The 115,343-nt window shown below is 56.8% G+C and carries 94 protein-coding genes and 1 tRNA gene (1 of these 95 running past the window's edge); 47 read left to right on the forward strand and 48 right to left on the reverse strand.

The features are described 5' to 3' along the window. Positions 1-373 precede the first annotated feature (373 nt). A complete protein-coding gene (locus tag VFU50_09785) occupies positions 374-850 on the forward strand; it encodes a DinB family protein (protein ID HEU5233140.1) in 477 nt (158 codons plus the stop codon). 289 nt (positions 851-1,139) lie between these two features. Here the strand turns inward: VFU50_09785 and VFU50_09790 are convergent, their stop codons facing one another. Further along, positions 1,140-1,505, reverse strand: coding sequence for a hypothetical protein (locus VFU50_09790; GenBank protein HEU5233141.1), 366 nt, complete (start codon positions 1,503-1,505; stop codon positions 1,140-1,142). A gap of 167 nt (positions 1,506-1,672) precedes the next feature. Between VFU50_09790 and VFU50_09795 the strand changes: the two genes are divergently transcribed. From VFU50_09795 to VFU50_09815, 5 genes are all read left to right on the forward strand, one after another. Then, positions 1,673-2,176, forward strand: a complete 504-nt coding sequence (locus VFU50_09795; GenBank protein HEU5233142.1) for a DinB family protein — start codon at positions 1,673-1,675, stop codon at positions 2,174-2,176. A gap of 58 nt (positions 2,177-2,234) precedes the next feature. After that, complete coding sequence (gene thrS, locus VFU50_09800; GenBank protein HEU5233143.1) at positions 2,235-4,202, forward strand: threonine--tRNA ligase; 1,968 nt, start codon at positions 2,235-2,237, stop codon at positions 4,200-4,202. A 33-nt stretch (positions 4,203-4,235) separates the two neighbouring features. Continuing rightward, a complete protein-coding gene (locus VFU50_09805) occupies positions 4,236-4,496 on the forward strand; it encodes a hypothetical protein (GenBank protein ID HEU5233144.1) in 261 nt (86 codons plus the stop codon). A gap of 250 nt (positions 4,497-4,746) precedes the next feature. Next, the gene (locus VFU50_09810) at positions 4,747-6,084 is read left to right on the forward strand and encodes a DUF4440 domain-containing protein (protein HEU5233145.1); all 1,338 of its coding nucleotides are present in this window, start codon (positions 4,747-4,749) and stop codon (positions 6,082-6,084) included. Between the two features lie 27 nt (positions 6,085-6,111). Beyond that, on the forward strand, positions 6,112-6,324 hold the full coding sequence (locus VFU50_09815; protein HEU5233146.1) for a hypothetical protein: 213 nt from the start codon (positions 6,112-6,114) through the stop codon (positions 6,322-6,324). A gap of 49 nt (positions 6,325-6,373) precedes the next feature. Here VFU50_09815 and VFU50_09820 read toward each other — a convergent pair. Further along, positions 6,374-6,449, reverse strand: a tRNA-Lys gene (locus tag VFU50_09820). A gap of 85 nt (positions 6,450-6,534) precedes the next feature. On the opposite strand from VFU50_09820, the gene VFU50_09825 reads away from it, so the two are divergent. From VFU50_09825 to fdhD, 3 genes are all read left to right on the forward strand, one after another. Beyond that, positions 6,535-7,542, forward strand: coding sequence for an NAD(P)H-quinone oxidoreductase (locus VFU50_09825; protein ID HEU5233147.1), 1,008 nt, complete (start codon positions 6,535-6,537; stop codon positions 7,540-7,542). A 104-nt stretch (positions 7,543-7,646) separates the two neighbouring features. Next, a complete protein-coding gene (locus VFU50_09830) occupies positions 7,647-7,940 on the forward strand; it encodes a hypothetical protein (GenBank protein HEU5233148.1) in 294 nt (97 codons plus the stop codon). 68 nt (positions 7,941-8,008) lie between these two features. Then, entirely contained in the window at positions 8,009-8,851 is an 843-nt protein-coding gene (gene fdhD / locus VFU50_09835) for a formate dehydrogenase accessory sulfurtransferase FdhD (GenBank protein HEU5233149.1), read from the forward strand. Between the two features lie 44 nt (positions 8,852-8,895). Here the strand turns inward: fdhD and VFU50_09840 are convergent, their stop codons facing one another. Continuing rightward, positions 8,896-10,341, reverse strand: a complete 1,446-nt coding sequence (locus VFU50_09840) for a fibronectin type III domain-containing protein (protein ID HEU5233150.1) — start codon at positions 10,339-10,341, stop codon at positions 8,896-8,898. Positions 10,342-10,562: 221 nt separating this feature from the next. Between VFU50_09840 and VFU50_09845 the strand changes: the two genes are divergently transcribed. The 3 genes from VFU50_09845 (at position 10,563) to VFU50_09855 (ending at position 13,581) form a co-directional block, all read left to right on the forward strand. Next, positions 10,563-10,805 (forward strand): hypothetical protein, encoded by a 243-nt coding sequence (locus VFU50_09845; GenBank protein ID HEU5233151.1) that lies wholly within the window; start codon positions 10,563-10,565, stop codon positions 10,803-10,805. Then, positions 10,802-11,143, forward strand: a complete 342-nt coding sequence (locus VFU50_09850; GenBank protein ID HEU5233152.1) for a type II toxin-antitoxin system PemK/MazF family toxin — start codon at positions 10,802-10,804, stop codon at positions 11,141-11,143. Before VFU50_09845 ends, VFU50_09850 begins: the two co-directional genes overlap by 4 nt. Before the next feature lie 377 nt (positions 11,144-11,520). Further along, positions 11,521-13,581, forward strand: a complete 2,061-nt coding sequence (locus VFU50_09855) for a glycoside hydrolase family 127 protein (GenBank protein HEU5233153.1) — start codon at positions 11,521-11,523, stop codon at positions 13,579-13,581. 38 nt (positions 13,582-13,619) lie between these two features. On the opposite strand, the gene VFU50_09860 is transcribed toward VFU50_09855, so the two are convergent. Together VFU50_09860 and VFU50_09865 are read right to left on the reverse strand one after the other, a co-directional pair. Further along, positions 13,620-14,084, reverse strand: a complete 465-nt coding sequence (locus VFU50_09860) for a hypothetical protein (protein ID HEU5233154.1) — start codon at positions 14,082-14,084, stop codon at positions 13,620-13,622. Between the two features lie 175 nt (positions 14,085-14,259). Further along, positions 14,260-14,976: a hypothetical protein gene (locus VFU50_09865; protein HEU5233155.1), complete on the reverse strand. Its 717-nt coding sequence runs from the start codon at positions 14,974-14,976 to the stop codon at positions 14,260-14,262. Between the two features lie 273 nt (positions 14,977-15,249). On the opposite strand from VFU50_09865, the gene VFU50_09870 reads away from it, so the two are divergent. Further along, on the forward strand, positions 15,250-16,158 hold the full coding sequence (locus VFU50_09870; protein ID HEU5233156.1) for an isoaspartyl peptidase/L-asparaginase: 909 nt from the start codon (positions 15,250-15,252) through the stop codon (positions 16,156-16,158). A gap of 195 nt (positions 16,159-16,353) precedes the next feature. Beyond that, a complete protein-coding gene (locus VFU50_09875) occupies positions 16,354-19,974 on the forward strand; it encodes a TonB-dependent receptor (protein ID HEU5233157.1) in 3,621 nt (1,206 codons plus the stop codon). A gap of 149 nt (positions 19,975-20,123) precedes the next feature. On the opposite strand, the gene VFU50_09880 is transcribed toward VFU50_09875, so the two are convergent. After that, positions 20,124-20,405 carry a hypothetical protein gene (locus tag VFU50_09880; GenBank protein HEU5233158.1) on the reverse strand — a complete coding sequence of 94 codons (282 nt, stop codon included), beginning with the start codon at positions 20,403-20,405 and terminating at the stop codon, positions 20,124-20,126. A gap of 575 nt (positions 20,406-20,980) precedes the next feature. Here VFU50_09880 and VFU50_09885 point away from each other — a divergent pair. From VFU50_09885 to VFU50_09895, 3 genes are all read left to right on the forward strand, one after another. Continuing rightward, on the forward strand, positions 20,981-22,807 hold the full coding sequence (locus VFU50_09885) for a hypothetical protein (protein HEU5233159.1): 1,827 nt from the start codon (positions 20,981-20,983) through the stop codon (positions 22,805-22,807). A gap of 164 nt (positions 22,808-22,971) precedes the next feature. After that, entirely contained in the window at positions 22,972-26,598 is a 3,627-nt protein-coding gene (locus VFU50_09890) for a BadF/BadG/BcrA/BcrD ATPase family protein (GenBank protein HEU5233160.1), read from the forward strand. Positions 26,599-27,024: 426 nt separating this feature from the next. Next, positions 27,025-27,876, forward strand: coding sequence for a DUF3011 domain-containing protein (locus tag VFU50_09895; protein ID HEU5233161.1), 852 nt, complete (start codon positions 27,025-27,027; stop codon positions 27,874-27,876). A 128-nt stretch (positions 27,877-28,004) separates the two neighbouring features. Here the strand turns inward: VFU50_09895 and VFU50_09900 are convergent, their stop codons facing one another. Next, positions 28,005-29,873, reverse strand: a complete 1,869-nt coding sequence (locus VFU50_09900; protein ID HEU5233162.1) for an amidase — start codon at positions 29,871-29,873, stop codon at positions 28,005-28,007. Between the two features lie 80 nt (positions 29,874-29,953). Beyond that, positions 29,954-32,002, reverse strand: a complete 2,049-nt coding sequence (locus VFU50_09905; GenBank protein HEU5233163.1) for an ATP-binding protein — start codon at positions 32,000-32,002, stop codon at positions 29,954-29,956. A 157-nt stretch (positions 32,003-32,159) separates the two neighbouring features. On the opposite strand from VFU50_09905, the gene VFU50_09910 reads away from it, so the two are divergent. Next, a complete protein-coding gene (locus tag VFU50_09910) occupies positions 32,160-33,077 on the forward strand; it encodes a hypothetical protein (protein ID HEU5233164.1) in 918 nt (305 codons plus the stop codon). A gap of 741 nt (positions 33,078-33,818) precedes the next feature. Here the strand turns inward: VFU50_09910 and VFU50_09915 are convergent. The 4 genes from VFU50_09915 to VFU50_09930 form a co-directional block, all read right to left on the reverse strand. Next, positions 33,819-34,838, reverse strand: a complete 1,020-nt coding sequence (locus tag VFU50_09915) for a hypothetical protein (protein ID HEU5233165.1) — start codon at positions 34,836-34,838, stop codon at positions 33,819-33,821. Positions 34,839-35,181: 343 nt separating this feature from the next. Beyond that, the gene (locus VFU50_09920) at positions 35,182-35,892 is read right to left on the reverse strand and encodes a thymidylate kinase (protein HEU5233166.1); all 711 of its coding nucleotides are present in this window, start codon (positions 35,890-35,892) and stop codon (positions 35,182-35,184) included. A gap of 31 nt (positions 35,893-35,923) precedes the next feature. After that, entirely contained in the window at positions 35,924-36,472 is a 549-nt protein-coding gene (locus tag VFU50_09925) for a hypothetical protein (protein ID HEU5233167.1), read from the reverse strand. A gap of 138 nt (positions 36,473-36,610) precedes the next feature. After that, positions 36,611-37,015 (reverse strand): VOC family protein, encoded by a 405-nt coding sequence (locus VFU50_09930; protein HEU5233168.1) that lies wholly within the window; start codon positions 37,013-37,015, stop codon positions 36,611-36,613. A 218-nt stretch (positions 37,016-37,233) separates the two neighbouring features. Here VFU50_09930 and VFU50_09935 point away from each other — a divergent pair, with 218 nt between their 5' ends. Further along, positions 37,234-38,010 carry a queuosine precursor transporter gene (locus VFU50_09935; protein ID HEU5233169.1) on the forward strand — a complete coding sequence of 259 codons (777 nt, stop codon included), beginning with the start codon at positions 37,234-37,236 and terminating at the stop codon, positions 38,008-38,010. Between the two features lie 382 nt (positions 38,011-38,392). Here VFU50_09935 and acs read toward each other — a convergent pair whose 3' ends face one another. Continuing rightward, positions 38,393-40,363 (reverse strand): acetate--CoA ligase, encoded by a 1,971-nt coding sequence (gene acs / locus VFU50_09940; GenBank protein ID HEU5233170.1) that lies wholly within the window; start codon positions 40,361-40,363, stop codon positions 38,393-38,395. 289 nt (positions 40,364-40,652) lie between these two features. Beyond that, positions 40,653-41,747 (reverse strand): LacI family DNA-binding transcriptional regulator, encoded by a 1,095-nt coding sequence (locus VFU50_09945; GenBank protein ID HEU5233171.1) that lies wholly within the window; start codon positions 41,745-41,747, stop codon positions 40,653-40,655. A 5-nt stretch (positions 41,748-41,752) separates the two neighbouring features. Here VFU50_09945 and VFU50_09950 point away from each other — a divergent pair, with 5 nt between their 5' ends. Both VFU50_09950 and VFU50_09955 read left to right on the forward strand, forming a co-directional pair. After that, entirely contained in the window at positions 41,753-42,103 is a 351-nt protein-coding gene (locus VFU50_09950) for a hypothetical protein (protein HEU5233172.1), read from the forward strand. Positions 42,104-42,708: 605 nt separating this feature from the next. Then, a complete protein-coding gene (locus tag VFU50_09955) occupies positions 42,709-46,134 on the forward strand; it encodes a carboxypeptidase-like regulatory domain-containing protein (protein ID HEU5233173.1) in 3,426 nt (1,141 codons plus the stop codon). Between the two features lie 357 nt (positions 46,135-46,491). On the opposite strand, the gene VFU50_09960 is transcribed toward VFU50_09955, so the two are convergent. Then, positions 46,492-47,784: a glucoamylase family protein gene (locus VFU50_09960; GenBank protein HEU5233174.1), complete on the reverse strand. Its 1,293-nt coding sequence runs from the start codon at positions 47,782-47,784 to the stop codon at positions 46,492-46,494. A gap of 448 nt (positions 47,785-48,232) precedes the next feature. On the opposite strand from VFU50_09960, the gene VFU50_09965 reads away from it, so the two are divergent. Further along, on the forward strand, positions 48,233-49,744 hold the full coding sequence (locus VFU50_09965) for a glycosyl hydrolase family 39 (GenBank protein ID HEU5233175.1): 1,512 nt from the start codon (positions 48,233-48,235) through the stop codon (positions 49,742-49,744). A 397-nt stretch (positions 49,745-50,141) separates the two neighbouring features. Here VFU50_09965 and VFU50_09970 read toward each other — a convergent pair whose 3' ends face one another. After that, positions 50,142-51,467, reverse strand: coding sequence for a M23 family metallopeptidase (locus VFU50_09970; protein HEU5233176.1), 1,326 nt, complete (start codon positions 51,465-51,467; stop codon positions 50,142-50,144). A gap of 203 nt (positions 51,468-51,670) precedes the next feature. Between VFU50_09970 and VFU50_09975 the strand changes: the two genes are divergently transcribed. Then, positions 51,671-52,348, forward strand: a complete 678-nt coding sequence (locus VFU50_09975; protein HEU5233177.1) for a four helix bundle suffix domain-containing protein — start codon at positions 51,671-51,673, stop codon at positions 52,346-52,348. A 28-nt stretch (positions 52,349-52,376) separates the two neighbouring features. Here the strand turns inward: VFU50_09975 and VFU50_09980 are convergent, their stop codons facing one another. From VFU50_09980 to VFU50_10020, 9 genes are all read right to left on the reverse strand, one after another. Further along, complete coding sequence (locus VFU50_09980) at positions 52,377-53,654, reverse strand: DUF2339 domain-containing protein (protein ID HEU5233178.1); 1,278 nt, start codon at positions 53,652-53,654, stop codon at positions 52,377-52,379. A 54-nt stretch (positions 53,655-53,708) separates the two neighbouring features. Continuing rightward, positions 53,709-54,554, reverse strand: a complete 846-nt coding sequence (gene accD, locus VFU50_09985) for an acetyl-CoA carboxylase, carboxyltransferase subunit beta (GenBank protein ID HEU5233179.1) — start codon at positions 54,552-54,554, stop codon at positions 53,709-53,711. Next, positions 54,555-55,091 (reverse strand): cob(I)yrinic acid a,c-diamide adenosyltransferase, encoded by a 537-nt coding sequence (gene cobO, locus VFU50_09990; protein HEU5233180.1) that lies wholly within the window; start codon positions 55,089-55,091, stop codon positions 54,555-54,557. It abuts the gene before it with no gap. Further along, positions 55,091-55,543, reverse strand: coding sequence for a 23S rRNA (pseudouridine(1915)-N(3))-methyltransferase RlmH (locus VFU50_09995; GenBank protein HEU5233181.1), 453 nt, complete (start codon positions 55,541-55,543; stop codon positions 55,091-55,093). The genes cobO and VFU50_09995 overlap by 1 nt, the downstream gene beginning before the upstream one ends. Continuing rightward, the gene (locus VFU50_10000) at positions 55,540-56,301 is read right to left on the reverse strand and encodes a class I SAM-dependent methyltransferase (GenBank protein ID HEU5233182.1); all 762 of its coding nucleotides are present in this window, start codon (positions 56,299-56,301) and stop codon (positions 55,540-55,542) included. Before VFU50_10000 ends, VFU50_09995 begins: the two co-directional genes overlap by 4 nt. After that, positions 56,298-56,789: a ribosome silencing factor gene (gene rsfS, locus VFU50_10005; protein HEU5233183.1), complete on the reverse strand. Its 492-nt coding sequence runs from the start codon at positions 56,787-56,789 to the stop codon at positions 56,298-56,300. The genes VFU50_10000 and rsfS overlap by 4 nt, the downstream gene beginning before the upstream one ends. Positions 56,790-56,842: 53 nt before the next feature. Next, positions 56,843-57,610, reverse strand: a complete 768-nt coding sequence (nadD, locus tag VFU50_10010) for a nicotinate (nicotinamide) nucleotide adenylyltransferase (GenBank protein HEU5233184.1) — start codon at positions 57,608-57,610, stop codon at positions 56,843-56,845. A 28-nt stretch (positions 57,611-57,638) separates the two neighbouring features. Then, positions 57,639-58,343 (reverse strand): response regulator, encoded by a 705-nt coding sequence (locus tag VFU50_10015; GenBank protein ID HEU5233185.1) that lies wholly within the window; start codon positions 58,341-58,343, stop codon positions 57,639-57,641. A gap of 146 nt (positions 58,344-58,489) precedes the next feature. Continuing rightward, entirely contained in the window at positions 58,490-59,116 is a 627-nt protein-coding gene (locus VFU50_10020) for a thioredoxin domain-containing protein (protein HEU5233186.1), read from the reverse strand. 263 nt (positions 59,117-59,379) lie between these two features. Here VFU50_10020 and VFU50_10025 point away from each other — a divergent pair, with 263 nt between their 5' ends. Then, complete coding sequence (locus VFU50_10025; protein HEU5233187.1) at positions 59,380-61,215, forward strand: OmpA family protein; 1,836 nt, start codon at positions 59,380-59,382, stop codon at positions 61,213-61,215. A 298-nt stretch (positions 61,216-61,513) separates the two neighbouring features. On the opposite strand, the gene VFU50_10030 is transcribed toward VFU50_10025, so the two are convergent. After that, a complete protein-coding gene (locus VFU50_10030; protein ID HEU5233188.1) occupies positions 61,514-63,505 on the reverse strand; it encodes a prolyl oligopeptidase family serine peptidase in 1,992 nt (663 codons plus the stop codon). 77 nt (positions 63,506-63,582) lie between these two features. After that, a complete protein-coding gene (locus tag VFU50_10035; GenBank protein HEU5233189.1) occupies positions 63,583-63,771 on the reverse strand; it encodes a hypothetical protein in 189 nt (62 codons plus the stop codon). A 254-nt stretch (positions 63,772-64,025) separates the two neighbouring features. Here VFU50_10035 and VFU50_10040 point away from each other — a divergent pair, with 254 nt between their 5' ends. Further along, positions 64,026-64,301 (forward strand): hypothetical protein, encoded by a 276-nt coding sequence (locus VFU50_10040; GenBank protein ID HEU5233190.1) that lies wholly within the window; start codon positions 64,026-64,028, stop codon positions 64,299-64,301. Between the two features lie 286 nt (positions 64,302-64,587). Here VFU50_10040 and VFU50_10045 read toward each other — a convergent pair whose 3' ends face one another. From VFU50_10045 to VFU50_10065, 5 genes are all read right to left on the reverse strand, one after another. Then, positions 64,588-64,842 carry a hypothetical protein gene (locus VFU50_10045; GenBank protein HEU5233191.1) on the reverse strand — a complete coding sequence of 85 codons (255 nt, stop codon included), beginning with the start codon at positions 64,840-64,842 and terminating at the stop codon, positions 64,588-64,590. Between the two features lie 45 nt (positions 64,843-64,887). Further along, positions 64,888-68,433 (reverse strand): transcription-repair coupling factor, encoded by a 3,546-nt coding sequence (mfd, locus tag VFU50_10050; protein HEU5233192.1) that lies wholly within the window; start codon positions 68,431-68,433, stop codon positions 64,888-64,890. A 161-nt stretch (positions 68,434-68,594) separates the two neighbouring features. Then, positions 68,595-69,338: a gamma-glutamyl-gamma-aminobutyrate hydrolase family protein gene (locus VFU50_10055; protein HEU5233193.1), complete on the reverse strand. Its 744-nt coding sequence runs from the start codon at positions 69,336-69,338 to the stop codon at positions 68,595-68,597. A 163-nt stretch (positions 69,339-69,501) separates the two neighbouring features. Next, the gene (locus tag VFU50_10060; GenBank protein HEU5233194.1) at positions 69,502-70,677 is read right to left on the reverse strand and encodes a glycosyltransferase family 4 protein; all 1,176 of its coding nucleotides are present in this window, start codon (positions 70,675-70,677) and stop codon (positions 69,502-69,504) included. A gap of 120 nt (positions 70,678-70,797) precedes the next feature. Then, a complete protein-coding gene (locus VFU50_10065) occupies positions 70,798-71,901 on the reverse strand; it encodes a sensor domain-containing diguanylate cyclase (GenBank protein HEU5233195.1) in 1,104 nt (367 codons plus the stop codon). Between the two features lie 426 nt (positions 71,902-72,327). Between VFU50_10065 and VFU50_10070 the strand changes: the two genes are divergently transcribed. The 12 genes from VFU50_10070 (at position 72,328) to VFU50_10125 (ending at position 84,741) form a co-directional block, all read left to right on the forward strand. Next, positions 72,328-73,068, forward strand: a complete 741-nt coding sequence (locus tag VFU50_10070; protein HEU5233196.1) for a GvpL/GvpF family gas vesicle protein — start codon at positions 72,328-72,330, stop codon at positions 73,066-73,068. A 317-nt stretch (positions 73,069-73,385) separates the two neighbouring features. Then, the gene (locus tag VFU50_10075) at positions 73,386-74,882 is read left to right on the forward strand and encodes a sigma-54 dependent transcriptional regulator (GenBank protein ID HEU5233197.1); all 1,497 of its coding nucleotides are present in this window, start codon (positions 73,386-73,388) and stop codon (positions 74,880-74,882) included. 745 nt (positions 74,883-75,627) lie between these two features. Beyond that, complete coding sequence (locus tag VFU50_10080) at positions 75,628-75,996, forward strand: TraR/DksA family transcriptional regulator (GenBank protein HEU5233198.1); 369 nt, start codon at positions 75,628-75,630, stop codon at positions 75,994-75,996. Positions 75,997-76,126: 130 nt separating this feature from the next. Further along, the gene (locus VFU50_10085; GenBank protein HEU5233199.1) at positions 76,127-76,942 is read left to right on the forward strand and encodes a SpoIIE family protein phosphatase; all 816 of its coding nucleotides are present in this window, start codon (positions 76,127-76,129) and stop codon (positions 76,940-76,942) included. Between the two features lie 78 nt (positions 76,943-77,020). Further along, positions 77,021-77,554, forward strand: coding sequence for a c-type cytochrome (locus VFU50_10090; GenBank protein HEU5233200.1), 534 nt, complete (start codon positions 77,021-77,023; stop codon positions 77,552-77,554). Between the two features lie 214 nt (positions 77,555-77,768). Next, a complete protein-coding gene (locus VFU50_10095) occupies positions 77,769-79,181 on the forward strand; it encodes a UDP-glucose/GDP-mannose dehydrogenase family protein (protein HEU5233201.1) in 1,413 nt (470 codons plus the stop codon). Next, positions 79,182-80,171 (forward strand): UDP-glucuronic acid decarboxylase family protein, encoded by a 990-nt coding sequence (locus VFU50_10100; protein HEU5233202.1) that lies wholly within the window; start codon positions 79,182-79,184, stop codon positions 80,169-80,171. Then, positions 80,172-80,453, forward strand: a complete 282-nt coding sequence (locus VFU50_10105) for a DciA family protein (GenBank protein ID HEU5233203.1) — start codon at positions 80,172-80,174, stop codon at positions 80,451-80,453. Beyond that, complete coding sequence (gene gatC / locus VFU50_10110; protein ID HEU5233204.1) at positions 80,450-80,758, forward strand: Asp-tRNA(Asn)/Glu-tRNA(Gln) amidotransferase subunit GatC; 309 nt, start codon at positions 80,450-80,452, stop codon at positions 80,756-80,758. The genes VFU50_10105 and gatC overlap by 4 nt, the downstream gene beginning before the upstream one ends. A 3-nt stretch (positions 80,759-80,761) precedes the next feature. Next, positions 80,762-82,231: an Asp-tRNA(Asn)/Glu-tRNA(Gln) amidotransferase subunit GatA gene (gatA, locus tag VFU50_10115; GenBank protein ID HEU5233205.1), complete on the forward strand. Its 1,470-nt coding sequence runs from the start codon at positions 80,762-80,764 to the stop codon at positions 82,229-82,231. 176 nt (positions 82,232-82,407) lie between these two features. Next, on the forward strand, positions 82,408-82,806 hold the full coding sequence (gene msrB / locus VFU50_10120) for a peptide-methionine (R)-S-oxide reductase MsrB (protein HEU5233206.1): 399 nt from the start codon (positions 82,408-82,410) through the stop codon (positions 82,804-82,806). 345 nt (positions 82,807-83,151) lie between these two features. Then, positions 83,152-84,741, forward strand: a complete 1,590-nt coding sequence (locus VFU50_10125; GenBank protein ID HEU5233207.1) for a DHA2 family efflux MFS transporter permease subunit — start codon at positions 83,152-83,154, stop codon at positions 84,739-84,741. A gap of 165 nt (positions 84,742-84,906) precedes the next feature. On the opposite strand, the gene VFU50_10130 is transcribed toward VFU50_10125, so the two are convergent. Then, the gene (locus VFU50_10130; protein HEU5233208.1) at positions 84,907-85,281 is read right to left on the reverse strand and encodes an RNA-binding protein; all 375 of its coding nucleotides are present in this window, start codon (positions 85,279-85,281) and stop codon (positions 84,907-84,909) included. Between the two features lie 361 nt (positions 85,282-85,642). Here VFU50_10130 and VFU50_10135 point away from each other — a divergent pair, with 361 nt between their 5' ends. From VFU50_10135 to VFU50_10150, 4 genes are all read left to right on the forward strand, one after another. Next, complete coding sequence (locus VFU50_10135; protein ID HEU5233209.1) at positions 85,643-86,446, forward strand: Bax inhibitor-1 family protein; 804 nt, start codon at positions 85,643-85,645, stop codon at positions 86,444-86,446. 124 nt (positions 86,447-86,570) lie between these two features. Further along, a complete protein-coding gene (locus VFU50_10140; GenBank protein ID HEU5233210.1) occupies positions 86,571-87,341 on the forward strand; it encodes a YIP1 family protein in 771 nt (256 codons plus the stop codon). Between the two features lie 569 nt (positions 87,342-87,910). Then, complete coding sequence (locus VFU50_10145; protein HEU5233211.1) at positions 87,911-88,576, forward strand: ComF family protein; 666 nt, start codon at positions 87,911-87,913, stop codon at positions 88,574-88,576. 8 nt (positions 88,577-88,584) lie between these two features. Next, positions 88,585-89,214: an HNH endonuclease gene (locus tag VFU50_10150; protein HEU5233212.1), complete on the forward strand. Its 630-nt coding sequence runs from the start codon at positions 88,585-88,587 to the stop codon at positions 89,212-89,214. A 55-nt stretch (positions 89,215-89,269) separates the two neighbouring features. Here the strand turns inward: VFU50_10150 and VFU50_10155 are convergent, their stop codons facing one another. Both VFU50_10155 and VFU50_10160 read right to left on the reverse strand, forming a co-directional pair. Continuing rightward, the gene (locus tag VFU50_10155; protein HEU5233213.1) at positions 89,270-89,989 is read right to left on the reverse strand and encodes a urate hydroxylase PuuD; all 720 of its coding nucleotides are present in this window, start codon (positions 89,987-89,989) and stop codon (positions 89,270-89,272) included. Between the two features lie 9 nt (positions 89,990-89,998). After that, positions 89,999-90,133, reverse strand: a complete 135-nt coding sequence (locus tag VFU50_10160) for a hypothetical protein (GenBank protein HEU5233214.1) — start codon at positions 90,131-90,133, stop codon at positions 89,999-90,001. 248 nt (positions 90,134-90,381) lie between these two features. Here VFU50_10160 and VFU50_10165 point away from each other — a divergent pair, with 248 nt between their 5' ends. From VFU50_10165 to VFU50_10175, 3 genes are all read left to right on the forward strand, one after another. Then, on the forward strand, positions 90,382-92,697 hold the full coding sequence (locus VFU50_10165; protein ID HEU5233215.1) for a glycoside hydrolase family 2 TIM barrel-domain containing protein: 2,316 nt from the start codon (positions 90,382-90,384) through the stop codon (positions 92,695-92,697). Positions 92,698-92,867: 170 nt separating this feature from the next. Further along, a complete protein-coding gene (locus VFU50_10170) occupies positions 92,868-94,229 on the forward strand; it encodes an amino acid permease (GenBank protein HEU5233216.1) in 1,362 nt (453 codons plus the stop codon). Continuing rightward, complete coding sequence (locus VFU50_10175; protein HEU5233217.1) at positions 94,202-95,323, forward strand: pyridoxal phosphate-dependent aminotransferase; 1,122 nt, start codon at positions 94,202-94,204, stop codon at positions 95,321-95,323. Before VFU50_10170 ends, VFU50_10175 begins: the two co-directional genes overlap by 28 nt. A gap of 251 nt (positions 95,324-95,574) precedes the next feature. Here the strand turns inward: VFU50_10175 and VFU50_10180 are convergent, their stop codons facing one another. From VFU50_10180 to VFU50_10235, 12 genes are all read right to left on the reverse strand, one after another. Beyond that, positions 95,575-97,878 carry a transferrin receptor-like dimerization domain-containing protein gene (locus tag VFU50_10180; protein HEU5233218.1) on the reverse strand — a complete coding sequence of 768 codons (2,304 nt, stop codon included), beginning with the start codon at positions 97,876-97,878 and terminating at the stop codon, positions 95,575-95,577. A 125-nt stretch (positions 97,879-98,003) separates the two neighbouring features. Then, complete coding sequence (locus VFU50_10185) at positions 98,004-98,912, reverse strand: polysaccharide deacetylase family protein (protein HEU5233219.1); 909 nt, start codon at positions 98,910-98,912, stop codon at positions 98,004-98,006. 205 nt (positions 98,913-99,117) lie between these two features. Then, positions 99,118-100,311, reverse strand: a complete 1,194-nt coding sequence (locus VFU50_10190; protein ID HEU5233220.1) for a tetratricopeptide repeat protein — start codon at positions 100,309-100,311, stop codon at positions 99,118-99,120. A gap of 82 nt (positions 100,312-100,393) precedes the next feature. Further along, entirely contained in the window at positions 100,394-101,623 is a 1,230-nt protein-coding gene (locus VFU50_10195) for an alpha/beta hydrolase-fold protein (GenBank protein ID HEU5233221.1), read from the reverse strand. Positions 101,624-101,664: 41 nt separating this feature from the next. Beyond that, entirely contained in the window at positions 101,665-104,331 is a 2,667-nt protein-coding gene (locus VFU50_10200; GenBank protein HEU5233222.1) for a glycoside hydrolase family 3 C-terminal domain-containing protein, read from the reverse strand. Positions 104,332-104,411: 80 nt separating this feature from the next. Then, positions 104,412-107,837, reverse strand: coding sequence for a TonB-dependent receptor (locus VFU50_10205; GenBank protein ID HEU5233223.1), 3,426 nt, complete (start codon positions 107,835-107,837; stop codon positions 104,412-104,414). 294 nt (positions 107,838-108,131) lie between these two features. After that, positions 108,132-108,443 (reverse strand): 2Fe-2S iron-sulfur cluster-binding protein, encoded by a 312-nt coding sequence (locus tag VFU50_10210; GenBank protein HEU5233224.1) that lies wholly within the window; start codon positions 108,441-108,443, stop codon positions 108,132-108,134. A 63-nt stretch (positions 108,444-108,506) separates the two neighbouring features. Continuing rightward, positions 108,507-109,760 carry a serine/threonine-protein kinase gene (locus tag VFU50_10215; GenBank protein HEU5233225.1) on the reverse strand — a complete coding sequence of 418 codons (1,254 nt, stop codon included), beginning with the start codon at positions 109,758-109,760 and terminating at the stop codon, positions 108,507-108,509. Positions 109,761-109,860: 100 nt separating this feature from the next. Further along, positions 109,861-110,793, reverse strand: a complete 933-nt coding sequence (gene rbsK / locus VFU50_10220; protein HEU5233226.1) for a ribokinase — start codon at positions 110,791-110,793, stop codon at positions 109,861-109,863. An 80-nt stretch (positions 110,794-110,873) separates the two neighbouring features. After that, entirely contained in the window at positions 110,874-111,242 is a 369-nt protein-coding gene (locus VFU50_10225; protein HEU5233227.1) for a carboxymuconolactone decarboxylase family protein, read from the reverse strand. A gap of 87 nt (positions 111,243-111,329) precedes the next feature. Continuing rightward, on the reverse strand, positions 111,330-112,076 hold the full coding sequence (locus tag VFU50_10230) for a hypothetical protein (protein HEU5233228.1): 747 nt from the start codon (positions 112,074-112,076) through the stop codon (positions 111,330-111,332). 39 nt (positions 112,077-112,115) lie between these two features. Beyond that, positions 112,116-112,877, reverse strand: a complete 762-nt coding sequence (locus tag VFU50_10235; protein ID HEU5233229.1) for a dienelactone hydrolase family protein — start codon at positions 112,875-112,877, stop codon at positions 112,116-112,118. Between the two features lie 50 nt (positions 112,878-112,927). Between VFU50_10235 and VFU50_10240 the strand changes: the two genes are divergently transcribed. Both VFU50_10240 and VFU50_10245 read left to right on the forward strand, forming a co-directional pair. Beyond that, a complete protein-coding gene (locus VFU50_10240) occupies positions 112,928-113,938 on the forward strand; it encodes a zinc-dependent alcohol dehydrogenase family protein (protein HEU5233230.1) in 1,011 nt (336 codons plus the stop codon). Beyond that, positions 113,939-114,082: a hypothetical protein gene (locus tag VFU50_10245; protein HEU5233231.1), complete on the forward strand. Its 144-nt coding sequence runs from the start codon at positions 113,939-113,941 to the stop codon at positions 114,080-114,082. Here VFU50_10245 and VFU50_10250 read toward each other — a convergent pair. Then, on the reverse strand, positions 114,061-114,585 hold the full coding sequence (locus VFU50_10250) for a gluconokinase (GenBank protein ID HEU5233232.1): 525 nt from the start codon (positions 114,583-114,585) through the stop codon (positions 114,061-114,063). The genes VFU50_10245 and VFU50_10250 overlap by 22 nt on opposite strands. A gap of 125 nt (positions 114,586-114,710) precedes the next feature. Between VFU50_10250 and VFU50_10255 the strand changes: the two genes are divergently transcribed. Further along, a protein-coding gene (locus VFU50_10255; protein HEU5233233.1) for a phosphoketolase family protein crosses the window boundary here: on the forward strand, positions 114,711-115,343 show its beginning. 1,785 nt of this gene lie beyond the right edge of the window; only the first 633 of its 2,418 coding nucleotides appear in the window; it begins with the start codon at positions 114,711-114,713; the stop codon falls past the right edge of the window.

The raw sequence follows: 115,343 nt of genomic DNA on the forward strand, positions 1-115,343 counted from the left end.
TGCGTGCCGGAAAGGACGTTGCTGGTCAGCAGCCACAACAATATGGGCACACTGAAGATGCGGCTGATCGTGATGTAATTGGGCAGATTCACGGAAAGAGCAGTCCCGACGCCTCGATTATCTGCTTCGCCTTGAGCCAAAGCAACGACGGCGTTCCTGCCTTACTGTCATTCCGATGCTTGCTGTCATTCCGAACCGCCGCTTTTGCGGTGAGGAATCCCTATCGACTTGCATGATCCCTTCTCGTGCGAAATCCTCAAGAGAGCGACCGACAATCCGAATGCCCTTGGGTCCACGCTTTCGAAGTCCGTAGGGATTCCTCGCCGCCACACACCGGCGGCTTCGGAATGACGGCAAGTTCGAGGAGACTGGAATGAACAACTCGCCTGTGCAACAGCACCTACTTAACCTGCTCAGCTTCAAAGGCGCACACATTGATTTCGAGGGCGCCATTCGCGGACTCGCGCCTGAGCTGCGCGGCAAGAAGATCAAAGGCGCGCCTCACACAATCTGGCAGCTTATGGAGCACATGCGCATCGCGCAATGGGACATTCTCGAATTCAGCCGAGACGACAAGCACGTCTCGCCGGAGTTTCCCGACGGCTACTGGCCGGATTCTGCCGCACCTTCGAGCGATGCAGCATGGAAGAAGAGCGTGGCTGCGTTTCGTCGGGACTTGGATGCCATGAAGCAGCTTGTGGCCGAAGCCGATGAGCAGCAGCTTTACGCGCGCATTCCCCACGGTGATGGTCAGACTCTGCTGCGAGAGGCGTTACTCGTGGCCGATCACAACGCCTATCACCTGGGCCAGCTTGTGTTCTTGCGGAAGATGTTGGAAGGAAGGCGGTAGGCAATAAGCAATAGACAATAGGCGAAAAGATCCTGCCAAGAACGAACCTGTCATTCGAAGCACGTGCGTTTCGAGCCTACTGCCTATCGCATATTGCTTATTGTGAGGTGCCTTCGAGAAATGCGTGAATTGGCAGCAATTCCGGCGCCAATACAACTCGAGACGAAGAGGATCGGCGGCGTCGCAAGTCCGACAAAGACCGCAACGCCGCCCGATTTCGTTGTTGGCGCCAAATTTACATTCCAAAGGCAAGGAACTACTCGGCGACAGGCTAAGCAGCTATACAAAACTAGCGTCCGCGCTCAGCTTTCTTTTCCTGTCCTGGAGGCAGCGCGCCGCCTTTCCAGCCGCGCTTTTGTCCCTTTTCCCAGCCGCGACGGTCGTGGTCGCGATCATGGCTGCGGAAATCGTGGCGGCCTTCGTGATGCTCACGGCGCATGCGTTCTTCGCGCTCATGCCGCAAACGCGCTTCGCGTTCGAATCGAGCGTGCCGCTCGCGCTCTTCGCGCAGATGACGATCATGTTCACTCTCGCGAACTCGGCGAATATGTTGTCCACTGTTGTGCTCGCCCGGATGGTCGTAAGCCGACGCCGCAATTGGCATCAGAGTCAGGCTGGCCAGTAAAGATCCTGTGACTAAAAAGTGTGATTTCAAAGTGGTTTCTCCAGAGAGCAGTCGAGCACCTGACGTGCCGCAATCGGCTACTCAGAATGAGGAACTTGCGTTGATCGCTGCTCGTGTGGAGGAAATTTTTACATCAGCAGAACGCAAAATTCTGCGGTACCAAAGGACAGGGACTAGTGGCATACCGATCGCGACAAATGCGCGATACTACTCGGATGACTTTCGCGTCGATTTCCTCGGACTTACTTCAAACTGTGCGCATTGCTGAACCGATGTTGCACGAGATCGGGAACGCCGATGCAACGTTTCGTCCAGCACCAAACAAGTGGAGCAAGAAGGAGATCCTTGCTCACTTGATCGATTCTGCGTCGAACAATCATCAGCGATTTGTGCGTGCCGCTTCGCAAGAAAGTCTTGAATTTCCCGGATACGATCAGGAAAAACTCATCGCGCTACAGAATCCAAACGGCGCAAGCTGGGAGCTGGTGATCGAACTCTGGTCAGCCTACAACCGATACCTCGCGCATGTCCTGCAGCAGCTTCGGGAATCCTCTGCGCAGGTTCAATGCAGCATCGGCGGTCGTCAGCCCGTGACGCTCCTCTGGCTCGCAGGAGATTACGTGGAGCATCTCAAGCATCATCTGAACCAGGTTCTCGGGAACAAGTTCCAGACCGGCTGGAGCCTGGCCGCGAGCATGTGAGAGCTCGTGGCTTCGCGCCTTCTTTGCGTTATCCTGAATGATTACAGCCGGAAACGCTATGTCCGACGTTGCTCAAGCCACTCAAACCATCAAAATTACTCTGCCCGACGGATCTTCGCGCGAAGCGCCACGCGGTACTACGGCCTATGAGGTAGCCAAGGCCATCTCGCCGCGCCTGGCAGATGCCGCGCTCGTCGCCAAAGTGAATGGAAAGCTTGTCGATCTGAATCGACCGATCGAAGAAGATGCCGAAGTTCGCATTCTTACCGAGAAAGATCCCGAGGCGCTCGAAGTTTTTCGCCACTCTTCCGCACATTTGTTAGCAACTGCGGTAACGGAGTTGTTCCCGGAGACCAAACTGGGACATGGTCCGCCAACCGAATCGGGTTTTTTCTATGACTTCTATCGTCCGACGCCTTTTTCGGCTGACGATCTGCAGCGCATCGAGCAGCGGATGGAAGAGGTCGTAAAGCGCGACGAGAAGTTCGTGCGCGAATACGTGCCTCGCGATCAGGCCATCAAGCAATACGAAGCTGAAAACGACTGGATGAAAGTTCATTTCATCCAGAAGCATACTGAGGGCGAGAACCAGGTTTCCTTTTATCGCAACGGCAAGTTCGTCGATTTCTGCCGCGGTCCGCACATTCCCAGTACGGGAAGAATCAAGGCATTCAAGCTCACCACCCTTGCCGGCGCGTACTGGCTAAACGACGAGAAGAATCCACAGCTTCAGCGCATCTATGGAACCTCGTTCTATTCAAAAAAAGATCTTGAGCAGTATCTCAATGCGATTGAAGAGGCGAAGAAGCGCGATCATCGTGTGATCGGTCAGCAGCTCGATCTGTTTTCAATTCAGGAACTCGCCGGCCCAGGTCTGATCTTCTGGCATCCCAAAGGCGGAATCATCCGCAAAGAGATGGAAGACTGGATGCGCGCCGAGTATCTGAAGCGGGGATATTCGCTTGTTTTCACTCCGCACGTGATGCGCGTCGATCTCTGGAAGACCAGTGGCCACGCCGGCTACTACGCGCAGAACATGTTCACGCCGATGGAACTGGACGATGCCGAGTACCAGTTGAAGCCGATGAACTGTCCGGGACACATCCTGATTTACCAGAACACGCTGCGCTCCTATCGCGATTTGCCGGTGCGCCTCGGAGAACTCGGGACTGTCTACCGCTACGAGCGTTCCGGCGTCATGCACGGACTGCTGCGCGTGCGGGGTTTTACCCAAGACGACGCGCATATCTTCTGCACGCCTGAGCAGATTGAAGACGAGATCGTCGGCTGCATCGATTTTGCACTCGCGGTTCTGAATGCATATGGCTTCGACAAATATGAAGTCGAGCTATCGATTTGGGATCCGAACGACACCGGCAAGTACATCGGTGCGAAGGAAAACTGGGAGCGCGCGATTTCGTCCCTGGAAAAAGCCATGCAGCGTCGCGGGATCAAGTACAAGACGATTCCTGGCGAAGCTGCGTTCTACGGCCCGAAGATCGACGTGAAGCTGGTCGATGCCATCGGACGCCTATGGCAGCTCTCAACCGTGCAGTTCGACTTCACGCTTCCCGAGCGTTTCAAACTGGAGTACGTCGCTGAGGACGGCTCGCGCAAGCAGCCGCTGATGGTTCATCGCGCTCTATACGGTTCGATCGAGCGCTTCTTCGGCGTGCTTATCGAGCACTATGCCGGCAACTTCCCTGTGTGGCTCTCGCCGGTGCAGGTGGTGATGGTTCCCATTTCTGAACGTCATGCTGCTTACGCAGAACAGGTTGCGGAGAAGCTCAAGGCGGCCGGCGTACGCGTCCATGTGGATGCCCGCAATGAAAAGATGAACGCCAAGATCCGCGAGCATACGATGCAAAAGGTTCCATTCCTTTTGGTGGTCGGCGACAAAGAAGCGGAGGCCGGCGAGGTCAGCGTTCGTGTACGCGGCAAAGGCGACGAGGGCAAAGCAAAAGTCGACGCATTCGTCTCGCGCATTCGCCGCTTGATCGAGACGCGAGCTTCAGCTCTGGATTAAGCAAATACCCTCGCACTCGCCGAAGAAACTATTGTGTTTTCTCGCAGAATCGCAGTTGCTTACGAAACAGATGGTCAGCGTCAGCCTTGCGCGCTGAAGTGGCTCGACAGCTTCTCCATGCGCAACTTCACCAATGACGCGGTCTTCGACGACACCCTTCCGCTCAGCGATGGCTTGATCGAGATCGGCGCTCGCGTCCCTCTCGAAGATCTGCGAACGGCGATGCAGGACTGGTTTCAACGAAAGGGCTACCTGCCCAAAGGCTCGCAATTGCTCTTAAAGGAGCTTGCCTGAGGTGTTTCTGGCCTCCAATTTCAGCGACTCGGCGCGGCGCGACTACACCCAAAACTTCTCCGTGTCCTCCGTGCCTCCGTGGTGAAATAGCTTTCGGCAGCCACTCAGAATCGGGAGAAACTCCTCCGGGCATCTAATACTTAAATCCGGTGTTTACTTTGATATGGCATTCAGAAGATCGAGAGGCACGGGTGTGAGCAGCTTCCAGAGAAGCTCCCGGTCTGTCTATTCGCGTGTCTGCTGGATAGGATTGGCAATCGTTGCTCTACTGGCGTCGAGCTTTTGCCAAATGCAGGATGCGGGTGATGGCCCGCTCGACCCTTCGCTGCCCGAGGGGGTCACAGTTCGTGACATCATCAGTCGTTTTGCCGCTCAAGAACAGGTCTTTAAACAGGCACGCGAGCACTACACCTATCGCCAGATCGTCAGGATGCAAACCATCAGCGACACAGGTTTCCCCGACGGCGAATACGACACCACCTTCGATGTAACTTTCAACGACCAGGGCGAGCGCGTCGTAAAACAGGTCTCACAGCCGCGAGACACGCTGAAGAGAATCAGCGTCACGCCTGAAGACATCGACGATATGCGCAACCGCATGCCGTTTGTGCTCACCACGGACGAGATTCCCGACTACAACATCAAATATCGCGGCCAACAGGCGACCAGCGGAACGCATGCCTACGTCTTCGATATTTCCCCTAAAGCCATGGAGGAAGGCCGCCGCTACTTTGAGGGCCGCATCTGGGTGGACGCGAATCAGTATCAGATCGTGAAGAGCTCAGGCAAAGCTGTGCCTGACATTTACAACAAGAACGGAGAGAACCTGTTTCCCAGCTTCGTTACTTATCGCGAACTGGTGGACGGGAAATATTGGTTTCCTTCCTACACAAAGTCAGACGATTATCTCCACTTCAGTACCGAATCGGTACACGTGATTGAGACCGTCGATTACGTTAACTACCACCGTTTTGGCTCCGAGTCGCGCATCATCTTTAATGGACAAGAAGTCCCTGGAGCACAGGATCAAGCATCCTCACAGGCGCCAACATCGCAGCCGCAGAATCGAACCCAGCAGCCATATCCGCCGGCCGGTACACCCGCACCCCAGCAGCAGCAGAGTAATGCTCAACAGCCGCCTCAAAGAGTCCCAGCCGCAAACCAGCAGCGGACACAAAACAGCGCGCAGGCGCCGCAAAGTCCGCCTCCGCAGCCGGTGCAATACGTCCAGCAAACGCTCATGACGCTGGAGGGAGAAATTTCCGACGCGATCAACCGTCGCGATGTGGCCATCCTGCAGCGCATTTTGACCGATGACTACAAGCTCATCAGCGCCAATGGAGATTCCGAAGACAAGTTTGCATTGCTGGATGATATCCATCAGAACCGCGCCGGAACGTTCGGTCAGCCGGAGAACCTGCGAGTTCAAGTGAACGGCGATCGCGCCACCGTCACCGGTGAACGCGTCGAATCAATTCCAACCGGCGGCAACCGCATGCAGAGCGCGCGCGTGCGGTTCACCGACACGTTTATTCGTCGCGCGGGCGAGTGGGTTCTCATGCAAACCAAAGAAGCGGCGGCACGATAAAGACGAGACCTGCATCTAAGCGGAAGTATGGAGCGTTGGGAACAATATGAGATTTGGGCGCCGGCCTCGGGCGAGTCGCGCTGGCAGTTTGTTGCCGCATTTCACGATTTCGATATCGCCTCAGCGGTCGCGAAAAAGCGAGGCACTCACGTACGCTTGATTCAAGCCAAGTATGTTGACGGAAAACTGGCAGAACAGCAGGTAATCCTGGACCTGGGAAAGACGCGCCAAACTGCTTAAAGACTTCTACACAAAACTACTGGAGAACCTGCTTGTGCCAGGTACGTGGTGGTGAGCGCGGCAGGATTCGAACCTGCGACCCACGCCTTAAAAGGGCGTTGCTCTACCAACTGAGCTACGCGCCCACAACTCCAATTTATCATGTAGGCCGCGCGCAAACTGGCGCGAAGCCGTCGCCACAGTCGCAAGCGAAGCCTTCCAATCTTCTCTATGCCGAACAGCTCGGAAACCATGATGGCCGTAGTGATCCAGCACGCTGGCGGTCCCGAGGTGCTTCGCCTCACGTCAGTAGAGAAACCCTCCTGTGGTCCATCTGATGTGCTTGTTCGGGTACGAGCCTCCGCCTTGAATCGTGCCGACATCCTGCAACGGAAGGGCAAGTACCCCGCGCCTCCAGGATCACCTCGTGATATTCCCGGAATGGAATTTGCAGGCGAGGTCGAGGGTACGGGCTCCGCCGTCCAGCTTTGGCATGCGGGAGACCGCGTGATGGGCCTCGTCGGCGGCGGTGCGTACGCGGAGTACATTGCCGTTCACGAACGTACCGTGATGAGAATCCCCGCGAAGCTTGACTTTAAGCAGGCGGCGGCGATTCCTGAAGCTTTCATTACTGCCCACGATGCGCTCTGGGTGCAGGCTGCCGTCCGGCCCAGCGATCGCGTACTCATTCACGCCGTTGGCAGCGGCGTCGGTTTGGCTGCCATTCAACTCGCGCGAGCCATAAACGCGATCCCGCTTGGAACGGCCCGAACGCCGGATAAGCTGCAGCGGGCGAAGCAGTATAGTCTTGCAGCAGGCTTCCTGGTCTCGTCGGCACCAACTCCTGAGGACGCGAAGACCTGGTCTGCCGATGGCGCGTTCGATGTCGTCCTCGATTTAGTGGGAGGAGCCTACACGAACGCGAGCCTGCATGCGCTCGCGCATCGCGGACGCATCATGCTGATCGGCACCATGGGAGGAGCGAAGATCGAGCTGGATTCGTCAATCGCGCTGGGAAAACGCGCGCAACTGATCGGCACCGTGTTGCGTGCCAGACCTCTGGAGGAAAAAATTGCTGCCACGCGCCGCTTCGCCTCGGAGGTGATTCCACTCTTTGCCAATGGCACGTTGCGCGCAGTAATCGATAGCAGCTTCGACCTGCGGGATGCCCGCGCCGCTCACGAGCGCATGGAATCGAACCAGAGTTTCGGCAAAATAGTTCTTTGCATCGGCAACTAACGGTACCGCCGAACTTTCTTGCATAAGTTCCCTTTTCCGTGACACACTTCCGCGCACGAGGAGAGTTCCTGGTGGACGTGAGCACTTCCTCGTCAGGAGGTGTCATGCTTTCTCCCTCTCAGGTCGAACGCCTGCAAGATGAGTTCGACAAATTCATTGCCATACTCGTATGCGGCAGTCTTATTTTCCTTGTAGGTTCCACGATGGGTGTCTTCGCCAGCCAGGACCTTCTATACGGAACCAACTTCATGATGCGCCTCGCCGGAGCCGAGCAGATGTTGGGTGTGCTGATGATCGTGGTCGGCGGGATCAAGGCAAACAGCTTGCACAAGCAGCTCAACCAGCCAGCTACGTCTCAAGCCTCCTCGCACTCAGCTGCAGCCAGGGCGGGACACTAAGCTACAGGTTTTCAGCCCGCCCGAGCAGCGTCGAAGCCATTCGTCTCTCCACTCGCTATGATTGAAGTGTGCGTTCGCAATCGAAGGCGCAATCCAAACCAAGCATCGCGCTGACGTCGGTCGATCAGTGGGAGGACGGGGCCGTCTCCCACGCTCAAGACTATCTTGCCGTAGAAGAACCGCTTGAAATCCGAATTGGGAATACTCCCATCAGCGTGACCATGCGCACCCCGGGCCATGACCTGGAGCTGACCGCAGGCTTCCTATTTACTGAAGCAATTATTTCCACCCGCGCGGAACTGAGCGCGCTCGAATCGACCAACCCGAACACCGTAGCTGCCGTGATTGCCGGCGGCAGGAGTCCTGAGGCCGATCTGCAACGCAATTTTTTCGCCGCCTCAAGTTGCGGCATCTGCGGCAAAGCGACGATCGAGTCGGTCCGCGTGCGCGGTATCAAGCCGGTGAATTCGGCGTTTCACATCGACCCCGATGTGCTGTGCTCATTGCCACAACGGTTGCGTGAATCACAAGCAGTTTTCGGGCGCACGGGAGGATTGCACGCTGCTGCTGCATTCGATGCTGCTGGGCAGATGTTGGTGTTGCGGGAGGACATTGGCCGCCATAATGCCGTCGATAAAGTGATCGGATGGGCGCTGCTGAACGATCGAATCCCGCTGAGCCATTTCGTGCTGATGGTTAGTGGGCGCGGCGGATTTGAAATTTCCCAGAAAGCACTTGCGGCCGGCATTCCCGTTTTGGCCTCAGTATCAGCGCCGTCGAGCCTTGCCGTGCAGATTGCCCGGGAGTTCGGAATGACGATGATCGGATTTTTGCGAGGGCGGCGATTTGTGGTGTACTCGGCGCCTTTGCGGGTGAGCGGGAAAGGCGAACACGAAGGTCACGAGGGATAACCTAAGAGGTCACGAAGAGCGGCTTCGTGACCTTCACGGATGCGTTATCGCCGCCCTGTTAGTTGCGCCAGCGAAACTGGTTGATCCAGGCGGATTTTCAGCTCTGTATCGGCTGGAAGTTCAACGTCTTTGCCCTTGGTCGCGAGGATGTAGCCGCCTCCTGCAATCGCTCCGATCGCAAGCCCTTTGAACGGACCGCCGAAGATTAATCCGGCAATTGTGCCTATTCCGGCTCCTACGGCTGCGCCTTTGGCCGTTGTCGAGGCATTCGTATTCGACTGCACTTCGCCTTCGGAATTTACGGAACCATTGCCTCCCGTCTGATTCACGGAGAGCAGTGTTGCCGAAATGGGAATCGTACTTCCATTCGGGAGAGCAACGCTGTCGAAGCGGAGATTGAGCTTGCCGCGTCCGCGCATGGAAGGCAGCGTTTTGCCTTCCTCCGACTCGGTCACCTGACCATTGATGCGCGCGCCTACCGGGATCACGATCTGGTCGTTGAAGTCGCGGACCGGTTGCGTAACCGCGGCAGTGAAGCGCTGGCCGGGAGTTGAGGTTTTTGTCGACAGCGCTGTTTCCAAACTGGCACTGATCTCGGTTCCTTCTGGAAGTTCGTTCTGGCCAGAGTGCTCGCGCCGGGTGAGCTGCGGTCCCGAATTTTGCGCCGTTCCCGACGAGATTGTCTCCGGATGCTGATCATAGAGCGGCTGCGCGCCGGCAAATACCGTGGTGAAGCTGGCAATCGGCTGTGAGGAGGGTTCGTCGAGCTGAAAGTAGTAACGCGTTCGCGGCTTCAGATTCGAGAGGTGAATGCGATGCTCGGTTGAGTCCTTGAAATCGCCGCCGGTGTAGAGAAGATTGTCGCGATCGGTGCCGTAATAAAGTGTGTTGCTCGCCGGTACATTCGTCGTCCAGGAGATCACGGCAGTGGTGTCATCCAGATACTGGATCGATGGTCCACGCGTCACGATGATGTTTCCGAAATTCGCCGCCTGGGCCGTCTGTCCAGTTGCGGGATTCGGTTTTGGCTGCAGCGAGCCCTTGAATGGCTGCTGGTTACGAATTGGATTTGCGCCCAGCGCCGTGGTCTGGAATCCGTCTACACCATCCGAGGAATTCACTGCAGCCGTGCCCTGCCCAGTGTCAATGCGGAAGTAGTAGGTTGTGCTCGGCTGCAGATTGCGCAGATTGATCTGATGCCGCAGGCTGAGGGATTTCGTATCTTCCGAAATCTGATTCAGATTGCTCGGATCCTTGCCATAGAACACGCGGCTCGCAAACGGCTGATCGGTCGTCCAGGTAATCACGGCGAATTGGTCGTCCGCATACTGGATCGTCGGCCCTTGCGTGATGTTTACTCTTGCAGGAGCCTGCGCGGTATCAGTGTCATTTGGATTTTGATTCGTTTGCGCGAAGGCGGCGGTGCCGATGATGAGGAATAGCGAAAAGAACAGGCTCAAGCATTTGGGAATCGAAAACCTGATAAACAACTCTCTCCTCCTGGACTGAAACCAGAGTTCAAGGTTTCTCTATTATCTTGGACGCAGCGCTCACCTCATCGTAATCCAGAGCACCACGTGATTGCGATGATTTCAAGCGTCGAATGTTTGCAGTCACCCCCGTTGGAACGAGCGACTACCCTACAATGCGTAAGTTCCGGTTATTCGATCTGATGTTGCTTAGCGGTATAACCAGAGTTATACTTACCATTGTGAAAACAGCAGTGTCGATTCCGGATCCGATTTTCGAAGCTGCGGAGCGTACTTCGAAACGCTTGGGCATCTCGCGGAGCCGCTTCTATGCGCTTGCCATTGAGCAGCTCATCGAACGTCAGCAGGGGCGAGGCATTCAGGAGCTTCTCGATGAGGTCTATGCAACCGAGAACTCGCACTTGGATGAGACGCTTGCGGCGATGCAATCAGCAAGCATCAGGGGAAATCGAAAGAGTTGGTGATTCAGCGCGGCGAGATTTGGTGGGCCTCACTTGGAGAGCCTGCAGGGTCAGGGCCTGGATTCCGACGTCCGGTTCTGGTAGTGCAGTCCGACAGCTTCAATGCGAGTCGGATTCAAACCGTTGTCGTGGTCGCCATTACTTCAAACCTGCGGCTGGCGGCGGCCCCTGGGAATGTCCTCGGCTCGCCCAAAGATACAGGGCTTCCAAGGAAATCGACCATCAACGTCTCGCAGGTAATCACCATAGATAAAGGCTTGTTGCGCACTCGAATCGGAATCCTCCCGCCTGCTCTTTTCAGGCGGGTAGAGGACGGACTGCGCTTGGCGTTGTCACTCTGAACGCAATTGCCGGGGCAGGGTTTCGGTATTGCGGGGAAGCTGCGGAGTTACTGTTCGATCAGTGCTTCCACAGCTTGCGGAATTCTGCAGCGGTGGAGCGTCCGAGCACGACCACCAGAGCGAGCCCGAGGGCAACGTCGATGGCCTGTAAAACGGTGAGCATAGATAGGCTGTAACTTAGCCTGAAACCTCGCCAGACGCAGCATTACTTTCGTGTGGGTTCCCAGATGCACAACCGCGACTAAAGAATCTGGCGTGCAGGACGAGCCTGCTGGGACAGCCTATTTTCGGAACGACAGCCTGCGGTGTAATCTGTCCCGTCTTTTACTTGCTACTTTGCTGGGCTCGAAACCAGCAAGTTTGCTTGGAGGAACTCAATGGCTGATGGCGTCTCCCGCAGGCAGTTTCTTGCGTCCGCAATCTCGGTGGCGGCCGCTTCTTCGCTGGCAGGCGCGAGTACATTTCCGCTAAATACTGCCTATTCGCAGCAGTCCGGAATCGAAGTGCCGTTGCAGGCCTCCGACTGGAAAAGCCAAGCGATCGAGAACCTGGCTAAGTCTCCCCATGCGAAGCTGCGGCAAGTCCCAATTCGGGCAGTGACAGTCAACGATGGCTTCTGGGGGAAGCGGCGGGAAGTGAACGTTGCAAAGAGTATTCCTTCGATGCACGACTTGCTCGAAGCCAATGGAAGGATGAACAACTTTCGCCGGCTCGAAGGCAAGAGTTCTGCTGCGCAGACTGGACCTGTGTATTCCGACTCTGACGTGTACAAGTGGACGGAAGCCGTTGGCTTTGCTTTGCAATCAGGCGATCTGCCCCAGCTCCGCGAAACGACGGAGAAGATCATCGACGATATCGTGGCCGCTCAGGAGCCGAGCGGATATCTCAACACCTACTACGTCCAGGATCGCGTAGCCTTGCGAATGACTCCGCAAACTCAGTCTACCGGGCACGAGCTGTATTGCATCGGCCACCTGCTGCAAGGCGCGATCGCCTACTATCGCGCAACGGGCGAGCGCAAGCTGCTCGATGCCGGCATTCGTTTCGTAAACGATTTCCTGATTCCGAACTACGGTCCCGCGCCGAAGAAGCCGATCATCTCCGGCCATCCGGAGATTGAGATGTCGTTAATCGAGCTTTATCGAATCACCGGCGACAAGCGCCAGCTGGATCTCGCGGGGTACATCCTGCAAGGCGATTCGCGCGCAGAGTTCCCCGAGCGCCGCACGATTTACATGTTCAGCGGCACTCCGTTTACCGAGCGCACCAAGCTTGAGGGTCACGCGGTCCGCGCAATGTACGCCTGCTGCGGCGCGACCGACTATTACATGGAGACCGGCGACGTTTCCTACTGGCGCACCCTGAATACCCTATGGAATGACATGGTGAGCACCAAAATGTATGTGAGCGGTGGGGTAGGCTCGCGGGCAGAGGGCGAGGCCTTCGGCGATGCCTACGAACTGCCCAACTTCCGCGCCTACGGAGAAAGCTGTGCCGCCATCGGCAACATGATGTGGAACTGGCGCATGCTTTCGGCCACAGGTGACGCGAAGTTTGCGGATGTAATCGAACGTGCTCTGTATAACGGTATCAATTCGGGAATGTCGTTGAATGGGACTCTCTATTGCTATCGCAATCCGCTGGCGTTCGATCCGTCGACAGGCGACAAGATCCGCAATCCCTGGTACGACACCACCTGCTGCCCGCCGAATCTGGAGCGCATACTCGCCTCGCTTCCGGGATACTTTTACAGCACCAGCAGCGATGGCCTGTATGTGCATCTATACGACAATTCCGAACTCAAATGGCGCCTGGAGGATGGAACCGGCATTCAGCTCACGCAGAAAACCGATTATCCCTGGCAGGGCGTGGTCGATATCTCTCTGACGCCCGCAGAACCTGTGCAATTCACGTTGTACATGCGCATTCCCGGCTGGGCGGACAGCGCCGATGTCAGCGTGAACGGAAAGAAAATCAGTGGGGCAACCCCGGGACACTATCTTCCGATTCGTCGGCAATGGTCGTCAGGCGATGCGATTCGATTGCAGTTGGACATGAGGCCGCAAATGCTTCAAGCCAACTCGCGAATAGCCGAAGACAGTGGACGGGTTGCGGTCCAACGCGGTCCTATCGTTTATTGCATGGAACAGCTCGATCAGCCCGCCGGAACCGCGCTGCCGGACGTGGCTCTCGAAGCAGGCAAACAGGCCGACTCTGGATTCACGAGCGAATATAAACCAGATCTTCTCGACGGGATTGTTGTGTTGCATCACGACGGAGTCGTAGAACAAAACTCCTCCGCGCAGCCTCTCTATTCCCGATATGAAGCTCGCTCGCAGAAGACGCGCCCGGTTTCACTGACTCTGATTCCCTACTACGCCTGGGCAAATCGCCAACCCTCCGCGATGCAGGTGTGGATGCCAGTTTTGAGAAGCTAAACCACGGAGCCGAAGGGACTCCGTGGTGATGGCGTTGGTTAGTGGCGTTTGGCGTGACGGTTGTTTCCGGAATAGTTGTTTCCCTGGAATCCGGAAGGATATCCGTACGGATCGTAAGGACCATTATAAGGACCGCTATCAGGTCCGCTGTAGTAGCCTCCGTCGCCGTAGTACGGATCGTTGCCGTAGTAGCCATTGTCGCCGTACTGGTTGTACTCATTCGCCCGACGCCGACGATCAATCGAATAGCCGACCGAAGCTCCAACTCCGGCGCCGACCACCGCTCCGGTGCGACCCGCCATCTTGTGTCCAATGTATGCTCCAGCCGCAGTCGAGCCGCCAATAATGGCGATGCTCTTCCAGGTATCGGAGCTCTGCGCCTGAGCAGGCTGCATCGCAACCGATGTAAACGCCGCGACCAGCGCGAGTGCTAGCAAGCGGCTACTCTTTATAACGCGAGCAGCTAGGTTTGTGAGAACTTCAGAGACTCTGGTGTGTGTCATGGGGCCCTCTACTCTGAGGGCTAAAACCCACTCATACGCACTTTGTTGCGAAGTGAAGCGCAGAGAATTTCCGCCCAACACCTTCTGCAAGTCGAATCCTCATACGGGTTTACCGGAATCTAGAGGGAACTCGCGGATGAACGGAAGTTTGGTTTCACCAGCTAAGCGGCTGCGTCTACTTCTTTTTCGAGTTCTTCGCTTGAATGGTCGTGGGTGGCACGAAGAGATCGTCTTTGAGGCCTTCGTTATATGAAACCTTGCTCAAGAAGCGCTGCGACACCATTTCGTCGTTCTTCATGCGCGTGATGACCATTGGCGTGCGAATCCCCTGAATCAACCGGTATTCAGAGTAGATGTCCGAATAGGTATCTTTTTCTTTGTATTTGGGATCCCGCACAGTGAAGCTCTTGCGAATGGGCAAATGGCTCGAGATATCTATGAAGAACGTCTCCTGCTGATTCGCCGCATTCGCCACCGTAACTTTCTCAACCTGGTGGTTATCCGTGAAGCCCTGCCCGTCGTAGAACAACACCGTTCCGGGGGCATGAAGCCAATTTCGCAGCACGTTGTCCATCGAGTATTGATCGCGCAATACGTATTCGCGGTTGGCGTCGTCATCTTCAGGACGCGTGCCATGGAAAGTCGTCTCCGTGCCGCGGCCGCCGTTGTGGATCACGATCCAGTCGCGCTGCTTGGTAAGCTCCATCCGGTCCTTATCGGGAAACTTGTAAAAGCGCCAGAACGGTGCGGTGCCGCCGGTAGGCTGCCCGTGATAAAAGCCGTTGGTCCTACCTTCCTGCGTCACGTCGGTGTAGTGCAGGTAAGCGTCGCCGCCGAGCGCCTGGATCATCTGAGCCAGGAGTTCCTTCGCTTTTGCAATGCCAGGATCCACGTTCTGTGATTGTGTTGCGCTGGGTTGTGCTGGCGACGTTGAAACTTGCCCAGGCAGGAAAGAAAAGCAAAGCAGGAAAGCAGTGATCATCAACATAATCCTACGACAGAGCAGGACTGACGTAGAGCCGGGCGCCCTCGCCCGGGTGTTCGTTTGCGGCGGCTAAATTCTTGTCACAGGATATGTAGAGCAATCCGGGCGGCGCTCCGTTCTTCACACCAGTGATCGTGATACACCTATTTAGTTTTAGTTTGCATTTTTACGAGGTGCTGAGTGCGAGTTGATCCCGTGCTGGTCGTTCACGGCGGAGCTTGGGCAATGCCCGACGATGTGGTCGAAGATCACCGTCGCGGCGTGCAGAAAGCCCTCCGTGTGGGCTGGGACGTTCTCTCCTCAGGCGGGTCAGCACTCAAGGCAGTCGAAGAGGCTGTTGTAGTCATGGAAGACGATGACACCTTCGATGCCGCGCTCGGCAGCTTTCTGACCGCCGACGGCAAGGTACAGATGGACGCCCTCATCATGGATGGGGCAACGCTTCGTGCCGGTGGCGTCGGCTGCGTGGAACGTCTGCGCAATCCCATCCGCGCGGCGCGACTCATCCTGAGTGAGAGCCCGCATGTGTACTTCGTCGGCGAAGGGGCCGAGCAGTTCGTTGCCGGGCTGGGGATGGAGCTGATCGAAAACTCCGAACTCGTAATTGAGCGGGAGAAAATTCGTCTGGCGGCGGCGAAGGCCTCGGCTGCCCAAGGCAAGCGCGATTTGACGTTTGCAGGGGGACACGACACCGTCGGCGCAGTAGCCCTCGACAGCGCCGGTCACCTCGCCGCCGCGACCTCGACCGGCGGGACGATCAACAAGACTCCGGGCCGCGTGGGTGACTCGTCGCTCATCGGCTGCGGCTGCTATGCCGATGATCAAAGCGGAGCCGTCTCCTGCACCGGTTGGGGCGAGCCGATCATGAAGCTCGTTCTCGGTAAGTGGGCGGCAGATCGCGTAGCCAGCGGCGCTCCTCCGGAGTTGGCCGCGCGCGAAGCCATCGGATACCTCAGTTCGAGGGTGAACGGTCACGGCGGGATGATTCTGCTTGACGCCCGGGGCCGCTACGGCATCGCCCACAACACTCCCCGAATGGCCTGGGCGGTGAAGACGACCTCGGCCGAAGAGGTCGGAATCGCAATCTAGCGCGATTTTCTGGTGCTCTGATCGCGAGTATCTCGTTGAAGATACTTGTATTCGTCCCAATAACTGATGTACAAACCTTGCGGCACCTCAGAGAAAAAATGGCAATAAGCAGTACGCAATAGGCTGAATGCTTCCTTCTGCAGATGTTCGCCTATTGCCTATCGCTTATTGCCTATGGCCCTTCAGGAGACGTTCATGATTCGTGCGTGCAAAGCGCTGTTCCTAGCTTGGTCGATTCTTGTTTTTTCAACCATTCTGCTGGCCCAGAACATCGCTACCGCGAACTTGCGTGGCGTGGTGCACGATCAGAATGGCGCAGTGATTCAGAATGCAAACGTCACCGCGCGGTTGGCAGCGCAGAACCTGGAGCGCGTCACTCAATCCAATAGCGACGGTGAGTACGTCTTCCTGAACCTTCCTCCTGGGACGTACTCCATCGAGGCTCAGGCGCCCGGCTTCGCCAAGCTCGTGCAGAACCCGGTAGTCCTCACGATCGGCCAGGATGCCGACCTCCCGCTCAATATGCGCGTGGCAGCGGCAACGGAAGAAGTGACGGTCGAGTCGGGTGCGGAAATCGTTGAGACTCAGCGCAGCTCGGAAGCGACGACCATCGACACGCAGCGGATCGAAAACCTGCCCATCAACGGCCGCAACTATATCAACTTCGCGCTCACGAACTCCCAACTCACACGAGACGACGCGCCCAGCATCGGCGCAGCGCCGACGTCGGGCCTGAATTTCGGCGGACAGCGCGCTCGCGCCAATCTGGTGAATCTCGACGGCATGAATAACGTCGATAACGGCGTGAATGGAATCCGATCCACCGTTTCTCAGGAAGCCGTGCAGGAATTCCAGATCATCACCAATGGCTTCAACGCCGAATACGGACAGGCCTCAGGCGGCATCGTCAACATCATCACCAAGAGCGGAACGAATGATTGGCACGGATCGGCCTATGCCTACCTGCGGAATCGCAATATTCAGGCGACGAACCCGTTCTCCACGGTGCAGAATCCCGCGTACACCCGCGTGCAGCCAGGCGCGACTCTCGGCGGCCCGATTGCGAAAGATAAGACGTTTTTCTTTTTCTCTTTTGAGACTACGCGCCGGCACGAAACCGGCTTCTCCAGCATCGGGCAGAACAATTTTGGATTACTTCCAATCGACGTTTCCCGGTTCTTCGGCGCACCGCAAGGCGCGGTGATCTTCCAGGGAACATCCGCTCAGCAAGCCTTTCTAAACGGTATCCCGAATGCCGCATTAGCCAATCCGGCAGTGCAGCAGTTCCTGCAAAAATATGTTCCGGTTGTTGGTGGCGGATCGGCCGTGGCTGTGAACGCCAAGCTGCCGGCCGCCCTCGGTGGCAGTCCAGCATTTATCACATCTGGCGCACCGCTGCCGGCCTCGTTCCACAGCCTTGCATCCCAAGTTGGAAACTTCCCCGTCTTTGAGGGCACCACGGTTTATAGCCTGAGGCTGGATCACAAGCTCACCAACAACCAGCAGCTCATGCTGCGCGGCAACGTCAGCCCGAGTACCGTTACCGGAATCGAAGTTAACGGCCAAAATCAGACGTTCGGCCAAAACTCGTATTCGCGCACGTCACAGCAGACTTATCGAGACGTAGCGATCACCGCGCAGGATGCTTGGGTGATCGGTAACAACAAAGTGAATGAACTTCGATATCAGTACTCGCGCCGTGGCCTGCTCTACAACTTTTCGTCCGGGCCCGGCGGTGGGGATGTCGCAATCAACATTCCTGGTTTTGCCTTCTTCGGGCGTGAACCGTTCTCGTTCGTTAACCGTACTGAGCAGCGCCATGAGGTTTCTGACAATTTCACCTGGAGTATGGGCAATCACAGTGTGAAATTTGGCGGCGATGTGAATCATCTACCCCTTACCGCAGATTTCACCGTGAACTTCGGCGGGCTGTATAACTTTGGCGCACTATCGGCAACGCAGCTCGGCTTCCCTGGCAGCCTTCCTGGATTGGGAAATGTCCCGGGATTCTCTCCAGTTCAGGCCTATGGATTGGGGATTCCACAAAGCTTTGTTCAGGGGGTCGGCAATCCGCACGACAGCTTCACGAACAACACCTTAGGCGTGTTCCTGCAGGACTCCTGGCGTGTGAGACCCAATCTGACACTCAATTATGGCGCTCGCTACGATGTCGAGTTCACGCCCACGTTCCCCGCGACCAACGCCATTTCCGCAGCCGCGCAGAACGCATTGGGAATCACTCAGGGGATTCCAAGGGACACGAACAACGTAGCTCCACGCGTGGGACTCGCATGGGATCCGTTCGGGGATGGCAAGACCGCAGTACGCGCTTCATATGGCATGTTCTATGACCACCCATTGCTCGCGCTCGCCTTTGACTCAGATGTTGCTGACGGATCACAAGCGCCGCAGATCATCCTCGGCGGTGGAGCATTTTGCAATCCCTCCGTCCCGGCGACACAAGGTGTTGGAAGCCTGAACGCTACCAACGGATTCATGGGCATTCAGACCAGCGCTGCCTGTGCATTACCCCCCGCATTAGCGCAGGGCCTTCAATACTTGCCGAATGAGCAGCGCTACAACGCACTCAATGCAAACTCGCTCTGGGTGAATCAGAACTTCCTGACAGCCGGTGTTCCGCTTTCGATTCTTCCGTTTGGTTTTCCAACGGCGAGCAACTTCAAGTATTCGTATTCGGAACAGGTAAATGTCGGAGTTGAGCGTGATCTGGGCCACAACTTCTCCGGCTCGCTCACTTATAACTACAACGGCGGCCATCACATCAACCGCCCGATCAACGCTAATCCCACGCGCGGAGACTTACTGTTAAAGAACTGGCAGGCCGCGGTTGCCGACAGCGCTAACAGCGGTGCTACGCCAAGCACCCTTCCCATTCAGGTCGCCGGCTGCGGAATCGGCCCTGCAGGGCCATATGTGCCTGCAGCGGTCGCCAACTTCTTCCGCCCTTCCGGAGTAAACCCGTCACTTGCTCCCGTGGTACCTGCGCAGTGCCTGGCGCTGGTAAACGCAGTCGAGCAGGCTGATGGACTCGGCGTAGGAGTGCCGGTGCCGTTCAGCGACATGGTCGCTAATTATGCGAATGGCAGCTCCGTCTATCACGCGATGACCATGAACCTGCGCAAGCGATTCAGCAACCACTACGAGTTCCTGGCCTCATACACGTGGTCGCATGCGATCGACGACTCAACCGACTTGCAGTCGCTGCTTGCTCCGCAGGATAGCTTTAATCCCAATGCGGAACGTTCAGAATCGACCTTCGATCAGCGCCACCGCTTCGTACTCAGTGGTGTGTACCAAACCGGGAAAATTGCCGGGAACGGCGTGTTGGGCAAAGTACTCAGTGGATTTACTGTCGCCCCCATCATCGAAGCCAGCTCTGGGCGTCCGTTCAACATCCTCGTTGGCGACGATCGTAACTTCGACTTCGGCCCGAACACCGATCGTCCCCTGACGGTGGCGGCGAACACGCCAGTAAACTTTTGCGGCGATGTTCCCGTTGCGTCGCAGTTTTCGCCGACCGGATTCCTGCAGCCCGCGTGCTACCTGAATGGCACGTTGGTCGGCAACCTGAAGCGCAACGCGGGAGTCAAGCCAACGACCGTGTTCACCGATCTGCGCGTCGGTCGCACCTTCAGCCTGACCGAGAAATTCAAGCTCGACGGCACCGTTGACATGTTCAACCTGATCAACAAGTTCAATGTCGCCGACGTGAACGTACTCTGGACGAATGCCGGCCAGCCTACGGCAGCATTTGATCCAAGGCAGTTCCAGTTTGGGTTGAAGCTGTGGTTTTAGCTTACGTTTGTCATTCCGAGCGGATGCTCACGCGTGCTTTTCGCGCGAGCAGGAGAGAGGAATCCCTACAGTCATTCAAGCACGCGGGATTGTGAGAGTTGGCAGGGATTCCTCACGCCAACTGCGGGCGTTGGGAATGACAATAAAGTCTAAGCTGTATAGGGCTGCAACTCTCTCTCGATCTCCGTTGCCTGCAAGCTCTCGCCGTTGTTCAACCGTTCCAAAATGGAACCAAGGACCAGCTTGGCCTGATCTTTCCCTCTATTTCGAATAAAGCCGTCGTACACGTGCTCGCCATTCGCGGCCCGATTGATTTCGGCCTCTCGATTGTGGTCGTCGAGCTCCGTGAAAAAAATCACTTCATAAGCGCCATTGCGCGACACGTCCCGATAGATTTCAAACATGATCTTGTCTGGCGGCGTGAATGCCATAGCGGGAAACCTCGAACGCAGAATTATAGCCAACGCGTTGTCATTCCGAACGCCAGGCGTGAGGAATCCCTATCGACTCGAGAACTCACCATGCATGGATGACGATAGGGATTCCTCTCTCCTGCTCACGCGAACAGCCCGCGTGAGCATCCGCTCGGAATAACAAAACGAACGCCAGGCGAGGGTGCCCGCTTCCACCAAGAAAACCAGAGTAGATGTCGCTCCTTGACACTCCTTCACTTGCCAAAGGTTTTTCCCATATGTATCTTAAAAACCACTACGAGCATCTGACGTAAGACTTGGATGCGGTGCCATGCATGAATTTCGCTCGCTGAGCATGGACAGAAGTCGCTGTGCTGTTCGCCGTGGCAGTAACCTTCTGCGTACGTCTTCGGCGAAGCTTGCCTGCGCAACCGACCCACATTCCCAAAATAGAATCAGCCTCTTAGAGTTCCAGCCACCCGACTTTCTGCGCCTGATATCTGTTCCCCGGCTCACAAGGTTTACTGTTCGCTCATCCAGTCAACAAAAGTTAACCTTACCGCCCGCGTTCTGCGATCCCCACGGAGAACACTATGTCCGTTACGAAAATCGATGTACCGCTCGAGGGTTTGACTAGCCATCCGCCAGTTTCTGCTGAAGAAGAGATTCGCCGCCGCCTAAACGCCGAACGCGAGCGCCTGGCGCGCGAGGCCGGGCTCGACAGCACCCACGCCAAGCACTTCCACCGCCCTGTCGAGCGTGCGTTTACTGCCTCTGAGCGCGACAAAGTCACGATTCTGATCGGCGGACTTACATGGAAACACGAGAAAGTCATGAAGGCCGTCTTTGAGGCCTGCGGCTACAAGTGCGACGTGCTGCCGACGCCGAACGTGTCTGCGTTCCAGCTTGGGAAGGAGTACGGCAATAACGGACAGTGCAATCCGACTTACTTCACTGTTGGCAATCTGGTGCAGTATCTCCAGATTCTGGAGGCGGCAGGTATTCCAAAGCGGCAGATCATCGATAACTACGTCTTCTTTACCGCAGGTTCTTGCGGCCCATGCCGTTTTGGCATGTATGAATCCGAGTATCGCCTCGCGTTACAGAATGCCGGCTTCGATGGTTTCCGCGTGTTGCTCTTCCAGCAGAACGATGGCGTGAAAGCCGCGTCCGGCGAACCGGGCCTGAAGTTCACGGTCGACTTCGGAATGGGAATGCTCAATGCTCTCAACCTCGGCGACATCATGAACGAAATGATTTACCGCATTCGGCCGTTCGAGGTGAATAAAGGCCAGACCGATCGCGTCTTCAAAGAGTCGGTGGACATGCTCTGCACCATGCTGAAAGAGCGCAAGCCCTTTGAAGATCACGAAGATTTGCCGCAGTGGCTTTCAAACTATATGGCGAAGCACAAGAATGCGGGCTGGGAGAAAGTTGTGAATTCGCTCGGCAAGGTCTGGGAGCACCTGTATGGCAGCGCGTACAAAGACTGCCTGGAGGCTGTACACGATCATCTCGCGACCATCGAAGTCGATCGTCTGCGCGTGAAGCCGGTCGTCAAGATCATCGGCGAATTCTGGGCGCAGATTACCGAAGGCGACGGCAACTTCAACATGTTTGCATTCCTGGAACGGGAAGGCGCACAGGTGCTCGTAGAACCGATCGCTACCTGGATCATGTACATGATGTACCAGGTCAAGGAGCGGTGGCGCGAGAAAAAGCCGCTCGAAGACAAATACAAAAGGCCCGCCTGGTGGGAGCTGCAAAAGCACGCTGTCAACGAGTTGAACTTCCGCAAGAAGATCGCCGGTCTCGCGGTCGGCGAGATGATCTACTCACGCCAGTATCACCGTGTAGTCGAAGCCCTCGGCGACATCGCGCACCATCTCGTCGATCAAAAAGAGATGGCCGATCTGGCCATGCCGTTCTACAACCAGTTCGCGCGCGGCGGCGAGGGACACCTCGAAGTCGGCAAGAACATCTACTACACGAAGCACAAGCTCTGTCACATGGTGCTGGCGCTGAAGCCCTTCGGATGCATGCCGTCGACGCAGTCTGACGGCGCACAGTCGGCGGTGGCGAACGCGTTTAAAGAGATGATCTTCCTCCCGATCGAGACCTCCGGCGAAGGCGAGATCAACGCACACAGCCGCGTGCAGATGGCGCTCGGCGAAGCCAAGGTCAAAGCGCGTCTTGAATTCGAGCAGGCGCTGCAATCGACCGGCAAGTCGCTCGATGAAATCAAGAGCTACGTCGCCGATCATCCCGAGCTGCGGCAGCTGTTCTATCCGATGCCGCATCGCGAAGGCGTCACGGGAATGGCCGCGAATTTCGTGCTGCACGTGAACGATCTGATCAACGGCAGAAAGAAGCTGGTTCGCGTGCCGATTCAGGCGAGAGCGCTGGCCGCAGCTTCGTAGGTTTCTTTTTTTGTTTTGTCATTCCGAACGAAGTGAGGAATCCCTACGGATGGCCACATCGTCCGTGTTAACCGAACTTGCCCGAACTGGCTTTGCTGGACGAGGGTAGGGATTCCTCGCGCGACATCGGCGCTTCGGAATGACAAAAAACGGAGGAGGTTCTGGTGTCCGGAAATCACGATCATTCGAACGGTTGCTGCGGAAGCAAAGGCGCCATCAAGCTCGACGTCAAACTCGGTGAACTGGTCGCCACCCTTCCGCGTCCAAAACCCAAACCACGCCTGAACCCGGTCCCAAATGGGGAAACGAAACTGACGTACTACGTCGGCCTCGATGTCGGTTCAACCACGGTCAAATCCGTTATCGTGGATGCCAACAGCGATCAAATCCTCTGGCAGGACTACCAGCGCCACGAAACCAAACAGCCCGAAAAGGTCCTTGAGTTTCTGAACCGAATGCAGGCCGAAGCCGGTATTGCGACGAACAACTGCCGCATGTTCATTACCGGCTCGGGCGGCAGCACAATCGCGCCGCTGATCGGCGCGAAATTCGTTCAGGAAGTCACGGCAGTCTCACTGGCTGTCGAAAAGCTCCACCCCGAAGTGAATTCGGTCATCGAACTAGGCGGCCAAGACGCGAAAATCATTGTCTTCAAAGAAGACGAAGCCAGCGGCCGCAAAAAGAAAATCCCATCGATGAACGACAAATGCGCCGGAGGCACCGGCGCAGTCATCGACAAGATCAACGCCAAGCTGAAAATTCCGGCCGACGAGCTCTGCAATCAGGGCTATCACGGAATCAAGCTGCATCCAGTCGCTGGGAAATGCGGCGTCTTCGCCGAAACCGATATCAACGGACTGCAAAAGCAAGCAGTGCCTTCAGATCAGTTGATGGCCTCGTTGTTTGATGCCATTGTTTTGCAGAATCTCTCGGTACTCACGCGTGGACACACGCTGCGCCCTCACGTTCTCCTGCTCGGCGGCCCGAACTGTTTCATAAAGGGAATGCGCGAAGCCTGGCAGCACAACATTCCGAAGACCTGGGAAGAACGCAGAGTTCCAATTCCGGAAGGCATGAAGCCCGAGCAGCTCATAAAAACTCCGGAGAACGCGCAGTACTTCGCAGCGATCGGTGCAGTCGAGTTCGGCAAGGATGAAGATCCCGATGTTGGCTGGTACCAGGGCACGGCGAAGCTCGAACACTACATCGAGGTTGGACGGCTGGAAGAGAAATCTCAGTCCGGCGCCGCCGGACTCAGCGCCTCCGATGAAGAGCTCGCCAACTTCAAGAAGTCATACACGATCCCACGCTTCAACGGCGCAAAGTTCACGCCGGGAACGGTCGTGCGTGGATTTGTTGGAGTCGATGGCGGATCAACATCAACTAAAGCCGTCCTGATGTCGGAAGAAGGCGCGCTGTTGTGCAAAGCCTATCAGCTCTCCAATGGCAATCCCATGCAGGACACCATCGATATGTTCCGCTCACTGCGCCAGCAGGTGGAATCGCAGGGTGCGACTCTCGAAGTGTTGGGTGTGGGCACTACCGGCTACGCAAAAGACATTCTGAAGGAGACGCTGCATGCCGATGTGGCTCTTGTCGAAACCGTCGCGCACACCGAATCGGCAATGCGCTTCTACCAGGATCCGCACTGCATCGTTGATGTCGGCGGGCAGGACATCAAGCTCATTGTTCTGAAAGATGGCCGCGTAAAAGATTTCAAGCTAAATACGCAATGCTCTGCGGGTAACGGCTACTTCCTACAGTCAACAGCAGAGACGTTGGGAATCAAAGTCGATGAGTACGCCGACATTGCCTTCTCTGCAAACCAGATGCCGATCTTCGGTTATGGCTGCGCGGTGTTCATGCAATCAGACATCGTGAACTTCCAGCGCCAAGGCTGGGCGGCCAAAGAGATCCTCGCGGGACTTGCTGCAGTACTGCCGAAGAACATCTTCCTGTATGTCGCCAGCATTCCCAATCTGGCAAAGCTCGGGCACCGCTTCATTCTTCAGGGCGGTACGCAGAAGAATCTTGCTGCGGTGAAATCGGAAGTCGATTTCATCAAGTCGCACTTCCGCAGCGATGCAATCGAACCCGAAGTCATCGTTCACGAGCATTGCGGAGAGTCCGGCGCCATCGGCGCCGCAGTTGAGGCTATGCGTATCTACCGAAATGGCCATCAGACTGAGTTCATCGGCCTCGATGCAGTGCAGAAGATCAGCTATCGCACCACGCGCAACGAGAGCACACGCTGCTATTTCTGCAAGAACAACTGCCTGCGTACCTTCATCGACGTGCAGACTGGCGATACAGAGAACTGGAAAGCGCCGACCTTCAAATCCAAAGTTCCGTTGCAAGCCGGTGAGCAACGGCTGATTATCTCTACCTGCGAAAAGGGACAGGTCGAAGACGTTGCCGCGATGCGCGGCATCAAAGCTGGACTCGACGCGCTGAAAGAAGCCAATCCCAATTACGTCGAGATCGCGGCGAGCAGTGTGTGGCGCTCGCAAAATCCGCCGAAAGTTGCCGATCCGATTCCGAACACGAAGTGGACCTTCAAGAAAGAAATCAAAGAACGAGCCGAGCTAATGAAGAAACGGGCGAAGTTCCGCGTCGGCATGCCGAAGGTGCTGAACATGTACGTGTACGCGCCGCTGTTCAGCGCGTATCTCGAAACGCTCGGCCTGGAGCCGGAGAACATCATCTACTCCGACTACACCAGCCGCGAGATGTACAAGGCCGGCGCAGGACGCGGAGCCATCGATCCCTGCTTCCCATCGAAGATCGGCATTCCTCACGTGTACAACCTGATTTTCGTCAAGCACGTGAAAAAGCCGCTCGACGCGATCTTCTTCCCCATGATCGACGTGCTCACCACGCATTTGAAGTGCACGACAGGTTCCAACGCCTGCCCCACGGTCACGGCCACTCCCGATGCCGTGAAAGCAGCGTTCACAAAAGAAACGAATGTCTTCGCCGACAATGGAATTGTTTACCTCGATCCCATCGTCAACCTCGCGGATCGCAAGCTGTTTGCCTTGCAAATGTATCGCGCGTGGGCGCCGATTCTGGGCGTTTCGGAAGAAGAGAATGAGCGCGCGCTGGAAGTCGCGTTCAAAGCGCAGGACGACTACGACGCGAACCTGCGCAAGCGGGCACGCGAAACGCTGGAGATGCTGGAGCGCGAAAATCGAATCGGCATCGTGATGCTCGGCCGACCGTACCACCACGATCCCGGCGTGAATCACGAGATCATGGACGAATTCCAGAAGCTCGGCTATCCCATCTTTTCTCAAAGCACTCTGCCGATCGATGAAGACATTCTTGACCGTCTCTTCGGCGACGAGGTTCGCGCCGGCGTGATTAGAGATCCGCTCGACATCAGCGACGTCTGGAAAAACGCCTACTCCGCCAGTACCAACCACAAAATTTGGGCGGCGAAGTTTACGGCCCGCCATCCCAATCTGGTCGCGCTGGAAATTTCCAATTTCAAGTGCGGTCACGATGCGCCGATCTATACGGTGATCGAAGACATCATCGAGAATTCGGGTACGCCGTATTTTGCGTTCAAGGATCTGGATGAGAACAAGCCGACCGGGTCGATCAGGATTCGAGTCGAGACCATTGATTATTTCCTCCGCCGTTATCGCGAGGATTTGGTCAGGAAGCGGGAGGCCATTAGCAACATCGACGAACAACTTGCCGAGTATGAACGAAAGTTGCGGGAAGAGTTGATGACGCAGCAGTACACGCAATCCACGGAGCAGTACGAAGGCGTGGGCGCGGATTAGAACGAAATAGATCTAAGCTCGTCTGAGCATCGTTAGGACGAAATGCCAGAGTGCCGCCCCTACGGGCTCGGTTTGTGTGGATCCCAACCCAGCACTTACGTGCTGGGCTATCCATATGTCGGGCCTACGGCGCTTTGGGCGTCGCTTCGCTCGCACGGAATCTTACGGCGCGCTTCGGTGCTCTAGCGATTCGTTCAGGCCTTGGGCTGCGAGAATTGCTTCGTCCGCAGTCGGAATCTTGCAACGCGATTCGACCCTGTGGTTGCGGCAAGAGAATCGCTCCACTCAATAAATTTATTCTGTGCTCGATCGTGAACTATTCGGTCTTGCCTGCTTTGATTGCGGTCAGGGTGGTTCTCTCTTTGGTAACGAAACGAAGGTTCATCGTACCGTCAGAAAGCGTCTGGGCTGTAGTAGATTCCACCCATGACTACGAGTACGAAAACTGTCGTTCCTGAAACGACTTTCAATCAGACATCGCATGCATCCGGTATCAGTGCCAAATTGGCACTGGCCTTTGCTGTAGCGCTCGTTTGCTTCTGCGCTTCCGTTCCGGCATTCGCGCAATATGGGCTTACCTGCGCTTCGGAAGATGGACATCGTCATTACTGCTCCGCCGACACGCGCGGAGGCGTAACGATGCAGCATCAGCGCAGTAAATCAGCCTGCGTGCAGGGAGCAAGCTGGGGATTCGATCAGCAGGGCGTCTGGGTCGATCACGGCTGCCGAGCGGACTTCATCGTGAATACGCGTCAGGTGGATGGTCCGGGAGACCGCGATCGTGACCATTTCCACGGTCACGATGCCGACCATGATCGCGATTTTGGTCGCGATCACCACGATTTTGATCACGACCGTCGTCCGGCGGAAACTATGCAGCTCACCTGCTCTTCTGAAGACGGTCGCCGGCACTACTGCACCAGCGATATTCAAGGCATCGCGACTCTTCTGCGGCAGCGTAGCGGCTCGCCATGTCGCGAAGGATACAGCTGGGGCAACGATCGCAACGGCATCTGGGTTGACCATGGCTGCCGCGCCGATTTTCAGCTTCAAGGTCGTCGCACCGCATTTGTCGGCAATCCGGGATACATCGGGACTCTCAAGTGCTCTTCCGATTTCGGCACGCGCCAGTACTGCCAAGCCGATACCCGCAATCGCGTTCGCATCGCGCGCCAGGTCAGCGAGTCAGCCTGCAGACTCGGGTATAGCTGGGGATACGATAGGAACGGCGTCTGGGTCGATCACGGCTGCCGCGCCGAGTTCCAGATCGGGAACTAACGTCATACTGTGAATTGAGCGCCGAAGGCGCGGCTGGTACTCGCTGCCGCTGCTTCGGCGCTCATCTATTTTGCAGGCGTTCGCGTCTGAATGCTTCGCGAACGAAGCCGAACGCCTCTCGATAAGCACTACTCCTTCGCAGCAGCTAATTCCGCATCAAGATCGGGATGCTTCAGCTGAAACCCGGTAGCATCCTGGTAAGCCTTAGCAAACGCCAGAAGCTTCGCCTCTCCATAAAGCTGGCCAAGGAAGGTCAGGCTCACCGGAGTTCCCGGGCCGCCGATGCCATCGTCATCACCGTTGTCTTTCCGTGGAGGTTTAGGAGCATCGGCTCCGCGGAATCCGTTCGGCAGGATCAGCGCTGGATGGCCCGTAAGATTCGTAGCTACAAGCTGCTCGCTGTTGGTTGGCGCGACGATTACATCCAAGTTTTCGAATAACTTCTTCCATAAGTCCATCGCTTCCATGCGTGCGCGGTTGGCCTGAATGTATTCGACCGCAGGCGTGAGTCGCGCGATGCGGAACAGATTCGGCCAATCATCAGGAGACTGCTCGGTAAGCAGCTTGTCGCGGCCTGAGCGCGTGAGATCGTCGAATGCGGCGGCAGCTTCTGCGGTGAGCAACGGGGTCATCGCGCTATAAGGAAATTTCGGAATCTCTACTGCGATGAGCTTCACGCCCATTTCGTGCAGCTTCGCCAGGGTTGCGTCGTTGAAGCGTTGATCGTACTTGCGGCGCTCCTGCGCCTGCTCCCGCTGCCGGCGGCTCTCCTCGCGTTTCTTCAATTCTTCCGGCGACGCAGTGGTCTGCTCTGTCGGCGCTTGTGGCTCGGTCGGCGGCTTGAGTTCGAATTCCTCTTTGAAATATCCAACGCGCAGCTTGCGCCAATCGAGAGTGCCGTCCCAGTTGAACGCCACGTTGCGAACGGTACGATCTTGACCGTCAGGGCCGTAGATCGCATTCAGCACCAGCGCAGTATCTTCGACAGCTCGGCAGATCGGGCCGAGCTTGTCCATGGTCCAGGAGAGCGCCATTGCGCCGGTGCGAGGAACTCGGCCAAAGGTGGGTCGCAAGCCTGTAGTGCCGCAGCGGGTTGATGGAGAAGAAATTGACCCAAGCGTCTCGGAGCCGATGGCGAAGGCAACACATCCCGCAGCTGTGGCTGATGCCGAGCCTGCGGAAGAGCCGCTGGAACCTTGATGCGGATTCCACGGATTGCGCGTCATGCCACCGAACCACTTATCGCCCATCGCGAGCGCACCCAGCGTGAGCTTAGCGACGAGCACCGCTCCGGCATGATCGAGACGCTTCACGACGGTAGCGTCTTCATCGATGTTCTGCTGCTCGAATCCTCCTGCGCCCCAGGTGGTTCGGTACCCTTTCACAGCCAGCAGGTCTTTCGCGCCCCACGGCAAACCGTGTAGTGGACCTCGATAGCGGCCCGCAGCAAGATCGCGATCCGCTTCTTTTGCCTGAGCGCGCGCCCGATCTTCGGTGAGGGTGATCACGAACTTGAGCAGCGGATCGTACTTCTTGAGGCGCGCAAGATACATGTCAGTGAGCGCAAGAGAGGACACTTTCTTGGTACGCACTAAGTGCCCGAGTTGGCGCGCGCTGTAGAAAGCTACATCTTCAATGTTCTTTGGCGCGCCGCTGATGTTCAGCGCCGGAGCGCTCGCCAGCTTTATCGGGCGCTTTACGGTTTCGAACTTCATGTCGCCGAGCACAGGATCGAAGATGTAGGCCGGCGCGACCGAATTGGGAATATGCAGTCCGTGGATCTCTTCGTAGTTCTTTTTGTTCTCGTTCAGCCCGTCCAGCATCGCCTGGACGTAGTCGTCTGGAATCGAAACATCGGCAACGTCGGCCGCGGTCTCGACCATCTCCTTGGTGACTTTGCCCTGCGGGTCGGCCATGCTCCACAGCACGCCGGGAAACAACGTAGAACTGAGTCCAAGCTGTGAACACACTGCAAGAAATCTGCGACGATCAAGCATCGTGTAAAGTCCCTCGCATTGGTCAATGAAAACCGGCAATTATAGCTGGCGGGACAGATCGGAACGCATTCCAGGAGTTACTAAGTGGTTCTTGAGGTCTTAGTAGTCTCCAGCAGCGGGTCGGGAACACCGGCCACCGGGAGATCAATGACGATGGATGCGCCGGAAGGATGCAGATTGTGAGCGGAGATTTCCCCGCCATGCTGCTTGATAATGCCGTAAGAAACGCTCAGCCCTAGCCCAGGTCCCTTGCCAGGATCTTTGGTAGTGAAGAACGGATCGAAGACTCGGTCCGGATTTGGGAAGCCGGAGCCGTTATCGCTGAACCGGACGCGCACGCTGTCTTCGTGTTGATGGGCCTCTACCGTGATGCGCCCAGCTTCGACTCCGTGTAATGCGTCCAGCGAGTTGTTCAGAAGATTCAGAAACACCTGCTTTAAGAGATTTTCATCGACAAGAACGCCCGGAAGATCGGGCGCGATTTCGCTTCTCAGGTCCACTCCGGAACGCTTGATTTCGTAGGCCCGAAGCTTGAAGACCTCGTCCAAAATGAAGGAAAGCGACATGGAGCGGCGTTCAAACTTCGTTTGCCGCGCGAAACGCAGCAGGTTGTCGATGATCTGCTTCATGCGCAGGGCTTCGCGGCGGATTACGTCGGCTCCTCGACGGGTGCCTTCATCATGAGCTGATCCGGAGATCATCTCGGCATATCCCAGGACGGCGGTCAGAGGATTGTTCAGCTCGTGTCCCGCGCCGGAAACGAGTTTGCCTAATCCCGCCAGCTTTTCCGAAACGACGAGCTGCCGCTGCAGATGCGAGTTCTCAATGGAGATTGCGAGGTCCGCGCTCAGCATTTCGACCGCCGCGAGGTCTTCGGCGACAATGCGCTGTACGCTGCGCGGATGGTCCAGCGCAATGCAGCCGACAAGCACCTCTCGCGGAGAGCGCAGCGGTACGAGAATTTTGTCGCCTTCGTGCCAAAACTGCGTAGCCGGATATTTGTTATCGGGGATGGAACGTCGAATTAGCTCGTTCGCTACACGGAAGGAATGTGGCCCGACTCCGCGGCTTGTTTTGCATAGCTGCTCCAGTTTGTCCACAGTAATGTGTTGAACTTCGGCGCGCGTGGTTTCGAGCGTGGTTGCATCCATTCCGGATGCCCCGGCAACGTAGAGATTGCGCTGATCGTCAGTGAGCAGAACAACGACGCGACGGAAATTTGAGCTCTTGCCGATGACTTCAGCGATCTCGTCGCAGAAACCGGCCACGTCGGCTCCGCTCAGCAGCTTGGAAGTGACATAGAAGAAGCGCTGAATCTGCTCGCGAGTGGCGCGCTCTTGAGCTTCGGCAAGCTGCGCGGTATGGGATTTGTCCTCGAGCAAGGTGACGATCATGCCGATCGCCACCCAGAATTTCGGAAGGTTTGCCAGGGCAATGGCAATGTTGACGACATTCTGTTTCGCAGGCAGGAGGAAATAAAATGCGGGGAAGACCGCCGCCCATGTGAACAATCCAAAGGACGTGAGCACTACTCCGGGAGAAAAACGACGATAGCAGTACCAATATAGGAATCCCGCGAGTCCGAACGTGAGCGTCTCAATGCTATAAAAGCCCAGATCGGGACGCCCCTGCACCACCTTCCACGATCCCCAACCCGCAGCGATCAAGACCGCAGCGCAGATCGCAATCATGTAAGGCTCAAGCCGGCGATGGTGGTAAATGACTACCCAGATTACAGCTCCGATCGCAAACGTGGCTCCGCACAACACGTAAACCCAGAAGGCGGTCGAATGAAAGGCGTACAGTTCGGCGTAACCGACCGAAGGGACAGCAAGCAGAAGAAAGAAAGGCCACCGCTGTTTCGGATCCTGGAAGATCTTGGTCATCGAAAGCAGCAGGACGAGGCCGCTCAACTGGAGCATGCCGAGATCGAGTCCGTCGACGGCGGCGATCGACATTCCCAGGTTTGGACCGATCACCTGCACGATCGCGCGCACGAAGATGAGGGTCCAGGCGATCACCCAAAGGCGTACCCGATATGAGCGATTACTGGCGTATAGGAACCAGAAAATCGGGACCAGAGCCGCGAGCAGAAGTAGCGTAGGAAGCCGGTGGAATTCGAAACTCATGTCGCTGGGTAGATACCTCGGTCCCGATCAGATCTGGCTTCAGGCCATTTGTCGGATAGTACAAAGGTTGCTAAAAAGCCGCCGATTATGGCGATTTTCCGCATTCTGCAGTTTACTGCCTGGGAAGAGCAGCTACAATGTGACCACGAGTAGAACCATGAGGTCCTTCAGGCTTTCCTTTTTCCTTGTTACAGCTCAGCTATGCTCGTTTTTCCTGCTTGCCATTCCGGCAGCGGCCCAATTCACCATCGGTTCCGGCAATGCCGTGCAGGTTCCCGACATTGCAAACGAAGGCTCTGGACCGCTCGATCCTTCACAGCCGAAGGGCATTACTCCGCAGGAAATCATTCAGAAGTTCAGCGCGAAAGAAGACGACTTCAAGCGAGCTCGCGATCAGTACACCTGGACCGAGGACATCAAATACCAGGAACTCGACGGTGATTCCATTGTCGGAGAGTTTCGCCAGGTTTCTGACATCATCTATGACGAACACGGTCGGCGTCTCGAGCAAGTGAAGTTTGCGCCGCAGACGAGCCTATATATCACCAAAGAAGACATGGACGACCTGCGCAAGCGCACGGCCTTCCTGCTCACGACCGAAGAGCTGCCTAAATACCAGGTGATGTACGTCGGCCAGCAGAAGGTCGATGAGCTGCAGACTTATGTTTTCGATATCGCGCCAAAAACGATCGAAAAAGATCAGCGCTATTTTCAAGGTCGAATCTGGGTAGACACTCAGGACCTTGAAGTCGTAAAGACGTATGGCAAGGGCGTTCCCGACATCGGCCTAAATCTGAGCCCGAAAAAGAAAAAGAAGCATCCGGAAGACGAGCAGCTGTTCCCGCATTTTGTTACGTATCGTGAACAGATCGACGGCAAGTACTGGTTCCCAACCTACAGCAAGGCCGACGAAGTGCTTCACTTCTATGTCGGCGATGCACACGTCAAAGCCGTAGTGAAATATACCGACTACAAGCGCTTTGGAGCTGACACCAAGATTCTCTACGGCAAGCAGGAGATCGGTAATGCTCCACAGAGTTCTAATTCGGGAAATCAGGCGGCACAGCCGAAATGAGTGAAATCTAGATCTGCTCTAAAAGCAGGCCTGAAGACCGAAATCTGCTGAAGTCGGCTACATTCGCAGTGGCTAGCGCAGCGTTCTCACCGATTGCGGTCGCTGCGATCATGCAATCAACGAATGTTCCGCGCCGCCTCCCGCTGACATTAAAAAGCTCCGCCGCACGAGCGCTGTCTCGGTCCGTAAAAGGCACAGGTACACCAAGTATCTGGGTAAGAGTGGGTATCTGAGCGACATCGAATGGCCCGCACAGGAATTCTGCCCAGCAAATGGCGCTAGCTCCCAATGGAACGTTATTGTTGAGCCACTGTTCAAGTTGAACAGCCTCTCGTGTCTGCGGGATCAAGCTCCGGATCAGAAAACTACTATCTAGATGAATCATCGCGACGACAACTGTCGCGGTGACAAGCGCCGGGTCGATGAATTGCGGCGTTCTTGACGTATCTTCCGACCCCATTTAGCGGCCTCGGTCTTCGAAAGTTTCATGGAGGCCTGCAACGTTTTAAAAGCCTCAAGTGGGCTGGACGTTGCAGATTGGCTTAGGCTGGCTGACCGGATCGAGCGCCGCAGTGCTTCAGACTTTGAGACTCCCCAGCGATTGGCGAGCTCGTCTAGCTTCCGGACCGTCTCAACATCTAAAGCATAGGTCGTTCGAACAATTGTGGTGGCCATACATTATGGTATGGCCATACTCATGGAGAGGTCAACGTGTTTGCCAGGCGAGTCGCTCGGAAGACACTACGCTGCTGGAGCTAACGATCTGCTCGCGGCCTGCTGGATGAACCGCTTCATTACCGTTGCCCACATCACTTTCTTGCGGACGGCGCTCTCTTTCACTCCGCGTCCTCGGGCGAACATTGACAGCAGAGCTTTCATCTTGAGCACGCGCAGAATGGCCTGCTCGGACGCGCTCGCGCCATAGGCTTCCATAAAGCTTTCCTGCACGCGCTGGGTGATGTTGCGATCGCAGAATGGATACTTCTCGAGCGCCTCGACCGAGGCCAAGAAAGTGGCCGCATCGTTGAATGAAGCGCCGCGCATGGCCATCTTCCCGTAGTCGCATACACCGACGCCGTCTTCTGCCACGACGATATTCAGAGGGGTAAATTCATTCAACACTGCGGAACTCGGAATCGACTTTTTCGCCTTGCTAAGCCAGGCGCGCGCGCCGGTGAGGATCATCTGAATGGCGTCATCATCGAGCCCCTCTCCTCTACAGTTCGTGCAGAGCGTCTCCAACTCCCCCAGCAACTGCTGGGGATCGAAGATCTGTGGTGCATCGGCCGTGAGGTGATGGAAATTGCGAAGCCATTCCCCAGCCTTTGCGGCTGCGTCGCGCAGGGTCGCACTGTCGTCGTAGCCGGGAAGCAGCGCCGCCTTCATCATCATGGACTGCAGCGGCAGCCCCTGAATCTTCTCCGTCACGACTGCGCCGAGAGCACTGAAATTCCCGAGCGGCCGAGGCACGCCATGCAGCCCCTTCTCCGAGAACTTCCCGTATGCGTATTCAACATTTCTGTATTCGGTCTCCGCCTGGTTGCGCGAGTGCTGGGCACCTAATTTTCCGGGACGGTACACCTTGGCTGCGATGCGCTCTGAGCAGTTCGCAAAATCTGCTACCAGGTCATAGATAAAGTGGTCAGACTTCGGCGTGTGCCCGACGACGCGAATATTGCGAAGCTCACCGCGTCGAGGAAAAAGCTGAACAGCACGTTCACGAAGGTCGGCAACAATCTGGTCGGTAACACTCTCAGCCATTCATACTCCCAAGGGTCGTTCGAAAAGGGGATCAGGCGCGCAGGAGGCACACCAAGGCTTTCAACACAGACAGCAGCAGTTTTGCTTCCAACAATTCAGCCCATTACTTCGATGTAAACGTGTGGAAAGAGGTGGTCTGCTGCGCACCAGAGCAGCAACCTTAGAACTGCCGAGCGCAAAAGTGAGAACATCGATACTCACATTCGGCATGTCGGACCTCAGGCGCAAGCTGACGCTCTTTCGCGAAATTGTGCACCGTCCAAAACAGAAGCAAGCGGCGCTACCGGGATTCTCATGACTTTGTGCCTCGGTTTTCTCTTGTTGCGGAGCCATTACCTCGCAGCTACGCCGCGGGAGCGCCCAGGCGGCGATCAGGAGATTCCGTTGCGAGCGCCAGCTCGCGCGCAAGAATTGTCTTGTCGCACGCCGTCACAACCGCCAGTTTCGCTTCGGGAAGCGGTAAAGGCGGGATGATCGTCATCGTTCCCAGCAGCGCAGCGAGCCGATGATAGGCAGCGCGGCATTTGTGCATGAAGTCCACTGGATACTCCGGTTTGCGTTTGTGCGCAGCCTCGGGATCGGCGTCGAGCAGGTAGGCAATGTCGGGCAAGGGCGCGAGCTTCTCAATAGAGCGAACAAAGTTGCGCGTCATCGTGCGGTCCAGCGGCAGATTCGCCAGTTCATCGTAGATGTAGCGATCGACGATCACGACGTCATTGCCCGATTTCATCGCCTCGCGAACCACGATGCGCAAATGCAGGGCATCGAGCAGATAGAGTGCATGGCGCGCCATAGTCAGATACCAGGCGCGAACGTTTTTGTCGCGCCGATTTACCGGCTTGTTCGGCGCACCGACTCCTTTTTCGCTGCCATACACCGTGTGGACAAAGCTTTCGCGATAGCGCGTCATGACTACGACGTTGTCCCAAAAAGTAAGGAGTTTCACTTTGAGTCCGGCGGCTTCGAGGCGCTCGCGGAGATTGTCGATCTGTGTGCTTTTTCCGGATCCATCGAGTCCGGAGAAGCTGATCAGCAGCGGACGTTTAATACTCACTGTGGCCCCAGGTCCTTATTGATGTTCGTGATTAGCGCACTGCGCCTGGCGGTACACTCGACGTGCCTCGCGTGAGTCCCACAACGGCACCTATCGCAGCAGCGCCGGCGGCAATCAGGCCCACTTTGATCAGCAAAGAATGCACCTGCCGCTGTTTCGCGGGCGCGATTGCCTCACCTGCTGGCTTAGATGCAACACCGCCGCGAGTCGCACCCTCTTGGGCCGTCGCCGTGCCCAGCGGAGCCGCGGGCTGCTGTTTCGCAGGTTGGGTCGCGGGAGCCGCCTGCTCCTGCTGTGCCTGCTGGCTGCGCTGCACTTCGCTGGGAGCATCCGGAGGCACGCTGTTGTTGTCCGCCGGACGCGCGGTCGGCACCGGCGCAAGCGGAGCCTGCGATGGATCGGGACGTGTCGACTGCGTCTGTGCAGCGGTCCCGGCGTTCTGATCGGGCTGTCCTTGCGCTTGTGTCTCCTGCGTGCTTTGGCTCGCGGGAGTCTGCGCCGAGGCGTATTGCGGAACATTGCACAGCAGTACAGATAAAACCATTGCCAGACTATTCGAGCCGATTTGCTTCAGGGTCATGAACTACTCCGGTGAGTTCCGATGAACGCATCAGGCGCTCTTGAGAAAAGATGCCGGAGGAGAGCTGCGGGTTGGAAGCACTAAGGGACCGATCCAAAGTAGAAGCCGGCGTTTACTTCTTAACTAGTAGCTCTTTAATTATGCGTGCTGCGACAACGAGAGCACATTGCCATCCGGATCTTTGAACCAGGCCACGCGATCGCCTCCGGGAAAAGTGCAGATCGCATTCTCATCCTGCGGCATTCCCGGATAGCGCTCGAAGTTGACGCCGCGCTCATTCAGACCTTTTACAGCGCGGACGATGTCCTCCACCTCCCATCCCAGAACGGTGTACTGAGCAGGAGTAAACTCGCGCATTTTGCTCACGCGCAGCATGGTTCCGTGCGCGTCAAAGACGAGCGCGAATCCGTCATCTCTGAGAAACGCGAAGCCAAGCTTGTCGCTATAGAACGACTTCGCTTCTTCCGGCTTAGTGGTGATGGCGAAGCCAACGAACTTTGATAAACGCGGCGCGTTGATCGATTGCACTGGCGAGGTGGACATAGAGCACCTCCTCGATGAGCACAGGAGTCTATCACCGATTTCGCCACGAGGATCGACCGACGGCCGCCCCCGGCCGGGTGTTGCCGTTCGCTGGTGATCTCCAATAATGCTGACCGACCCACCAGAACCCGCGCGAGGGCGCGCGTCGGTCCGAATTGATGGCCCGAACTGATCGTCCAGAGCATCGATCCAAGCGGATAAAATAGCTGCACCTCCTCATGTCTAAATCGCTTTTTCAGAAGCTCACGCACAAGCACCCGAGCCTGCACAACTTCCGTTATTACGACATCCTCGTGCACATCTTCGTTGTGGTGCTACTGATCTCGAATCTGGTCGGATCAAAGATCTGCGCCATCGGCCCATTCCGCATCTCGGGCGCACAGCTTCTGTTCCCAATTACCTACATCTTCGGCGACGTCTTCACCGAGGTCTATGGCTACTCCGGCTCGCGACGCGCGATCTGGATCGGTTTCTTCGCTTCAGGACTGATGGCGCTCATGGGCCTGGTCACAGTACATATTCCGCCGGCTCCTGACTGGCCGAATCAGCATGCCTTTGAAGTCGTCTTCAACTTCGTGCCACGCATGGTTGCAGCGAGCCTCGTCGCGTTCTGGTGTGGGGAGTTTGCTAATTCGTACACCCTTGCCAAAATGAAACTGCTCACCGACGGGCGTTGGCTGTGGACCCGCACCGTTGGATCGACTGTGGTCGGCCAGGCTGTGGATTCGACGATTGTCATGTTTCTTGCCTTCGGAGGCACGCAAAGCGTTAGGACCATTTTGATACTCATCGTTTCGGGCTATTTGGGAAAAGTCCTGTACGAAGTAGTTGCCACGCCACTGACCTATGCAGTCGTCAATTTCCTCAAGCGTTCGGAAGGCGTCGATGTGTACGACACCCATACCGATTTCAATCCTTTCGCGAAGCAGAAGATCGGAGAAACAGATGCCGCAGTACTGTCGGAAGCGAACGCAGCAACCGTTGGACCGAGTTAGCGACGCTTTCGCCGTACGACTTCATCTCGATTATTCAGTCCTGCCTAACAGAGTGAGAGGATCGCGAATGATCGCTAATTGGAAAACTCAAGCTTTAAGAAACTTTCGATACTCTGCAAATTCAGGCCCAACGAGCCGAAATAAGCGCAGCCCAGTGGCGTCAGCCCTGGGTTAGAGCAGCAAAAGAATACGAGCCCTGAAGGGGCGACACCCGATGCGCCGCTGAAGAATTATGCCGTCCCTGTCGGGACTCATCTCGATATGGAACCTCTGACCCAGGGCTCACGCCGCTGGGCTGCGCTTGTTCCGGCCCGTTGGGCCTGCGTGCTTTTTCCCAAGCCATCTGTGCAGACACTAACTGCAACAACGCTTTGGCATCCGGTTACTCCTCATCCGCCCGCAGCTTCGCAATCACCGAGAAATCTTCTAGCGTAGTCACATCTCCTTTCACATCGCCCGTGCTGGCAAGTTCGCGCAGCAGGCGCCGCATGATTTTCCCACTTCGGGTCTTCGGTAAGGCATCGGTGAAGCGCAGATCGTCAGGACGCGCAAGCGCTCCGATCTCTTTGGCTACCCACTGGCGTAGCTCATCTTTCAACTGCGGCGAAGGCTTGTTGCCCGATTCCAAAGTTACGAAGGCGGCGATCGCTTGACCCTTCAGATCATCCGGACGTCCCACGACAGCCGCCTCGGCAACTTTGGGATGCGCAACCAGCGCCGACTCGACTTCCATTGTTCCAAGCCGATGTCCGGCGACATTGATCACGTCATCGACGCGGCCCATCATCCAGTAGTAGCCGTCTTCGTCCTTGCGCGCGCCGTCGCCGGTGAAGTACATGCCGGGAATGTCGGACCAGTATTGCTTTTTGAACCGATCAGGATCGTTGAAGATCGTCCGAGCCATCGCCGGCCAGGGTTTGCGTAGGACGAGCAGTCCGCCGGAGCCTTTGGACACTGATTTACCATCGCGTGTTACCACATCGGGAAAAACTCCCGGCAGCGGCAGCGTCGCCGAGCCCGGCTTCGTCGGCACGGCGCCGGGCAATGGCGAAATCATGATCATTCCCGTTTCGGTCTGCCACCAGGTATCGACGATCGGGCAGCGATTCTTGCCGATTACTTCGCGGTACCACATCCACGCCTCAGGATTGATCGGCTCGCCGACCGTTCCGAGCAGACGCAGGCTGTCGAGCCGATGGCGCTTGGGATACTCGCTCCCCCATTTGATAAACGCGCGAATCGCTGTAGGCGCGGTATAGAAGATGTTGACCTTGTGACGGTCAATGATTTGCCAGAAGCGGTCGAAATCGGGAAAGTTCGGCGCGCCCTCGTACATCAGCGCGGTCGCGCCGTTCTGCAGCGGACCATAGACGATGTACGAGTGACCGGTGACCCAACCGATGTCGGCGGTACACCAGTAAGTATCTTCTTCACGAAGATCGAAGACCATTTTGGTCGTGTAGTACACGCCGACCGAATATCCACCGATCGTGTGCACAATGCCCTTCGGTTTTCCCGTTGTGCCCGAGGTGTAAAGAATGAAGAGCGGATCTTCCGAATCGAGTTTCTCGGCAGGGAAGGAATCTGAAGCCTTGTCGACGAGCTCATGCCACCAGTGATCGCGTCCAGCTTTCATCTCGATCTGCGATCCGGTTCGCCGATACACGAGCACATGCTTGACCGAAGGACACGACGCGAGCGCTTCATCGACCGTCGCCTTCAGTTTGATTTCGTTTCCGCGACGCCAGCCTGTGTCCTGCGTAATGACGGCGACACACTGCGCGTCGTTAACGCGGTCGACGATCGCGTGCGCTGAGAATCCGCCGAAGATGACGGAATGCACCGCGCCGATGCGCGCGCACGCCAGCAGCGCAATCGCAAGCTCCGGCGTCATTCCCATGTAGATAGCAACGCGATCGCCGGCTTTAATGCCAAGCTGCTTCAGCGCATTCGCGCACTTCGAAACTTCGCCGAGAAGTTGCTGATACGTGAGCGTGCGTACGTCGCCCGGCTCGCCTTCCCAGATGATTGCGGCCTTGTTCTTGCGGGGACCGTTCACGTGGCGATCGAGACAGTTGTAAGAAAGATTGATCTTGCCGCCGACGAACCACTTCGCCCAGGGCAGCTCCCACTCGAGGACTTTGTTCCATTTTTGGAACCAATGCAGCTCGCCAGCTACGCCCGCCCAAAACTTCTCCGGATCAGCCGCAGCGGCGTCGTACATCTTCTGGTACTCGGCCATGCTCTGGACGCGCGCATGCTGGGCAAATTCCGCGGGCGCATCGAACTTGCGTCCTTCGCGAAGGATCGACTGAATATCGTGTTGCTGCGTGGCTACCTGGGTCTCCGGCATGGATCACCTGATGGGAATTGGAGTTTTCGAGCGCAACGATTTTATAAGGTGGAAGCCTCGGACTTCCAATGCGGAACAGAACCGGCGCCAGTAGGCGCTGGGGCAGCCGCGGTTCCAGCCGCGGTTTTTGCGGCTGCGCTTCTCGTGACTGCTTACATCAACTTCACAGCGTGCGGCATCGTTGCAGCTCGGAGCTGGCCATTCGGCCAGCTCTGACCCACCGGCTATCACCCCATCAGACGCAAAGTCGGCGTCTGTTGGGGACCCCGATCTACCGCCGACGGTTCCGTTACGTCTTTGCGGCTCGCGCCTCATGCAGCTCCTCCAGTACCGAAATGGGAGGAGGCGCCGTTGACTCGCGCACGATCAGCTCCGGTTCTACGGCGAGGATCTTCGGGAACTCGGCGCCGCGAATCCGTTTCAGCAGCATCTCAGCAGCGAGTTCGCCCATGCGCCGCAGCGGCTGCCGAATCGTGGTGAGGCGCGGGTTTTGGAAGGCGGCGCTCTGGATGTCGTCGAAGCCGATCACTGAGACCTCGCCCGGCACCTTGACTCCCGAATCGAGCAGAGCGCGCACCGCGCCGATCGCCGAGATGTCGTTGAACGCGAACATCGCGGTGAAATGACGATGCTTCGCCAGTAGCGACTTGGTCACGTCGTAGCCCGGCTCGGGCGTCGGCGTGTCGGCCTGGAGCTGCGTTACCAAATCGGGATCGACTGTCAGCCCCAGCTTGCGCGCCGCCTCGCGAATCGAGGCCCAGCGCGTTTCCGTATCGGAACTGAATGGCTGGCCCTTGATGAACGCAATGTGACGATGCCCAAGCTGGAGCAGGTGTTCGAGAGCCAGAATCGCCGCCTGGCGATGATCGAGCACGACGTTCGTGATCCCTGGCAAACGGCGGTGTCCGGACACCACCGTCATCGGCACATTCGGCACGAACGGAAGCTCCGCCGTATCGAGCGCGATGATGCCCTCGACCAGCCGCTCCATAAACAGCCGCGGATACTGCTCGAGCAGATGCGTCTTATGCCGGTGGCTGACGACGAAGTAGAAGTACCCAGCCTGCAGCAGATAATCTTCGATGCCCGCCAGCACCAGCGCCGCATAGCCTTCACTCACTTCGGGGACAAGCACTCCAATGGTGAACGTCTGCTGCTTCCGCAGCGAGCGCGCGACGAAGTTGGGCCGGTAATTGAACTTCGCCGCCGCCGCGAGAATGCGCTTCCTGGTCTTCTCAGGAAAGCGTTTGGCCTTCGGCGTCGAGTTCAACACCATCGAAACCGCCGCCGGCGAGAGCTTGAGATACTTCGCGAGGCTGCGAATCGTGACCGGCTGATTCGAGCTTTCCAGAGTGCGCTTGCGCGAATGCTTTTCGTGACTCATTTTGGATGATCGATCTGCAACTTCAAGCAACTCCTGCTTTCATCGCATTGACTGCGCAAGCTTTACAGCCCAAATCTGCGATTCTGAGCCTTGGGGTTAACGCCGTTTTTTCCACGGCGTTAACCCCAGATTTCCACGGCGTTAACGCCGAATTTTCCACGGCGTTAACCCCGTCTGACTCCGGCGTTAACGCCGACAGAATCGACCCCGCGACGCCGTCATTGGATCTCATATTTATCAAGACAAGGCATGACCTGGTCGGATTGGCTCGAGATGCGGCACGCCAGTTGAGCAATCATGACGAGTCCGGCCCCCATCGCCGCCGTGCGCGGACTAAACGTAGCGAGCTTGCCTAATCCCATCAAATCTCATCCGATCTCATCAGATATCTCATGGAGAGTGATGAGATATCTCGTGTCCCGATCTCATCTGATCTCACGCGATCTCGCCTGATCTCATCAACTCTGACGAAAAATCCATCTTCCTGATCCCACCTTGCTGGCCATCAGCGCTGGGCATTTTATGCCCGCAAAGCGGCCTCATGGCCCGCGAATACGGCGCGCTGACGCATTCCAAGCCCCTACTTCTGTGCTATGACGAAACCGGGCGAAAGTCAAGCGAAATTTGGCGCCCGCTTTAGTTCCATAATGGAACTGCGTCGGTTCTCAGGCAGTCGAGGTGTTCCCGGCGCAATTGCGTCGTTGAACAAACCCGAATGATCTGTTTGCGAACGACTCTGATTTTGAGAAGCCGGGGACGGGTTCTGTTGAGAGCATCGCTGCAGAATGCCGCTAACCGCCGGCTCTCCATTCGTCCCGCCCTGTCTTGACTTCGTTTGTCGCTCGGTGCTACGAATTACAGGTTTGCTGGTTAATCGTTTCACCAACACTGCTTGCGCAGTTCATCCATTCGAAATTTGCACTCGCGTGCAAGTTCAACCACGCGCCTTCGGAGGTAGAGAATGTCTCGTTTGCGTGCGCTGTCTCTCTCGGTGTTCTCGTTTTTCTTCTGCGGATGTTTTTTCTTCACTCCCGTCGCGCAGGGACAATACCGCGCGTCGCTGCATGGAACTGTGACTGATCCTTCGGGTGCGGTGGTCAGCGGGGCAACGGCCACTCTGCTGAATCCGGCAACCAATCAAAAGATGGTATCGACCAGCGACCCTTCGGGGATTTATCACTTCAATGCGCTGCCGCCGGGAAGTTATCAGCTCACCGTAGATGCTGGGGGCTTCAAGAAGAAGGTCCTCGACAACATCCGCATCATTCCGGAGCAGGCGAATGCGTTAGATGTGCAGCTCGAAGTGGGCAAAGTCGAAGAAACCGTGACAGTCACGGATGCCACGCCGCCGATCGACACTGCTACAGGCAACATCACCGGCACGATCAGCACCAACCAGGTGCAGAATATGCCTTCTTTCGGGCGCGATGTGTTCAAGCTTCTTCAGTTGACTCCGGGAATGTTCGGTGACAACTCCCAGGCGGGAGGCGGAGGCGGCTTTAGTCTTCCAGGGACTCAAGGCCCTGGCGCAACCGGAGGCAGTACCGGGATCTTCCAGACAGAAAATGGTCCGCAAGCTCTCGCCGCCGGTCAGCAATATGAGAACAACAGTTACTCGATCGATGGAGTCGATACCACCAGTGCCGTATGGGGCGGCACGACGGTCATCACACCGAACGAGGAATCGGTCCAGGACGTTAAGGTTCTTTCCAACGCTTACGACGCCGAATACGGCCGATACAGCGGAGCGCAAGTACAGGTCACATCAAAGAGCGGTACGGATAAGTACCACGGAACACTCTTCGTCACTGCACACCGGCCTGGACTAAACGCATATCAGCGATTCAATGGGCAGAACAACAAGGTTCTGCGCGATAACAACTTCTATACGCAACTCGGCGGAAGTGTCGGCGGCCCGATTTGGAAGAATAAGGTGTTTGCGTTCTTCTCCTACGAGACCACGCGTAGCCCCAAGGCACAAACCAGCACGGCCAATGGATGGTATGAGACTCCCGCGTTCGAAAAGCTCGCGCCAAATGGGAGCATTGCCTCGACCTATCTAGGCTTTCCTGGGGGATCGGTTCAGAGCATCGGGCTCAATAATTCAACTTGCGCGAACGCCGGTTTGACTGAGGGCGTGAATTGCCGAACCATTCCGGGACAAGGGCTGGATATTGGTTCGCCTCTGACTTCAGCCCTGGGAACGCAGGACCCGGGATGGCAGAGCGCGTCGAACCCAGGACTAGGCAGCGGATTGGATGGCGTGGCGGACATCGCCAACTACGTGACGCAGAGCACTTCCCATTTTGGGGCCGCGCAGTACAACGGTCGCGTCGACGCCAATATCACCAGCAAAGATCGGCTGGCATTCAGCATGTACTGGGTGCCTCTATCGAACACGTTTCTCAACGGACCAGCGCGTGCTTATGACCTCTTCAACCATTCGCAAATCAACAACGCATTTGCTGGAATTTGGGATCGCACCTTCTCCCCAACTCTGGTGAACGAATTTCGTGTGAATGCGTCGGGATGGCGCTGGAACGAGGTAGCGTCGAATCCGCAATCGCCGGTTGGTTTACCGACGGACAGAATTGATCAAATCGGGAGCATCACGCTTCAGCAGTTCGGTCCCAACGTCGGCAGCATACTGAATCAATGGACCTATGCGATTAAGGACGTAGCAACCAAGTCTGCCGGGCGCCACACGCTGAAATTCGGCGGAGAAGTTACGCGTCTCTACTACTTGAATGAGAATGCGGGCGGCACCGTTCCGAGTTACAACTTCTTTAATCTTTGGGACTTCCTGAATGACGCCCCGCACAGCGAAAGCGGCAGATTCGATCCCAGCACCGGTGTGCCAACGCTCGCGCGGCAGGACGATCGCGAAAGCCTGGTCGGTGTGTTCGGACAAGACGACTTCAAAGTCACCAGGAATCTCACCCTCAACCTCGGACTGCGCTGGAACTATTTCGGGCCGCTCACTTCGAAGCAGGGCAATATGTTCGTTGCTATTCCAGGAAGCGGTTCGAATTTTCTGACTGGTCTGACTGTGAAACGTGGAGATTCGTGGAATGCGCAGAAAAACAATTTCGGCCCAGAGATCGGATTCGCGTGGAGTCCGGGAAGGTCAGAGGGCAAGCTGGCAATTCGGGGCGGCTATGGCCTGAATTACAACCAGCTGGAACTGGCGCTCTCGGCTAACGTCGCCAACAATCCTGGGCTGGTGGTGAATCCGTCATTCACAATGGCCACGCCGAGTTCGCCGAATCCCGGCATTGTGTATGCAGTGTCCTCAAATTTGCGCTCGCTCACTAATTTCCCTGCTAATCCGAACGCAGTATCTTCGTTTGCCTCGAATGGATTGCCCGCGAGTGGCGCGCCGGTGAACGTGGTCATCTTCCCACAGGACTTGCCGACGTTGCGCGTTCATCACTACTCTCTGCAAACCGAATACAACTTTGGCGATAACTATGTGATGTCGCTGAGTTATCAGGGAAGCTTGTCGCGCAATCTGGTGTTCCACGAGAACCCGAATGCGACTCCGGCAGCCTCTGGATTCGCATTAAATCCGCAGATCGGCGGCGGCGACTTCTGGAACATGAACGGCTATGGTAACTACAACGCCATGATCGCCGAGCTTCGTCACCAGTTCTCGCGGCAGTTCATGGCCGATTTTCAGTTCACCTGGTCCAAGAGTATGGACACGGCATCAGGACCCTACTACGAGAATCCGTATCCCTATAATCCGAGCCTCGACTACGGACGCTCAGATTACAACGTCGCCCACGCATACAAGATCTATGCGCTGTGGCAGCCGAGATTCTTTCATGGAAATAATGTGCTCGATAAAATCGCCGGCGGATGGTCAATCAGCGGAATCTTCAATTACCACACCGGTTTTCCATGGTCGCCAACTGTTAGCGTGGTTGGCGGCAGCCTGTATTGCGGGACATGCGGTTATGGCAGCCTGTATCCAGCTGCATACTTGGGTGGAGCTGGGACCAGCACAAGCAACGATCAATTCAAGACAGGTTCGAACTACGTGAATGGAGGAACGGCGTACTTCTCGAATCCGAGTTACACGCCATTCAACGGCAACAGCTTCGGGCCAGCCCTCCCGCAGACTGGACTGCATCGCGGCTTCCTCACAGGTCCTAACTACCGGGATTTGGATATGACGCTGACGAAAGCTTTTGGCCTGCCGGTGATGCCAGTGCTGGGAGAGAACGCCAAGATCGAATTCCGTGTGGACGCGTACAACGTGTTCAACAACTTGAACTTCAATCCACTGAACATCTCCAACAACATCGCTAACTCGAACTTCGGGCAGGACACCGGAGCACTCGCAGGACGCGTAGTCACGCTCGGAGCTCGATTCAACTTCTAAGTCTGCTTATAGGGCCAGAGGCAGTGCAGCACTGTCTCTGGCTGATCTCATTTCTCTGGATTGCTTACTCAGGAATTACTGAGTGCCGCGTTGTTTGCGGCACGCGTGGGAATAGCCCGGCATGAAATGCCGGGTCGATACAAAATCAAATCGCGAGTCCCGCGATTTTTGCGGGACGATTGGCTCTCCTGTGGAGGCAACAACACACAGTCGTCCCGCACAAGACGCGGGACTCAGATTGCCGGAGCCAGCTTACCCGGAGTTGCACTCCGGGCTAGTTTCAGTTGTGCCGCAAACGGCGCGGCACTCTCGTGAGCACCGGCCCTGGGTGCCGGGCTTGTCCAGCTGTTGCATCTGCTAGTCCGGTGTGAATCCAACTTTCTTGATCGCGGATTGTGCCTCGGGATTCTTCATGAATGTCTCCCAAACGAAACCGGTGCGATGATTCTCTGCCATCAGCATCGTGATTCCCAAATCGATACCTAGCACATCTTTGTCGTACCAGCCATTGAGAGGATTGAAGGCGTCGACGAAGCTGTAGGCGGTCCACGCTTTTTCCCGATATGGTCCGCTAATGGTTCGCAGCACCTTGATGCAATCTTCGAACAGAAACGATAATGATCCGCCTGTCGCGCAGGGGACGATGCTGCCGTCGATCGGGCCGATGCGCGGTGGGCCTCCCCAGGCGGTGTATCCCTTTTCGTAGTCGGAGGCGCTTATGCCCCAGAGGTTATCGGAGTAATCGGGAAATTCGTCGTGCAGCGAGAGGCAGAACAGTTTGTGCGCTTTCGTTGCTTTGACTGAGTTTTCGAAGTAGTTGGCGTATTTATCGCGTTTGTGGCGGAAGTCGAACCACGCTTGTGAGTACTGGTGGGTGAAGAGAGGGTCGTTGCCGGAGATGTACTCGATGCCTTTGTACGAGATCGTCGGACGAGTCCAGGCATCCCATGTGGCCGGCGAGACTGGATGACTTGGTGAGCCGATGGCGAGCAAGTAGATCATCATCAGCTCGCAATAGTGCTCCCAGCGTCCTTTCAGGAAACCGGTTTCCGGCCTCCAGCCCATCGAGAAGGTTTGGCCGCCATTGAGCATCCACGGCCAGTCCACACGCTCGTAGATTTTGGTTGCGAGATCCTTGATCTTCTGGTCCGAAAACTGTTGCCGCGCGGTGAGCACTCCGCAGAGCAGGAGAGACGAATCGATGGACGAGAGCTCGCAGTTCCATGCTCGCTGCCCCGTTTCCATGTCGATGAAGTGATAAAAGAAGCCATGCTCGTGCGGCATGTTGGCGATAAACTGCAGAGTCTTGCGAACGCGATCTGCAATTTCGGAGGACTTTCTGTATCCTCGCTGGTCGGCGATACACAGCGCGGTCAGGCCGAACCCCGTCGCGGCGATGCTGGAGATGCGTCGCTGATCGCCCCCGCGAGCTAATGCGCGGTCTTTCACTTGGCCGGTTTGCGGACTGGCTTCGTTCCAGAAGAACTCGAAGCTGCCGCGTTGAATTTCGTCGAGCAGTTGCTCGTTGGTGCCCGCGTACGGCGGCGCGGAGGGAGGATGGAAGGTTTTCTGGGCAAAGCTGCACGACGGCAACGCCAGTCCAACGGCGGCGCCAGTGGCGAGGCGCATGAGTTCTCGACGCGTCAGCAAGTATTCCTCTCTCTGTTCATTCCGCATTCTCAATCTAGTCCAAGTCTGCAGTAATCACTTCTTCAAGTTCTTTGCCGATGCCTTCAACGTCTGTCATCCTGAGCGCGTTTTGTGCGCGAAGGATCTCCGGCAAATGTTTAAGCATAAAATGCGGTCGCAGGCTCTTTGCCCATGAACCCGAGTTTGTGGTGAGAGCCACGCGACAGCATTTGATTCGGAAAGATCACGGGAGTTCCTTCGGCCAAAAGAGGGCCTCAGGATGACAGCTATAGAAGCGTGAACCTTTTTCATCATTTGGATTCTTTTCCGATCCGCGCAAATACAGGCTTCGCGCAATCCGGCTGCAGTCTTGACAGTAGTCTAAGCCGAATGATACAGATTCTTCACTGGTAAAACGTTTTACCACAAGCTCGCGTTTTACCGATTGCCCGGTACCGAGACCGAAAACATGACGAAGAGCTCTTCCGTGCTGCGCCTTATTCTGCTTCTGCTCGTAACGTTGCCGGCGATGTCGCAGCAGGCATCAAGTGGCGCCGCGAACGAAGTCGTTCGCGTAGATCTCTCTGCTCCTTCCACTCCGTTTCCCCACTTCTGGGAAGAGATGTTCGGTTCCGGCCGCGCCAATCTCACACTGCGCGACAGCTACCGGCGCGATCTCGACTGGGTGCGCGGGATTACTGGATTCAAGTATGTGCGCTTCCACGCCATCTTTCAGGATGAGAACGGAGTTTACGACGAGGATGCGCAGGGCAATCCGATCTACAACTTCTCTTATGTCGATCAGATCTATGACGGTCTCCTGGCACATGGAATAAAGCCGTTTGTCGAAATCAGCTTCATGCCGAAGAAGCTGGCGGCGAGCCCGGTGCTGCATGCGTTCTGGTACAAGCCCTCGCCTTCACCGCCTAAAGACTATGCAAAGTGGGATGGGCTGATCACGGCTTTTGCTCAACATCTGCTTTCCCGTTATGGGATTGACGAGCTGAGCCAGTGGTACTTCGAGGTCTGGAATGAACCCAACATCGATTTCTGGGCGGGCGAGCCGAAGCAGGCGACGTATTTCGAGCTTTACGATCACACGGCGCGGGCTCTGAAAGCAGTGAGTCCGCGGCTGCGCGTGGGTGGGCCGGCGACGGCGCAGGCGGCATGGGCGGATGCCTTCATTCAGCATGTGGTCAGCGCCAATGTTCCCGCGGATTTTGTTTCTACTCACGTGTACGGCAACGACCGCGCGCAGGACGTCTTCGGTACCAATGAATTCATTCCGCGCGACAAGATGGTTTGCCGCGCGGTGAAGAAAGTTCACGATCAGATCAAAGCATCGGCGCGGCCGAACCTGCCGCTGATCTGGAGCGAGTTCAACGCCAGCTACGCCAATGAGCCGGATATTACCGATGCGGTCTTCATGGCGCCGTGGCTCGCCGATACCATTCGCCAGTGCGATGGACTCGTGGACATCATGTCGTACTGGACATTCTCCGATGTATTCGAAGAACAGGGCGTGGTGAAGCAGCCGTTTTATGGAGGATTTGGACTGGTAGCTAATGGTGGATTGCCGAAGCCTTCCTACAATGCGTTCAAAATCCTGCATTTCCTGGGGGATCATCGTTTGGCGTTGAGTTCCGATTCGGCACTGGCGACGACGAAGGGTGGCTTACCAGTGCTTGCGGCGTGGAATCTTGTATTGCCTGATGCCCAGGGTTCTCTGAAGACAGTCACATTCCAGTTTTCTGGCTTGCGCGGAAATCACAAGGCTTTTATTTATCGCGTCGATGCGACGCACGGCTCGCTCCTGAACGCGTATCAGCAGATGGGCAGCCCGCGGTATCCGACGCAGTCCCAGATTGAAACTCTGCGAAAAGCGGCGGAGCTACCCGCGCCGGAGCAGCGCGCGATCAATGGAAATCAGTTCAGTGTGGATTTGCCGGCGCAGAGTTTAGCGGTGATCGAAGTGAAGTGACGCTCAACGCGAGCCCAATCCCAAGTCGAGTTTTAAGGAAGCCAACGATTGCGGTTTTCCCCTCTTCAGCGAGGCTCGATTGAGGGCGGAGCAGAGGCGCTCTGCGTTCTTGGGCGATCGCAGAAGATGGGCAGTTTCCATGACAGCATTCAACTCGACTGCCCCGATAGGCTGCGCGTCTTTGGAGTCTTTTTGCCGTCTCTTCACTCCCATTGCTCCTTCGTGCGCGCTTTCGCTCGTTTACCAGCGCTAAAGCGCGGCCTTACTCTCTCATCCGTAGACGCACGGCTATGCCGTGCGCCCCCGACTGAAGTCGAGGGCTACACCGAACCCCGGCGCATCAAAACTCGCTCTAGCAAAACTCACTCCAAATAAAAGCCGCCCACATGAATCCAAGCTACTGCGTGTTTGCGGGCAGCTCTACCCTGCGCGCAATGTGATCTTTGATCCAGTGCGCGTCCCACCATTCTTTCGGATCGATCTGGATGCCGTCTAGCTGCATGCTGAAGTGGATGTGATCGCCTCCGGCCATGCCCGTCATGCCGCTCTTGCCCATTACCTGGCCGCGCTTGACCATATCGCCGTCGTGAACGTCGATCTCGCTCATGTGGCCGTAGATCGTCTGGAGTCCGTAGCCGTGATCAACGACGACGCAGTTGCCGTAGATTCCTAAAGGCGCGGCATAGACAACGCGTCCATCATTCGAGGCTTGCACGCCGACGTGCTGCGTGCTCGAGAGGTCGTAGCCGAGGTGCGTCTGCTGATCGATCTTCTTGCCGTGGTAGATGTAATTGCGGACATCGGCGAAGTTGGCTTCGACTTTTGTGTTCGGCTGTTGCTGGAACGGCTGTGACCACAAGAACTTCGCTTCAGTCTTGTTCTGCAAATCGGCAAGAGTTTTGTTATTCGCCTTGCGCATTTCGCTGTTGATACGCACGAAGCGCTCGACAGGATCTCCGGAGCCGTTCGGCTCCAGTTCGGTGACCACCTTCTGCATGAACTTGTCGTCCACCTGGATGTCGCGCACGCGATATCGGGGTTGCTCCCCTTTCGGGAATACCACGGAAATCTGTCCATGCGCCTCATCGCCGCCCGGACCAACGGCATAGACCAGCGGCAAGGTATCGGGCGGCATGTTCCATGCAAAAGCAAACAGCGAGAACTCGCCGGGTTTTCCGCCGGGCATCGGCCAGCCACGGAAGGTCTCGTCGCCGACGCGAACGCCTGATGCAGTCGGCGCGCCTGTCACGTTATAAGTCACGAGGTCGGCCATGCCGACGTAAAGATAGTGCTGGTCGGAATCGACGCTCACTGTGACGGGTTGCAGCACCACAGTCACATCGCGCGCTGCTTCAACCGTTTTGCCGCGAAAATCGTTCGAGGTCGCTTCGACAATCACTCGCGCGTTTCCATCTTTGAGCTGCGGAGTGCCTTTCGAACCAGCCGTGAACTTCAACGTGTGTTCAGCTGTATCGCTGCGCCAGCGAAAACGATGCCTGGGATGTTCGACATTCGCGAGTTGGTAGCGCTCACCATTTTGTTCGATCCACGCGACAGCGCGACTCAGTCCGTGTGGCGCGGAAATTTGTACCGCGACCGGCGTAGCCTGCCCGATAGTGTGCAGCGAATCGGGAAGCGTGATTACTGGAGTCGCTGAGAAGGCGACGAGAACAATGATGGCGACGATAACGACAGCGCAGATGAATCCGATGAAGGCTCGCATTTTGAAAATTCAGAATAGCAGGGAGGAGGAAAAGTTTTGGGTGTTTGTTGTTACTATGGTGCGCTCGCAATAATGATGGACGAAGTGGACGAAATGGACTTTATGGACGCGATGGACGCTGCGCCTGCCCTGAACATTACAAGTGAGGGGCGGCCGAACTCGGCTAGAGCGCCAGATTCACCGGAATAAGCCGGCGAGATTTTATGCCTGACAAACAGGAACTTATAACCAAGCACGGAGGCTACCGCAAGCTGAAGAGCTTTCAGGTTGCGCAGCTTGTGTACGACGTTACTGTGCGGTTTTGCGCCCGCTACGTCGAGAAGCGCAGCCGCACGCACGATCAGATGGTGCAAGCGGCACGGAGCGGAGTGCAGAACATTGCAGAAGGTAGCCAGGCTGCAGGTACGTCGAAGAAGACTGAACTGAAGTTGACAAACGTTGCCAGGGCGAGCTTGGAAGAGCTACGGCTTGACTACGAAGACTTTCTCCGGCAACGAGGGCTGCCGGTTTGGGAGCGCGACGACCCCCGCAGGAGCAGCCTTGTTGCACGCCGGTGCGCCAACGCCGATTGTGTTGCGCAGTGGGTTCGGGAACAGCGTGGAGCTAACGCACAGAGCGGAATTAGTGGACCAACTGGACTCAATGGACGGAGTGGACGCAGTGGACAAAAAGATCTCAATACCCCGTCCACTGAGTCCACGAAGTCCACTTCGTCCACCTACCCTGAAATTGCAGCCAATGCTGCGCTGGTACTCATTGCAGTGGCATGCAGCCTCTTAGACCACCAGCTAATTTCGCTGGCTGTCGCCTTCGAGCGCGACGGCGGCTTCACTGAGCGACTTTATCGCGTGAGGGCGAAAGCCCGTACTGCCGGCCAGTGAGTCAAACAAACTGATCGTTCATGCACATTTACGGTTTGCGCATTCCGAGCCAATCTCGCTGGTAAAGAAAAGAAAGCGAGAGCAGCGCAATTCCGAGAATGGAAAGAGCGAGAATGCGATAGCCCTGGCCGAGGTTGGAGAGATCGTAGATAAACACCTTTAAGATCGTCACGCCGAGCAGGACCAGCGCGCTCCAGCGCACCAGCGGCAGCTTGCGCGCGAATCCAAACATGATCAGCACGATCCCGTAGACGAGCCAGATGAGCGACGTGGTCCAGTGGCCGTCGAACGCTACGGGTATGCTGCCCGCCGATGCGGCCAGTGCGGTGATGAAATACGAAGCTCGCAGTCTTTCACGGCACCAGCGCCAGGAGGCGATTGCCAATGCCACAGCCATGATCTGCGCTGTCCAGGTGAACTCGTCGGCGTCGAGAATGCCACCGCAACCTATCAGGAAGACCAGCGCTGCGGCCGGGAGCACGAAGACGAGAATTTGCATTCGCGGCAGATCGAGCGCGTGCTGCATTAGGATCGGCGCAATGGCAAAAGCGCCGAACACCAGGCAGAAAAAGGCGAACGCCTCGGTCTGTTCCGTTTTGGAATAGTAGTTTGCGAACCAAACTGCCGAAACGGTGAGCGCTCCGAGAAAACTGGTGATCAGCAGCGCAACCCACGGCCGCCGCCGGATGGTGACCAGCATTCCGGCGCAGAGAATCAGCACATAGATGAACAATTCTGTTTCGAGATTGCGTCCGGTGGAGAGCAGGAGCGGAGTGCCGAATCCGCCGAGCGCGGCAAAGATGGCGAGAGCTTCGCTGTTGCGCAGTGTTGCGGCGAGCGCTGTTGCGGCGGTGAGCAGCACCATTGCCGCGAATCCTGCCCAGGGGAGCAGAATTCGGTAGTACTCAGAAGCTGCCCAGATGGTCAGATAGAGCGCTGCGATTCCCAGTCCCTGGAGCGAGAAGCCAAAGATGTTGTAGCTGCGGCGCAGGAACCATTCGCCCGCCATGAAGAGAGCGACTCCGGTGATCAGTCCGACGATCACGACTGCGAGCGGGCCGATCCAGTTGTTGACCAATGCCCAATTCAGGAAAAATGCTATCCCGACCAGAAGAGCAATAATCCCGGCGCGGTTCAGATATTGAGAGCCGACTCGTGATTCGAGGCTGGCACGGGCTGGCGGAGTCGGCACAACATACGGCCTATCGCTTCTGACGGGGCGCTGAGCGAGAAGTTGCTCGAGCCGCTCGACACGACGAGTGAGATCTTCGAGTGCGCGGGCGAGATGGGAAATTTCCGGGTCCATGTTGCCGCTGTGATTGGATGCGGGTTTTCGGCGCGAGAACCGCGCGACTCTGAGCTACGCCGCTGCCATAAAGCTGAGCGCGCGCGATAAGTACGCTTTCATGTCCTTGCGATGAACTACAGCATCGAGCATTCCATGTTCGAGCAGAAACTCGCTGCGCTGGAATCCTTCCGGCAGCTTTTGACGGATGGTCTGCTCGATCACGCGTGGGCCGGCGAATCCGATGAGCGCTCCTGGCTCGGCAATATTCAGATCGCCCAGCATTGCGTAGGAAGCGGTTACGCCTCCCGTTGTGGGATCGGTGAGCACAGAGATGTACGGCAGACCGGTGTCGTCAAGCTTGGCCAGTGCGGCGGAGATCTTGGCCATTTGCATGAGCGACGCCACACCTTCCATCATGCGCGCTCCGCCCGAGGCAGAAACAACAATCAGCGGTTTGCGCTTCTGAATGGCTTTCTCGATCGCGCGGGTAATGGCTTCGCCCACCACTGCTCCCATGCTGCCGCCGATGAAGCGATATTCCATGGCGCTGACGATGACCGGCTTGCCATCGAGCGTTCCCTCGGCGTTGATGATGGCGTCGCTGATGCCAGTTTCTTTTTGGGCTTTGGCGAGGCGGTCACGATAGCGTTTGGTGTCAACGAACGACAACGGATCGGTGGACTTCAGATTCGTTTCCGTCTCGTCCCACTCGCTGTTGTCGAGCAGAATCGCCAGGCGGCTGCGCGCATCGAGGCGAAAATGCTTCTGGCACTTTGGGCAGACGTTGAGGTTGGCATCCAGATCCTTCTTCCAGATGATCTGGCGGCATCCATCGCACTTCTCCCAAAGGCCCTCGGTGCGAACCCGCTTCTCGCCCGACGATTCCAGCTCCGAGCTTTCGCGCTTAAACCACGTCATTCAGTACTCGATTCCCCGTTGAGCCAGAATACCAGCTTCGTACGCGTGCTTTACCTGGCGCATTTCTGTGACGGTGTCTGCAACCTCCACGATCTTCGCGTGAGCGTTGCGCCCGGTGAGGATTACGTGAACCATTTCGGGCTTCTGCTTGAGCGCGTCGACCACTTTTTCCGGATCGAGCATGCCGTAGCTGATCGCGTAATTAATCTCGTCGAGAATGACCAAATCCCATTTACCGGAGAGGATTGCCTCGTGGCTCTCCTGCCAGGCTTCTTCCACCATGCGGACGTCTTCCGGATCAGTCTCAGCGCCCCCGACTTTCACGAAGCCTCGACCGAGCTGTTTCATTATGAAATTCTCGCCGAAAGCTTTCACCGCATCCAGCTCGCCGTAGTGCCAAGAGCCCTTCAGGAACTGGAGCATTAACACCTTCATCCCATTCCCGACTGCGCGCAGAGCTGTGCCCATGGCGGCGGTGGTCTTTCCCTTTCCGGGACCGGTGTTCACGATGATGAGACCGCGGCGTACGTCAGCCATTAGTGTCCGCAGTGATACGGGTGCTTCCTCAATATTGTAAATGCGCGATAGAGCTGCTCGAGCAGGACGACGCGCGCAAGTTCGTGAGGAAACGTCATCTTGCCGAGTGAGATCAGCTTGCTCGCGCGGCTGCGAGCTTCGTCGGTGAAGCCGTCTGCCGGGCCGATTGCAAACAGTAGCTGCTGCACATCGGCTGATTGCTGCGATTCGAGGTAGGCAGCTAATTCTTCAGAGCTCATCTGCTTGCCTCGACTGTCGAGCAGGACGAGCGCGGGAGCAGTGCGACCGGACGAGCGCTCGAGCAGCTTCAGCAGAGCGGCCTCACTTGGAAGGTCAGAGGTCTCGATTGCCTGGTATTTCGCGATGCGCGCGATGTACTCGCGCGTGAGGGCGTCATATGCGGGTTCTTTGCTGCGGGATTTTGGGGCTATCCACGCGACCCGCAGCTTCATCCGATCTGCCCGAAGTACATCCTGACTTCGTAGTCGATGGCCACCCGGCCATTGCGCTGATGTGTGGCGAACAGATTCTTGAGATCGGCGAGCATCGGTTCCCGTTTTGGATTTCCTATTCCGGGAACATAGGACGAGGAGAGCAAGCGTCCACGAAGTCCATCGAAGTCGACCACCTGCTGGTTCTGCAAAACGGCGCCGTCCGGCTTGCGGCCAAAGAAGTCGCTGATGTTTTCGTATGAGCGTTCGTGGCGCACGTCTTTATAGTCAGTTCCGTATTGAACCAGCAGCGCTTCGTAGTCGCGCAGAAACGGGCTGCTGTCCGTGAGGCGCTCATTCCAGAGCAAAACCACCCAGCCTGAAGGGCGGAGTATACGGCGGAATTCGGTTTTGGCGCGCGGCCAATCGAACCAGTGAAAGGCCTGGCCTGCAGTGACGAAATCCACGGAAGCATTGTCGAGTCGCGTGCCTTCGGCGCGTCCATCGACGCTGCGATACCCTCCGCGATTGCCCAGCGACTGCTTTCCCGCCTCGCGCATTTCCGCATTCGGTTCGACTGCGAGGACTTCGTTCCCGTTGTCGAGAAAAAGCCGCGCCAGGTTTCCGGGCCCGGAGCCGATGTCGGCAATCACTGCGCTCGGCGTCAGTCCGCAGCGCGTGCGCAGCACCTCGATCACCTGTGGAGGATACCCGGGGCGGTACTTGACGTAATCCTCAACGCGGTCGGAGAAGCGAGTAAGCGAGTCTTTGGCGCTCATTTCGAAGATTTATGGCGACGGCTGGTGCTGCCGGCTCGAGTTGAAGACTTTTTTGCAGACCTGCGTGGTCCGGAGGCTTTTGTTCCCGATCTGGAATCGCTACTCGCCTTTCTGGCACGCGCTACCGGTTTACGCAGTTCATCGACCGTGAGTTTGCGCGCCGACTTCCAGAGCCGCTCCAGGTCGTAGAACTTGCGCGTCGCTTCAGAAAAAATATGCACGACAAAATCCACGTAATCGAGCAACACCCAGTCGGCCTGATTGTAGCCTTCCACCTGGTTGGCCGGAACGCCTTCGCGTTTGAGGCGCAGCTCCACTTCATCAGCGATGGCTTGAATTTGTCTGGGATTTTTTCCGCTGCAGATTACGAAGTAATCGGTGAATGCCGAGGAGTTCTTGTCCATTTCGAGGACGCTGATGTCCTCGCCTTTTTTGTCTTCGCAGGCCTTTACGGCAGATGCTACCTGAGTTCGGATTTGCGCACTCATTCGTCTGGTTGGATTCTTCTCCGTCGCGCGAGTTTGCTGACCTGATTCTAGTCTCAGTGTTCTCGGCCCCGCGATTTCTTTTTCGCAGCGCTGGTGTGAGTGGGTGCGCTCGCGGTTTCAGCAGCTTTGCCGCTGCGATATAGGCGGGTTTTGCGGATGTACTCGGCCACCCCATCTCCGACGTAGCCTTCGAGTCGGCGGCCCGACGAGGCTGCCGCCGCACGGAGTTGGGTGGAGGAAACACGCTCAGAAACATCTTCCAGCAGATGCAGCACGACACCGGAGAACGCCATCACTGCACCGGATGAAGCAAGTCCGCCGGCGCCTTTGCGCGCTGCCTTCAACACTTCATCCTTAGGGCGCAGTTCTTGCGGCAATGCACCGGCGATGTCCCCCAGAGAATATCCAGGGCGATTTGCGACGATGAATTCGCATTCGCGCAGCAGATCGACAGGTCGATGCCACTTTGCAATGTCGAGAAATGCATCGATGCCTATCAGGAAATAGAGTTTGTCGGCCTTCTTCAGCTCGCTTTTCAGGCGGCGGATGGTTTCAAGCGAATAGTTCGGCCTTCCCGTCTCGGCATAGAGGCGGGCTTCCATATCGGAGGGGATAAACGCCGCATGTCCCGATGTCCCCAAGGCAACCATTGCCATGCGATGGGCGAAGCTGGCAAAGGTTTGGCTCTGCTTGTGCGGCGGGACCTCGGCAGGAACGAACAAAACTTTGCCTAATTCGAACCGCTTGGCCGCGCTGTCGGCAACAGCCACGTGCCCGCGATGGATAGGATCGAAGGTACCGCCAAAAAAGGCGAGGTTCACGGAAACGAGTGTAACTGAGAGGCGGTGATTATCTACCGACGGTCATTAACGCCGGAGTAGAAACGTCAAGCTGGCGGGCGATCCAGGCGTCGAGTTCCGATTTGGTACTCGGAGGCACTGTGGTAAAGCGCACGCCTACTCGTCCAGAATCGTTGGTCCACACGAACTCGCCTTTGGCTTCGAGCGAGCGATTGCAGCCCGGCAGCTCGAATCGAAGCGAAACAGCGCCTTTCATATCCGCGGTGCGGGAGGTGGCCAGAGCCACGCCGCCTTCACTGATATTGCTGAGCGGGATGGGCACATCGCGCAGATTGCCATAGGTGACGTGGGCCGTAGTCTGCAGCGGATGGCGGTGATAGCGACGCCGTTCGCGCAGAATCAGCCCATGTGCAGCTCGCAGGCTACGGGCAGCCCGGTCCGGCGAAACCGGCTTGTCCAGCACGAAATTCGCGCCGATGGAAAAAGCGTCTTTTACGCTTGTTACCCGGTTGGTGATGGCAAAGACGATCGACTTTGCGTTGGATTTACCTTTGCGCAGCTCGCGGATAAGGTCGCAGCCGCTCTGAACGTCATCGCAGTCGATAAGGATCGCGTCGAACTTGCGCCGGTCGACGGTCTGCCGGGCGGCATCGGTGGAGGTGACGGTTTCCATCTCAATGCTCACCGTTTCCAGCACACGTCTGATAACGCGCAGGACTTCCTGATCGCGTGTGAGGAGGAGCGCTTTCAGCATCACTTCCAAAATCTATCTTCGTTTACCGGTTGGGCACAGCTAACGAACGTAACGGCACCTTCGATAAAGTGACTAAAGTCGAAGGCAGGCGCTGTTCCTTTTCCGCGACTAATCAATAAAGCCCGAGAAATCAGCCACTTACAGATCTACTTCTTGGCGATTTTCGTGGTCTTTGCCGATCTCTTAGTCGAGGTCTTAGAGCTTGCGGATTTGGAGTTGGCGCCCGCTTCGCTCTTCATCTGATCGATGATGGCATACAGCTTGGACCGGTCTACTACCTCGACAAACGGCTGCCCATGAGACGCACTGGACACCACGTAAATCGTCGGGGTGTGCTGGATTCCGACCCGCTCCCCGGTAGCCAAGTCCGCCTTGATCTCAGCTTCATACTTGCCGTCGGGATCGACAACGAAAGGCAGAGAGGTCTTATTGGCGGCCGCGAATTTGTCTGCGTAGCTGCGCAGGTTCTCCGGAGTAATTGCCGGCTGATTTTCAAAGCAGTAGGCGCGCCACGCGGCTCCGAGCGACTTTGACTGGCTGTCGAAGTACTTGGCGATGACCGCAGCCTGCCGCGACCAATTGTGCTTGGCAAGCGGGAAATCGTACCGGACTACCGGGATGTTATAGGTCCTGGAAGCCGCTTCGATCAGCGGATTGGCATTGGCGCAATCCGGGCACTCGAGATCGAGGAATTCGACGATGGCCACCTTGGTTCCCGGCGGGGGTTTCAGGACGGAAGTGTCAGCGGTGTAAGCAAATGTGGTAAGCAGCATGAGAGCAGCTGAAATTACTGAGACTCGTAAACGCATGATAGTTCGACTCGGGCGTTGGGAAAACGCTGTAAATATATTATCGCGCCTGTGAAGCGCAAGCCGGTAGCCGCGCTCCATCAAACATTACCAGCATCGAGCGAAGTGCCTGTGTATCAGCAGCTTAGGAGTGAGCGGCTGCTTCGAGATATCCCTCCTTTTCTCAAGTCATTGCATCTCAGCCGTTAAGCACTGTTCCCTGTCCAACTGACATTTCAGAGGTGGTTATGAAGATCAGAGTCTTCGCTCTCTGCCTATCGCTCTGCGCGTTTGCTGCCGCGCAGGTACCGAATCCGACATCGCAACCGCCGTCCGACCAGAACAACAACAACGGCTACGCCCAGGGCACCACTACAAACCAGAGTGGCGAGACCGTGCCCCTGTTCAAAGTGCAGGTCGTGAGCCGCACAATCGAAGCCGTGAATTACCGACATCTCGGCGGAGAGACAAAAGTGGGAATGGTAGGAACCACGCTGATGCCGCAGGCCAAAGGCGATGCCCATGTCGACAGCCGCCACGGCCGGGTCGTGATCAGCGCGAAGGTCGATAAAGTCGGCGATCCGACCCAATTTGGTCCTGAGTACCTGACCTATGTTCTGTGGGCGATCACGCCTGAAGGCCGCGCGCAAAATCTGGGAGAGCTGCCGATGAAAGGAGATCACGCGCAGCTTGACGTGACCACCGGCCTGCAGACCTTCGGATTAATTGTTACCGCCGAGCCCTACTTCGCAGTTACGACGCCGAGCGATGTCGTCGTGATGGAAAACAAGATCCTGCCCGATACGAAAGGACAGATCGAGGAAGTCACAGCTAAATACGAGCTATTGCCGCGCGGCCAGTACACCAAGACCGAGAGTGCAAGCGCTCTGAAGCCGCTGGTCGAGGACGAGAACCACGATCATCACAAAGTTCCCCTCGGATTGCTGGAGGCCCGCAATGCGCTCCGTCTCGCGGAAGCGGCCGGCGCAGATCAGTACGCGGCTGACTCTATCGCCAAGGCGCAGGCGTCACTCGACCGCGCCGAAGACTACTACCGTCGCAAGCAGTGGAAGCCGGTGGAAACCGCCGCGCGCGACGCCGCTCAAAATGCCGAGGACGCGCGCGTGATCACGCTGCGCCGCCGCGAGCAGGAGTCGGTAGCACAGGCGCAGGAACGCGAACGCCAGCGGGTCGAAGAAGCTCGCGCTCGTGCCGCAGAAGCGGAAGCTCAGCGGCAGAAAGAAGCTGAGCAGCGCGCCCAGGCTGAACAGGATCTACAGGCCGCGCAGCAAGCGCGTCAGCAGGCGGAGCTAGCGCAGCAGCAAGCCGACCAGGCACGACAAGCGGCACTGCAGGCGCAGCAGGAAGCTGAGCAACAGCGCCAGGCCGCTGAACAGCAGCGAGCCGCCGCCGAACAACAGGCGCAGCAGGCTCAGCAACAAGCTCAACAAGCGCAGCTTCAGGCGCAACAAGCCAACCAGCAAAAAGAACAACTGCGTCAACGGCTGCAGCAGCAGCTCAACTCGATTCTGCAGACGCGCGACAGCGCGCGCGGATTGATCGTGAACATGTCCGACGTGCTGTTTGATCTGAATAAATACACGCTCAAACCAGGCGCCCGCGAGAAGCTGGCGAAGGTCGCGGGAATCCTACTTGCGTATCCGGATTTGAAAGTGCAGGTCGAGGGCTACACCGACAGCACCGGTACACCGGATTACAATCAGCAGCTTTCCGAACGACGCGCCATGACCGTTCGCGATTACCTCGTTGGCCAAGGCATCAACCTGAACAACGTAACCGCGCAAGGCTTCGGCCAGAACGATCCAGTTGCAAGCAACGCCACCGCGTCAGGGCGTCAACAGAATCGCCGCGTGCAGATGGTGGTCTCCGGCGAACCGATCGGGAACGTTGCATCGGCGCAAGGCATGCCCTCGGCCGGTCCAGCGGATCAGCAGCAATCGCAAAACGAGCAGTATCAGAGCCAGCAGCAGCCGTCCGCAACCCAGCCAAGTCAGCAGCAGATGCAACCGATGCAAACACAGCCGCAGATGCCGCAACAGCAACAATCGACAGTCCCGCGGTAAACTCTGAATCGCCAAAAAGGCCGACGAAAATTCGTCGGCCTTTTTCTGTGATACCTGCATGCAGGCTAAATCGGTCAGCGCTAGTTGGGAAATGTGATCAATGATCGAGAGCAACAGTCATGCATGTACGCTAATAATGCACTTAGCAGGATCGAGACTACTTAATCTGTCATCCTTGTTCATAGACAGGATGACAGATCTGATCGTGTTGAGATTCTCAAACCTGCGCGGCGACGGCGACTTTGGTGCTGCACTTTATTCGCAACCGGTTCCGGTTCGTATTTATCACTGAGACGAGTTACTCCCCCGCTGTTCCCCCCACTGGCTGCTTCAACAAAAATTGCTTCACGAACATGATCGTCGCGTAGAACTGGAAATCCTGGTTCTTCTTTTTCGAGAAGCCGTGACCTTCATCTTTAGCGACTAAGAACCACACCGGCACGCCGCTGCCGCGAAGCTTTTCGACCATCTGCTGCGACTCGCTCACCGGAACGCGCGGATCGTTCTGGCCGGCGACTACAAATGTGGGCTTGGTGATCTTCTGCCAGTTGTTCATGGGAGCGATGCGCTCCATGAACTCGCGCATTTTCGGATCGCGTTCGTCGCCATACTCGACGCGGCGTAGATCGCGGCGATACGGCTCGGTATGTTCGAGGAAGGTGACCAGATTGGTCATTCCCACAACGGGAAGCTGGCAGCAGAGTTCGTCGTCGTAGCGCGTGGCTACGTTCCAGGTCATGTGCCCGCCGTAGCTGCCTCCGGTGACCATGATGCTGCTGCCGTCGAGATCGGGATTCTGCTTGATCCAATCGATCAGCGTACCAATGTCTTTGTACGTGTCTTCACGTTGAAAGCCGTTGTCGAGCTTGAGGAAGCTCTTGCCGTATCCAGTTGAACCGCGCACGTTGGGAAAGATCACGGCGACGCCGAGTTCGTTCACGTAGTAGTTGGTTCCCGCGCTGAAGCCCGGACGAGATTGTCCTTCGGGACCGCCGTGAATGTTGATGATCACCGGCCGCTTGCCGGTAAATTTTCCATTTGCTGGTTTGTAGAGATAGCCGGAAAGCGTGCGCCCATCGAAGGTCTTCCAGTGGATCAAATCTGGCGTGACGAAGTTCGCCGGATTCAATCCGCCGGTTTCGCTCGTGGTCCAGCGGTCGAGCTTGCCGGTTTGCGCGTCGAAGGAGTAGCTGTCGAGCGGAGACTTCGCCGAGCTGAGGCTGAAGGCCACATCGCGTCCGTTCTTGTGCCACTTGATTCCGAATACGACCCCAAGCGGAAGCTTCGGCCCGGGCCTGGACCGGCCAGAAGCCGTATCGAGCAGCCGAATGACTCCTGCCCCATCTTCATTTGCTACAAAAGCGACGGTGCGGCCATCGGGACTGACGTCGAATTCATCGACATCCCACTTGATGTCGCTGCTCAAATATTTCGGCTGCAGCGACGCCAGGTCAAAGTAGGCGAGCCGCTGAAATTCGGACTCGCGGTCGGTTGTGGTGTAGAAGCCTTTTCCATCTTTGCTGAATTTCGCTTCTCCGTATGCAATCTGCTCTGGTCCTTTTGGAGTAAGCAGCTTCTTTTGCCCAGCGGCAACGTCGACCAGCCAGATGTAACTCTCGTTTGCCGATACTTCCTGATGGAGCAGGAGCTGCTTGTCGTCGGGAGACCAATCGGTGGGCTGCCATCCGCCACCCTGGAGCTCAAGCAACATGTGGTCCGTTTTGGGATTGCCGGCGTCCATCAGCCAGAGATCTGTGTCTTGACCATTGCGGCGCGTCGACACGTAAGCGAATTGTCCGCTGTGGTTGGCGAAGACGGCGCTCAGGTTACGCGACTTGCCGTCGGTGAGCAGCGTGATGTTGCCGCTATCGAGATCGTAGCGGTAGTACTGGTACCACTCGCCTCCGCCGATGTCCTTGGAAAAGATGAAATAGCTTCCCTTTACCGGGTCGTAGTGAGCCGAGGTGACGCGATCAGGAAAGAAAGTGAGCTGTGTGCGTGCGGCTCCCGGCGCGAGCACGCGATGCACCTGAGGAACATCGCCGAAGCGCGTGCTGATCAGCATCTCGCGTTGTTTCGGATGCCAGTCGAGAAAGGCCGCGGAGCGTACTTGCGTGTAGCGATCGGCCTGCTGCGCGATCGAAGCGGGGATCGGCGGAATGCCTTCCACAATCAGAGCCGGGTTCGGCTGCACGGTTTGGACCGCCGACGGCGGCCCGCTGGGCGCGTTCTGCGCGATAAGAATGGACGAAAAGCTAAGGAGAGAAACAAAGAGCAATGTGCGTTTCATAGCTGTACCTGAAGCGCACTATTTTTATCAGAAGAAAAGGCAGTGTGCGAAACGGTTTGATGGATCCCAGATCGGGACTAACGCGAGAAGGGTTCTCCTGGCTCAGAACCATGGGTGACGGACTTCTTGAAGATGCGCTCGCGCAGATCCTCGTACATTTCGATGTCGGCAAGGCTCTTGATGGTACGGCCGAAGCCGCTGGCGAGATTGCGCAGCATTCCCCCGCAGTTCTCCCGATACGACACTGCGGTCCGTCGCATTTTCATCGCTCGCTCCATAGCTGCGCCATTCACGATCGACTTCGTGCAAACACCCGGCCATCGCCAAGTCTCTTGTTTTCAACACGGGCGGAGAGGCAAGCTGCCGAATGCGGCAAATTCTTCACGAACACACCGCAATATGTTCACTCATTCGAGCGGCAACTCTGTCACTGATAGTGACATCTTAGAAAAGCGCCCACTCGTCAAAATAGCTGGAGGTGTGTCCCGGGGAAATTTCGTCCCAGGAGCACATCCCTGAAATGGCTCGGAAGATCGTTTCCATCTCGGACGGATTTCACAAGACGGGCTCGGTAGTTCCCGAAAGCGGAATCTATGCGGTGCAGCATAAGGAGCATGTGCTTCCTGCGGAAGTGACTCTGATGCAGGGCGAAGTGTTTCCTCGCTGCGAGGCCTGCGAAGAGGAAGTTCAGTTCCGGCTCCTGCGCAAGCTGGTGGAACGTGATCCTGTTTTTCGCTTCCGGGTTCAGCTTTATCAGCTTCCGGTTCTAGATCGGCCTCGCCGCAAGGCTGGGTGATCGATCCTCAGATCCGTGGGGCGCGCTCAACTTCACCCAAAGGGCATTCCTTGTTGACACCGTCATTCCTCGCGCCGCCGCGATCTGGTGCGAATCTTCTACGCTTTGGTTTGCGGCGCGGGGAATCCGCTGTCTTCTTCTTCATCCACGATGAACAGCAGATGCCCCGGAGCGCAACCCAAAAGGTGCAGGATCCACCGTCGTTCCGGCGCTCCGAGGTGACAGTACCGAAAAGAGGCCTGGTATTTCAAAGAGCGGAGCCGCAGAAAGAGTCTGGTCAGATGGATTAATCAGACGCTGAAGTCGCCAGAGTGCCCGTGAATCGGTTGCGCTCTTCGAGGAATTCCTTCGCTCCTATTTCAGCTTTTTCGAATGTATCTTCCTGCCCCCAGCCGACGATATCGGCCGAGCCTAGCTGCTGAGCGATCCAGTAGTAGATAGGGATTTCGCGTTCGCGGTTAATGATGATATCGGCGAAGTGGCTTCCGATTAATATCCGCGTATTCGATCGTTCCGGGGGAGTGGAGCTCTCGGTCTGCATGAATCTCGACGCCGGAATTATACGCTCCACAAACGGATCAGTTGCTTATGCAACTCGCGCAGGTTCTCCGGAAAGCTCGTGCAGAAGTGAAGTGATCTGAAAGAGCGCGAGTTCGGCGTCAGTCGATTTCAAATTGAATTTCAACAGGCCGCCGGGAGAGAACTGCGCGCCCCTGGTCTTGCCGACGAACTCGGCAAGCCGCGCCGGATCGACAGTGGCCTGTTCGGAAAAGCGAATCTGAACCGATTCGCGTTTGCGATCGATGCCAATGACGCCCACACGCTCGCTCAACAACTTCAACGCTGCGGCATCGAGCAGGTTGCGGACCGTCTGCGGCAATGGACCGTAACGGTCCTCCAACTCGGAGCGCACATCGGAGAGGTGGTCTTTGTTTTCAACGCCGGCGATGCGTTTGTACATCCGCAGGCGCTGGTTTTCTTCCTGAATGTACTCATTGGGAATGCGCAGGTTCAGAGCGAGATTGAGCTGAGTGCTGACGCGATCTGGCAACTCTTCACCTTTCAACTCGCGCACGGTGCGCTCGAGCAATGTCGTGTACATCTCGAAACCAACCGCTTCGATCTGCCCGCTTTGCTCTCCGCCCAGCAGATTGCCTGCGCCTCGCAGTTCCAGATCGAGCGCGGCAATTTTGAAGCCGGCTCCCAAATCGGAAAATTCTTTCAACGCTGCGAGGCGGCGGCGAGCAATGGGTGTCAATTCCTGCTCCGGAGGAATGAGCAGATACGCATACGCGCGGCGGTTAGAGCGGCCGACACGTCCGCGCAATTGATACAGCTCGGACAATCCGTGCCGATCGGCACGATTAATAAGGATCGTGTTGCACAGAGGGATATCGAGACCATTTTCGATGATCGTAGTCGCCACCAGCACGTCGGCTTCGTGGCGCATGAAGCTGAGCATCACCTTCTCGAGTTCGCCTTCCGACATCTGTCCGTGACCGACGATCACGCGTGCTCGCGGAACCAGATCCTGAATTTTGGAAGCAATTTCGTAAATGCTTTCGACGCGATTGTGGACAAAGTAGGCTTGGCCGCCACGCTCGAGCTCGTGCTCGATGGCCGAGCGGATGAGCTTCTCGTCGAATGGCGCGACGACCGTCTGAATTGCCATACGATCTTTCGGCGGGGTCTCGATCACGCTCATGTCGCGCAGGCCGACGAGTGACATGTGCAGCGTGCGAGGAATCGGAGTGGCCGACATGGTGAGCACATCCACTTCTTTCTTGAGCTGCTTGAGACGTTCTTTGTGGCGTACACCGAAGCGCTGCTCCTCGTCCACGACCAGCAGTCCTAAATCGGGAAACTTGATGTCTTTTGACAGAATGCGATGCGTGCCGATGAGGATGTCGATCTTTCCTTGCTCGGCTTTCTCGACAATCTCTTTCTGCTCTTTGCTTGTCCGAAAGCGGCTGATCATGTCGATCGTGATTGGGAACGCGGCGAAGCGACGCTTGAAGGTTTCGAAGTGCTGGAAAGCAAGCACGGTTGTGGGTGCGAGCACCGCGACTTGTCGATTGTCCTGCACGGCCTTGAAAGCCGCGCGCATGGCGACTTCGGTCTTTCCATATCCGACGTCGCCGCAGAGCAGACGGTCCATGGGCATGCTCGATTCCATGTCCTGCTTGATGTCGACGATCGCCGAAAGCTGGTCTTCAGTTTCGTTGTAGTCAAACGCGTCTTCGAACTCGCGCTGCCATTGCGTATCGACCGGATAAGCATGGCCCTGGGCCATCTTGCGCTGTGCGTAGAGCTTGAGCAGTTCGTCGGCCATGTCGCGCATCGCTTTCTTCACGCGCGCTTTTGTCTTGGCCCACTGCGTGCCACCGAGGCGGCTTAGCGGAGGACGCGCGCCTTCGGTCGAACGATACTTTTGGATCAGATCGAGGCGCGTGAGCGGAACGTAGAGCTTGGCGGATTCGGCGAATTCGAGAAGCATGAACTCGCCTGTGGTCTCGCCCTGCGTGAGTTCCTTCAGACCTTGATACTGCGAAATTCCATGCTCAACGTGGACAACATAGTCTCCGACGACGAGGTCGCGGAAGTCAGAAAGAAACGCTGAGACCTTCGACTTTTGCCGGAACGGCTGCGCTACCGCGACTTCGGAGTCGTCGAAGAGATCGCGTGCTCCGAAGAGAATGAGGCTGGCATCGCTTACTTCCACGCCTTCCGGCAGCAGTGCTTTGACCACCGTCGCGGTGCTCATCTCGCCGGCAAGATAGGAAGCCTCGTCGAGATAGCTCTCGCTGCCTGGCGACGGAGCCCGGCTGCCCAGGCGGAATGGAATCGTATATTCGGTGAAAATGTCGGCCAGGCGCTCGACTTCTCCCATATTGGGAGCGGCGAATATAACGCGCTTGCCTTCCGCTGTGAGCTTCTTCACTTCATCGACCATCGCCGGTATCGAGCCATGGAACCGCGTGGTTGGACGCGAGTGGAACGTGAATGCGTCATCGCCGTCGGCGCTCAAGCTCGTGTCGGCAATGCCCAGGCGTTCCATGTCGATGCCGGGCGTGCGCTTCAGTCTTTGATCCCAATCTTCGGGCGAGAAGTAAATTTCTTCCGGACTTACGAGTGTGCCGATGCCACTGCGCTCATGCCGCTCGTTGACCTTGTTCCACCATTCCTCTTGTTTCGCCAGCACTGCGGAAGGTTCATCGATGATGACCACACTCTGCGGCAACAGATCAAACAGGTGCTGCCCGCTTCCGGCGACAGGTGCATAGAATTCCCATCCTGGGAATACCGCAGCTCCGGTTGCAAGCATGGCGTGTTCGATCTCGATCTCGCTTCCGCTTAATCGGCGTCCGGAAAGGCGGGAATGAATTACGCCAAGCACGCGCTCGTTTACCGGAGTCTCGGTCAGGGGAAGCAGAACTACTTCATCGACCGGAGCGGCAGACCGCTGCGTCCCCGGATCGAATTTGCGGATCGTCTCGACCTCATCGCCGAAGAACTCAATCCGCAGCGGCCGATCGGCTTCCGGCGGATACACATCGAGAATGCCGCCGCGCAATGCGAACTCACCTGGCATATCCACCGCATCGGCGGAACTGTAGCCGATCGTGCGTAGATGCTCGAGCAGCGGATCAATATCAATCGTCTCGCCGCGACGAACGATGCGAGCGAGGTCGGCGTAGTACTCTGCAGAATTCAAGCGCATTGCCGCAGCTTCGAGCGGAACAATCACAATCGACGCGGCGCCGGTTGCCATCTTCCACAGCACGGTCGCGCGCTCTTCCTGAATCTCGGGGTGAGGGGAGAGGTTCTCGAAGGGAAGCACATCATGCGCCGGCAGCTTGAGAATCTGCTTGGGATTCACCGCGCCGGTAAGCTCTGCCATCGAGTGCACGATGGGCAGCATGTCCTCAGCCGCGCGATTGCTCTCGACGACCACGATCAGCGGAGCGCCAGCGGCAGCGGCAAGCAAAGGAAGGTGCAATGCTTTCGCTGAACTTGTGAGCCCAGAAACACATCGCCGCCCCGCACGACTCTTCAGGTGGGAGGCCGTACGCTGGAACGCGGGAGACTTCTCGACGTCCGCCAACAGCTCGCGGACAAAAGGCAGGACCATTAGCTACTAGGAAAATTGTAACAGCTGGAATGCGTAACTCTCTTGCGTAGCGAATGGGGCAGGCCGTACGTCCGCAGCAGCAAAGGATCAGGCAGGCTGACCTGCACCACCCATTCCCTACCGGGAACGGTACTGAACGGGAGCGATACTGACTCGCAGTCCTAGCCGACTGATTCGGATACTTCTCTCGGCTTCCAGGCCCCGGCGGCTTTCACAAATTCGTGGAAGATCTTCTTTGAGGGCTCATCCTTTTCATAGGTGCGCTCAGGATGCCACTGGACTGCCAGCACAAAGTGGTCCGGCGCGGCTCCTTCGAGCGCTTCGATTACATGGTCGTCCGGACACTTCGCGACAATGTTTAGGCCATCTCCGGCGCGTTCGGCAGCCTGATGATGACTGGAATTCACACGCAACTGCGTTGCTCCGAGCGTGGAGGCAAGTCTCGATTTGGGAGCGATCTGGATATTATGGGCGAACTCAACTGCTCTGCCGGCGGAGTGATTTACGGTCGTGCCCTCGATGTGTTGCACCAGCGTTCCCGTCCGCCACACATTGAGCGATTGCAATCCATAGCAAATTCCCAGAATGGGTTTATGAAGATTATGCGCGTCCTGCAGAAGCAGCTCATCGAGATTATCTCTGCCAGGATCGGCTGCGGCGGTTTGCGGGTGCTTCGCAGCGCCGAACTTTTGTGGATCTACGTCGGCCGGACTTCCGGGAAGGAGCACCGCTTCGCAGCTTGTGACCAGCCGGGCGATTTCATGCGGAGTTGCGCTGGTGGGAATCACGACCGGTTCGCCGCCTTCGCCTTCGATCGCCTTCAGATATTGGGGCAAGGCCCGCTGATTGTATTCAGAATCGGTCGAAGTTGGCTCGGGAATGGCGATGCGGGGCTTCACGGGCATAGTTTACAAGGCAGTTTCAGGTTTCAGGTTTCGGGTTTCGCGTTTCGGGTTTCGTGTTTCGGCAAAGCCAGTCCCCAACATCTTCCTTGCTAAGGACTGGCTTTGCCGAAACCTGAAACTCGAAACCTGAAACTGCCTCGTTCGCCTTTCCTTGGTGCGGGCTCTAGCCGCCTACCTGAAGCGGCACCAGATGGGCTTTCGGAGGCGATGCGTCCGAGTCCCTGCGCTTGCTGAACGCCATGCGATAGACAGCGTCGTACTGGGCTGCGACAACTTCGGAGCTGCGTGTGGCTGCGCAATGTTCGCGGCCGGCTACGCCGAGCGCGCGTCGGAATTGCGGATTGCTGGCCAGGAAGCGCGCACGGAAGGCTATATCTCCGACTTCTGCCGGACGAAACCAGAGGCATCCACGACCGTCAGAAGTAGCCTCGCGATGAGCTTCCACGTCGGCCGCCAGCAGTGCGCGGCCGCGCGCCATCGCTTCCAATGCAAATCCGTCGCCGGCGTGCTCGCGGTCGCAGATCACTACGTCAGCGGAGGCCATTGCCTTTGCCCGAAGCTGAGGATCGAGGGCTCGCGTCCAGGGCGCCAGACTGCATGCCGCAGCCAATTCACGCACCGCTTCGGCAGAGCTGTCGTCGCACAGGAACACGAATACCGCTTCCTGATTGTCCTGGCGAACGACTGAGGCTACGCGCATCCACCGCGAAAGCGCATCGCGGAAGTCCCATGCCGAGTGATGCGGAAGGCCGGGAACGAGGAAGATCACCGATTGCGACGAAGTGTTCGCGGCGAACTCAAGCCATTTGCGATCGGCGGTTGACTCGAGCAGTTCAGAGTCAACCGGATCGGGAATGAGAAAGACATTTTCGGGACTCACGCCGCGCTCCAGGCACTCGAGCCGCAGCGCATGGGTCGCGCTAACCACGGCCGCCGCGCGCGTGAGCACGAAATGCTCGGCCACGCGAAATGAGCGCGCCAGCCACGAATCCTCGGCGCAGCCGCCGGCCGCAGACGCAACGCGTTCGATGGTTTGACGCAGCTGGTAAACGACGCCGGTGGAATTTCTCACCGCAGCCATTCCGGCAGGAAATGAATGGGTATGAATCACATCGGCGGGAATCTCCGCGGTTCCTTCCTGCAGGACTTTGCGCCATTCCCGGACGCGATTCCACGATTGCAGCAGCGAGATGCGCGAGGCAGTTCCATTTCGGCACTCCTGCAATACCGGACCGAAGCCGCTGCCCGTAGGCGTGAGCAGAAATGGACGCATGCCGAGCGCGATCTGCCCTTCAATGAGCGGAAGCAGATCGCGGCTAGACTCAGCGGCATGGACCACTCTCCATGCGTGCTGCTTCCTGCTTCTTGGCTGATGGACAGAATCTCGTTCTCCGCCCTTCATCAGCCGGGCGCTCTTAGAGTTTCCGAGATGGGGAATTCCGGCCGGGAGCATCGTCAACTACGAAACTTCCTTTCGCTCCTGCACGAGCAGTTGCGAATAGGTAAGTACCTGATTACGGCCGCGGCCTTTGGCGGCGTATAGAGCGGCGTCAGCACATTCGATGAGCTTCTGCCGACAGGTAGCGTCGCGACCGTACACAGCTATTCCGATGCTGATTGTGAGCTTCTCGTGGCCATCGAGAGCTTCAATTTCAAAGTTCGAATTCTGCACTGACTTACGAACGCGCTCTGCTACAGCGACGGCTTCCTGCTCTTCGGCTTCCGGCAGAATGATGACGAATTCCTCTCCGCCATAGCGAGCCACGGTATCGACTTCACGCATGTCTTTCATCAGCAAAGATGTGACCTGGCGCAATACCTGATCGCCTACGTGATGTCCATGCGTGTCATTCAACGTTTTGAAATGATCGATATCGACCATGAGCAGGGAGAACATCTCTCCTTTGCGATCGGAACGCTTCACTTCAAGGTCGAGTTGCTGTTCAAAGTAACCGCGCGTACGCAGACCAGTCAGGTAGTCGGTAAATGCGAAGCGCAGCAGACCCTCGCTGGCTTGTTCCCGTGTCAACAAATTTTCTGCGACTAGCGAAAGCGTCCAGAGTAGGTGCGCGTCTTCTTCCGTGAAAGCTTCTGATGATTTGTTGAAAAGTTGAAGCGACCCAAGCACGCGTCCTTTCACGAACATGGGGACGACTAGAGCGGACTCCGCTCCGGCTGCCTCAAGCTCCGAATCAGCTTTCTCATGCTTTCCTTTCTCGATGACCATGGGCGTTGCATGCTGGCTCACCCAGAAATGAAGCAGGTTGCCTCCCCAAGGCGCCTGTGGGCTGCATTGAATCGGCCCACGCTGCAGACGCAGCTCCATCTTTTCCTGCGGCTCGTTCCAGAAGTAGACGCAAGCACCGTCAAAGCTGACGATGGTTGCCGCCAGATCGCAGATGAGATTAAGTGCAGGCCCGAGTTGCATCTGTGAGCCGGTGATTGTCGCTAAGCGGAGAATCGCTTGCACGCTACGCCAGCGCCGCCCCAGAATCTCTGCATTCAATTCGCTCTTAATGGGGACAACGAAGCTGGCGACATCGAAATTGGGATCACGCGGCATGGATGCGGGCGCTGTTTGAGACAAGCTGAGCAGAGAAGCCGAGGCAGTTCTGCGGTTTGTAAGATGCCGAATCGGCAGGGGTTCGTGGTATCGACCTGATCACCCTTAGTACAGTGACCGCTGCAGTGCCTGTTGCCAGGCCGAGACTGAGGGGTAAAACTCGGAAAAACTGGGAAATTTCCGGTAAAAACCGGCGAAGCGCAGGGGTGCGAATTGCCGTAAACTAAGGCAGTCTTCGTAGGTCCAGCTAAATGAAGCACTTGCAAACTTCTGTGTTGCAGGTCTAGGATTGTTTCTGCTGTGAACGCGTTCTACCCCGAGAACGCGTCGCTCGCGTCGCCCGTTCCAAAACTTTGTAAGTTGCGGTTCCTAGTTCTTTTCCCGTGTTGAGACCGTTGCGTCCCGGCACGCCCACGGAGAAGCATCATGGCTTGGTACGCGTACTGCATTACGGAACAGAAAGCGTTCCTCGGATCTATTCGTTCCCGTCGTCCTTTCCCGGTCGAAAATCTTTCCGGAGTTGGCAATAACCAGGTATTTGCGTATCCCAGCGGCGAATTAGCGGTGATTGTAAGCGAATACACGCCGGGAGAATTGAATCAGCAGGCAGTGATCGAGCACGCGCGCGTCGTCAGCGAGTGCTTCCGCAACACCACCGTGCTTCCGTTCCGTTTTGGGACTATCTTCGAAAGTGACGAAGCCCTGCGTCGCGCGCTTCGCTCCAACCGCAAAGCCTTTACCGATTCGGTATCGCGGCTGAAGGGCAAGGCCGAAATGCACCTGAAGCTGGTGGTCAAGGACGGCTCGCTGCGGGAAGCCATGAACGATATCGAGCTGCCCGATTCGGTGGGCGGCGAATATCTGGCGCGGCTCCGCGAAAAAGCAACCCGACAGCGTGAGCGACAAACCAAAGCCCGCGCCTTGTCGGTTCAGGTAAATCGACTGTTCCATCCCCTGGAGGAAGAAGTCAGTTGCCGCAAGGACGAAACCGGCGGCATGCTCATCGATATCGCCCACCTGATTGACGAGAAGGCGATCGAGCGCTACCAGAACAGCTTCAGCAGTGCCGCCCGCCAGCTGAAAAACTGTGAAATTCTCATCAGCGGTCCCTGGCCGCCGTACCATTTCACACCCGGGCGACTGCGCAGCCCTAAGGCAGAAGCTTAAGTTGATCTGATTAATAGCATCCTCATCATCCCAGTCGGCCATGGCTGGGATTTTTCTTTTTGGTTTCATTTTTGCCCTCGACCGCTAAACCAACGTTAGATCCCGTACCTGAAAATTACCTTCCGCATTCGCCGAAAGATGGATAACATGGGCATCCAGGTACCACTCTTTGGAATCTGAGTACATTGTTTTTCGAGCAAAAGCTTGGAGTGCGCCCGCCTGCCGGGCTTGGAAAGTCAGGATTGCTCACGTGTAAGTACCTTGTTTTCTGCTGCTGAGCGCGCGATCCGCAGTTTTCCACAGAGAAAGGCATACGATTGCAGTCGAAAACCAGGATTCTGATCGCCGACGATGACCAGACGACCGCAAAATCGTTAGCCGACTATCTCTCTCGTCGCAACTGCGAAATTGCCTTCGCAGGCAGCCACGAGGAAAGCCTGCGAACGATTCGCAGCTTCGATCCCTCCCTGGTCCTGCTCGACTACACGCTCCCTCCCATTGACGGCGGCGAAACACTTGAGCGCCTGAAGCAACTGCGTCCCGAACTGCCGGTAATCGTTTATTCCGGACACGCCGCTCCCGAAGTGATCTTTCGCGTTTCCAAACTGGGAGCGGATGATTACATCGCCACCCCTTTTCAACTCAGCGACTTGTATTCGCGAATATCACGGGCGATTGACAAGCGCTCGTCAGCCGACGGCGCCGGGCAGTTGCGCGACCGCGTACGCCAACAGAGCGATTTCGCCACGCTCTTCGGCACCAGCGCTCGCATGGAGGAGATCAAGAACACCATCGAGCAAGTGGCGGACACGAACGCCACGGTGCTGATTCGCGGCGAAAGCGGCACAGGAAAAGAAGTAGTAGCGCGCATGATCTATCACCAGTCGCTGCGACGCGATAAGCCGTTTGTGAAAGTGAACTGCGCGGCCATTCCTCACGAATTGCTCGAGAGTGAACTCTTCGGCTACGAGCCCGGCGCATTTACCGGCGCCAATCGCCAGAAGCTGGGCAAATTCGATCAGGCGAATTACGGGACGCTGTTTCTTGATGAGATCAGCGAAATGCATCCCGCGCTGCAGGCCAAGCTGCTTCATGTGTTGCAGGACGGGCAATTTTCGCGGCTCGGCGGCAAGCGCGATATCGCCGTTGACGTCCGCGTGCTGGCCGCAACCAATAAATTCCTTGAACAGGCGGTCGCGCAAGGCGCATTTCGGGAAGACCTTTTCTATCGCCTCAACGTCGTAACTGTGCACATCCCGCCACTGCGCGAACGACGCGAAGAGATCCCGCTATTTCTTGACCTATTTCTGCGCAAGTACAGCGAGTTTTACGGCAAGCAGCCTCCGCCATTCAGTGATTACGCGCTTTCGCGGATGATCGAGTACGAGTGGCCGGGCAACATCCGCGAGCTTGAAAATTTGGTCAAGCGCTACGTGATCGTCGGGAACGAATCGCAGATCATCCGCGAGCTCTCGACGCACAAGCCCATCATGCACTCGCAGGCAACGAATGGTTCCGGTACATCGCCTGCCTCCCTGACCGAGCAAACTCCAGCAGCCGATCACATTCCGATGGCTCCTGTTCGGTCAGCCCGGTCCAAGCACGTTGACCACGACGACCGCCCCTCGCTTCTCGAAATTGGACGCCGCGCAGCTATGCAGGCGGAACGCGAGGCCATCCAGCGGGTCATGCAAGAGACGCGCTGGAACCGCCGCCAGGCAGCCCGAATCCTGAAGATCAGCTATAAAGCTCTGCTCAACAAGCTCAAGCTGATGGAAGAGCAAAGTACCGAGATTGGGCAGCCGCAAGCCTAAAAGTGGTACTTGGATTCCATATGCCAGCGCTGCTGGCGCGCCCCCTTTATTCTCTCTGAAGACCACTTAGGGTATTGCAACGGTCGGGGAACCCGCATGAATGCTGCTCATTTCTAAGTTGCGCGTTTTCAACACCTAGCAGGCGCCACTTTGGTTTTTTAAGTGCTTAAGGGATTGGCAACGAAAGAGGCAGCATACTTGAGACCTTTGGTCTGTCACCTTGGAAAGCTTCTTCACTTTTGCCCGGTCGCAGTGATGCGCGCCGGCGCCTTGCGTCTCCTGCCCTGAACGGTTCCCTCCACCTTGCCTCTTGAAACAAGCCCTCGTTTGAGGGCTTTTTTCTTGCATGGCTCTCGGCCGAAAACCAAAGTCAAAACCCGACGCGGATTGCGCGGATGCTTCGCCCGCGGATTACGCGGAAGATTCGAGCGGTAAGAAGTCTGAATTGGATGCCCACCCTCCCTAACCAATTGCGGATTGCCGGTGTTGCTAATTCTTTTGTTTTTCGTTCGCCTTCCGCGTTGATCCGCGGGCGAAGCATCCGCGCAATCCGCGTCAGGTTTTTGCTGTTGCCTTTCGTCTGCCTCGGCCGATGGCCGAATGCTGATTGCCCAGTGCCTGTTTCCGAGAGCCGATAGCTGGCGGCAGAGAGCCGGTGTTATGATTTCTGTTTCCCCACATCACCAGGACGGCATCTATATATGTTTCGTCATTACGTGGGGGATAGCTGAGAATGCAGGTAACTATGGAAAAGAAGCGGCTGGAACAGTTCAAAAAGCAGCTCGAACAGAGGCAACAGGAGCTGCGCCGCGTGGTGTCGCGCACGCAGGAAGACGGACGGATCGCCGATGCCGAAGCCGCACAGGACATCGCCGACCGCGCTGCCAATTCCTATACCAAAGAATTTCTGTTTGCCCAGAGCAACAACGATCGCCAGCTCCTGAGCATGGTTGAGAAAGCATTAGGTCGCATTCGCGAAGGCAGCTTCGGCGAATGCATCAACTGCGGAAACGAAATCAATCCCAAGCGGCTTGAAGCCGTTCCCTGGACTCGCTACTGCATCGCGTGCCAGGAAAAGATGGAAAAGGGCATGCTCGAGGAGTCAAAAACGTAGTCTCGCACCAGTCTTTGGATTGAGGAAAGCGGCCGCGCACCGGCCGCTTTGCTTTTGAGCTTCGATGAGCGCTTGCCTAAGTGCCAGAGTGTGGTATGTTCAACCACACCCCCGCCACATGTCTGTTTCCATGCGATTTTTTGAGCGCGAAGTTCCCAATTCGAACCTGCGCCTGCCGCGTCCTGCGGTGCTGCCGGATCGCGACGACCTGAGCGTGTCCGCTCTGTATCGCGGATCACGGTTAGGAGGGGATTACTTCGACTTTGTTCCGATCAGCGACACCCGCATGTTGTTTTTGCTCTCCGATGTTGCCGGGCAGCGCGATGAGGCTATGCATGTAGCCGCAGCGTTGCAGGATGTTCTGGCGGAACGCGCTCGCGCTTTGCTTGAAGACGAGGACGCAAATGTTTCCGACGCAATTACCGAGCTCGCACTGGAATTGAATCGCACGGTCATTCAGGCAGCCGGAGGTGTGCGTCCCGCGCCGACTTTCCTCGGATGCTTGGATGAGCAGTTTGGGCTTTTGCACTACATCAACGCAGGACATACTCCGGCGCTGGTCCGCAGCACCAGTGAGACCGTCCAGCTTGATTCAACCGGCCTGCCCTTTGGCTTGTTTTCCCACGCGACGCACGACGCGGCGGTATCGGTGGGTGCGCCGGGATCTTCGATCGTGCTGGTCTCGAAGGGTGTGATTGAAGCCACTTCAGGTAAGCAGGAGTTCGGGGCGGCGCGCGTGCGAGAAGTGCTCGAGAGCCGGCAATTCTTCTCGGCGCAGCAACTATGCCACGACGTCCTGGAGAGCGCGGTCAAGTTCTCCGATCAGCCTTCCCGATTTGGTCCACAGTTCTCCATCGCCGGCTTCCGCGGCAACCACGAGCCGAACGATATGACAATCGTCTGCCTGATGCGGGTAATTCGACACGCGGCTGCAGCCTCCGCTTAGCCGTTTACCTGAAGCGGCTGACACTTTCGAAGTATGATGTTGTGCCTTGCGGTTTCTACTCCGATCGTGGAGGTGACAATGCAGCGCACGCTCGCAGTCGTGGTTTGTGTCGTCCTCGCAGGCATTGGATGTAAGGTAAGCCGTCCCGGATCAGTTGAAAACAAAGTCATGACCGAGGTGAAGCAGAAGGTCACCATCGGTGGCAAAGACGACCAGAATCCGGTTCCCGATACTCAAGCCAGCGTCAACGAGGGAAAAGAACACTTCGGCCATCACTGCCAAATCTGCCACGGACTTGATGGTCAGAACACGGGTGTTCCCTTCGCGCAGCAGATGTCACCGCCTGTGGCGGATTTGAAATCCCAAGATGTCCAGGGCTACACCGACGGTCAACTGCACTGGATCATCGTGAATGGCATCAATCCGTCCGGCATGCCCGCCTGGAAAGGCATTCTCGAAGACGATGAGATGTGGAAGATCGTACGGTACCTTCGCCACCTTCCCGAAAAGGGAAGCCTGGGAATTCCTGAAGTGTTCAAGGAAGAGCAGGAAGAGCATCAGGAAATGAAGTCCGGAGGGCATCAGCATTCGCACGGAGCAGGACATCACTGAGAAAAGAGGCTATCGGCTGTCGGGCACTCGGCTTCGGCCAAAAGACATTGCTAGCGAAGATCGAGAACCGCATGCGCTCCTCGGAAACAATTATGCAGAGTCCTGATTGTGCGGTTTTGAAGCGACAATGGCGGTGTGGCCGAACGCCGACAGCCGATAGCCGCGCTTTTCGACTGCGATATATTGAAAAAGTCCCCTGAGGGGTTCCCTTCGCATGAAAATTGCTGTTGTAGGTTCGGGTTATGTCGGTCTAGTTGCTGCCGCATGCTTTGCAGAGATCGGACACGACGTGGTCTGCGTCGATAACGATGAGGAGAAAATCGCCGCTCTTAAGCAAGGCGAAACCCTCATCCATGAGCAGTACCTTCCTGAACTGCTCGCGCGGCATCGTGGTCAACGGCTAACATTCTCCTCCGACCTGGAGGAGGCCGTGCGCTCCAGTTCTGCCATTTTTATCGCTGTTGGAACGCCTCCACTCGACAGCGGCGATGCAGACCTTTCTTATGTCGAGGCAGTCGCGCGTGAAACCGCACGATCGCTGAACGGCTACAAAGTCGTGGTGGAAAAAAGCACCGTACCCGTTTACACAAATCAGTGGGTACGCCGAGTGATGCAATTGGCGGGCGCTCACGCGGGGGATTTCGATGTTGTCTCCAACCCCGAATTCCTGCGCGAGGGTACGGCAGTCTCCGATTTTCTGTATCCGGATCGCATCGTAATCGGGGCCGATTCCGAGCGGGCTGTCGAAGTGGTGCGCAAAATCTATGCGCCTCTGGCAGACGGTTCCTACTACCAGCGACCGGCAGTAGTGCCAGCGCCGGCCGGCGCGCCAACTCAAGCGCGCGTGCTCGTGACCAGCGCAAAGAGTGCGGAACTCATCAAACACGCTTCCAACGCGTTTCTGGCTTTAAAGATTTCGTTCATCAATGCCGTCGCCAATGTCTGCGAGGCGGTGGATGCAGACATCGAGGAGGTCGCTGGCGGTATCGGAGCAGATTCCCGCATTGGGAACCGGTTCCTGCGCGCGGGAATCGGGTATGGCGGTTCGTGCTTTCCCAAGGATGTCGCCGCATTTCGATCCGTCGCGCGCGAGTGCGGATATGAATTCCCCATGCTGGACGAAATTGTGCGCGTGAATGAGGACCAGCGAAAGCGCTTTTTGAAGAAAGTTCGCACGGCGCTCTGGACATTGCGGGGCAAGCGTCTCGCTGTTCTTGGTCTCGCATACAAAGGCGGGACCGATGACATTCGGGAATCTCCGGCAATTGAGATTGTCCTTTCGCTGCTTCGCGAGCAGTGCGCGGTCGTGGCTTACGATCCGGCGGCGACGGCGCGTGCACGTACGGTGCTGACGGGTGACATAAGTTATGCAGACAGTCCTTACGAGGCCGCCACTGGCGCCGACGCCCTCATCATCTTGACGGACTGGGAAGAGTTCGGCGCGCTCGATCTGGCCCGCATCAAAGAACTGTTGAGATACCCCATCGTTGTGGACGGACGCAACCTTTATAGCCGGGAAAGCATGCAGAAGAGTGGATTTTTGTATGTCAGCATGGGTCGGCCCGCCGCCGAACTGGAAAAACACTCCAGTTCTGGTTTGAAACTAAACGCTCGCTCGGAATCCTAAATGTCAGACTTGCATAAGCGTCATCCTCTTCGCATCATGGTCACGGGCGCCGCAGGTTTCCTCGGCTCCCATCTTTGCGATGCCTTGCTGGCCGAAGGCCATACCGTTCTCGGAGTTGACAACCTGCTCACGGGAAATCTTCGCAACCTCGACCATCTGAAGAAAGAACCGAAGTTCAATTTTCTGCAGCAGGATATCTGCAAAGCGTTCGATGCGGGAGCGGTCGATTACATCTTCGATTTCGCATCTCCGGCAAGCCCCGTGGACTACATGGAGCACGGAGTAGAAACCTTGCAGGTCGGATCGCAGGGCGTTTTCAACCTGCTGGAACTGGCGCGAAAGCACCGCGCTACGTTCTTTCTGGCGTCCACGTCGGAATGCTATGGCGATCCTCTCGAACATCCGCAGAAGGAAACTTACTGGGGACACGTGAATCCGGTGGGTCCGCGCTCGGTTTACGACGAAGCCAAACGTTTTGCCGAGGCGACGACGACGGCCTACCGTCGCTATCACAAAGTGAACGTGCGCATTGTGCGCATTTTTAATACGTATGGCCCACGCCTGCAGATGAACGATGGCCGCGTGATCTCGAACTTCATGAAGCAGGCTCTGCGCGGCGAGGATCTAACCGTCTACGGTGATGGCAGCCAGACACGCAGCTTCTGCTACGTGAGCGATGAAATTGACGGCATATTGAAGCTTGCATGGTCGAGCGAGCAGGAGCCCACGAACGTGGGAAATCCGGGGGAATTCACAATTCTCGAATGTGCGCGCGAGGTGTTGCGGGTCACGAATTCCAAAAGCGGAATCAAGCATCTGCCGCTGCCCCAGGATGATCCCAAGCAGCGCCGTCCGGACATCACGAAAGCTCATAAGCTGCTCGGATGGGAGCCTAAGATCGATTTGCCGAGCGGCTTGCGGTTGTCGCTCGATTACTTCCGCGCCGAAGTAGAAGCCGAGCGCACGGCTACCAGCCAGAGTGCACGATAAATGATGCAGTCTGCGCGAAACGACTTAAACTCACTGGCTGCACGCGTGCTGAAGGACGCACCTGCCGAAGAAGCGGTTATGCTGGCCTGGCCGCTTGCATGTGGATCGGCCGTAGCAGGCCGAACGCAGGCCTTGTCGTACGAAAACGGAATTTTGCAGATTCGCGTTTCAGACCGGAGCTGGCAATCGCAGCTCGAAGACTTCTCTCCTCATTACAAGGCCAAGATTCTGCAGTTGACCGGCGTAAACGTTGAACGAATTCGATACGATTTAGGGCGATGAAAATAACGCCAAAAGACGTTGAATATGTTGCTGCGTTGGCGAATCTGCAGCTGTCATCGGTCGAGCGCGAACGCATGGAAAAAGATCTGAACTCGATCCTCGGCTACATCGACATGCTTTCCGAGGTCGATACCCGCAACGTGGAGCCGATGGCTCAGGTGCAGAGTGTTTCCGGAAACGGGACTGCCTCCGATCCTCTGCGCGCCGACGAGCTGCGGCCGTGCCTGCCGCGCGAACTCGCCCTGCAGAATGCGCCCCATAGCGATGGGTCCTTCTTCCGCGTGCCGAAAGTGATCGAGCGATAGCATATGGCTGGAGCCCTCGATCTCAATCTGCTCACCGTTAGCTCTGCGCGCATTGCAGTGCAGGAGCGTCAGACCACCGCTGTCGCTCTGGTCGAGAAGTTCTACAGCAAAATCGAGAACGAAGATCGCAAACCGGGCCAGACAAACGCTTACCTTAACCTCACTCGCGAACGTGCCCTGAGCCAAGCGCAGAAGCTCGACAAGATCGCCGATGCGGGCGAGCCGCTGCCGCCGCTGGGTGGCGTTCCCATGGCGGTAAAAGATGTAATCGTCACTTCGGGAGCACGCACTACCGCAGGCTCCAAGATTCTCGGCGACTACGTCCCGCCATACGATGCGACTGCTGTATCTCGTCTTGAGCAGGCGGGCGCGATCGTTTTGGGAAAGCTCAACTGTGACGAGTTCGCCATGGGCTCATCGAACGAGAACTCGGCGTGGGGTCCGGTCCGCAATCCGCGCGATCCGAGCCGCGTGCCGGGAGGCTCGAGCGGAGGCTCGGCAGCGTCGGTTGCTGCAGGCACCGCAGTGGCGAGCCTAGGATCGGATACGGGTGGCTCAATCCGGCAGCCCGCCGCATTCTGTGGAGTGGTTGGCCTGATGCCGACGTACGGACGGATTTCCCGCTACGGGCTGATCGCATTCGGCTCGTCGCTGGACCACATCGGGCCCCTGACGAAGTCGGTGAAGGATTCTGCGATTCTGCTGCGCCATATGGCAGGACATGATTCCATGGACACTACTTCCTCCGCCGCGCAGGTTCCCGATTACGAGCAGGAGATCGGGAAGCCCGTTCGCGGCTTGCGCATTGGTGTCCCCAAAGAGTACTTTCCGGCAGAGATGGACTCGGCGGTTGGCGCCGCCGTGCAGAGCGGGATCGATCTGCTCGCGAAAGCTGGATGCGAGGTCAAGTCGATCTCGCTTCCGCATACGAAGTACGCAATTCCTGCGTATTACATCATCGCTACCGCGGAAGCTTCGTCGAATCTCGCCCGCTACGATGGCGTGCGCTACGGATATCGTTCCCGGAATGGGAAGACGCTCTCGGAGATGTATCGGCTTAGCCGTGATGAGGCCTTTGGTCCGGAGGTCAAGCGCCGCATCATGCTTGGGACTTACGCGCTCAGCGCCGGCTACTACGACGCCTATTATTTGAAAGCGCAGAAGGTGCGCGCTCTCATTGCGCGAGATTTTCTCGAGGCATTCAAGGAAGTCGATGCGATCGTCACGCCCACGACTCCCACTCCGGCATTCAAGATCGGGGAAAAGTCCGACGATCCGCTGGCCATGTATCTGGCCGATATCTTCACAGTCACGGCTTCGCTTGCGGGAATTCCAGGAATTTCAGTGCCGTGTGGCTCGTCTGCCGATGGCCTGCCTATCGGAATGCAGATTCTTGGGCGTCATTTCGAAGAAGGCACAATTCTGCGCCTCGGCCATGCCTTCGAGCACGCCCGCGCTACCCCGCAGGCCTGATTGCGTATGAATCGAAGAGTGGCGTCGCGCATCTTATCTGGTTGAGGTCAGTACCGTCCGCGGTAGCAGACGGGTGAGTGCCCTCTGGCGATGAGTCTCTGACTCGGTGAGGCGTACAAAGAGCCTACACACCCATCCGCTACCGCGGACGGTACTGACGGACGGTACTGATTCACATGTCTGAAAAGATTCGCAAGAGCGATGCCGAGTGGCGCTCGCAATTGACCGAGGAACAATTCCGCGTGGCGCGCCAGCGCGGAACCGAGCCGCCATTTACGGGAAAGTACAACGCGGAGAAGCGGGCTGGAACTTACACTTGCGTCTGCTGCGGCCAGGAGTTGTTCAGTTCCGACGCGAAGTACGAATCCGGAAGCGGCTGGCCCAGTTTCTACCAGCCAATTCAGCAAGACAGCGTCGCGACCAAAGAAGACAACGAATACGGCATGCGCCGCGTTGAAGTGCTTTGCAGCCGCTGCGACGCTCATCTTGGGCACGTGTTTCCTGATGGTCCGCGTCCGACAGGACTGCGGTATTGCATGAACTCCGCGTCGCTCGAGTTAAAGCCGAAAAGCTAATCGCTATCGCTCTGCTTTCGCGGTCCTGCGAACAGCGTACTTGTTAAATGCACTGTCATCCCTCGCGCCGCCGCGAAGAACCGACGGACCATCTAAAGTCTTTTGCGGCGCGGGGCCTGCTGCTTTGACACGCGCGACCCATACAGCAGATCCCCGCGCCGCAAAAGACAGAGTCTCGAACCACTTGAACAAATCGCGGCGGCGCGAGGGATGACAGTACGTAAATCTTTATTCCTGAGCGGGATTTGCGCTTTCCACATTGCAAGTCGCATAACGATACTCCTTCTCTCCCGTTCTATTCGCGTCCATTCATACACTCAGCGCATCTCATAACTTTCGTCGAAAATGGCGACTGCCACTCAAACTTTTGGCCGCAGCTCGGCTAGCGCGTGGAACGAAGTAAATCCGTGGCTGGTGGCGATCGCGGTGATGACCAGCACCTTCATGGAGGTGCTGGACACGACAGTCGTCAATGTCTCGTTGCCGCATATCGCGGGAAGTCTTTCGGCAACGCCGGACGAGGCCACCTGGGCGCTGACTTCCTACCTGGTGGCCAACGCGATCATTCTTCCCATGACGGGATGGCTTGCGAACTTCTTCGGGCGCAAGCGTCTGCTGCTGTTTTCCGTTGTGGGATTCACAGCTTCATCTTTCCTTTGCGGACTCGCGCCTACACTGCCGCTGCTCATCATTTTTCGCTGCATACAGGGCGCATGCGGCGGCGGATTGCAGCCGCTCTCGCAAGCGATCCTGATGGAGGTCTTTCCCCCGCAGGACCGCGGCAAAGCGATGGGTTTCTGGGGACTCGGTATCGTGGTGGCGCCAATGCTCGGGCCGGTGCTCGGTGGATGGCTGACCGACAGCTATAGCTGGCGGTGGGTCTTCTACATCAATGTTCCCATCGGCATCATTGCTGTCTTTCTCACCACGATCTTCGTTTTCGATCCTCCGTACATCAAGCGGACCACAAGCAAGATCGATTTCTGGGGCATGGGATACCTCGCGCTCGGCATCGCCTGCCTGCAAATCGTGCTGGACAAAGGCCAGGAGGAAGACTGGTTCGGCTCCCACTTCATCCTTACTCTATGCCTGCTGGCCAGCATCGGACTTGTGGCATTCATCATCCGTGAGCTTACGACCGAACATCCGATTGTCGATCTGTCGGTGTTCAAGATTCGCACGTACGCAACCGGCGTATTTCTGATGACCGTTTTGGGATTCGTTCTTTACGGCAGCACTGTGCTGATTCCTCTTCTGCTGCAGACGCTGCTGGGATATCCCGCGCTGCAGGCGGGAATCGCGATGCTGCCGCGCGGTCTCGGATCATTCATCGCCATGCCTGTGATTGGAGCGCTGATGGCGAAGGTGAAGCCGCGTTATCTGCTCGTGTGCGGAATTCTGCTGGGAAGCTTTGCCATGTTCCGACTCTCACACCTGAATATGAATGTGGGCTACTGGAACTTTTTCTGGGCGCTCATCTGGCAGGGTATCGGAATGGGATGCATCTTCATTCCGCTCACGACGATCACCAACGATCCAATCCCGGTCGAGCGCATGGGTAATGCGACGAGCTTGTTCAATCTCATGCGCAACATCGGCGCCAGCATTGGAATCTCGATGGTCACAACCATTCAGACTCGGCATTCGCAGATGCACGTGAACAATCTAACCTCGCACGTGACGCCCAGCAATCTTCAGGCGCAAGGGCTGGTAAGTGGGATGACAGGAGCGTTCACATCTCAGGCGGGAGTCGATCCGGCAACGGCACACCGCATGGCCAGCGGAATGCTCGAAAACATCATTCGTCAGCAGGCGGCGATCATGAGCTTCAACGATGTCTTCTGGCTGCTCGGGCTTATCTTCTTGCTGATGCTGCCGCTGATACTTCTACTCCGTCCGCCGAAGAAGAAGGGTGGCAGAGTGATGATGCATTAGGTTTGCTCTTGTCTTGTCATTCCGAACGCCTGCTTTTGGCGTGAGGAATCCCTACGGACTTTCAAAGTGCCCCTCTGGTTCGTATAAGTTCGTAGAGATTCCTCACGCAGGCTCACGCGAACGACACGCGTGAGCCTGCGTTCGGAATGACAGAAAAAACAAGACCTACCAGCGCGGTCCGCGGCCGCCGCGGTCACGATCGCGATCGCCGCCGCGATTGCCTCCGCGTCCGCCACCGCCGCCAGGACGCCCACCGCCGAATGAACGACCACCGCCGCCGCGTGAATCTCCACGCTCCGTGCGGGGACGCGCTTCATTCACGGTTAGAGAGCGACCTCCGAGATCGGTTCCGTTGAGCGCGGCGATTGCTGCATTGGCTTGCGTACCGTCGGCCATTTCAACGAAACCAAATCCCCGCAAACGTCCGCTGAACTGATCGCGGATTAAGTTCACTTCGCCTACAGTTCCATATTTTCCAAACGCCTGTCTTAGATCGTCTTCGGTAGCGCTGAAGGGCAGATTACCAACGTAGATGTTCAAGGTCAGAGGTCCTTTCGAAGATCTCGGCTTGCAAATTCATCAGGAGCCGGTAAAACACCAAACCCAGGCGGGAGCGCTCTCGAAGCAGGTTTTCTGTCGGCAGGCAACTGCATAGAGCTTGGACGCTCTAACTCTACTCCTATGTCAGTTTTCGTGCTACTCGCAAGCAGCTACGGAACCAGGTCGGAAGCCCATATCGGCGATGGCCGGTTCCAGCTCCGCTATGACCATGGGGTGCTCAATTTGTCAGCGCGCAAGCCGCGAAGAAGGCGGCTGTCTGCTCCAGATGGCCGTCGGTTTCGTTTATCGCTCCCGTCGGTAATCTTGCCCAATCCAGGGTCCCCGGGCTACGCTCCGCCGAGTGAGCGATCCGACTCTAACTCGCGAGACCATCTATGACGGTCCTGAAGTCACGCGCCCAGTAAGCGTCGTGATTGACCCTGCTTCCGATGATCTCGTGCACGTCGAACGCGACATCGACGGTTTTGTGGTTCATGTCTTCGCACGCATTGCAGCGGCATTTCTGATTTCCGCATTCTTCGCCAGCTATTCGGATCGGCTGACGGATAGTGTCGCACTGTCGGTAAGCGGCCAGGCTTTGATCGCCCTGATTGGAGGCATGCTGGCGGTCGCTCTCGTAGCTTCGCGCAAAGTGGGCAACCTGCCCATCAGCGTGGCTACGGCGACGCTCATCGGCTACGCAGCCTTGCAGGGCATTCTGTTTGGCTTGGCATTTCGAACTGCCTACGGATGCTCGTTTGCCCCGGGATACCTCAGCATTGCGGCGATCTTTGGGCTGCTGTGCCTTTTTGGAACCTGGTCTGGCCGCGATCTAACCGGCTTGGCGCCATTGTTCGCCGGATCAGTCGCGGCGCTGGTGGTCGCGCTCGGTTCGATTTATGTGTGGGACCAAAAAGCAGTCGCCGCTTTAGCTGCGTGCGTACAGTGCTGGCTCACCCTCGCCCTCGTTGGCTATCACCGCGATTTTATCCGCGATCTACCGTCGAGCTTTGAGAATGATCCGAAGTGGCAGAAGGCAGCAGTGATCGGTGCGCTGCAGATTTATCTGGATGTCGTGCTCATTCTCATCATCATCATGCAGGCGCGCTGGCTCTCGGAGTTCGCCGAAGAACAGAAAGACGAGCGCAGACGGTCGTTGTTGTAGCTCTTTCTTCTCAGGAACTTTTCTTCCGATTCAATCCCAAACTGCGGTATAACTGTCCCGCTACAGCCGAAAAATCAGGCTTTTCATCTCTGGCCTTTCATGCCGGAGCTGTCCAAGGAGGACCATGAGTTCCGCGTCGCTTTCCCCTGTCTCCCCAGTACCGGCTCAGCAAGGAGCCCTCTCCGAACCAAAGCGGTTGATCAACGTGTTTTTTTCTCCAATACAAACGTTTGCGGATATTCGTCGCACGTCGCGTTGGTGGTCTCCTTTCTTGATCGGCTGCGCCCTCTCTTACCTGCTTGTATTCGCCGTTTCGACGAAGGTTGGATGGAGCCAAGCGACCGATAACACACTCAGGATGCGGCCCAAGCAGTACGAAAGAATCCAGTCGCTGCCTCCCGACCAGCAAGCAGTCGCGATGGGTCGCGCTGAGACGTTCACAAAGGTCGCTGCTTACGGAACGCCGCTCTTTTTTCTGATTTTCGACCTGATCATTGCGGGAGTGCTGCTGGCGACATTCAATTTTGGACTCGGCACAGAGCTGAAATATTCGGAGGCATTGGCCATCTTGTGTTACTCAGGGCTGGTAATCGTATTCAAGAAGAGCATACTCGGCACGATAACGGTGTTCGCGGGCATGAACGCCGAAAGTTTCAATTTCGACAACTTTGTGGGCTCCAATCCCGCTTACTACATGTCGTTCTCTGATACTCCCGCATGGCTCTATAACCTGTTGAGCTATGTCGATCTGTTCACCATTTGGGCATATGTCCTCGTTGGTGTTGGGTTCGCCGTCGCCGGCAAGAAGAAGATCTCCACCGGAATCGCAATCATGATGGGGTGGTATGCAATCGTTGTTCTGGTGAGCACCGGGTTCACTGCATTGATGTCTTAATCGCGTGAACCGAACGCGCCGTTCAGATTGTGTCCACAAGCTGAATGGCGCAGCCGGCAATCTATTGCGTTTGCGCTCCATAATGAGATCGGCAGCATCGTGGGAACCGGAGCTGGGTATCCGGCCTCTCCGGCCCACCGCGTGCCCCGGCGGTTCTGTCGAGGCACCACTAGTACATGCCCACTTGCAACTGCGGTTATACTGATTTTGTACTCAGCCGATCATCTCTGATGGGCTGTATTCACGAGGCCGGAAGCATCCGCCTCTGACGGATGTCACCGGAGACCTGGAGGGTCGTCTTCAGCAGTACGGGTGACCTGGTGCGGACCGCGACTGAGGTCCGACTCGACAATCCGCGACGCCCACTTCCAGTGAGAGCGACCCGCGCCTTGCTGCGCGCAATACGTTCCGCGCTCGATAGCCTCGCTGTTGTCCTTCTTCCTTCGAATTGCCGCGTCTGCGAGCAGCCTCTCGTTCGACTTGCGCGAATCCCAGTTTGTGATTCCTGTATCGATTCTCTTAAGCGCGCACACGTTAACGGCTGTTTTATTTGCGGAGAGGCTCTCGATGTGGCGTCACCTGAAGCGGAGCCCATATGTCCGCTGTGTCGGCGCGCGCATCCGGAGTTTGATTTTGCCTTGTCGTTCGGCGGATATGACGGCGCGCTGCGCAAGCTCATTCATCTGCTCAAGTATGAGCAACTCAGGCCGGCAGCAAACATTCTCGGCGCGAAGCTGGCGCAGGCAATCGCAGAACGGTCGTTTGCGGGCGCTGATCCGGTGCTCCTGATTCCAGTGCCGCTGCATCGAATCAAGCAGCGGTTACGCGGGTTTAACCAGTCGGAATTGATCGCGCACAGCGCAGCGGATTATCTGCATCGGGATCGCTTCACAGTTCGCGGCGGAATTTTGCAGCGGGTCCGCCCGACGGTTTCCCAGACTGGGCTAACCCGCCATCAGCGCCGCGAGAACGTGCGCGGCGCTTTCATGGTCGCCAAGCCTGATCAGCTTCGCGATCGTACGGTGGTGCTGATCGACGATGTCTATACCACAGGCACGACGCTCAACGAATGCGCTCGCGTGCTGCGCAAAGCAGGAGCGCGCAAGGTAGTGGTCGCAACGGTCGCCAGGGTTTATCGGTCGCAGGTCGAGATGAAGATGGGCAGCGGGGCAGCATACGCTGCATCTTGGCAAGCACAGGAGGAGCAGGCCGCCGCACAGGCGCTTGCTGGATAACGAGGGTCATGTCGAGACACAATCCACTGTCGCATCGTCACGCCGGCCATCATGCGCAGCCAGTGCATCCCGGCTCCCCTGCTGCGCTGGCGACTCACGTTGTGCCCAGCGACAATGGACGCCTGCCGATGCAGTCGCCGGTTCTCGTCCTGAATGCCTCGTATGAGCCGATCAACATTTGCGCCGCGCGCCGTGCTCTGGTCCTCGTTCTGAAGGGTGTAGCGATTACCGAAGAAGAGAACGGACACTTTCTGCATTCAGCGCGGCTGGCGATGCGGCTGCCATCGGTGATTCGTCTACTCGAGTACCGCCGCATTCCGCATCAGACGCGAGCGCTCTCGCGGAAGAACATTCTTCTGCGTGACCGCAATACCTGCCAGTACTGCGGCGTCGTGCTCTCGTCCGCCGAGCTCACCCTCGATCACGTGATTCCACGCTCGCGCGGCGGTGTGTCAACCTGGGAAAACCTCGTGGCGTGCTGCCATCCATGCAATCATCGCAAAGGCAACCACCTGCTAGGCGAGATCAACATGCGATTGATGCGCGAGCCCCGCGCCTTCAGCCTGCACACCAGCCGTCACATCATGCGCATGATCGGCCGCTCTGACCAGAAGTGGCGCAAATATCTTTTCTACTAAGGCCATCCGACACATTAACGGATGAAGCTGCGCGGGCTGCTTGGCGCTTTCAGTGTTATACCCCGAATAGGGGAAAGTGGCTGGCTGCACCCATGAAGAAGATAATGAAGAAGGTGAGGTAGAAACTGAAGCGGGAGGTCAGCGCAGATTGACGCGCGACTGCCATGAGATTGGCCGGCATCGATGTGGTGCTTGCGCCTTCTGATTCCATCCAGCGCAGGATTTTCTTATTCGCGCGCCACACGATCCCCCATACATTCAGCAGCAGAAAAAGTCCCATGCCGCCACCGATACCAATCGAGAGTGAACGATTGCTCTCCCAGCCATGTGCGTTCAGGCGGAGGAACAACCACGAGGCGACGATCATCACGATTGCGGTTGCGATGAACAGCAGTGGCTTGTTTCCGGATCGCAGCAGCGCATAGAAGATGATCCAGACCACGACCCAGATCACCAGCCAGCTCAGGAAGAATGCTCCGGCGTTTCCATTTCCGTTTTTGGCTTCCGCTCCGGCGATTTGCCCGAAGTAGGCGAAGCCGGAGAGGACTGCGACCAGCGAACTCCAGCGAAACCAGTTGAGCGCGCGCCACATCAGTCGCGGCAAAATGCGCGGGCGTATCTGCGGATCAAGCGCTGCCGCAAATTGCGTGCTGACCAGATTGAAGAAATAAAGGAAGCCGATCCACAGGATCGCGCTCACGATGTGCAGCCAGCGCCAGAAAATCTCTACGTTGACAGTCGTGCCTTGCGGCCAGTGGACGAGCGGAGCGGCCATTCTGGGAATCTATTTCCAGTACAGGAAAGCGACGCCGCAAATGAGGAGAGCAATGGTGGCGGAGATGGCCACGCAGATGAGCAGCGTGATGCCAAACTCGAAGGGATTGCCGGGAGTTTCGTTGTGCGGTCGAACGTCGGTCATGCGAACTAATGTAGGGCTTCGTTTCGATACATGCAAGTGAAGGGCGCAACAGAACCGTCGGCGGTTAGCCGAATGGGGCAGCCGCGTGTTTTGTGGCTGCGCTTGGCTGCGCAGTTTACAGGTGTCGCTACGCCCGGAGCTGGCCATTCGGCCAGCTCCGGCCCATCGCCTAGCGGAGACGGTTCTGTTGCAATCCGCTCTTCGTTTTGAAACACTGGCCCGCTCACAATCTCACTGGGAAAGGCATCATGAACCGAAGAGATTTCGTTAAGGCGGGCTCCGTCGCGCTTGCCGGGTTTTCACTTTTGCCTGAAAGTTTCGGCACTCCCGCGAGCGCGACAGGCCGGACGGTCTTCTCGATCAACCGCAACTGGCGCTTCAGTCCGCAGCGCGCACAGAACGACACCGCCCCCGACTTCGACGATTCGAAGTTCGAGCAGGTCACCGTCCCGCACACGAACAAAATGCTGCCGTGGCATGACTTCGACGAGAAGTCATACGAGTTCGTTTCCATCTATCGCCGCAAATTCCGTCTGCCGCCGGAAGCGCGCGGGCGGCATGTGTTCGTCGACTTCGATGGCGCGATGACCGCCTCAACCGTGTGGATCAACGGCCAGCGTCTGGGCGAATACAAGGGCGGTTACACGCCGTTCTCGTTTGATCTCACGCCGCATATCAACTGGGAGGGCGATAATCTCCTCGCCGTGGAACTCGACTCCACTGAGCGTCCCGACATCCCTCCCTTCGGCGGTCTGATCGATTACCTGACCTTTGGCGGAATCTATCGCGATGTGCGTCTGCGCCTCGTGCAGCCTACCTATCTTGAGAACATCTTCGCCAAACCACGCGATGTGCTGACCGACCATCCTTCCGTGGACGTTTCCTGCTTTGTCGCGCGCCTCGCGCCGGATAAGGGCTCGCTTACGCTGGAAGCTGAGCTGCGCGACGGCGATCGCGTGGTTGCGCATGCGACCAAGAACATCCCGGGCGGAGCCGCTACGCAGGAGCCGGTTGCATACGACGTCACGCTCAGCAATCTGGGTTCAGTTCGGAAATGGGATTTGAACAATCCCAATCTCTACACGGTCGTTGTTCGCCTGAAGCAGCGCGACTCGGTACTCGATGAAGACAGCCGCCGCATCGGCTTCCGCCAGGCGCAGTTCACCGATCATGGGTTCGAGCTGAATGGGGAAATCATCAAGCTGCGTGGACTCGATCGGCATCAGACCTTCCCATTTGTTGGACAAGCGATGGGAGCGCGTCCGCAGCGCCGCGATGCTTACATCCTGAAACGGGAATTGAAGTGCAATATCGTGCGCACTTCGCATTATCCGCAATCGCCGTATTTTCTCGATGCCTGCGACGAGCTTGGACTCTTGGTGTTCGAGGAAATACCCGGATGGCAGCATATCGGTGACCTGCAGTGGCAGGAGATTTCGATCGACAACGTTGGCCGAATGATTCGCCGCGATTGGAACCATCCTTCGATCATTCTGTGGGGCGTGCGCATCAACGAGTCGCAGGACTCACACGACTTCTACACCAAGACCAACGCGCTCGCGCATTCGCTCGATTCCACGCGGCAGACCGGAGGCGTGCGCTACCTGTACGACTCGGAATTTCTCGAAGATGTCTTCACTATGAACGACTTCGGATTCCCGCTGCGTCCGCCGAATCATCCGCGCTATCTCAATACGGAATTCGTCGGCCACACTTATCCGACCAAGATGTATGACACCGGCGAGCGCCTGGCCGAGCACATCCGCCGGCACGCGCGCGTGCACAACCAGCTTGCGACCAATCCGCAGTACGCCGGCGGACTCGGCTGGTGCGCCTTTGACTATGACACTCACGAGGAGTTCGGTTCGGGCGATCGCATCTGCTATCACGGCGTGAGCGACATTTTCCGTCTGCCCAAGCCTGCGGCGTACTTCTACGCTTCGCAGTGCGATCCGTCGGAAGAAATCATTCTCGAACCCGCCTTTCAATGGTCGGCGGTGGATGATTACAGTCAAGCGACGGAGGCGGCTATCGTGTGCTCCAACTGCGATCACCTCAAGTTCTACAGCGGCGATCGTCTTACCGCGGAAGCCGATCCAGATCGCACGACCTTCGGCAATCTCCCGCATCCGCCCTTCACGGTGAAGCTGAATCATGCATATCGCCACACCGATAAAGGTCCGTTGCGCATTGAGGGCTACATTGGCGGCCGGAAAGTTGTGGAGAAGCAGTTCTCGCACAGCGGAGTCGATCAGGAGTTCGTGGTCAAGCCCGATGACACGACGCTTATTGCCGACGGCGCCGACTGCACGCGCGTGATCATGCGCGTGGCCGATGAGTTCGGAAATCTGCGCCGCTATTCGACCGCTTCGATCGAGCTAAGCCTTGATGGCCCGGCCGAGATCATCGGCGAGAATCCGTTCAGCTTGGTCGGAGGAGGCGGTGCCGTCTGGATTCGCGCCAAGCAGGAGCCGGGAAGCGTGACGCTTAGAGCGAAGCATCCCATTCTGGGAATCAAAGAAGTAAGAATCCAGATTTCACCGACCGAGCCCGAGCGCGTATGACCATGCTTTTCACCACGGAGGGTTTTTGTTGTCATTCCGAACCGGCTGTCTTTGCCGGTGAGGAATCCCTATAGATTTCCATCCGCTTACCGGAACCAGATGTACGAGTCAGCTTGCTTGCAATCTGGCCGTGGTGTGACTCGGGAGTTCATTGGAGGACCTTCAGGGCAATGGTAGGGATAGGGATTCCTCACCGGCAACTGCAGCCGGTTCGGAATGACAACACTTCGCTCGCGCGGCGACTTGGACTGTTCGACGCGACCATGCTGGTAATGGGCGGCATCGTCGGCTCGGGCATCTTTATCAATCCGTACGTTGTTGCCCAGCAGGTTCACACGCCAACGTTGATTCTCGGTGCGTGGGTCGTAGGCGGCGTGATTGCGCTTGCCGGCGCCTTCATCTATGCCGAATTGGGACAGCGTCTCCCGCAGGTCGGCGGCCAGTACGCCTATCTGCGCGAAGCTTACCATCCGCTGTTCGGATTCCTCTACGGATGGACGCTGCTGCTGGTTATCCAGACCGGTGGCATGGCGGCGGTGACGGTCACGTTCGCGCGCTACTTTCTGGAACTAACCGGATGGCGCCTGTCCGAGGCCGGAATCGGAGTTGTTGCGCTTGGAATCCTCACAGTTCTGAATTGCCTTGGCGTGAAGACCGGCAGCACAGTGCAGAGCGCGCTGATGGTGATGAAAATCGCTGCCATCGCCTTTCTCGTCGGCTGCGGATTCATGTTTGTGCGGTCAGCGCAGCTCCACTGGGTTCCCATTTCAGACAAGCCGGCATCGCTAAGCCTGTTCTCCGAATTCGGAGCCGCAATGGTTCCCGTGCTCTTCGCTTATGGCGGATGGCAGACGACACCCTTCGTCGCCGGCGAACTGCGCGACCCGCGCCGCGACCTTCCTCGCGGACTTCTGCTCGGCGTGATCGGAGTTATCGCGCTGTACACGAGCGTGAGTCTGGTTTGTCTGCGTGCGCTCGGTCCTGCGCAGTTGGCGCTCACGCGCACTCCTGCTTCTGCAGTGATGGGAGCTGCGCTGGGCAACGTCGGCAGCACCATCATCGCGTGCGGCATCGCCATCTCCACTTTGGGATTCCTAAGTCAGGGAATCCTTACCGCTCCGCGGGTCTATTTCGCGATGGCTGAAGACGGAGCCTTCTTCCGCAGCGTGGCTCGCGTTCATCCAACGACGCGGGTGCCAGTCCTCGCCATCGTGCTGCAGACCGTCTGGACGATGGTCATTATGCTGACCGGCCGCTACGAGCAGATTCTGAACTACGTCGTTTCGATGGACTGGGTGTTCTTCGGGCTTTCTGCCGGATGTTTGTTCGTCTTTCGCCGTCGCCGAGTCGGCGAAGCTGATTTTCTTATGCCCGGTCATCCCTGGAGTACGGCAATCTTCTGCATCGTCTGCGCGCTGGTCGTCGTCAATACAGTTGCGCGTTATCCCTCGAATACACTCATAGGAGTGGCAATTCTGGTCTCCGGAATTCCGCTGTTCTTTTTATGGCGACACATCAATCTCTCGAAGTGATTCCCGTTCGCACGCAAGCGCGTTCGAGCTACATGGAGTTCGCGAAGCTGCGTTCGGCAGCGAAGTACAACCTCGCTACCAGCGGCATGGCCAGCTTCACCATGGCCGAGCTTGGGATAACCATCGATCAACTCGAAATCAATCCTCCGGCCGGATATGGCTACGCGCCTCTGGATCACGCGATCGCTGAGCGCTATCGCGTGCCGAAGGAGAGCGTGATTACCGCTTTGGGAACGTCGATGGCGAATTACTTCGCGCTCGCTGCCTGCACGGACCCTGGCGATGAGATTCTGGTAGAGCAGCCTACCTATGCTTTGCTGCTCGACACCTCGCGCTATCTCGGCTTGGACATCAAGCGCTTTCAGCGTCCGGCCTCGTTGGACTATCGGATCGATGTCGATGATTTGCGCCGGCAGATCTCATCACGCACTAAATTGATTGTGCTCTGCAATCTGCATAATCCCACTGGCGCGCTCACGTCAGAATCGACATTGCGCGAGATCGGCGAGATCGCGAAGAGAGTTGGCGCGCGGGTGATCGTCGACGAAGTTTATCTGGAGATGCTGTGGGAAAAGCATCCGCGCAGCGCGTTCCATATTGATCCTGAAGTTTTTCTCAGCACCAACAGCCTGACGAAAGCCTACGGGCTGAGCGGCATCCGCTGCGGTTGGGTGCTCGCTTCGCCAGAGATCGTGCAGCGCATCCGTCACTTTGAGGACCTGCACATGGGAACGAACGTTCATCCTGCAGAGTTAATGGGAGTGATTGCGTTCCACAAGCTCCATCAAATCGCGGCCAAACAGAAGAAGCGATTGGATGACAATCGCAAGCTCCTGCGCGAAGTTCTCGAATCCCAATCTGTGCTCGAATACTTCTGGCCGGAACATGGCACGATTGTCTTTCCGCGAGTCAGAGGAAATGCTGGCAAATTCGTGGAGCGCTTGCGTTCAGAGTACGAGTTGAGCGTTGTGCCCGGCGAGTTTTTCGAGGATCCGCAGCGCGTTCGCATCGGCGTTGGTGGTACGACGGAGAGCGTGCGTGCCAGTTTGGGACAGTTGCGGAAGGCGCTTCAGTCCAGCACCTCTACTCGATAAACATCGCTTCGTCTTATAAATATCGCGCCTCATAGACACTGCCTCCATTCCCAAACACTGTCATCCCTCGCGCAGCCGCGACGAAGCTTACGCTGAGAGAATTTGCTTTGCTGCGCGGGGGATCTGCTGTCTTTCACTTCGTCAGGAAAAGCAGATCCCCCGGGCCGCACACCAACTCTTCGAAATGATGCGCGCATGTCGGCGGCCCGAGGGATGACAATATCCAAATAGTGATCTTCACTTAACCCAACTTACTTCCCCTGCTCCATGCCCTCCAACTGCTTCGCCGCGTCCTCGATCATTTGCGCCTCGTGCTCCAGCACGCGGCCGATGGTCTGCGAGCCTTGATCGGCCTCCTGCCATTTCTTCTGCTCGATGGATTCGCGGACTGCGGGCAGCGTCTTTACGCCGTAGCCGGTGTAGGCGCCGGGCGCGTAGATCTGGTTCTTGAACCACGGGCGCTCGGGCAAGCCGTTTTCGTCGAGGAAACCGCGCTCAGCTTCGATCAGCTTCTGGTTGAGTTGCTGAATGCTGCTGTTCGCGTACGCCGCGCCGCCTTTTTCCTGGGCTTTGGTCAACGCTGTCTCGAAATGGTCGGAGCTGCGCTTCATTGCCGCGCTGCCGTTTTCTAGCGGTGCGAAATTAATGAAGGGCGGAACGTCTTCCCGTTTCGGAGCTACGGTCGGATGCTCCGGATCCGACACCGCGTCGTAGGCGCCTTCGTCAAGCTCGCGATTGACTTCCGCCTGCTTGTCCTGCTCGGTCTTGAGCAGCGTCTCAACCTCTTTCACATATCGAGCCACGGTATCGGCGGCATCGCCGAAGCTGAGAGGAATCAGTTCGGCATCGGCCATGCGCATCACGGCTGAGCCGCCGAGCTGTGCTAGCGCTCGGCCATACACGAACTTGGTATCAGAGAAGTGCGTGTACCAGTAGAAATCGTCGTAGATAGAGTGATAGACGCCGCCTCCGCCTTCGCCGCCAAATCCGATGTTGAGCGCCGCTATGCCGGCGTGATCGAGGAACGGCGCGTAGTCTGAGCCATCGCCAAGCGCGCTGATGCGCAGCTCACTCGAGCTACGCAGATCTCCGCGGTCGCTCTCGGCGGTTGCGCGAGAAATACGCTGCAAACGCGCCCGCTGCCAGACAGAAAGGTTCGGCTTCTCCGGATCTTGTATGTCGTGGCCCACATCGTTGATGAAGCGCTCCAGGCGATGATCGCCCGAGGCGCGCCAGAAGCCGCGGCCACTGCCGTCAGAATTCACGTACATCACCGCGTGCTGCTGCAGTTCCTTGATGTGAGTCTCCACCCACTCGGTTGAGCCGAGCAGGCCGGGCTCTTCGCCGTCCCACAGGCAATAGATGATGGTGCGCTTCGGCTTCCAACCTTGCTTCAGCAGTTCGCCAAGAGCGCGGCCTTCTTCGAGCACCGCAGATGCTCCTGAAATGGGATCGTCGGCGCCGTTCACCCAAGCGTCATGATGGTTGCCGCGGATTACCCACTCGTCGGGATACGTCGAGCCGGGAATGCGCGCGATCACGTCGTAGACCGGCTTGATGTCCCAATTCGACTTCATCACCAGATGTACCTGCGCAGGGCCGGGGCCCATGTGATAGGTGATCGGAAGTCCTCCGGCCCACTTATCGGGAACCACTTCCCCGCCCATCGCTTCGAGCAACGGTTGCGCATCTGCATAGGAGATCGGAATCACCGGAATCTTTTCGATGACCTTGCTCTCGCTGATAGACAGCCGCTTGGCGTCTTTGGTTGCGCCAACACCAGGGGTGAGCGGATCGCCGGGGTAGTCGGTATCTTCCACACTGCCGCGCTGCACGCCGTCTTTGGGACGATAGGCCCCTTTTGGGAATACGTCGCCGGGCACATAGCCGTCGTCGGAGGGATCGGAGTAGATGATGCAGCCCTTGGCGCCATGCTCATATGCGACTTTGGGCTTGATGCCGCGCCATCCGGCCCCGTAACGGGCGATCACGATTGCGCCTTTTACGGAGATGCCCATGCGATCGAGCTGGTCGTAGTCATCGCGCATTCCGTAGTTCACATAGACGAGCGGCCCAGTCACGTCGCCATCGGCGGAGTAGGCATTGTAAGTCGGCAGTTGTTGCTGGGTTTGTCCCGAAGTGGGATCGCCGGGGACCGGCGGCTCCTGCAGCTTGGCGCGAAACTTCGTCGGCGCGACCAGCTCGACGACTCGCTCCTTAGGCGTAGGGAAGAGCACGTAAAAGGTTTCAATCTGGGCATCAAAGCCCCAGGATTTAAACTGCGATAGCATCCAGTCGGCATTCTCTTTGTCGTACGCCGAGCCGACGTTATGCGGATACGCGCTCAGTCGGCGCATGTTTTCGCGCAGGATGTTGGGATCGGGAATGGCGCGAAACTTCTGCTCCCATTGTTGCTCGGTGCGGGAAGAGTCGGTGGTGTAGCCGATGTATGCCTTCGGCGCATTGGTCGTGGATGTTGCGGTTTGTTGAGCTGTACCGTATTCAAGAAACGAGAAGATGAGGATGCAGGTTATTAAGGATTTACAGGAATACAAGTTTTTCCTCCTGATTAAGTGGCCGGGGGGTTGACACGAAGGTCACGAAGGCAACAACAAGGTCACGGAATAAGATTTCGTCTTCGTGAACTTGGTTTTGACTTCGTGTTAACCCCGGTGTTTTTTTACTTCAGTGTGCGAACCAGATCCTTCCAGCCCACGAGAACGAAACGCTGATCTTTGAGGAAATGGCGGAACTCTGGGCTCCTTACCATGTCGAAATCGTGCTGCCGCCATGCCGCTCCCCAGTTCGGATGATTCCATGTGGCGCCGCGCATCTCGTCGTCGTCGAAGCCGAGGTGAACAATCAACTCATAGACGCCAGGCCCTAACGGCTGCAGCATGTTCTCGTAGGTTTTCAACCATTGATGTGGAGCGACGCTGGGAGAGATCTGCAGAACTTCATCGACCAGGCTTTCGGATGGACGCAGCGTGCTCTCATCGACATTCCGCGTGCGCTTCAGCGGGATCGGCAGCTTGTAGTCCTCCGCGATCTTGCGGTAGACGCGAATCAAGTCGGCAGTGGTGAGCAACGCGCCCATGTGCGTGTCGAGATGGCTAAGCGGAATGCCCAGGCTGCGCGCTCGATCGATTTGCGCGTGCAGCTCGATCTCAACTTCCGAGGGCTTGTCCTGTTGTGCTACCTGCGTTTCGAGCAGCGGCAGATAGCCTTGCTGATCGAGCAGGCTGGGAACTTTGTCGCGCGGGCTCACCGGCCCCCAGCGGAAATCGGTCCATTCACTGTTTAGGGCCATGTGAATTCCCAAATCGGCCTGCGGATGCGCCTGCGCCCAGCGTGCCACCTCGGGAAGCCACGGGCACGGAACCAGGATGCTCGAGGAAGTCACCCATCCGTTTTCAAGTGCCTGCGTGATCGCGCGATTGACCGAGTGCGCCATGCCGAAATCATCGGCATGAATAATGAGCAGACGAGCCGAGGCAGGATAGCCCAGTTTTTCCTGAACAGTTTGCTTAGCAGATTGTTGGGCGAATGCAGATGCGAGCAGGAGTACAGAGCAAAGAATTGGCCGCATAAGTGAACGGGGAAGTGTAAGACATTGGCGGCGATTTGGACAGAGGCGCGCCAGCAGATTGTCATACCAATTTAGAAATGTCCCCTTGTTTACCAAAATAGAAATGTCCCCGCTTGTTCGAGAACGTTCACCCTGGAGGCGCGCATCCTGCAATGCCAGAATGTCTGGATTGAAGGAGGCCCACTGATCAGTATTGGCGCAGCAGTTACTTATTCGTTGAACGGTCCGCCTTTATCGGGCCCTCACCTCCAGGCCGGCTATTCTTTTTCAATTGGCTGAAAACAGACTCATCGGCTGCTTTTGTCAGCGTCTTGGTTTTCTCGAACTCCGCAGTCGCCTCCTGTTTTCTTCCTATGCTCTGATAAAGACGCGCGAGACGGTAATGAGCTCTTACATCGTTCGGACTCAGCTTTACTGCCAGCTTGAGTTCGCGCACCGCGGCCGCATTGTGTCCCATGTCGGCTTCGACAATTCCGAGATCGAGGTGTGCCAGCTGCATCTGTGGACTGAGATGGATCGCGTTTTGCAGCAATGGTCGTGCAATCTCCGGATGGTTCAGCTTTATTTGTGAGTCGGCGAGGAACGCCATGGCCTGTGCATTCCTGGGCACATTGTCGAGTTCCGCCTGGAACTCGCGTGCTGCTCCGTCATACTGGCCTTGAGTCCACAAGAGATAGCCAAGTCCAAAGTGAACGTTGGGCTCTTTCGGATTCGCTTTGACTGCATTACGAAATTGCTCGATGGCGCCGGAGTGGTCCTGCATCTCGTCCAGCGCTTCGCCCGCAAGCATGTCAGCCTCGGCGGATTCGGCGTTCAGGTTCAGGATCTCTCGATACACATCGAGCACGCATTGATACTGCTTCGACCACAGACAACTATGCGCAAGCAGCAGACGAAAGGGCAAATTCTGTGGCTCGGTTTCCGTCGCTTGTTTCAAATAGGGAACGGCGGCTGCGTATTGCTTCAGCCCATAGTGGGACATGCCGATCAGGGTCTTCAATCGCTGCACTTCCGGCGACGAAGGAGGTTGCTCCTTCAGCAAGCTTTCAAAGGTAGCGAGGGCATCTTTAAGCTCGCCGGCCTTGAATAGCGCGAGTCCGTAGTTCATGCGCAGTGCAGGCATATGCGGAGCCAGAGCCAGGGCTTTCCGATAGAGTGGGATCGCCTGCGCATAGCGCTGCTGCTGCGATTCGAGAAAGCCGAGATGAGCGTAGGCCTCGGCGCTAGTTGGCTGCAATTTCAGCAGGGCGCGCCAAGCGTTTTCGGCTTCAGCATTTCTGCCGGCCTGTTCGAGAGCGATGGCAGTTTGCCTTTGCTCGGCCGCTGTATGATCTTGCGCATGTGCAGGCAACCCGATGACCGTGACTACGGCCATTGCGCTGCAGAGCGTCAATCGCACAATGAAAGCTATGAAGCAGAGCATATGCAATTGTCGGCTGTTCGACAGAGCAGGTGCAATGCCAAGCACGATTCTTTGTATATCAGCGTCGAGCTACTTCCTGCTTAGCAGCTGTTTTGTCTTGAAAGAGCCTTGGAGCAAAATCCTTGAGATCGCGACGCCACGTCTGCCATTCGTGATCTGTGCCCGGTGATTCGTAGAAGACGTGCTGAATGTTTGCTTCTTCAAGAGACGAATGCAGCCGCAACAGTCCTGCACGCATCCTCTCAGGCTCTTTGGTACCCACTCCAACCCAAAGAAGATGTACTTTCTTCGCAAACGCAGCAGGATCGGCGAGTACTCCGTTGTAGTCGGTTTTGGGATCTAGTTTCCTGTTTCCCATCATCAGCATTCCGCCTGCGCCACTGAATCCCCCGATGTAAGAAAAGAGATCGAGATGATCGAAAGTAGTTTGGAATGTCTGCATGCCTCCCATGGAAAGACCGGCCATGGCACGGTGATCGCGATCCGCAATGGTGCGGAACGTGGAATCGACGAAGGGAATCAGAGCTTGCGTAAGATCGTCTTCGAATGCGGCAGACATGTCACGCATGGCTTTCATCATCTCGGGCGATCCGAAGGGCTTTCCTGTCAGATCGGGCGGAGCTTGTCCGGCGCGTCGCGCATAGCCATATGCCATCACCACGATCATCGGTTTGCAACTCTTCGCCGCGATCAGATTATCGAGAATGAAGTTCGCACGGCCTTGTCGAATCCAGCCTGTCTCGTCTTCGCCTCCACCATGCTGGAGATAGAGCACCGGATAACGCATTTTGGTTTGCGTGTCGTAATTCGGCGGCAGATAGACTAGCGCGTGTCGCCACGTTCCTGTGACTTTGGAGTTGTACCAGACTTCGCGCACCTGGCCGTGGGGCACGTCTTCTGGTGAGTAATACGTGCTCCCAGGCTCAGGGACCTCAACGGCGCTTGCATATTTACCTCCACCAAAAAATGCCTCACTGTTCGTGTCGCTGACATCAGCTCCATCGATGTTCACTGTGTAATAGTGCAAACCGGGAACGAGAGGTTCAGTAGTGAACGTCCAGAATCCGTCTGACTCTTTTTGCATATCGACTTTTGGTCCACTCCAAAAGTTGAGCCGGACCTTCGTTGCATCAGGGGCTTTAACGCGAATTTGCACTCTTCCTGCACTATCAACTTTGGGATATTCCGCTCCCCACACGTTGGTTGAAGCCGAGTGAAAATCGCCGGGTTCCTGAGCACAGCAAAAGATGGCGAACAAAACTATTAATGTGATCCCAATCTGCTTCATTGTCCCTCTCCTAATTACTTGTACTTAATCTCTCTTCAGCTCTATTCCGGCAACGCGTATTGTCCATCGATCTGGAACTGGCCGCTTACGCCTGGGGCTCCGGTATCGGGCTGGCCGCCGCCGATGCTGATGGTGTAGTCGCCTTGAGGGATAATCGGATCTCCCTCTTCGGTGACCATGCCCAGATCGCGTGGCCTGAGATCGAAATGAACCTGTCGGCTTGCCCCAGGATCGAGATGAATGCGCTCGAATCCACGCAGGGCCACGCGGGGCGCGCCCTTCACCGCTGGAAACTTGAGATAGAGTTGCACAACCTCATCGCCTGCGACTTTGCCCGCGTTAGTCACTGTTACGTCGGCGCCTACAGGCTGACCCGCGGGAGTACTCTGCGTCGGCACTTTGAGATTGCTGTAGCTGAACTTCGTATAACTAAGGCCGTAACCAAATGGATAGAGTGGCTTACCAGTGAAGTAACGGTAGGTCCGGTTCGCCATCCCATAGTCTTCAAAATTTGGCAACTGATCGACTCCCTTGTAGAAGGTAACGGGCAGCCGGCCGGCTGGATTGTTCTTCCCGCTTAGAGTTTCAGCGACTGCCGTGCCACCTTCTTCGCCCGGATACCATGCGTCAAGAACAGCATTGGCATGTTCGCTGATCCAGTTGACGGCGAGAGCGCTGCCGTTCATGAGAACGACGGCAACCGGCTTGCCGGTTCCTGCGACCGCTTCCACCAGGTCTTCTTCCGGTTGGGGCATGTCAATGCTGGTGCGGTCTCCGCCGAGGAATCCGGGCTCGCTGACCGGCATCTCTTCGCCCTCAAGCTGGCTGGTAATTCCCACGACAGCGATCACGACATCTGCGTTCTTCGCGGCAGCGATCGCTTCCGCCGAAGGCGCATTGTTCGCCTTCGTCCAGATCAGTTCCGCACGCGGTGCGCTGTTCCTGGTTCCGTACGAAATCTCCAGCGCGACCTTGCGGCCCTTCTCAAGGTGGACGCGGCCTACGCCCGCCGAGAGTCCGCGAGTACCACCGCCGAACGCGCTTGCTACTGGTTTGCCATCGACGGTAAGCCTTCCGAATCCCTGGCAGCGGATGCCAAGGAGGAAGTCTCCCGATTCCGTGGGTGTGAGGAATCCCGTCCATTGCACTCCGAAGGTCTTCTTGCTTGCGACTTCCGGCGGCAGGTTGGTCTCGGTTAGCTTCACGTTGGGTTCGGTGCGGGTGACGAGCGGCGTGGGCTTCGCTCCTTCAGCCGGTCCGCGGCGGATGCCTTCGGTGTACTCGGCCTCAAGCCCTCGCTTGCCATCCGGAGTGCTGAGCAGAGCATCTGGAACTGGACTTCCATCGGTCCTCAGGAACTGCGTTCCGGGAACGAAAGTTATAGACGCATTTGGGAACTCAGCCTTTAGGCCATCCATGATGGAGACGATATGCGTTGGCTGTCCCGCATAGTTTCCGAGAAGCGGTCTGGTCTGGTCAGCAAGCGGCCCAACAACGGCAATCTTCTTGATTCCCGGTTTCAGCGGCAGAAGGCCGTCGTTCTTCAGCAGGACCATGGATTCATTCGCGAGCTTGAGTGCTTGTGCGCGATGTTCGGCGCTGTCGAGCTCCTTCTCATCGATCTTCGTGTAGGGCACCATCTCCGGCGGATCGAACATGCCGAGCTTGATGCGCGCGGTGAAGAGGCGAATGAGTGCGGTGTCTAAGTCGCTCTCGGGTAGATACCCTTGCTGGACGGCATCGATATAGGCCTTGTCCACGGGCTCTCCAAAACGGGAAGTAAAGGTCACGCACTCGTTATCCATGCCGCGGATGACGGAGATGGCCGCGCCCTGCGCCTGCGTCGGGCGATAGCGATGATTGGCTGCGACATCTCTCACGGCATCGCAGTCCGAGACCACGTATCCCTGGAAGCCCCACTTCCCACGTAGCTGGTTCTGAAGCAGGTACTGGTTGGCACAGGCCGGCTGGCCGTTGATTGCGTTGTAAGCGCACATCACCGACCCTGCCTTTCCTTCGACGACCGCAGCGCGGAAGGCGGGCTCGTAAGTGTCGACCTCATCGTGCTTGCTTACGTCGACGTCGGCAAAGTGACGCGTAGGCTCAGGCCCGCTGTGCACTGCGAAATGCTTTGGTGTCGCGATCGCGAGATAGTACTTCGGGTTGTCGCCCTGCAATCCGGTGACGTAAGCAACACCCATGCGGCCGGTCAGAAACGGATCTTCTCCGTAGGTCTCCTGCCCACGACCCCAGCGTGGGTCACGGAAGATGTTGAGGTTGGGCGACCAGAAATCCAGGCCTCCCATAATGCCGGTATGCCCTTCACGCTGATTCTGGACATGCTTAATGCGCCCCTCAATGCCAATCTGGGCCGCCATGGTGTGAATGCCCGGCGCGTCGAACGTGGCCGCAAGCCCGATCGGTTCGGGATATTCAGTCACTCCCTCGTTGATCACGCCGTGCAGAGCTTCGCTCCACCATTGGTAGGCAGGAATCTTGAGCCGTGGCACTGCTGCGGAGTTGTTCTGCATCTCAGAAGCTTTCTCCGCCAGAGTCATGCGGTGGACCAGATCCGTCGCCCGCTCTTCGGGGGAAAGCTTCGGATTCATGTACGGCAGGTTGGAAGTGTCTTGCGCGATTGAGGTGGAAACGAGGATCCCGATGCACGTCGTTGCGACCGCTAATATGAATTTCCCAAAATGGCTCATGTATTCTCCCGGGGGTATTTGGTTGCAAAAAAGGCGCGACGGAACTTCCGTCGCGCCCAAGTGTGCGTGCGTGTCGAAAATCAGAAGCTGAACTTCGCGCCAAGCTGCAGAACGCGAGGATCGTAGGTAGAAGTCACCTTTCCGAAGTTCCCGTCGGCAGAGCCGGTATCAATACCGTTGAACTCCGTATGGTTAAAGGTATTGAACGACTCGAAGCGCAGTTGCAATCTCGGACCTTCCTCACGCGAGGTGAGGATGATGTTCTTGAACAGCGCGAGGTTAAAGTTGAACAGCCCGGGTCCAACAACCGCGTCTTTGCGAGCGTTGCCGAAAGTGAGAGGGGCTGGGTCCCCAAATGAGCTCTTCGTAAACCAGGCGTTTACTGTGTGCGGCAGCCCGATTGGGCCGATCACGTTTTCACGATTGGTTACGCCGCCCCCTAAGCCGAGAACATCGGCCCCGGTGTAGCGGATGTTGATCGGGGTGCCCGACTGTGCCACTGTAACTCCGGAGAATTCCCATCCTCCAAGCGTCTTCTGCAGGAATTTGTTGTCGCTCTTGTTGAAGAAGGGAATCGCGTAGACGTAGTTAGCGTTGAAGATATGACGCCGATCGAGAGCTCCCGAGCCGCGATCATAGGACAAGTCAAATGGGTTCGAAACCGCGTTGAGATCGTTGCTGACTTCATCGATTTCATGCGACCAGGTATACGCCAGTTGTACCGTCAGTCCATGACGGTTCTCCATGCGCACGCCGGCTTGGAACGAGTTGTACGCAAAGTTACTCTCGTTCTCCTCGACCGTGATGCTGGAGTAGCCAGGGAAGATTCGAGCCAGATTTGCGTTTTTCTGTCCGGCGACCACAAGAGCACGGTCGGCAAAGTCATTCCACGGGAGCGTATTGATTGCACGATCGTCGCTCTGGTCCCAACCTCGCGAACCCACGTATTGCACTTGTGCTACTACAGACGTTGCCACTTGCCGTTGGACGCCTAAGCTAAACATTGCCGTCCCCGGCGGTCGATAGTTGTATCCCAAGACTGTCATTGTCGACGGGAAGGTTTGGGATGTGGTAAGTCCGGTTAACGCACTCGTGTTCGGGTTCGAGAAGTAAACGTTCGTCGCTGATGGCTGGTACGCGAACGGTGGGTTCAACGCAGCGTTATATACGTCGTTGCCCTGAACGCGCTCGTAGAAGATCCCAACGCCGCTGCGAATGACTGTTTTGCCGTCTCCACCCACGTTGTAAGCGAATCCTAATCTGGGTTCGAAGGTGTAGAAGCTGTCCTGCACGTTGCCGCGTGGGAAGCCATTCACGCCGGCTTCACGAATCCCGTTTAGATAGAAGTTCTGTCCGTTGAAGCTGGTCAGTGTTGCGGGATTCAGGGTACCGTCGGGATTCATCGGATTCGGCTGGCTGCGGTCGTACAGCGACGGCACGAAGTTCGAGAACTGGTTATAGCGCTCGAACGCATGCGGCAAACCGTCGTAGCGCAAACCTAGATTTAGGGTTAGTCGTTGGGTTACGCGCCAGTTGTCGTTGCCATAGAAGCCGTAATTATTGTTGACCCAATGCTTGCCGGCGAGATATTGCAGTTGGGTGAAGCTATCGGCATCTCCCAGCAGGAAATTGATGTACGAATCTTTAGAAAACGACCCGTTGCCGAAATTAGCTGTTCCCTGCGTATTGGCTTGTAGCTCCTGATTCTTCACCGCATGGAGCCAGCTGAAGCCAAACTTGAAGGAGTGTTTGCCGCGAGTCCACGAGACGTCGTCCCGCGGCTCATAGCCAAAATAGGAATTTTTCCATGGGTAGTAACTGGAGCTCCAGCGAATGTTGTACGGAGCTCCCAGCCCAACCTCTGGCATGCGGCTGCCGAAATTATTGGCTGCCGGGAAAAACGTAGTTTGGGACCAACCGCTCGGCTGTACAAACGAGCCACCCGGACCGGCTATGGGATCCAGATTGATGGTATTGCCACTCCAGAGGAAGCTGGTTTCGTTGAGCAGGCTCGGTGAGTACGTTTGCGTCAACTTCAGAGTGGATGACCACGAAGGATTGAGCATCGCCGAGCCTACCGTTGGGTAGGTGCTGTTTCCCCACAGCGGCGGATAAATGGTCTGATTGACTGCATCGTGCAAGTAATGGCCCATCGCCTGGAACTTACTGCCGATGTTGTGGTCGAGCCGGACCACGTCTTCGCGCACGTTGGTCACCTGCGGAATCGACGATATGTATTGATTCGTGCCGAAGTTCGCTTTGGGGAAGGTACCGGCATTCATCTCGCGTACCGCGTTCTGATCGATCAGATTTGCCGGAATCGTATTGTTCGGAAAAGGCTGTCCTGGCGTCAGGCCGTCAGCTGCGTAGAGCGCCAGCTTGGCAGGATCGCTGGTTTGAGGAACTATTGGGGTGGTCTTACCTGCTGGAACGGTATAAGTGAACGGCTGGCCTAATGTCGGGAAATTTACTGCAGGAATCGCGGTTGCGACACTCGGCGTGCTCCCCTGAATCTGCCGACGCCACTCCTCATTCACAAAGAAAAATGTGTTGTTTCCAATGTGTCCGCCGAAGTTGCCGCCGGGGATGTTCAGGCGGAATTTCGGACGCGCTTTGCCTGCCTGATTCAGGAAGTAGTTATTCGCCTGATAGGCTTCGTTTCGGTTGAATTCCCAAATGGAACCATGGTAGTTCTTCGTTCCAGACTTAATCACCATCGTGATCTGTCCGCCAGAGCCGATGCCATAGTCAGGACTGTAGTTGCTGTCGAGTGTCTGGAATTCGGAGAGCGCATCGATCGAGGGTAGGGAACTGAAGCAGCCACCGCAGCCGCGATCGTTCAGCTCGCCACCATCAAGCAGATAGACATTGTGGGTGTTGCGCGTTCCGTTGAAGCTGATTCCATTCGCGCTCGTGAGCGCATTGGGACCTGCATAAGTGGGAAGGTTGTTCGATTTGCCCATTCCGAGAGCTGCAAGGGCCGTAACGTTGCGTCCGTTCGTCGCTAACTGCGTCACCTGCTGGCCAGTGATGAGACTGCTTACTTCATTCGTCTCCGATTGCACCTGCAGAGCGTCGGCTTCTACGTTGACCGTCTCCTGCGTGTTGCCGACCTTAAAGCCAACGTTCTCTTCCAGCGTCTGGGCCACGTGAATCACGATTCCGGCCCGAGAGAACTTCTGGAATCCCGGCGCGGTTGCTGCCATCGTGTACTGACCTGCGCCGACGTTGGCGAAGAGAAAATCGCCGCTGGAGTTCGAAACTGTATTTCGTACCTGGCCGGTGGCGACATTGGTGATGGTGATGCTTGCATTCACCACCGCTGCTCCCGACGGATCGGTTACGGTTCCGGTGATTGAAGCGTTGTCCTGCGCTCGCGCAGTGCCGGCGAGTATGGCCACCATCGTCATACACGCACACCACGTTGCGAAATGCTTCCAGCTTGGCAGTTTAGTTGTGAAACGGGATACCGCGTTGTGAGTCTTATCGGTGAAACGACCCATCATCTTCCCTCCTTGCTCCTAAGGATTGCGGTCGGATAACTGCTTTACTGCTTGGGCCCGAGGAATCGAATTTCTTTCTTAAGTAATCGTTTACTTAAAAAAGCTGAAACGTTTTAGACCGTCTGTCCCTGCGTTGTCAAGACTTTCTCGATGGCGGTGGATCTCGCCTGGTTTGGCTAGTGAAAGCTTTCGTCAGTGAAAGTCAACGCGCGAACCGAGATATTTGGAGCCAGAGAGGTCAGTAAGAGAAAAGGCCGTTTACCGCATTGCAGAAATTCTGCATTGCGAAACGAGTTGCTATTTGAGGCCGAGATCGCGAAGGCAGTAGCGGATCTCGCTCGCCGCTTCGACGACTTCCATTCCGGGCTGCACCATCAACTTGCAGGAGAGCGCCTGGCGGGGTGCGCTATCAGGGGATGCTTTGTAGGAGACGCGGCAATACTGGCATTCCTCATTCCAGCAGAACCTTCCCATGGCGACGTTGTCGGGAGAGAGGTATTGCAGGGCGCGCAGCAGCATATTGTCTTTCGGAACCTGGAACTCTCTTCCCAAAATCTTGATGGTTACAAGTTCATCGAAGGGCCGATAAAGCGCGCCAGGGTTGGACATGAGCGTGGCTTCATTGTAAACGCGGCGTTAGAGGACCCGAGGGCGAAGCGCAGAGCATCACAGTTACCTCGGAGGCGAAGCGGACGAAGGACCAGGTCTGTCAGACTCACGCACACTCTCAACGTCACGTTTTTCGCTAAGTTCGCGGCGCACATGCTTCGCCGGATTGGAAGGAACGTTGACGATGATCGTAGCCCCTCCTGGTAGGTGCTTGCGGTGAGCTCGGTGATGCCGCACGCCATAGAGAGTCACCATGACTCCCAGGACAAACGCAGCCGAGGACGCCAATATGGCTCCTCTTTTGGTTCTGAGCCAGAGCGCTGGGCGTGCTGGTCCGCTGACCGAGCGCTCGGCTGCTCTGGTGTTTGCGGCAGTAGCCTGCGAGGCCTTAATCGCGGGTAGTTGTTTGGTCGCAATCGGAGCTGCCTGGGCCAGGGCGACTGCCTGCGTCCGCTGAAGAGCACCATTCGATGCGGCCATAGCTGCCGCCTGCTTGCCTGCCTGCAAGGATGAGGACGAGAAATTCTCCAGGTCAGCAGCCAGTTCGGCTGCTGTCTGGTATCTATCCCCAGTTTTCTTTTCCAGACAGCGGGTGATCACGGCGCTCATCCCTGGATCGATCTGTGCGTGAAGATCACAAGGTGGGGGCGGTGTTTCGTTGATGATTTTGTAGATGACGGTCGCTACGGTGTCGCCTCCGAACGGACGCGCTCCAGTGACCATCTCATAGAGGATGACGCCAAAGCTGAACAGATCAGATCGGCCGTCGACCGCATGGCCCATTACCTGCTCCGGGGACATGTAATAAGGAGTACCGAAAACCTGCCCGGTTCGCGTGAGCGTGCCGACCGATTTCGAGATGCCAAAATCCATGATCTTTGCCAGCTTCTGACGCGTGATCATGATGTTCGCCGGCTTGATGTCGCGGTGCACGACGTCCATTGAGTGGGCATACTCGAGACCGGTTGCGACCTGCCTCGCGATCTCGATGATTTGCTCAGTCGGAATACGATGCGTTTCTGCCATCAAGGATTGGAGTGTCTCGCCTTCGAGATATTCCATCGCTATGTAGAAGAGACCATCGCACTCGCCGGCGTCATGAATGGTGACAATGTTGGGATGGTTCATCTGACCGGCTGCGTGAGCTTCATTGCGGAAGCGACGCAGCAGTTCATCGCGCTCGATGGCATCGACATCGAGGCGCGTTGTCTTGAGGGCGACCGTGCGTCCAATCGTAGGATCGATTGCGCGATAGACGACGCCCATCGCTCCGCGTCCTAATTCGCCGATGATTTCGTAACGTCCAACCTTATCCATTGCGCTCTAACGCGGAAAATAGCGCAACATAGCCCTAAATGCGATCAAAATGCATGGCGCGTGGGTTACTAAGGAAGTAATACGACCTTGCCCGCACCGTCTACGCCTGCTGTTTTAAGAGCTTCTCGACTTCAGAACGTTGGGGCATCGACGGGGCTGTTCCCGGACGAGTCACGGAAATTCCCGCGACGGCGCAGCCGAAACGCGCGGCGGCAACGATATCCATGCCTTCGGCGAGCGCGACCGCGAAGCCGCCGCTGAAGGCATCTCCTGCTCCCGTCGTTTCCACCACAGGTCCAGCATTGAAAGCTGGAATGTGCTGCATGAGGCGAGCATTTTTCACCAGTGCGCCCTGGGCGCCCAACGTGATCACCGCGTTTCGTGCGCCACGCCGCAGCAAGGCTTCTGCTGCAAGGTTCGCATCGGCAAGGCTGCTGACCTCTATTCCCGTGAGTGCGCCGGCCTCGGTCTCGTTAGGGATCAAGTAATCGCAAAGCGGATAAATGCTGGAAGGCAGCTCGTGCGCGGGTGCGGGATTGAGGATCGTCGGCACGCTCCGCTTACGTGCCAGACGGAGCCCGTGCTCGACAACTCCAATCGGCAACTCGAGTTGGGTGAGGAAAATTGCGGAAGAGGCAATCGCCTTCTCCGCCCGGCTGACCTCGTCTTTACTCAGGTGGAAGCACGCTCCCGGAACCACCACGATCGCATTCTCACCTTTGAGTTCATCGATGATGATCGCTGCACTGCCGGTGGCAAGCTCGGCAGACTGGAAGACGAATTCGGTATCGATGCCTTCTGCTTTGTATGTCTGCAGCGCGAGTTCGCCGAAAGTATCCTGTCCTAACTTGGTAATGAAAACGACGTCTGAGCCAAGCCGCGCGGCTGCGACCGCCTGATTGGAGCCTTTGCCGCCAGGCCCAAGCGCGAACGATGCTCCCATCACCGTTTCTCCCCAGCGCGGGAAGCGCGGCGTGCGAAACGCCAGATCGGCGACGTAGCTTCCCATGACTGCGACGCGGCTTCGAGCCATCTCAGCAGTATCGTACGAACCGGGAACTGGTGCCGGGCGGAATCACCGGTAATGCAGCAGTGCGGCCGACACTCTGGAAACTATTCTTTCGCTGTTGCTGCAAGCTCCGGCTGGCTTTTCGCCGCATAGGCATCCAGCACGCGGGCGCTGTAGACCAGCGCGGCTCCGGCGTTAAGGGCGACGGCGACACCTAACGCTTCAGCGATTTCTTCCTTGCTGGCTCCGGCTTTCATCGCCGCTGAGGTGTGGACCGTGATGCATCCATCGCAGCGAGTAGTAACGGCGACTGCCAGCGCGATGAGTTGTCGTGTTTTTTCATCGAGGTGATTGGTCTTCTGCCCGGCATCGCTGAGAGTTCGGTAGCCGCGCACTGTGTCGGGACTAAGTTGTCCCAATTTTCCGATCGTATTCAGCAGTTCGGCGAGATACGCGTTCCAATCCATCATCATGGGAATTTCGCTCCAGTCAGAGGAGTCTATCTGTTAAGACTGGAGCGCGTCTGCATCTTTCTCGACTAGTCCCGCGATTTTGTTGATCTACGAGCCCGTGCCGTTCTGCACGCTGGTGGCGTGATTGTGTTCGAAGGTGACTTTCACCGGATGGCCGTTGTTGTCATAGTCGAGTGTGCGATTGCCGTACTCCCCACCACTCCCTTGCGGAATGCCGACGCCGAGAGCCATCGAAACCTGCAGCTCATTCATCCCTTGCTTTGCCTGATGCTGGCTGATGGCGCTCCACACGTCGGCAGGCCAATGCTTGTATAACTCATGCGGATCGTCGAAGTAGAAGATGTCATTGATGTAAAGCGTGTAATCACCGCCGCGATTGCCGCCGATCGGCGCGGAGTACATCTTCTTGTCATCTGGTCGATGGAAGACTGCTAAGACCTGCTCCTCGCGAACGCGAACTCCGGGAGCTATCTCCTCAGCCTTGGCGTTCGGCGACGTCGCCTGAATCACATTCGTGATCTGCAGCTTGTCGAGCGGAGGCAGCAGGCCGGCGGGATGTTTGAAGTCTACTCGCCCAGAGCTATACGGATAGAAGTAAACCTGATTGCCCGCTTTCAGCCAGACCGTTTTGCCATCCAACGCTTCCTTCGAGGACTTCAGATCATAGGCGTGAACCTGCGTGGGAACCACGTAATTGTCTGCGCTGAAGTTTGGATTCGGCGTCGCTTGCTTCGGAGCCGGCGCCGGCGCGTTCCGCTCGCGATAGATGAGAAAAATGCGGATGCCAACCAATGCGACAAAGACGAGCAGGATGATCTGAATCCGTCTAGACATAGCGAGCCTTGAATTGTACAGAACCGAGCGCGTGGGCTGTCACGCCGGCGAGCTTTCTCCGAAGTTGCTGCGGAACAGTTGAATCATGTCGGAGAAGGCTGAATCGGCAGATGGCGGATCGTACCGCGGACCTTCGTCGCGCATGAACGCGTGCTCCGCCGGATACAGCTTCACACGATACTTCACTCCGCCTTCCTGCAGAGCGGCACGAATCTTCTCATGTCCTTCTTTGGGAACGTGCGGATCGGCTTCGCCAAAGATCATCAGCAGCTCGCCTTTGATCTCCTTGGTCCGTTGCAGCGAGCCGGCATCCTCCTCTTTACCCAGTCTCCCATCGTGAATTCCTGTTCCATAAAAGCAGACTGTAGCTCGAACATCGGGCTGCAAGGCAGCGCGGAACGCAAGGTGTCCGCCGATGCAGAAGCCGGCCGCAGCCAACTTTGCGGGACTCACTATCGGATGCTGCGCGAGAAAGTCCAGGACGGCGCGGCAGTCGCTATCGAAGTCCTGAACGGAAGTCCTTGAGGTGTCGGCGAGGCCGCGAGTTCTGCCGGAATCGTCGAAGGGCAGGGCAGTGCCCGGTGCTTCAATGCGGTGATAGATTTCCGGCGCCGCGACTACGAATCCATATCCCGCCAGACGCACGCAGGCGCGCAGCATCGGCGGCGTAAGCTGAAAGATGTCGGAATAAAAAATGACGCCGGGAAACCTGCTTTTGCTCTCCGTGCGCGGCGTTGCCACAAACATTCGCAGAGGAGAGTTATCGACAGTGATATCAGTGAAAGTAGCGCTGACTTGCATTTACATTTGATTAGAACTCACGTGTGGCTGATTGAGCAAAGGTCCGCGCAATGAGAGCGATGGTTCTCCCACATCCGGGCTCCATCGCAACACATCCGCTTGCCCAGCGTGATCTTCCGGAGCCGCTGCCGGAACGGGATGAAGTGCTCATTCAGGTGAGTGCCTGCGGTGTTTGCCGCACCGATCTTCACGTAGTGGAAGGCGATCTCCCGCCAAAGCTGACGAATGTTGTGCCCGGGCATCAGGTAGTCGGGCGAGTAGTTCGGTCAGGCGCCGAGGCAAACAGGTACGCGACAGGCGCTCGCGTTGGTGTGCCATGGCTGCATCGCACTTGTGGAGTTTGCGAGTTCTGCACGCGCGGACGCGAGAATCTTTGTCCGAATGCTCTCTTCACCGGTTGGACGGTGAATGGCGGCTACGCCGAATTCATCGTCGCTCCGGAAAAGTTCGTTTATCCCATTCCGGAACAGTTCAGCGATCTGGCTGCAGCTCCGCTGCTCTGTGCCGGGATCATCGGCTTTCGCTCCCTGCGTCTGGCCGAACTTCAGCCAGCAGATACTCTGGGCATTTATGGATTTGGAGCGGCGGGGCACGTCTGCATTCAGGTTGCGCGGCATCTGGGTTATCGCGTGTTGGTCTGCACCCGCGAGGAGAAGCATCGCAAATTGGCAGCGGAACTTGGAGCTGAATGGGTTGGGGGAGCATATGACGATCCTCCGACACCGCTGAATGCCGCGATCATCTTCGCGCCGGCAGGTGAACTCGTGCCTGCAGCGCTAAAGAATCTGAAGCGCGGTGGCACCTTGGTTTTGGGTGGAATTCACATGAGCGACATTCCTTCGTTCTCCTACGATCTTCTTTATTGGGAGCGGCGCATCCGCAGTGTGGCGAACAACACGCGTCAGGACGGAATCGACTTCCTGCGCATCGCCGCCGAGATTCCGATTCACACGCAAGTGCAGACATTCAGACTCGAACAGGCGAACGAAGCTCTCGAAGCCCTGAAGAACGATGGAATCCGCGGCGCTGGAGTGCTGACAATTCAGAAGGGGAAGAACTGATTGGAACGAAAAATCTTTTGGGCGATTTTCATTATCCTGAGCCTGATTGCAGACTTCGCGCTTCCACTCGTCTGGGGAATCATCGCGACTATCCCGCTTCTCTTTGTGAGTTGGTGGATCGCCTACCGCAGCGGCTGGTTCTGATCCGAACCCGCTTCGACTTCGCGCGTCGCTAATCTGCGGCGAATCTCAGTAACGATTTGATCAGGCGCTTGCGCGATGTCGATGAAAATTGCATCTCCTGGCTCTTCGAGATCGGCAAACTGGCTTGATAACATCTGTGGCTTCATGAAGTGACCATGTCGCTGGACAAGGCGAGTGTAGATCAGCTCAGGACTCCCTTTTAGATAGGCGATTATTGCCGGCACGCCGGCTGTAAGGAGATCGCGATAGCTCTGCTTTAGTGCGGAACAGGCGAGTACTGCGTTCTGTCCCGAATTGGTCCAGCCCTCGATGGCATGTCGCATGGCAAACAGCCAGGGCTCGCGGTCAGCATCGGTGAGAGGCACGCCATGAGTCATCTTCTCGATGTTGGCGGCGGGATGGAATTGGTCTGCATCGGCGAAGATGCAATGGAGCGATTCGGCGAGCATGCTGCCAATCAGCGTTTTGCCGGAACCAGCCACTCCCATGACCAGGATGAGCATGCTGCAAATGTAAGCTGCGGTCCACCTAGTCCACAAAGTCCATGTAGGTCCACAGACTCCACATAGCGTGACCGTGAAATGCGTTGACCCGAAACGAGTATCCTGAACACAGCGGAGGATTGCACATGCCGAAGCTGCAAACGCTCGAAGACACTCCGGTTGGATCTGCTCAATGTTCTTCTACTTCGTCTCGTCCACTGTCAGACGTGCAGCTCCGGAAGATGCATGCTTACTGGCGAGCCGCCAATTATCTGACCGTCGGGCAGATTTATTTGAAAGACAATTCTCTGCTGGAGCGGCCACTCACACGCGACGATATAAAACCGCGCTTGCTCGGTCACTGGGGCACGACTGCGGGTCTGAACTTTATCTACACGCATCTGAATCGGCTCATCGTTGAGAACGACCTCAACATGATCTACATCATCGGACCTGGTCACGGAGGTCCAGGATTAGTCGCGCATACGTATCTCGAAGGTTCGTACACGGAAATCTATCCGCATATCGAGCAGAACAAAGATGGACTGCGGCGACTCTTCCGACAGTTCTCCTGGCCCTACGGCATTCCCAGCCACGTCGCTCCTGAGACTCCCGGCTCGATTCACGAAGGCGGCGAGCTCGGCTACTCGCTGCTACATGCGTATGGCGCGGCCTTCGACAATCCTGACCTAATCGTTGCCTGCATCGTGGGCGACGGCGAAGCTGAGACTGGCGCATGTGCGACGAGCTGGCACTCGAACAAGTTTCTTAATCCGGCG

The organism is Terriglobales bacterium (assembly GCA_035764005.1).
Classification (GTDB): domain Bacteria; phylum Acidobacteriota; class Terriglobia; order Terriglobales; family Acidobacteriaceae; genus Gp1-AA112.

Bases quoted from the DNA above. Each gene is read 5' to 3' on its own strand.
- VFU50_09785 (HEU5233140.1), top strand. From the start codon at position 374: ATGAACAACTCGCCTGTGCAACAGCACCTACTTAACCTGCTCAGCTTC.
- VFU50_09795 (HEU5233142.1), top strand. From the start codon at position 1,673: ATGCGCGATACTACTCGGATGACTTTCGCGTCGATTTCCTCGGACTTA.
- thrS (HEU5233143.1), top strand. From the start codon at position 2,235: ATGTCCGACGTTGCTCAAGCCACTCAAACCATCAAAATTACTCTGCCC.
- VFU50_09815 (HEU5233146.1), top strand. From the start codon at position 6,112: ATGGAGCGTTGGGAACAATATGAGATTTGGGCGCCGGCCTCGGGCGAG.
- VFU50_09825 (HEU5233147.1), top strand. From the start codon at position 6,535: ATGCCGAACAGCTCGGAAACCATGATGGCCGTAGTGATCCAGCACGCT.
- VFU50_09830 (HEU5233148.1), top strand. From the start codon at position 7,647: ATGCTTTCTCCCTCTCAGGTCGAACGCCTGCAAGATGAGTTCGACAAA.
- VFU50_09855 (HEU5233153.1), top strand. From the start codon at position 11,521: ATGGCTGATGGCGTCTCCCGCAGGCAGTTTCTTGCGTCCGCAATCTCG.
- VFU50_09860 (HEU5233154.1), bottom strand. From the start codon at position 14,084: ATGACACACACCAGAGTCTCTGAAGTTCTCACAAACCTAGCTGCTCGC.
- VFU50_09875 (HEU5233157.1), top strand. From the start codon at position 16,354: ATGATTCGTGCGTGCAAAGCGCTGTTCCTAGCTTGGTCGATTCTTGTT.
- VFU50_09880 (HEU5233158.1), bottom strand. From the start codon at position 20,405: ATGGCATTCACGCCGCCAGACAAGATCATGTTTGAAATCTATCGGGAC.
- VFU50_09885 (HEU5233159.1), top strand. From the start codon at position 20,981: ATGTCCGTTACGAAAATCGATGTACCGCTCGAGGGTTTGACTAGCCAT.
- VFU50_09895 (HEU5233161.1), top strand. From the start codon at position 27,025: ATGACTACGAGTACGAAAACTGTCGTTCCTGAAACGACTTTCAATCAG.
- VFU50_09900 (HEU5233162.1), bottom strand. From the start codon at position 29,873: ATGCTTGATCGTCGCAGATTTCTTGCAGTGTGTTCACAGCTTGGACTC.
- VFU50_09905 (HEU5233163.1), bottom strand. From the start codon at position 32,002: ATGAGTTTCGAATTCCACCGGCTTCCTACGCTACTTCTGCTCGCGGCT.
- VFU50_09910 (HEU5233164.1), top strand. From the start codon at position 32,160: ATGAGGTCCTTCAGGCTTTCCTTTTTCCTTGTTACAGCTCAGCTATGC.
- VFU50_09915 (HEU5233165.1), bottom strand. From the start codon at position 34,838: ATGGCTGAGAGTGTTACCGACCAGATTGTTGCCGACCTTCGTGAACGT.
- VFU50_09925 (HEU5233167.1), bottom strand. From the start codon at position 36,472: ATGACCCTGAAGCAAATCGGCTCGAATAGTCTGGCAATGGTTTTATCT.
- VFU50_09930 (HEU5233168.1), bottom strand. From the start codon at position 37,015: ATGTCCACCTCGCCAGTGCAATCGATCAACGCGCCGCGTTTATCAAAG.
- VFU50_09935 (HEU5233169.1), top strand. From the start codon at position 37,234: ATGTCTAAATCGCTTTTTCAGAAGCTCACGCACAAGCACCCGAGCCTG.
- acs (HEU5233170.1), bottom strand. From the start codon at position 40,363: ATGCCGGAGACCCAGGTAGCCACGCAGCAACACGATATTCAGTCGATC.
- VFU50_09945 (HEU5233171.1), bottom strand. From the start codon at position 41,747: ATGAGTCACGAAAAGCATTCGCGCAAGCGCACTCTGGAAAGCTCGAAT.
- VFU50_09950 (HEU5233172.1), top strand. From the start codon at position 41,753: ATGATCGATCTGCAACTTCAAGCAACTCCTGCTTTCATCGCATTGACT.
- VFU50_09955 (HEU5233173.1), top strand. From the start codon at position 42,709: ATGTCTCGTTTGCGTGCGCTGTCTCTCTCGGTGTTCTCGTTTTTCTTC.
- VFU50_09965 (HEU5233175.1), top strand. From the start codon at position 48,233: ATGACGAAGAGCTCTTCCGTGCTGCGCCTTATTCTGCTTCTGCTCGTA.
- VFU50_09970 (HEU5233176.1), bottom strand. From the start codon at position 51,467: ATGCGAGCCTTCATCGGATTCATCTGCGCTGTCGTTATCGTCGCCATC.
- VFU50_09975 (HEU5233177.1), top strand. From the start codon at position 51,671: ATGCCTGACAAACAGGAACTTATAACCAAGCACGGAGGCTACCGCAAG.
- VFU50_09980 (HEU5233178.1), bottom strand. From the start codon at position 53,654: ATGGACCCGGAAATTTCCCATCTCGCCCGCGCACTCGAAGATCTCACT.
- accD (HEU5233179.1), bottom strand. From the start codon at position 54,554: ATGACGTGGTTTAAGCGCGAAAGCTCGGAGCTGGAATCGTCGGGCGAG.
- cobO (HEU5233180.1), bottom strand. From the start codon at position 55,091: ATGGCTGACGTACGCCGCGGTCTCATCATCGTGAACACCGGTCCCGGA.
- VFU50_09995 (HEU5233181.1), bottom strand. From the start codon at position 55,543: ATGAAGCTGCGGGTCGCGTGGATAGCCCCAAAATCCCGCAGCAAAGAA.
- VFU50_10000 (HEU5233182.1), bottom strand. From the start codon at position 56,301: ATGAGCGCCAAAGACTCGCTTACTCGCTTCTCCGACCGCGTTGAGGAT.
- rsfS (HEU5233183.1), bottom strand. From the start codon at position 56,789: ATGAGTGCGCAAATCCGAACTCAGGTAGCATCTGCCGTAAAGGCCTGC.
- VFU50_10015 (HEU5233185.1), bottom strand. From the start codon at position 58,343: ATGCTGAAAGCGCTCCTCCTCACACGCGATCAGGAAGTCCTGCGCGTT.
- VFU50_10020 (HEU5233186.1), bottom strand. From the start codon at position 59,116: ATGCTGCTTACCACATTTGCTTACACCGCTGACACTTCCGTCCTGAAA.
- VFU50_10025 (HEU5233187.1), top strand. From the start codon at position 59,380: ATGAAGATCAGAGTCTTCGCTCTCTGCCTATCGCTCTGCGCGTTTGCT.
- VFU50_10030 (HEU5233188.1), bottom strand. From the start codon at position 63,505: ATGAAACGCACATTGCTCTTTGTTTCTCTCCTTAGCTTTTCGTCCATT.
- VFU50_10035 (HEU5233189.1), bottom strand. From the start codon at position 63,771: ATGAAAATGCGACGGACCGCAGTGTCGTATCGGGAGAACTGCGGGGGA.
- VFU50_10040 (HEU5233190.1), top strand. From the start codon at position 64,026: ATGGCTCGGAAGATCGTTTCCATCTCGGACGGATTTCACAAGACGGGC.
- VFU50_10045 (HEU5233191.1), bottom strand. From the start codon at position 64,842: ATGCAGACCGAGAGCTCCACTCCCCCGGAACGATCGAATACGCGGATA.
- mfd (HEU5233192.1), bottom strand. From the start codon at position 68,433: ATGGTCCTGCCTTTTGTCCGCGAGCTGTTGGCGGACGTCGAGAAGTCT.
- VFU50_10055 (HEU5233193.1), bottom strand. From the start codon at position 69,338: ATGCCCGTGAAGCCCCGCATCGCCATTCCCGAGCCAACTTCGACCGAT.
- VFU50_10065 (HEU5233195.1), bottom strand. From the start codon at position 71,901: ATGCCGCGTGATCCCAATTTCGATGTCGCCAGCTTCGTTGTCCCCATT.
- VFU50_10070 (HEU5233196.1), top strand. From the start codon at position 72,328: ATGGCTTGGTACGCGTACTGCATTACGGAACAGAAAGCGTTCCTCGGA.
- VFU50_10080 (HEU5233198.1), top strand. From the start codon at position 75,628: ATGGAAAAGAAGCGGCTGGAACAGTTCAAAAAGCAGCTCGAACAGAGG.
- VFU50_10085 (HEU5233199.1), top strand. From the start codon at position 76,127: ATGCGATTTTTTGAGCGCGAAGTTCCCAATTCGAACCTGCGCCTGCCG.
- VFU50_10090 (HEU5233200.1), top strand. From the start codon at position 77,021: ATGCAGCGCACGCTCGCAGTCGTGGTTTGTGTCGTCCTCGCAGGCATT.
- VFU50_10095 (HEU5233201.1), top strand. From the start codon at position 77,769: ATGAAAATTGCTGTTGTAGGTTCGGGTTATGTCGGTCTAGTTGCTGCC.
- VFU50_10100 (HEU5233202.1), top strand. From the start codon at position 79,182: ATGTCAGACTTGCATAAGCGTCATCCTCTTCGCATCATGGTCACGGGC.
- VFU50_10105 (HEU5233203.1), top strand. From the start codon at position 80,172: ATGATGCAGTCTGCGCGAAACGACTTAAACTCACTGGCTGCACGCGTG.
- gatC (HEU5233204.1), top strand. From the start codon at position 80,450: ATGAAAATAACGCCAAAAGACGTTGAATATGTTGCTGCGTTGGCGAAT.
- gatA (HEU5233205.1), top strand. From the start codon at position 80,762: ATGGCTGGAGCCCTCGATCTCAATCTGCTCACCGTTAGCTCTGCGCGC.
- msrB (HEU5233206.1), top strand. From the start codon at position 82,408: ATGTCTGAAAAGATTCGCAAGAGCGATGCCGAGTGGCGCTCGCAATTG.
- VFU50_10125 (HEU5233207.1), top strand. From the start codon at position 83,152: ATGGCGACTGCCACTCAAACTTTTGGCCGCAGCTCGGCTAGCGCGTGG.
- VFU50_10140 (HEU5233210.1), top strand. From the start codon at position 86,571: ATGAGTTCCGCGTCGCTTTCCCCTGTCTCCCCAGTACCGGCTCAGCAA.
- VFU50_10150 (HEU5233212.1), top strand. From the start codon at position 88,585: ATGTCGAGACACAATCCACTGTCGCATCGTCACGCCGGCCATCATGCG.
- VFU50_10155 (HEU5233213.1), bottom strand. From the start codon at position 89,989: ATGGCCGCTCCGCTCGTCCACTGGCCGCAAGGCACGACTGTCAACGTA.
- VFU50_10160 (HEU5233214.1), bottom strand. From the start codon at position 90,133: ATGACCGACGTTCGACCGCACAACGAAACTCCCGGCAATCCCTTCGAG.
- VFU50_10165 (HEU5233215.1), top strand. From the start codon at position 90,382: ATGAACCGAAGAGATTTCGTTAAGGCGGGCTCCGTCGCGCTTGCCGGG.
- VFU50_10170 (HEU5233216.1), top strand. From the start codon at position 92,868: ATGGTAGGGATAGGGATTCCTCACCGGCAACTGCAGCCGGTTCGGAAT.
- VFU50_10175 (HEU5233217.1), top strand. From the start codon at position 94,202: ATGGCGACACATCAATCTCTCGAAGTGATTCCCGTTCGCACGCAAGCG.
- VFU50_10185 (HEU5233219.1), bottom strand. From the start codon at position 98,912: ATGCGGCCAATTCTTTGCTCTGTACTCCTGCTCGCATCTGCATTCGCC.
- VFU50_10195 (HEU5233221.1), bottom strand. From the start codon at position 101,623: ATGAAGCAGATTGGGATCACATTAATAGTTTTGTTCGCCATCTTTTGC.
- VFU50_10200 (HEU5233222.1), bottom strand. From the start codon at position 104,331: ATGAGCCATTTTGGGAAATTCATATTAGCGGTCGCAACGACGTGCATC.
- VFU50_10205 (HEU5233223.1), bottom strand. From the start codon at position 107,837: ATGATGGGTCGTTTCACCGATAAGACTCACAACGCGGTATCCCGTTTC.
- VFU50_10210 (HEU5233224.1), bottom strand. From the start codon at position 108,443: ATGTCCAACCCTGGCGCGCTTTATCGGCCCTTCGATGAACTTGTAACC.
- VFU50_10215 (HEU5233225.1), bottom strand. From the start codon at position 109,760: ATGGATAAGGTTGGACGTTACGAAATCATCGGCGAATTAGGACGCGGA.
- rbsK (HEU5233226.1), bottom strand. From the start codon at position 110,793: ATGGCTCGAAGCCGCGTCGCAGTCATGGGAAGCTACGTCGCCGATCTG.
- VFU50_10225 (HEU5233227.1), bottom strand. From the start codon at position 111,242: ATGATGATGGATTGGAACGCGTATCTCGCCGAACTGCTGAATACGATC.
- VFU50_10230 (HEU5233228.1), bottom strand. From the start codon at position 112,076: ATGTCTAGACGGATTCAGATCATCCTGCTCGTCTTTGTCGCATTGGTT.
- VFU50_10235 (HEU5233229.1), bottom strand. From the start codon at position 112,877: ATGCAAGTCAGCGCTACTTTCACTGATATCACTGTCGATAACTCTCCT.
- VFU50_10240 (HEU5233230.1), top strand. From the start codon at position 112,928: ATGAGAGCGATGGTTCTCCCACATCCGGGCTCCATCGCAACACATCCG.
- VFU50_10250 (HEU5233232.1), bottom strand. From the start codon at position 114,585: ATGCTCATCCTGGTCATGGGAGTGGCTGGTTCCGGCAAAACGCTGATT.